The sequence below is a fragment of the Pelomonas dachongensis genome, from assembly GCF_043555865.1.
GTDB classification, from domain to species: domain Bacteria; phylum Pseudomonadota; class Gammaproteobacteria; order Burkholderiales; family Burkholderiaceae_C; genus Pelomonas; species Pelomonas dachongensis.
The window spans coordinates 663,627-776,284 of sequence record NZ_JBIGHY010000001.1; the positions used below are offsets into that span (position 1 = coordinate 663,627).

At 69.5% G+C, this 112,658-nt stretch carries 99 protein-coding genes and 1 pseudogene (2 of these 100 cut by a window edge); 53 read left to right on the plus strand and 47 right to left on the minus strand.

Features of this window, described 5'->3' with window-relative positions:
• Positions 1-1,021, minus strand: partial view of an AsmA family protein gene (locus tag ACG02S_RS03225; RefSeq protein ID WP_394469002.1) — the 5' portion only. 917 nt of this gene lie to the left of the window's left edge; only the first 1,021 of its 1,938 coding nucleotides appear in the window; it begins with the start codon at positions 1,019-1,021; its stop codon lies beyond the left edge, outside the window.
• 207 nt (positions 1,022-1,228) lie between these two features.
• On the opposite strand from ACG02S_RS03225, the gene ACG02S_RS03230 reads away from it, so the two are divergent.
• The 4 genes from ACG02S_RS03230 to ACG02S_RS03245 all read left to right on the plus strand — a co-directional run bounded on the left by ACG02S_RS03230 (position 1,229) and on the right by ACG02S_RS03245 (position 5,441).
• Positions 1,229-1,672 carry a BON domain-containing protein gene (locus ACG02S_RS03230; RefSeq protein WP_394469003.1) on the plus strand — a complete coding sequence of 148 codons (444 nt, stop codon included), beginning with the start codon at positions 1,229-1,231 and terminating at the stop codon, positions 1,670-1,672.
• A gap of 135 nt (positions 1,673-1,807) precedes the next feature.
• Positions 1,808-2,845 carry a branched-chain amino acid ABC transporter permease gene (locus ACG02S_RS03235; protein ID WP_394469004.1) on the plus strand — a complete coding sequence of 346 codons (1,038 nt, stop codon included), beginning with the start codon at positions 1,808-1,810 and terminating at the stop codon, positions 2,843-2,845.
• Positions 2,846-2,850: 5 nt separating this feature from the next.
• Complete coding sequence (locus ACG02S_RS03240) at positions 2,851-4,713, plus strand: branched-chain amino acid ABC transporter ATP-binding protein/permease (protein WP_394469005.1); 1,863 nt, start codon at positions 2,851-2,853, stop codon at positions 4,711-4,713.
• Positions 4,710-5,441: an ABC transporter ATP-binding protein gene (locus ACG02S_RS03245; RefSeq protein ID WP_394469006.1), complete on the plus strand. Its 732-nt coding sequence runs from the start codon at positions 4,710-4,712 to the stop codon at positions 5,439-5,441. The genes ACG02S_RS03240 and ACG02S_RS03245 overlap by 4 nt, the downstream gene beginning before the upstream one ends.
• Positions 5,442-5,525: 84 nt before the next feature.
• Here the strand turns inward: ACG02S_RS03245 and ACG02S_RS03250 are convergent, their stop codons facing one another.
• Positions 5,526-6,128, minus strand: a complete 603-nt coding sequence (locus ACG02S_RS03250; protein WP_394469007.1) for a DUF938 domain-containing protein — start codon at positions 6,126-6,128, stop codon at positions 5,526-5,528.
• Between the two features lie 122 nt (positions 6,129-6,250).
• On the opposite strand from ACG02S_RS03250, the gene ACG02S_RS03255 reads away from it, so the two are divergent.
• Together ACG02S_RS03255 and ACG02S_RS03260 are read left to right on the plus strand one after the other, a co-directional pair.
• Positions 6,251-6,874: a glutathione S-transferase family protein gene (locus ACG02S_RS03255; RefSeq protein ID WP_394469008.1), complete on the plus strand. Its 624-nt coding sequence runs from the start codon at positions 6,251-6,253 to the stop codon at positions 6,872-6,874.
• 5 nt (positions 6,875-6,879) lie between these two features.
• Positions 6,880-7,791: a pyridoxamine 5'-phosphate oxidase family protein gene (locus ACG02S_RS03260; RefSeq protein WP_394469009.1), complete on the plus strand. Its 912-nt coding sequence runs from the start codon at positions 6,880-6,882 to the stop codon at positions 7,789-7,791.
• Positions 7,792-7,892: 101 nt separating this feature from the next.
• Here the strand turns inward: ACG02S_RS03260 and ACG02S_RS03265 are convergent, their stop codons facing one another.
• From ACG02S_RS03265 to ACG02S_RS03280, 4 genes are all read right to left on the minus strand, one after another.
• Positions 7,893-8,636, minus strand: coding sequence for a hypothetical protein (locus tag ACG02S_RS03265; protein ID WP_394469010.1), 744 nt, complete (start codon positions 8,634-8,636; stop codon positions 7,893-7,895).
• 134 nt (positions 8,637-8,770) lie between these two features.
• Positions 8,771-9,670, minus strand: a complete 900-nt coding sequence (locus tag ACG02S_RS03270) for a LysR family transcriptional regulator (protein WP_394469011.1) — start codon at positions 9,668-9,670, stop codon at positions 8,771-8,773.
• 44 nt (positions 9,671-9,714) lie between these two features.
• The gene (locus ACG02S_RS03275) at positions 9,715-10,584 is read right to left on the minus strand and encodes a pirin family protein (RefSeq protein WP_394469012.1); all 870 of its coding nucleotides are present in this window, start codon (positions 10,582-10,584) and stop codon (positions 9,715-9,717) included.
• Positions 10,585-10,605: 21 nt separating this feature from the next.
• Positions 10,606-11,211 (minus strand): FMN-dependent NADH-azoreductase, encoded by a 606-nt coding sequence (locus ACG02S_RS03280; RefSeq protein ID WP_394469013.1) that lies wholly within the window; start codon positions 11,209-11,211, stop codon positions 10,606-10,608.
• 245 nt (positions 11,212-11,456) lie between these two features.
• On the opposite strand from ACG02S_RS03280, the gene ACG02S_RS03285 reads away from it, so the two are divergent.
• Positions 11,457-12,380 (plus strand): LysR family transcriptional regulator, encoded by a 924-nt coding sequence (locus ACG02S_RS03285; protein WP_394469014.1) that lies wholly within the window; start codon positions 11,457-11,459, stop codon positions 12,378-12,380.
• Here the strand turns inward: ACG02S_RS03285 and ACG02S_RS03290 are convergent.
• The 3 genes from ACG02S_RS03290 to ACG02S_RS03300 all read right to left on the minus strand — a co-directional run bounded on the left by ACG02S_RS03290 (position 12,342) and on the right by ACG02S_RS03300 (position 14,834).
• Positions 12,342-13,349 (minus strand): SGNH/GDSL hydrolase family protein, encoded by a 1,008-nt coding sequence (locus tag ACG02S_RS03290; protein WP_394469015.1) that lies wholly within the window; start codon positions 13,347-13,349, stop codon positions 12,342-12,344. The two genes, ACG02S_RS03285 and ACG02S_RS03290, sit on opposite strands and share 39 nt — an antisense overlap.
• Before the next feature lie 122 nt (positions 13,350-13,471).
• Positions 13,472-14,263 carry an energy transducer TonB gene (locus ACG02S_RS03295; protein WP_394469016.1) on the minus strand — a complete coding sequence of 264 codons (792 nt, stop codon included), beginning with the start codon at positions 14,261-14,263 and terminating at the stop codon, positions 13,472-13,474.
• A 160-nt stretch (positions 14,264-14,423) separates the two neighbouring features.
• Positions 14,424-14,834 carry a MerR family transcriptional regulator gene (locus ACG02S_RS03300; RefSeq protein WP_394469017.1) on the minus strand — a complete coding sequence of 137 codons (411 nt, stop codon included), beginning with the start codon at positions 14,832-14,834 and terminating at the stop codon, positions 14,424-14,426.
• 51 nt (positions 14,835-14,885) lie between these two features.
• On the opposite strand from ACG02S_RS03300, the gene ACG02S_RS03305 reads away from it, so the two are divergent.
• Positions 14,886-15,944 carry an MBL fold metallo-hydrolase gene (locus tag ACG02S_RS03305; protein WP_394469018.1) on the plus strand — a complete coding sequence of 353 codons (1,059 nt, stop codon included), beginning with the start codon at positions 14,886-14,888 and terminating at the stop codon, positions 15,942-15,944.
• A gap of 193 nt (positions 15,945-16,137) precedes the next feature.
• Here the strand turns inward: ACG02S_RS03305 and ACG02S_RS03310 are convergent, their stop codons facing one another.
• The 7 genes from ACG02S_RS03310 to ACG02S_RS03340 are packed head-to-tail and all read right to left on the minus strand — an operon-like array spanning position 16,138 to position 23,744.
• Positions 16,138-16,947 carry a M48 family metallopeptidase gene (locus tag ACG02S_RS03310; protein WP_394469019.1) on the minus strand — a complete coding sequence of 270 codons (810 nt, stop codon included), beginning with the start codon at positions 16,945-16,947 and terminating at the stop codon, positions 16,138-16,140.
• A gap of 5 nt (positions 16,948-16,952) precedes the next feature.
• Positions 16,953-17,753, minus strand: a complete 801-nt coding sequence (locus ACG02S_RS03315; protein ID WP_394469020.1) for a lysophospholipid acyltransferase family protein — start codon at positions 17,751-17,753, stop codon at positions 16,953-16,955.
• The gene (gmhB, locus tag ACG02S_RS03320; RefSeq protein WP_394469021.1) at positions 17,754-18,374 is read right to left on the minus strand and encodes a D-glycero-beta-D-manno-heptose 1,7-bisphosphate 7-phosphatase; all 621 of its coding nucleotides are present in this window, start codon (positions 18,372-18,374) and stop codon (positions 17,754-17,756) included.
• 27 nt (positions 18,375-18,401) lie between these two features.
• Positions 18,402-20,543, minus strand: coding sequence for a glycine--tRNA ligase subunit beta (gene glyS / locus ACG02S_RS03325; protein WP_394469022.1), 2,142 nt, complete (start codon positions 20,541-20,543; stop codon positions 18,402-18,404).
• On the minus strand, positions 20,543-21,475 hold the full coding sequence (gene glyQ / locus ACG02S_RS03330; RefSeq protein ID WP_394469023.1) for a glycine--tRNA ligase subunit alpha: 933 nt from the start codon (positions 21,473-21,475) through the stop codon (positions 20,543-20,545). Before glyQ ends, glyS begins: the two co-directional genes overlap by 1 nt.
• Positions 21,476-21,504: 29 nt before the next feature.
• A complete protein-coding gene (gene lnt, locus ACG02S_RS03335) occupies positions 21,505-22,947 on the minus strand; it encodes an apolipoprotein N-acyltransferase (RefSeq protein WP_394469024.1) in 1,443 nt (480 codons plus the stop codon).
• On the minus strand, positions 22,944-23,744 hold the full coding sequence (locus ACG02S_RS03340) for an HlyC/CorC family transporter (RefSeq protein ID WP_394469300.1): 801 nt from the start codon (positions 23,742-23,744) through the stop codon (positions 22,944-22,946). Before ACG02S_RS03340 ends, lnt begins: the two co-directional genes overlap by 4 nt.
• Before the next feature lie 192 nt (positions 23,745-23,936).
• On the opposite strand from ACG02S_RS03340, the gene ACG02S_RS03345 reads away from it, so the two are divergent.
• The 5 genes from ACG02S_RS03345 (at position 23,937) to hslU (ending at position 29,472) form a co-directional block, all read left to right on the plus strand.
• Positions 23,937-24,983 carry a CobW family GTP-binding protein gene (locus ACG02S_RS03345; RefSeq protein WP_394469025.1) on the plus strand — a complete coding sequence of 349 codons (1,047 nt, stop codon included), beginning with the start codon at positions 23,937-23,939 and terminating at the stop codon, positions 24,981-24,983.
• A gap of 155 nt (positions 24,984-25,138) precedes the next feature.
• Positions 25,139-25,780, plus strand: a complete 642-nt coding sequence (dksA, locus tag ACG02S_RS03350) for an RNA polymerase-binding protein DksA (protein ID WP_394469026.1) — start codon at positions 25,139-25,141, stop codon at positions 25,778-25,780.
• A 13-nt stretch (positions 25,781-25,793) separates the two neighbouring features.
• Positions 25,794-27,554, plus strand: coding sequence for a hypothetical protein (locus ACG02S_RS03355; protein WP_394469027.1), 1,761 nt, complete (start codon positions 25,794-25,796; stop codon positions 27,552-27,554).
• Between the two features lie 38 nt (positions 27,555-27,592).
• The gene (gene hslV, locus ACG02S_RS03360) at positions 27,593-28,162 is read left to right on the plus strand and encodes an ATP-dependent protease subunit HslV (RefSeq protein WP_394469028.1); all 570 of its coding nucleotides are present in this window, start codon (positions 27,593-27,595) and stop codon (positions 28,160-28,162) included.
• Complete coding sequence (gene hslU, locus ACG02S_RS03365; protein ID WP_394469029.1) at positions 28,159-29,472, plus strand: ATP-dependent protease ATPase subunit HslU; 1,314 nt, start codon at positions 28,159-28,161, stop codon at positions 29,470-29,472. Before hslV ends, hslU begins: the two co-directional genes overlap by 4 nt.
• Before the next feature lie 4 nt (positions 29,473-29,476).
• Here the strand turns inward: hslU and ACG02S_RS03370 are convergent, their stop codons facing one another.
• Positions 29,477-30,085, minus strand: a complete 609-nt coding sequence (locus tag ACG02S_RS03370; protein ID WP_394469030.1) for a helix-turn-helix transcriptional regulator — start codon at positions 30,083-30,085, stop codon at positions 29,477-29,479.
• Between the two features lie 218 nt (positions 30,086-30,303).
• On the opposite strand from ACG02S_RS03370, the gene ACG02S_RS03375 reads away from it, so the two are divergent.
• Positions 30,304-31,041 (plus strand): response regulator, encoded by a 738-nt coding sequence (locus ACG02S_RS03375; RefSeq protein WP_394469031.1) that lies wholly within the window; start codon positions 30,304-30,306, stop codon positions 31,039-31,041.
• On the opposite strand, the gene ACG02S_RS03380 is transcribed toward ACG02S_RS03375, so the two are convergent.
• Both ACG02S_RS03380 and ACG02S_RS03385 read right to left on the minus strand, forming a co-directional pair.
• A complete protein-coding gene (locus ACG02S_RS03380) occupies positions 30,999-33,182 on the minus strand; it encodes a hybrid sensor histidine kinase/response regulator (protein WP_394469032.1) in 2,184 nt (727 codons plus the stop codon). The genes ACG02S_RS03375 and ACG02S_RS03380 overlap by 43 nt on opposite strands.
• 83 nt (positions 33,183-33,265) lie before the next feature.
• Complete coding sequence (locus ACG02S_RS03385) at positions 33,266-34,243, minus strand: ABC transporter substrate binding protein (RefSeq protein ID WP_394469033.1); 978 nt, start codon at positions 34,241-34,243, stop codon at positions 33,266-33,268.
• Positions 34,244-34,341: 98 nt separating this feature from the next.
• On the opposite strand from ACG02S_RS03385, the gene ACG02S_RS03390 reads away from it, so the two are divergent.
• Both ACG02S_RS03390 and ACG02S_RS03395 read left to right on the plus strand, forming a co-directional pair.
• The gene (locus ACG02S_RS03390; protein WP_394469034.1) at positions 34,342-34,785 is read left to right on the plus strand and encodes a hypothetical protein; all 444 of its coding nucleotides are present in this window, start codon (positions 34,342-34,344) and stop codon (positions 34,783-34,785) included.
• A 16-nt stretch (positions 34,786-34,801) separates the two neighbouring features.
• Positions 34,802-35,506 (plus strand): phosphatase PAP2 family protein, encoded by a 705-nt coding sequence (locus ACG02S_RS03395; protein ID WP_394469035.1) that lies wholly within the window; start codon positions 34,802-34,804, stop codon positions 35,504-35,506.
• A gap of 52 nt (positions 35,507-35,558) precedes the next feature.
• Here ACG02S_RS03395 and ACG02S_RS03400 read toward each other — a convergent pair whose 3' ends face one another.
• Positions 35,559-36,323 carry a type III pantothenate kinase gene (locus ACG02S_RS03400; protein ID WP_394469036.1) on the minus strand — a complete coding sequence of 255 codons (765 nt, stop codon included), beginning with the start codon at positions 36,321-36,323 and terminating at the stop codon, positions 35,559-35,561.
• A 98-nt stretch (positions 36,324-36,421) separates the two neighbouring features.
• On the opposite strand from ACG02S_RS03400, the gene ACG02S_RS03405 reads away from it, so the two are divergent.
• Positions 36,422-37,972, plus strand: a complete 1,551-nt coding sequence (locus ACG02S_RS03405; RefSeq protein WP_394469037.1) for a methyl-accepting chemotaxis protein — start codon at positions 36,422-36,424, stop codon at positions 37,970-37,972.
• A 63-nt stretch (positions 37,973-38,035) separates the two neighbouring features.
• On the opposite strand, the gene ACG02S_RS03410 is transcribed toward ACG02S_RS03405, so the two are convergent.
• The 5 genes and pseudogenes from ACG02S_RS03410 to ACG02S_RS03430 all read right to left on the minus strand — a co-directional run.
• The gene (locus ACG02S_RS03410) at positions 38,036-38,506 is read right to left on the minus strand and encodes a group II truncated hemoglobin (protein ID WP_394469038.1); all 471 of its coding nucleotides are present in this window, start codon (positions 38,504-38,506) and stop codon (positions 38,036-38,038) included.
• A 123-nt stretch (positions 38,507-38,629) separates the two neighbouring features.
• Entirely contained in the window at positions 38,630-39,379 is a 750-nt protein-coding gene (cobA, locus tag ACG02S_RS03415) for a uroporphyrinogen-III C-methyltransferase (RefSeq protein WP_394469039.1), read from the minus strand.
• Positions 39,376-42,126 carry a nitrate reductase gene (locus ACG02S_RS03420; protein WP_394469040.1) on the minus strand — a complete coding sequence of 917 codons (2,751 nt, stop codon included), beginning with the start codon at positions 42,124-42,126 and terminating at the stop codon, positions 39,376-39,378. The genes cobA and ACG02S_RS03420 overlap by 4 nt, the downstream gene beginning before the upstream one ends.
• Before the next feature lie 22 nt (positions 42,127-42,148).
• Entirely contained in the window at positions 42,149-42,922 is a 774-nt protein-coding gene (locus ACG02S_RS03425) for a type IV pili methyl-accepting chemotaxis transducer N-terminal domain-containing protein (protein ID WP_394469041.1), read from the minus strand.
• A 45-nt stretch (positions 42,923-42,967) separates the two neighbouring features.
• Positions 42,968-44,182: pseudogene (locus ACG02S_RS03430) on the minus strand (NAD(P)/FAD-dependent oxidoreductase); the annotation flags it as partial.
• Between the two features lie 318 nt (positions 44,183-44,500).
• On the opposite strand from ACG02S_RS03430, the gene ACG02S_RS03435 reads away from it, so the two are divergent.
• Positions 44,501-46,249 carry a bifunctional protein-serine/threonine kinase/phosphatase gene (locus ACG02S_RS03435; protein ID WP_394469042.1) on the plus strand — a complete coding sequence of 583 codons (1,749 nt, stop codon included), beginning with the start codon at positions 44,501-44,503 and terminating at the stop codon, positions 46,247-46,249.
• 13 nt (positions 46,250-46,262) lie between these two features.
• Here ACG02S_RS03435 and ACG02S_RS03440 read toward each other — a convergent pair whose 3' ends face one another.
• A complete protein-coding gene (locus ACG02S_RS03440) occupies positions 46,263-47,516 on the minus strand; it encodes an MFS transporter (protein ID WP_394469043.1) in 1,254 nt (417 codons plus the stop codon).
• 179 nt (positions 47,517-47,695) lie between these two features.
• Between ACG02S_RS03440 and ACG02S_RS03445 the strand changes: the two genes are divergently transcribed.
• The 5 genes from ACG02S_RS03445 (at position 47,696) to ACG02S_RS03465 (ending at position 53,888) form a co-directional block, all read left to right on the plus strand.
• Positions 47,696-48,958 (plus strand): ANTAR domain-containing response regulator, encoded by a 1,263-nt coding sequence (locus ACG02S_RS03445; RefSeq protein WP_394469044.1) that lies wholly within the window; start codon positions 47,696-47,698, stop codon positions 48,956-48,958.
• 235 nt (positions 48,959-49,193) lie between these two features.
• Positions 49,194-50,090 (plus strand): dioxygenase family protein, encoded by an 897-nt coding sequence (locus ACG02S_RS03450; RefSeq protein WP_394469045.1) that lies wholly within the window; start codon positions 49,194-49,196, stop codon positions 50,088-50,090.
• Between the two features lie 145 nt (positions 50,091-50,235).
• Positions 50,236-50,952 (plus strand): response regulator, encoded by a 717-nt coding sequence (locus tag ACG02S_RS03455; RefSeq protein ID WP_394469046.1) that lies wholly within the window; start codon positions 50,236-50,238, stop codon positions 50,950-50,952.
• Positions 50,946-52,079 (plus strand): ATP-binding protein, encoded by a 1,134-nt coding sequence (locus ACG02S_RS03460; protein ID WP_394469047.1) that lies wholly within the window; start codon positions 50,946-50,948, stop codon positions 52,077-52,079. Before ACG02S_RS03455 ends, ACG02S_RS03460 begins: the two co-directional genes overlap by 7 nt.
• 267 nt (positions 52,080-52,346) lie before the next feature.
• Complete coding sequence (locus ACG02S_RS03465) at positions 52,347-53,888, plus strand: methyl-accepting chemotaxis protein (RefSeq protein WP_394469048.1); 1,542 nt, start codon at positions 52,347-52,349, stop codon at positions 53,886-53,888.
• A gap of 39 nt (positions 53,889-53,927) precedes the next feature.
• Here ACG02S_RS03465 and ACG02S_RS03470 read toward each other — a convergent pair whose 3' ends face one another.
• The 4 genes from ACG02S_RS03470 to ACG02S_RS03485 form a co-directional block, all read right to left on the minus strand.
• On the minus strand, positions 53,928-54,728 hold the full coding sequence (locus ACG02S_RS03470; RefSeq protein WP_394469049.1) for an ABC transporter ATP-binding protein: 801 nt from the start codon (positions 54,726-54,728) through the stop codon (positions 53,928-53,930).
• 4 nt (positions 54,729-54,732) lie between these two features.
• Positions 54,733-55,644, minus strand: a complete 912-nt coding sequence (ntrB, locus tag ACG02S_RS03475; protein ID WP_394469050.1) for a nitrate ABC transporter permease — start codon at positions 55,642-55,644, stop codon at positions 54,733-54,735.
• Positions 55,645-55,646: 2 nt separating this feature from the next.
• Positions 55,647-56,897, minus strand: coding sequence for a CmpA/NrtA family ABC transporter substrate-binding protein (locus tag ACG02S_RS03480; RefSeq protein WP_394469051.1), 1,251 nt, complete (start codon positions 56,895-56,897; stop codon positions 55,647-55,649).
• Positions 56,898-57,250: 353 nt separating this feature from the next.
• Positions 57,251-57,868 carry an ANTAR domain-containing response regulator gene (locus tag ACG02S_RS03485; RefSeq protein WP_394469052.1) on the minus strand — a complete coding sequence of 206 codons (618 nt, stop codon included), beginning with the start codon at positions 57,866-57,868 and terminating at the stop codon, positions 57,251-57,253.
• Between the two features lie 172 nt (positions 57,869-58,040).
• On the opposite strand from ACG02S_RS03485, the gene ACG02S_RS03490 reads away from it, so the two are divergent.
• The 5 genes from ACG02S_RS03490 (at position 58,041) to ACG02S_RS03510 (ending at position 61,232) form a co-directional block, all read left to right on the plus strand.
• On the plus strand, positions 58,041-58,640 hold the full coding sequence (locus ACG02S_RS03490; protein ID WP_394469053.1) for a PEP-CTERM sorting domain-containing protein: 600 nt from the start codon (positions 58,041-58,043) through the stop codon (positions 58,638-58,640).
• Positions 58,641-58,804: 164 nt separating this feature from the next.
• Positions 58,805-59,146, plus strand: coding sequence for a hypothetical protein (locus ACG02S_RS03495; RefSeq protein WP_394469054.1), 342 nt, complete (start codon positions 58,805-58,807; stop codon positions 59,144-59,146).
• 161 nt (positions 59,147-59,307) lie between these two features.
• Positions 59,308-60,471 carry a sensor histidine kinase gene (locus tag ACG02S_RS03500; RefSeq protein WP_394469055.1) on the plus strand — a complete coding sequence of 388 codons (1,164 nt, stop codon included), beginning with the start codon at positions 59,308-59,310 and terminating at the stop codon, positions 60,469-60,471.
• Complete coding sequence (locus ACG02S_RS03505) at positions 60,468-60,803, plus strand: LytR/AlgR family response regulator transcription factor (protein ID WP_394469056.1); 336 nt, start codon at positions 60,468-60,470, stop codon at positions 60,801-60,803. Before ACG02S_RS03500 ends, ACG02S_RS03505 begins: the two co-directional genes overlap by 4 nt.
• A 105-nt stretch (positions 60,804-60,908) precedes the next feature.
• Positions 60,909-61,232 (plus strand): LytTR family DNA-binding domain-containing protein, encoded by a 324-nt coding sequence (locus tag ACG02S_RS03510; RefSeq protein ID WP_394469057.1) that lies wholly within the window; start codon positions 60,909-60,911, stop codon positions 61,230-61,232.
• Here ACG02S_RS03510 and ACG02S_RS03515 read toward each other — a convergent pair.
• The 7 genes from ACG02S_RS03515 to ACG02S_RS03545 are packed head-to-tail and all read right to left on the minus strand — an operon-like array spanning position 61,219 to position 68,425.
• A complete protein-coding gene (locus ACG02S_RS03515; RefSeq protein WP_394469058.1) occupies positions 61,219-63,435 on the minus strand; it encodes a molybdopterin-dependent oxidoreductase in 2,217 nt (738 codons plus the stop codon). The genes ACG02S_RS03510 and ACG02S_RS03515 overlap by 14 nt on opposite strands.
• A gap of 58 nt (positions 63,436-63,493) precedes the next feature.
• Positions 63,494-64,585 (minus strand): alpha/beta hydrolase, encoded by a 1,092-nt coding sequence (locus tag ACG02S_RS03520; protein ID WP_394469059.1) that lies wholly within the window; start codon positions 64,583-64,585, stop codon positions 63,494-63,496.
• A gap of 14 nt (positions 64,586-64,599) precedes the next feature.
• Positions 64,600-65,364 carry a LytR/AlgR family response regulator transcription factor gene (locus ACG02S_RS03525; RefSeq protein WP_394469060.1) on the minus strand — a complete coding sequence of 255 codons (765 nt, stop codon included), beginning with the start codon at positions 65,362-65,364 and terminating at the stop codon, positions 64,600-64,602.
• A complete protein-coding gene (locus ACG02S_RS03530) occupies positions 65,361-66,419 on the minus strand; it encodes a sensor histidine kinase (RefSeq protein WP_394469061.1) in 1,059 nt (352 codons plus the stop codon). The genes ACG02S_RS03525 and ACG02S_RS03530 overlap by 4 nt, the downstream gene beginning before the upstream one ends.
• Positions 66,416-67,513, minus strand: a complete 1,098-nt coding sequence (locus ACG02S_RS03535; RefSeq protein ID WP_394469062.1) for a sensor histidine kinase — start codon at positions 67,511-67,513, stop codon at positions 66,416-66,418. Before ACG02S_RS03535 ends, ACG02S_RS03530 begins: the two co-directional genes overlap by 4 nt.
• A gap of 55 nt (positions 67,514-67,568) precedes the next feature.
• Positions 67,569-68,105: a PilZ domain-containing protein gene (locus ACG02S_RS03540; protein ID WP_394469063.1), complete on the minus strand. Its 537-nt coding sequence runs from the start codon at positions 68,103-68,105 to the stop codon at positions 67,569-67,571.
• Positions 67,991-68,425 carry a hypothetical protein gene (locus tag ACG02S_RS03545; RefSeq protein WP_394469064.1) on the minus strand — a complete coding sequence of 145 codons (435 nt, stop codon included), beginning with the start codon at positions 68,423-68,425 and terminating at the stop codon, positions 67,991-67,993. The genes ACG02S_RS03540 and ACG02S_RS03545 overlap by 115 nt, the downstream gene beginning before the upstream one ends.
• 334 nt (positions 68,426-68,759) lie before the next feature.
• On the opposite strand from ACG02S_RS03545, the gene ACG02S_RS03550 reads away from it, so the two are divergent.
• The 4 genes from ACG02S_RS03550 to ACG02S_RS03565 all read left to right on the plus strand — a co-directional run bounded on the left by ACG02S_RS03550 (position 68,760) and on the right by ACG02S_RS03565 (position 71,416).
• Entirely contained in the window at positions 68,760-69,329 is a 570-nt protein-coding gene (locus ACG02S_RS03550) for a DUF1134 domain-containing protein (protein ID WP_394469065.1), read from the plus strand.
• Between the two features lie 219 nt (positions 69,330-69,548).
• Positions 69,549-70,100, plus strand: a complete 552-nt coding sequence (locus tag ACG02S_RS03555) for a DUF3455 domain-containing protein (protein WP_394469066.1) — start codon at positions 69,549-69,551, stop codon at positions 70,098-70,100.
• Between the two features lie 54 nt (positions 70,101-70,154).
• Positions 70,155-70,709: a sigma-70 family RNA polymerase sigma factor gene (locus ACG02S_RS03560; RefSeq protein ID WP_394469067.1), complete on the plus strand. Its 555-nt coding sequence runs from the start codon at positions 70,155-70,157 to the stop codon at positions 70,707-70,709.
• Positions 70,706-71,416 (plus strand): anti-sigma factor, encoded by a 711-nt coding sequence (locus tag ACG02S_RS03565; RefSeq protein WP_394469068.1) that lies wholly within the window; start codon positions 70,706-70,708, stop codon positions 71,414-71,416. Before ACG02S_RS03560 ends, ACG02S_RS03565 begins: the two co-directional genes overlap by 4 nt.
• Before the next feature lie 21 nt (positions 71,417-71,437).
• On the opposite strand, the gene ACG02S_RS03570 is transcribed toward ACG02S_RS03565, so the two are convergent.
• Both ACG02S_RS03570 and ACG02S_RS03575 read right to left on the minus strand, forming a co-directional pair.
• Positions 71,438-72,373: a 4-hydroxyproline epimerase gene (locus ACG02S_RS03570; protein ID WP_394469069.1), complete on the minus strand. Its 936-nt coding sequence runs from the start codon at positions 72,371-72,373 to the stop codon at positions 71,438-71,440.
• Complete coding sequence (locus ACG02S_RS03575) at positions 72,370-73,284, minus strand: dihydrodipicolinate synthase family protein (RefSeq protein ID WP_394469070.1); 915 nt, start codon at positions 73,282-73,284, stop codon at positions 72,370-72,372. The genes ACG02S_RS03570 and ACG02S_RS03575 overlap by 4 nt, the downstream gene beginning before the upstream one ends.
• Before the next feature lie 248 nt (positions 73,285-73,532).
• Between ACG02S_RS03575 and ACG02S_RS03580 the strand changes: the two genes are divergently transcribed.
• Positions 73,533-74,096 carry a hypothetical protein gene (locus tag ACG02S_RS03580; RefSeq protein ID WP_394469071.1) on the plus strand — a complete coding sequence of 188 codons (564 nt, stop codon included), beginning with the start codon at positions 73,533-73,535 and terminating at the stop codon, positions 74,094-74,096.
• Between the two features lie 32 nt (positions 74,097-74,128).
• On the plus strand, positions 74,129-74,623 hold the full coding sequence (locus tag ACG02S_RS03585) for a hypothetical protein (RefSeq protein ID WP_394469072.1): 495 nt from the start codon (positions 74,129-74,131) through the stop codon (positions 74,621-74,623).
• Positions 74,624-74,644: 21 nt separating this feature from the next.
• On the opposite strand, the gene ACG02S_RS03590 is transcribed toward ACG02S_RS03585, so the two are convergent.
• Complete coding sequence (locus ACG02S_RS03590) at positions 74,645-76,147, minus strand: malonate--CoA ligase (protein WP_394469073.1); 1,503 nt, start codon at positions 76,145-76,147, stop codon at positions 74,645-74,647.
• 198 nt (positions 76,148-76,345) lie between these two features.
• A complete protein-coding gene (locus ACG02S_RS03595) occupies positions 76,346-76,852 on the minus strand; it encodes a response regulator (protein WP_394469074.1) in 507 nt (168 codons plus the stop codon).
• Between the two features lie 213 nt (positions 76,853-77,065).
• Between ACG02S_RS03595 and uvrA the strand changes: the two genes are divergently transcribed.
• From uvrA to ACG02S_RS03620, 5 genes are all read left to right on the plus strand, one after another.
• Positions 77,066-82,696 carry an excinuclease ABC subunit UvrA gene (uvrA, locus tag ACG02S_RS03600; RefSeq protein ID WP_394469075.1) on the plus strand — a complete coding sequence of 1,877 codons (5,631 nt, stop codon included), beginning with the start codon at positions 77,066-77,068 and terminating at the stop codon, positions 82,694-82,696.
• A gap of 95 nt (positions 82,697-82,791) precedes the next feature.
• Positions 82,792-83,181, plus strand: coding sequence for a hypothetical protein (locus ACG02S_RS03605; protein ID WP_394469076.1), 390 nt, complete (start codon positions 82,792-82,794; stop codon positions 83,179-83,181).
• A gap of 26 nt (positions 83,182-83,207) precedes the next feature.
• On the plus strand, positions 83,208-83,366 hold the full coding sequence (locus tag ACG02S_RS03610; protein WP_394469077.1) for a hypothetical protein: 159 nt from the start codon (positions 83,208-83,210) through the stop codon (positions 83,364-83,366).
• 12 nt (positions 83,367-83,378) lie between these two features.
• Complete coding sequence (locus ACG02S_RS03615; RefSeq protein WP_394469078.1) at positions 83,379-84,395, plus strand: TerC family protein; 1,017 nt, start codon at positions 83,379-83,381, stop codon at positions 84,393-84,395.
• Between the two features lie 43 nt (positions 84,396-84,438).
• On the plus strand, positions 84,439-87,102 hold the full coding sequence (locus ACG02S_RS03620) for a S9 family peptidase (protein WP_394469079.1): 2,664 nt from the start codon (positions 84,439-84,441) through the stop codon (positions 87,100-87,102).
• Between the two features lie 385 nt (positions 87,103-87,487).
• Here ACG02S_RS03620 and ACG02S_RS03625 read toward each other — a convergent pair whose 3' ends face one another.
• The gene (locus tag ACG02S_RS03625) at positions 87,488-89,011 is read right to left on the minus strand and encodes a choice-of-anchor I family protein (protein WP_394469080.1); all 1,524 of its coding nucleotides are present in this window, start codon (positions 89,009-89,011) and stop codon (positions 87,488-87,490) included.
• Positions 89,012-89,124: 113 nt separating this feature from the next.
• The gene (locus ACG02S_RS03630) at positions 89,125-91,209 is read right to left on the minus strand and encodes a catalase (protein ID WP_394469081.1); all 2,085 of its coding nucleotides are present in this window, start codon (positions 91,207-91,209) and stop codon (positions 89,125-89,127) included.
• Between the two features lie 126 nt (positions 91,210-91,335).
• Between ACG02S_RS03630 and ACG02S_RS03635 the strand changes: the two genes are divergently transcribed.
• Both ACG02S_RS03635 and ACG02S_RS03640 read left to right on the plus strand, forming a co-directional pair.
• Entirely contained in the window at positions 91,336-92,592 is a 1,257-nt protein-coding gene (locus tag ACG02S_RS03635) for a putative DNA modification/repair radical SAM protein (RefSeq protein ID WP_394469082.1), read from the plus strand.
• Positions 92,589-93,344: a TIGR03915 family putative DNA repair protein gene (locus ACG02S_RS03640; RefSeq protein WP_394469083.1), complete on the plus strand. Its 756-nt coding sequence runs from the start codon at positions 92,589-92,591 to the stop codon at positions 93,342-93,344. Before ACG02S_RS03635 ends, ACG02S_RS03640 begins: the two co-directional genes overlap by 4 nt.
• A 239-nt stretch (positions 93,345-93,583) precedes the next feature.
• Here the strand turns inward: ACG02S_RS03640 and ACG02S_RS03645 are convergent, their stop codons facing one another.
• Entirely contained in the window at positions 93,584-95,047 is a 1,464-nt protein-coding gene (locus tag ACG02S_RS03645) for an ATP-binding protein (protein WP_394469084.1), read from the minus strand.
• Between the two features lie 168 nt (positions 95,048-95,215).
• Between ACG02S_RS03645 and ACG02S_RS03650 the strand changes: the two genes are divergently transcribed.
• The 10 genes from ACG02S_RS03650 to ACG02S_RS03695 all read left to right on the plus strand — a co-directional run bounded on the left by ACG02S_RS03650 (position 95,216) and on the right by ACG02S_RS03695 (position 105,582).
• The gene (locus ACG02S_RS03650; protein WP_394469085.1) at positions 95,216-96,121 is read left to right on the plus strand and encodes a glucosamine kinase nucleotide-binding domain-containing protein; all 906 of its coding nucleotides are present in this window, start codon (positions 95,216-95,218) and stop codon (positions 96,119-96,121) included.
• The gene (locus ACG02S_RS03655) at positions 96,118-96,846 is read left to right on the plus strand and encodes a GntR family transcriptional regulator (protein WP_394469086.1); all 729 of its coding nucleotides are present in this window, start codon (positions 96,118-96,120) and stop codon (positions 96,844-96,846) included. Before ACG02S_RS03650 ends, ACG02S_RS03655 begins: the two co-directional genes overlap by 4 nt.
• Complete coding sequence (gene nagA, locus ACG02S_RS03660; protein ID WP_394469087.1) at positions 96,846-97,970, plus strand: N-acetylglucosamine-6-phosphate deacetylase; 1,125 nt, start codon at positions 96,846-96,848, stop codon at positions 97,968-97,970. Before ACG02S_RS03655 ends, nagA begins: the two co-directional genes overlap by 1 nt.
• Positions 97,951-98,985: an SIS domain-containing protein gene (locus tag ACG02S_RS03665; RefSeq protein ID WP_394469088.1), complete on the plus strand. Its 1,035-nt coding sequence runs from the start codon at positions 97,951-97,953 to the stop codon at positions 98,983-98,985. The genes nagA and ACG02S_RS03665 overlap by 20 nt, the downstream gene beginning before the upstream one ends.
• A gap of 2 nt (positions 98,986-98,987) precedes the next feature.
• Positions 98,988-100,460, plus strand: coding sequence for a beta-N-acetylhexosaminidase (nagZ, locus tag ACG02S_RS03670; protein WP_394469089.1), 1,473 nt, complete (start codon positions 98,988-98,990; stop codon positions 100,458-100,460).
• 110 nt (positions 100,461-100,570) lie between these two features.
• The gene (locus ACG02S_RS03675; RefSeq protein WP_394469090.1) at positions 100,571-101,827 is read left to right on the plus strand and encodes an MFS transporter; all 1,257 of its coding nucleotides are present in this window, start codon (positions 100,571-100,573) and stop codon (positions 101,825-101,827) included.
• Entirely contained in the window at positions 101,824-102,666 is an 843-nt protein-coding gene (locus ACG02S_RS03680) for a glycoside hydrolase family 16 protein (protein ID WP_394469091.1), read from the plus strand. The genes ACG02S_RS03675 and ACG02S_RS03680 overlap by 4 nt, the downstream gene beginning before the upstream one ends.
• Complete coding sequence (locus tag ACG02S_RS03685; protein ID WP_394469092.1) at positions 102,663-103,808, plus strand: glycoside hydrolase family 18 protein; 1,146 nt, start codon at positions 102,663-102,665, stop codon at positions 103,806-103,808. The genes ACG02S_RS03680 and ACG02S_RS03685 overlap by 4 nt, the downstream gene beginning before the upstream one ends.
• A complete protein-coding gene (locus tag ACG02S_RS03690; protein WP_394469093.1) occupies positions 103,805-104,872 on the plus strand; it encodes an acyltransferase family protein in 1,068 nt (355 codons plus the stop codon). The genes ACG02S_RS03685 and ACG02S_RS03690 overlap by 4 nt, the downstream gene beginning before the upstream one ends.
• A 2-nt stretch (positions 104,873-104,874) precedes the next feature.
• The gene (locus ACG02S_RS03695; protein ID WP_394469094.1) at positions 104,875-105,582 is read left to right on the plus strand and encodes a DUF6445 family protein; all 708 of its coding nucleotides are present in this window, start codon (positions 104,875-104,877) and stop codon (positions 105,580-105,582) included.
• On the opposite strand, the gene cadR is transcribed toward ACG02S_RS03695, so the two are convergent.
• Complete coding sequence (cadR, locus tag ACG02S_RS03700; RefSeq protein WP_394469095.1) at positions 105,570-106,022, minus strand: Cd(II)/Pb(II)-responsive transcriptional regulator; 453 nt, start codon at positions 106,020-106,022, stop codon at positions 105,570-105,572. The two genes, ACG02S_RS03695 and cadR, sit on opposite strands and share 13 nt — an antisense overlap.
• 285 nt (positions 106,023-106,307) lie before the next feature.
• Between cadR and ACG02S_RS03705 the strand changes: the two genes are divergently transcribed.
• Complete coding sequence (locus tag ACG02S_RS03705; protein WP_394469301.1) at positions 106,308-108,380, plus strand: heavy metal translocating P-type ATPase; 2,073 nt, start codon at positions 106,308-106,310, stop codon at positions 108,378-108,380.
• A gap of 46 nt (positions 108,381-108,426) precedes the next feature.
• Here the strand turns inward: ACG02S_RS03705 and ACG02S_RS03710 are convergent, their stop codons facing one another.
• The gene (locus ACG02S_RS03710; protein ID WP_394469096.1) at positions 108,427-111,039 is read right to left on the minus strand and encodes a TonB-dependent receptor; all 2,613 of its coding nucleotides are present in this window, start codon (positions 111,037-111,039) and stop codon (positions 108,427-108,429) included.
• A 443-nt stretch (positions 111,040-111,482) separates the two neighbouring features.
• Between ACG02S_RS03710 and ACG02S_RS03715 the strand changes: the two genes are divergently transcribed.
• Positions 111,483-112,499 (plus strand): cupin-like domain-containing protein, encoded by a 1,017-nt coding sequence (locus ACG02S_RS03715; RefSeq protein WP_394469097.1) that lies wholly within the window; start codon positions 111,483-111,485, stop codon positions 112,497-112,499.
• Between the two features lie 93 nt (positions 112,500-112,592).
• Here ACG02S_RS03715 and ACG02S_RS03720 read toward each other — a convergent pair whose 3' ends face one another.
• On the minus strand, positions 112,593-112,658 hold the 3' end of the coding sequence (locus ACG02S_RS03720) for a TonB-dependent receptor (RefSeq protein WP_394469098.1). Its footprint extends 2,745 nt past the window's final position; 66 of the gene's 2,811 nt are visible here — the last part of the coding sequence; its start codon lies off the right edge, out of view — the gene reads right to left on this strand; it ends in the stop codon at positions 112,593-112,595.

The following is a 112,658-nucleotide window of genomic DNA, read 5'->3' on the forward strand; positions in this document are numbered from 1 at the left end:
GCAGCACGCGGCCCTGCCGGCTGGGCTCCTGGTCCGCACCTACCACCGGGCCCAGATCGGCCAGGCGCAATGGACCGCCGCGCAGCATGCCGCTGAGCTGCGACCGGGCAGGACGGGTGTCGTAGGCGAAGTCACCGCCCAGGCGGCTCTCGCCGATGCGCGCCTTGATGCCGCGCAGCTGCCACACGCCGGACGCGTGCTGAAGCCGGCCCGCTAGCTCGAAATCGGGCGTGGTCGGCAGCGTCAGTCCAAAGGGCTTGCCCATGGCGGCGAGCGAGCGGCCGCGCACCTGCAGCTGGCCGTCCAGCGCGCGCGCGTCCAGCAGCGAGGCGGCCGTGCCGGCAAAGGCCAGCCGTTCGGGGCCGTGGGTCATCTCGGCGCGCAGCTTCACCGGTGGGTGACCGGCCTCAGGGCCGGACAGCAGCGCCAGACCCTGCTCGGCCTCCGCGTTCAGCTGGAGCTGCTGGCCACGCAGCGTGCCCAGCATGCCGGCCGTCCAGCGGCCGTCGGCCTGCGTAGAGAAGCGCGCGTCCGCCTTCAGCTGCAACGGCGCGTCGTCCATGCGCGCGGTGCCGTTGCGGATGATGAGTTCGTCGATGGTCGGAATCGGCGTGGGCTGACTGCGGTCGCGTCCGCTCGGCTTCATCTGCCAGGGCGTGCGTCCGGCGGCGTCACGCTGCCAGTCCAGCGCCAGCGATTCGGCCTGCACGCGCCTCAGCCGCAGCGCGTCGCCGTCGTAGTGCCAGCGCCAAAGGTCGCCCCAGCGCCAGGCCAGTTGCACGTCCCGCGCATCGAGCAGCGACTGACCGTCCGCCGCCAGCACGCGCAATTGTGTGGACTGCAACCGCGGGTTCCAGATCAGGTGCACGCGCGTGTCGCCGTCCACCTGCAGGCCGTGGCCGGCGCGCTCGGCAAGGCGCGCCGCGAGGCCGGGCCAGCCGGCCCAATCCGCCCACGCCATGCCAATCCCGAGTGCCAGCACCACGCCGCCAGCGGCCAGGGCGATAGTCTTCTTCTTCATGTCGCGATGCTGGGCACTGCGCGTGCCCGCGGGCGTGGGACGGTGGCGGCGGCCTCTGTAGGACGCGACCGGCCGCCCGGTCTTTTTCGGGCCTGTCGGCCTGGTCCGACACGCGGTCGGCGCCTGGACTGAAACACGCCGCGCCGGCCGACGTCCAAAGTTCAGCCATCGGCCTGTCAGGCCTCATTCCCCGCGAAAGGAAGCCTCATGATGACCCCCGCCACCAAACGCATTTCCCTGTTGTCCGCCGTGGCCCTGGCCGCTGCGCTGACCGCCTGCAGCAAGAAGGAAGACGACATGACCGCCGGGCAGCGCCTGGACGGTGCTGTCGCCGAAGCCAAGCAGGCCGCCGCCGAGACCCGCCAGGACGCCAAGGAAGCGATGGCCGGCGCCGAGGCCACGGCCGAGCGTGCCGCCGCCGACGCGTCGCAGGCCACCAGCGACGTGGGCATCACGGCCAAGGTCAACGCCGCGCTTGTGGCGGACGACAAGCTGAAGGCCACGCAGATCAATGTCGACACCCGCGAAGGCATGGTCACGTTGACGGGCAAGGCGCCTGACTCGCAGTCCCGCGAGCGCGCGACCACGCTGGCTTCCGCCGTGGACGGTGTGAAGCACGTCAACAACCAGCTGGTCGTCAGCGCGAGCTGATCCATCCCGCGGTGATCGACGGGGCGCCCCTTCGCGGGGCGCCCTTTTTGTATCTGCGGCGTGGCGTCGGGTAATACCCGACCGATCGGTCGGCAAATGGTTTTACTATCGCTGCTCACTCGTTGCTGAGCCGCCATGGACTTCACGATTGCCGCCATCCTGGGCCTGGACGGGCTGACCAACGGGGCCATCTACGCCCTCGTCGCGCTGGCCCTGGTACTGGTGTTTTCGGTCACCCGCGTCATCTTCATCCCGCAGGGCGAGTTCGTCGCATTCGGCGCTCTGACGCTGGCGGCCCTGCAGCTGGGCAAGGTGCCCGGCACCGTGTGGCTGCTGGTGATGCTGGCCGTCGCGGGCGCCGTGCTGGACACCGTGCAGGCCATCCGCGAGCGCTGGGCGTTCGGGCGCATCGCGCGGCGGCAGGTGGGCGCGGTCGTCGTGCCGCTGCTGATCGCGTGGGTCACGCGCTGGTTGGCGCCCCAGCAGCCGCCGCTGCTGGTGCAGGTGCTGCTGACGCTGGCCCTGGTCACGGCCATGGGCCCCCTGCTGTACCGCGTGGCCTACCGCGCGCTGTCGGGCGCCAGCGTGCTGACGTTGCTGATCGTGTCGGTCGGCGTGCACTTCGCGCTGACGGGCATCGGCCTGGTGTTCTTCGGGGCCGAGGGTTACCGCACGCCGGCGTTCTGGGACGCCCGCTTCGACGCCGGGCCGCTGAGCTTCACGGGGCAGACGTTGATCATCTTCGGCGCCTCCATCGCGCTGATCGCCGCGCTGTTCCTGTTCTTCGAGCGCACGCTGGCGGGCAAGGCGCTGCGTGCCACGTCGGTGAACCGCACCGGCGCGCGGTTGATGGGCATCTCGGGCGACGCGGCGGGGTCGTTGAGCTTCACGATGGCCGCCTTCATCGGCGCACTGTCGGGGCTGCTGATTTCGCCGTCCACCACCATCTACTATGACACCGGCTTCCTGATCGGCCTGAAGGGCTTCGTCGCCGCGGTGTTCGCGGGCCTGGCCAGCTTCCCGATGGCACTAGCCGGTGCCATCGGCGTGGGCCTGATCGAGAGCTTCGGCTCCTTCTGGGCCAGCGCGTTCAAGGAGGTCATCGTGTTCACGGTGATCCTGCCCATCCTGCTGTGGCGGTCCTTCGTGGACCCGCACCACGAAGAGCATTGAAGACCATGAAGCGTTTCCATCTTGCGGCGGTCGCCGCCGTCGTGGTGCTGCTGTTGCCGCTGCTGCCGGTGCCGGATTTCTGGATCACGCAGCTGAACTACATCGGCCTGTTCTCCCTGGTGGTGCTGGGCCTGGTGCTGCTGACCGGCGTGGGCGGCCTGACTTCCTTCGGCCAGGCTGCGTTCGCCGGCGTGGGTGCCTACGCCACCGGCTACCTGTCCGTCGTGATGGGCCTGTCGCCGTGGCTGGGGCTGGTGGCGGGCGTGGCTGTCACGGGGGTGCTGGCGCTGTTGATCGGCATGTTGACGTTGCGCATGTCGGGCCACTACCTGCCGCTGGCCACCATCTGCTGGTGCCTGGCGCTGTACTACCTGATCGGCAACCTGGACGCCTTGGGCAAGTACGACGGGCTGCTGGGCCTGCCGGCGGTGCAGCTGGGCGACTTCAGCTTCCAGAGCGAGCGACGCATCTACTGGCTGATATGGATCGCCGCGTTGCTGGCGGCCTTGGGCGTCACGCGGCTGCTGGACTCGCGGCCGGGCCGCATCATGCGCGCGCTGAACACCCACCGCGGCGGCGGCGCCACCATGCCCGAGGCCATGGGCGCCTCCACCTTCCGCTACAAGCTGACGATGTTCGTCATCGCGGCGCTGCTGGCCTCGGTATCGGGCTGGCTGTACGCGCACATGCAGCGCAGCGTGAACCCGTCGCCGTTCGGCATCAAGTTTGGCATCGAGTACCTGTTCATGGCCGTCATCGGCGGCATTGCCACGGTGGGCGGCGCGTTCACCGGCGCGGCGCTGGTCAAGCTGGCCGAAGACCAGCTGAAGGTCTGGCTGCCGATGGTCTTCGGCGGCTCGGGCAATTACGAGATCATCGTGTTCGGCATCGCGTTGGTGCTGGTGCTGCGCTTCGCGCCCGATGGCCTGTGGCCGCTGGTGTCGCGCTGGCTGCCGGGGCGCCCCGTCAAGCCGGTGGACGAGGATGCCCCGAAGCTCAGCGCACGCAGCCACCCGCCGCGCGGCGCACCGCTGCTGGAGGTGCGCAAGATCAGGAAGGCCTTTGGCGGGCTCACCGCCGTCAACGACATCAGCTTCACCATCCGCGCCGGCGACATCGTGGGCCTTATCGGCCCCAACGGCGCGGGCAAGAGCACCACCTTCAACCTCATCTCCGGCGTGCTGCCACTGACGAGCGGCGAGGTCGAGCTGCTCGGTCAGCGCGTGGACGGCCGCGCCAGCCGCGACATCGCACGTGCGGGCCTGAGCCGCACCTTCCAGCATGTGAAGCTGGTGCCCGACATGACGGTCCTGGAGAACGTCGCGGTGGGCACCTACCTGCGCACGAAGACCGGCACGCTGCGCGCGATGCTGGGCCTGAACGGCGCCGAGGAAGCCCAGGCCCGCGCCGAGGCGCTGCGCCAGTTGAGGCGCATCGGCCTGGAGAACCAGGCGCACGAGCTGGCCGGCAACCTGGCGCTAGGCCCGCAACGCCTGGTGGAGATTGCCCGCGCACTGGCCAGCGACCCGTCGCTGCTGCTGCTGGACGAACCCGCCGCCGGCCTGCGCCACCAGGAAAAGGAAGCGCTGGCCGAGGTGCTGCGGCAGCTGAAGGCCGAGGGCCTGTCGCTGCTGCTGGTGGAGCACGACATGGACTTCGTCATGAAGCTGACCGACCGCATCGTCGTCATGGAGTTCGGCCGCTGGCTGATGGAAGGCACGCCGGCCGAGGTGCAGGCCAGCCCGGCCGTGCGTGCCGCGTACCTGGGGGCGGACGACTTGCCGGACGAGCGCCGGGCCACTCCCAAGCCGGCCGGCCTCCCCTTGGGGGATGGGCCGACGTACTCGTCGGACGAGGGGCGGGTATGAGCGCTCTCCTTGAAGTCGCTGATCTGCACGCTGGCTACGGCCGCGCCGAAGTGCTGCATGGCCTGAGCTTTGCCGCGCAGGAGAAAAGCGTCGTCACCGTCATCGGCCCCAACGGCGCGGGCAAGAGCACGCTGCTGGGCGCGCTGATGGGCCTGATCCCGTCGCGCAGCGCCACGCTGCGCTTCGCCGGTGAAGACATCGCGCCGCTGACGCTCGAAGAGCGCGTGCTGGCCGGCCTTGCGCTGGTGCCAGAGAAGCGCGAGCTGTTCGGCACCATGACGGTCGAGGACAACCTGCTGCTGGGCGGCTGGCGACCCAGGAAGCTGGGCGACAAGCGCTGGCGCGACGGGCTGGACAGCGTCTACACGCGCTTCCCGCGGCTGAAGGAGCGCCGCGCGCAGCAGGCCGGCACCTTGTCCGGCGGCGAACGCCAGATGCTGGCCCTGGGCCGCGCGCTGATGGGCCAACCCAAGCTGCTGATGCTCGATGAACCCAGCCTGGGCCTGGCACCGCTGATCGTGCGAGAGATCTTCGCCATCGTCGAAGACCTGCGCGCTAGCGGCGTCAGCCTGCTGCTGGTGGAGCAGAACGCCCGCGCCGCACTGCGCGTGGCGGACCACGGGCATGTGCTGGAGACCGGTGAGTTCGGGCTGAGCGGGCCGGCGGATCAACTGGCGGCGGACCCGCGGGTGATCGAGACCTATCTCGGGGCCGGGCGAAAGGACTGACCTCGCTCCCGAGGCCATGGCTCTTTCCAGGGTCCGATGGTCTTGCGTCTTTGCTATCGCGGTGGTTCGAGCGGCGGCGCGTGGTCAGCCAGCTCGCGCCCACACCAGCAGCTTGTTGTTCGCTGGCATGTCGCGCCGCTCGCGCAGGCTCAGTCCGACGGCCGCTGCTTGATCCGCCACGTCTTGGAAGCGGCGAATGCCCCAGGCCGCATTGCGCGCCCGCAGATCGGCATCGAACGCCAGATTGCTCGGGGCTGTCGGCTCGTCGTCCAGCAGGTACGGCCCGTACGTGATCAGCGATCCTCCCGGCGCCAGGTGCCGCGCCGCGCCTTGCATCAAGCCCGCCGTGCAGGGCCACGGCGCGATGTGGATCATGTTGGCGCAGTAGATCGCGTCGACCTGCGCCGGCACGCCGGGCCAGTCGGCGGCCAGCACGTCCAGCGTGATCGGTGGCCGCACACGCGCCAGGCCGTTGCACCAAGCGCTGATGGAGGGCAGGGCGGCGGGCTCGAAGTCGCTCGGCTGCCACTGCCAGCCGGGCAGGCCTGCGCTGAAGAAGGCCGCATGCTGACCGGTGCCGCTGGCGATTTCCAGCATCACGCCGGTGGACGGCAGCAGGTGCTGCAGCGCGGCCAGGATGGGTGGGCCGTTGCGTTCGGCGGCGGGGCTGTGGCGGCGGGCGGTCATGGCGTGATTGTCTGGGGAGGCGACTCTTGCCACGCGCCGAAAGAATGACTTGCCGCCCGCGCCGTTTCGCGGCGGCTCCCGGCTCGGCACAGTGAGGCCCATCGCCTTCAACGGAGCCTGCCATGTCCCTCAAGCTGTACCGCCACGCCCTCTCCGGCCATGCCCATCGCGCCGAACTGGCGTTATCTCTGCTGGGCCTGCCGCACGAACTCATCGACGTGGACCTCGCGGCCCGCGCGCACAAGGCGCCCGAGTTCGTCGCCCGCCATCCCTTCGGCCAACTGCCGCTGCTGGACGACGACGGCCACTTCGTCTGGGACAGCACCGCCATACTGGTCTACCTGGCGACGAAGTACGACACGGCCGGCCGATGGCTGCCGCACGACGCGGCCGGCCGCGCGGCGGTGCAGGCCTGGCTGTCGGTGGCGTCCAGCCTGATCGCATACGGCCCGGCCGCAGCGCGGCTGGTCACGGTGTTCGGCGCGCGTTTCGATGTCGACGAGGTCATCGACCGTGCGCATGGCCTGTTCAAGGTCATGGAGGGCGAGTTGTCGCGCCGCGCCTTCCTCGTCGGCGAGCACGCAACGCTGGCCGACATCGCCGGCTACAGCTACATCGTCAACGCGCCGGAGGGCAATGTGGACCTGGCGCCCTATCCGGCACTGCGAGCCTGGTTGGCGCGCATCGAGGCGCTGCCGGGCTTCGTGCCGTTCAAGACAACCGTGGCCGGCCTGCGCGCCGCCTGACCGCTATGGACACACCCTTCCACCCCGGCGAAGTCGCCGTGCAGGCGCGCATCGGCATGGCCGAACGCATGGCAGAGATCGGCACCCGCGTCGTGCGCAACCACCTGCCCGAACAGCACCAACGCTTCTACGAGCAGCTGCCCTTCATGCTGGCCGGCAGCGTGGACCCCGCCGGCCGTCCCTGGGCCACGCTGCTGGTGGGGCGGCCGGGCTTCGTGCGCGCTCCGGACGACCGGCACCTGGACTTCGCCGCCACGCCCATCCCCGGCGACCCGGCCGCGGCCGGCATGGTGGCGGGCGCGCCGCTGGGGCTGCTGGGCATCGAGCTGCACACGCGGCGGCGCAACCGCGTCAACGGGCAGCTGCAGGCGGCAGGTCCGCAAGGCCTGCGCCTGCGCGTGCAGCAGACCGTGGGCAACTGCCCGCAGTACATCCAGGGGCGCGAGGTCGACTGGGTGCGCGACGCCGCCGACACGCGGCCGCGCGCCGTCGAACGCGTGGCGGACCTGGCAGGCGATGCGGCCTGGCTGATCGCGTCGGCCGACACGTTGTTCGTCGCTTCACACGCGGGCGCCGCGAGCGATGCGGGCGCCGACGTGTCGCACCGCGGCGGCCCCGCTGGCTTTGTCGTGCAGGAGGACGAGCGGACGCTGCTGGTGCCCGACTACGCTGGCAACCGCATGTTCATGACGCTCGGCAACCTGGAGGCCGATGGCCGCGCGGGCCTGCTGTTCATCGACTTCGAGCGCGGCGACCTGCTGACGCTGACCGGCCGTGCCGACATCGTCTGGGACGGACCGTTGCCGGACGGCGCCGAGCGCGCGTGGCGTTTCCATCTCGACGAGGCCTGGTGGCTGCGCGACGCGCTGCCGCTGCGCTGGCGGTTTCGCGATTGGGCGCCGCAGAACCGTGGGTGATTGGTGCTGACGGCGGGTGACGCGTCGAAAAGGGGGCGCTTGGCAGGCTGGAAGCCGCGCCTGCCAGGCCGTCCGTTGTCAACCGAGTGGGATGTGGCGCGCTAGAGCGCTGCCGCATCAAGCGAGATCGTCCGCGCGACCTTGCCCTTGTCGTCCAGCATCTGAATGCTCGGCCTGCCATCCGCCGTGACAAGCAGCAACAGCCGAGGCCGCCCCTGTGCATCGCTCAATTGCAAAGCTGAGGCGCGGTCGGCTGTGGTCCCGATGCGCACCCGGTTCTGCGGCAGCAAGCCCTCTGCCCGCAGCTTGGCCATCTCGGCCCGGCGCTCCTCGGTCGGCAGTGTCGAGAACTCGCGCATCATTTCCTTGCGTTGCGGCAGGTCCAGCTTGAGCGGGTCTGCTTCGTCGTTGATGGCGATTTCAGTGCGGACCCGTCCATCCTGTTCAGCATGAAGCAGCTGGAGCACCTGGTCCGTCCGGAAACGGTCGAATGTCAGGCTGAGGCCGGCATTCACCTTGCCGTCCGCACCGATGGCACCCTTCTGGATCAGCCCGCCGTTCTCCGTGCCTTCATCGTTGATGAAAAGCATGCCCGCCATGGTGCGTCGATCGGGTCTTGGCTGTTCGGCACCCTTCCACGGGGTGCCCGGGAACTGCTCGCGGTTGGAGATGACCATGCGCAAGCTTCCATCAGGCTCGCGGATGTTGATGCGACCCACGTCGATCTCTTCGAACTTGCTCGGCGGCGCCTTGGCGCCGGTCAAAAGTGTGACGGCGGCGATGAGTGTGGCGCAGGCAGTCATGCCGGCAAAAAAGCTTCGTGTTCGGCTCAAAACGATCTCCATGCAGAAAGGAACCACAGCCTAGCGACTGGAGTCACAGACGATCTGCAGGTGATCCCACCCAAACGACGCTTCGTCGGATTCCGCGCTTGGTGAGCCCGGTGGGAGTGACGGGCGACCACCCCGGTTCGCGCTGCTCAACGCAGCGCCGCATTGCCCCGCAGCATCTCCACCGCCAGGTCCACGAAGGCGCGCACCTTTTGCGTCACGTGCCGGCCCTCCCGGTGCAGCACATGCACCGGGATCGCCGGTGTCTCGTAGTCAGGCAGCAGCAGCTGCAGCGAGCCGCTGGCGAGGTCGTCGGCCACCTGGTAGCTGACGAGGCGCGCGATGCCCAACCCCGTCAGCGCAGCCGTGCGGGCGGCGTCGTTGGTGGTGGTGCGCAGGCGCGGGCGGATGCGCTGCACCACCGGCCGACCGGCGTGGGTGAAGCGCCACTCGGGGTAGGGTGACACGCCGGTCGGCTGGATGAGCACGTGCCCGGCGAGCTGTGCCGGTGTGGCCGGCCGGCCCTGCGCAGCGAGATAGCTCGGCGTGGCCACCAGCACGCGCCGCACGTGGCCCACGGGGATGGCCTGCAGCGACGAATCGGGCAGCTCGCCGATGCGCACGGCCACGTCCAGGCCCTCGTCGACGAGGTTGACGACGCGGTCGTCGAACAGGCAGTGCGCATCGACCTCGGCATGACGCCGCAGGTAGTCGGCGACGATGGGCGTCACGTGCAGGTTGCCGAACATGGCCGGCGCCGTGACGCTGAGCAGGCCCTTGATCTGCGTGCGGCTGCCGCTGGTGGCGGCGTCCGACTCGCCCACGTCGGCGAGGATGCGCCGACAGTCGTCGGCGTAGCGCGCGCCGGCCTCGGTCACGCGCACGGTGCGCGTCGTGCGGGTCAGCAGCCGCACGCCCAGCCGCGCCTCCAGCTCGGCCACGGCGCGCGTGACGACGGGGGCGGACAGGTCCAGCCGCCGCGCCGCCGCCGCGAAGCCGCCGTGGTCCACCACGGCGACGAACACCTCCATCGCTTGGAGGCGGTCCATCAGCAGGTGCGCATCGGTCCGGTCATGGGGGACCGATTCTCACCCTAGGCCAGGCGACCGGCCTGGAAGTCACGCACTGCCTGCACCAGCTCGGCCTCGGTGTTCATGACGAACGGGCCGTACTGCGCGATAGGTTCGCCCAGTGGCTTACCGGCCACCAGGATGGCCCGCGTGGGCTCGTCGCCTGCCTGGAGCCGCACGCCGTCGCTGCCGGGCGTGTTGGCCAGGATGGCCATGCGGCCCTCGCGCTGCAGGCAGCCGCTGTCGAACTTCAGCGCGCCTTGGTAAACGTAGACGAAGGCGTTGTGCGTGGCCGGCAATGGTTGCTCGAAGCGGGCGCCAGGTGCGAGGTGCAGGTCCAGGTACAGCGGCTCGGTGACCTCGCGCTGCACGGCACCCTGCACGCCATGGCTGTCGCCAGCAATGACGCGCACGGTCACGCCCTCGCGCTCGTACTGCGGCACGTCGGCGCCCTGCACGTCCAGGTACCAAGGGTCGCGCAGCTTGTCCTTGGCGGGCAGGTTCAGCCACAGCTGGAAGCCGGACATGCGGCCTTCGCGTTGCTCGGGCAGTTCGCTGTGGATGACGCCGCGGCCGGCCGTCATCCATTGCACGCCGCCGTCCGACACCAGGCCCTCGTTGCCTGCCGAGTCGCGGTGGCGGATGCGGCCCTGCAGCATGTAGGTGATGGTCTCGAAGCCCCGGTGCGGGTGGTCGGGGAAGCCGGCGACATAGTCATCCGGGTTCTCCGAGCCGAACGCGTCCAGCATCAGGAAGGGGTCCAGCCGGCGCTGCAGGTTGTTCGTCAGCACGCGGTTCAACTTGACGCCCGCACCGTCGCTGGTCGGCTGACCGGCGACGAGGCGTTCGACCTCGCGCGGTTGGGCGAGAAGGGAAGTGGCGACGGTGCTCATGGCGGTTTCCTCAGTGGGTCATCAAGTGGAAAGCAGTTCGGTGATGCGGGAGCGGGCGTTGGCCAGGCCTTGCTCGGCAGCGAAGGCCATGCCCTCGGCGTAGACGAACTCGACGTCCGTCATGCCCAGGAAGGCCAGCACGGTGCGCAGGTAAGGCGTCATCTGGTCGCTGGGCTGGTCGCGGTGGATGCCGCCGCGGCTGGTCACGATGTAGACCTGCTTGCCCGTCACCAGGCCCTCGGCGCCCTTTTCGGTGTACTTGAAGGTGACGCCGGCGCGGGCCACGGCGTCGACCCAGTTCTTGAACTGGGCGGTCACGCTGAAGTTGTACATGGGCACGCCGATGACGATGACGTCGGCGGCCTGCAGCTCGGCGATCAGCGCGTCGTCCATCGCGACGCGTGAGGCCTGCTCGGGCGTGCGCTGGTCGGCCGGCGTGAACAGGGCGCCCAGTGCGGCTTCGTCCAGCACGGGGTGCGGCGTCAGCGCCAGGTCGCGCACCGTCACGGTGGCTTCGGGCGAGGCGGCGCGCAGGCCGGCGGTCAGCTCGTTGGCCAGGCGGGTCGAGGTGGATCCTTGGTCGTCCTGGGTGCGGCGGGCGCTGGCGTTGATCTGCAAGAGGTTCATTCGGGGCTCCTGGTGGGGCGTGTTGCGATGGAATGAACTCTAGGACTGGCTAATCAACGGCAGAAGTCGCCGGATTGCATAAGATTGTTCTGTCAATGGATCAATGAAGAGCCCCTCGTCCAAGGATTACCTTGGCCGGTCCCCCGAGGGGACGGCGATGCTTGCCGGATTGACCGGCAAGCACATCGCGAGGGCGGACCGGCTTGGCAGCGGCCCGGCGCTCGGCCCGCAATGGAGAGAGAGAGATGGAACCCGATGCCGACGACCTGCTGCTGTTCGCCCGCGTCATGGAGGCCGGCAGTTTCAGCCGCGCCGCCGAGCGGGTGCGCTGGCCCAAGAGCACGGTGTCGCGCCGCATCGCGGCACTGGAGACGCGCCTGGGCGAGAAGCTGCTGCAGCGCACGACGCGTAAGCTGGCGCTGACGGATTTCGGTGCCGGTGTGCTGGAGCACGCGCGCGTTGTCGCGGCCGAGGTGGACGGGGCGCTGGCGCTGGCACTGCACCGCCAGCGCAAGCCCAGCGGGCGGCTGCGGGTCAGCATGCCGGCAGACTTCGCGGAGCAGGTGGCCTCGCGGATGCTGGCCGACTTCGCGATCCACTACCCCGAGGTGCAACTGACGCTGGACCTGACGCCACGGCGCGTGGACATCATCGGCGAAGGTTTCGACCTCGCCATCCGCATGGGCACGCTGGACGAGGACAGCCAGCTGGCTGCGCGCCGGCTGGCGACGACGCACTGGGCGCTGTACGCGTCGTCGGACTACCTGGCCCGCGTCGGTGAGCCGCTGCTGCCGCAGGCGCTGGACAGCATGCACGCGCTGATGCTGATGAGCCGCACCGGCGAGGCCGTGCCCTGGCAGCTCAGCCGGCTGGACGCCTCCGGCGGCGAGCCGGTCGTCGTGAAGCCGGCGCAGCGCACGCTGGCGAACTCGCCCAGCGTGCTGGCGCAGATGGCGCTGAGCGGCGTGGGCATTGCCGGCGTCGACCGGCTGATGGTGCAGCACTCGCTGGCGTTCGGTAGCCTGCAGCGCGTGCTGCCGGACTGGCAGTTGCCCGGCTCGACGGCCTGGGCCGTGTTCCCGGAGCGGCGGCTGATGCCGCTGCGCACCCGGGTGTTTCTGGAGGCGATGTCAGCGCTGCTGGCGGGCTGCCCGGCGCCGGGCGCCTAGCGCGGCGAACAGGCCCACGGCGATCAGAGCGGCCATGTCCGGCTCCGGCAGCGGGATGACGCGCGCCACGGCGGCAGCCAGTTGCGCGTGGCCCAGCGTGGTCGGGTGGATGGCATCCCAGAACAGGGCCGTGTCCACGCTGCAGTTGTTGACGGCGGCGCCGCAGGCATCGGTGACGTTGTCGAACACGTTGGAGGCAACGGCCTCGTGCAGGAAGCCAAACATGTCGAACACTGTCGCGCCGGTGGGTGCCAGGGCTTGCCCTAGCCCGGCGTTCATGGCTGCCGACAGCTGGGTGGCGGCGTCGGCCACCGGCGTGATGCCGCGCACCATCGGTGTCAGGCCGAAGTCTGGCGTGTTCAGCACCAGCACATGCTGGGCGCCCAGACCGCGCAGCGTGCCGACCATGGTGGCCATGTCGGACACGTAGCCGGCCACCGTGGCGGCGAAGACTGCGGCCGGGTCCAGCGCCGGGTTCGCCGCCAGCGCTTCCAGCGCCACGCGCACGTTGTTGCCGCCGCCGGCCACGACGTAGAGGCCGTTGGGGTCGATGACCGTGGTGGGGTTGTTCAGGTACCAGCCCAGCTGCGTGGTCATGCTGTAAGGGAAGCCGTCGGGCGTCTCGTTGCCGTTCAGCCCGGTCTGCGCGCCGCCGTAGGCGTAGTTGCCGCCACCGGCCATCGAGGGGGCCAGGCCGACCCCCAGCGTCTCGGCCAGGTACTGCGTCCAGACCTTGCCGTTGGAGTACGTGCCGGCGTCGGAGGTCAGCTTGCTGTAGAACTGGTTGTCCGAAATGACCACCGGAGGCACGGTGCCGCCATAGGCCTGTGCCAGCAGCAGCGCATTGTTGCCGCTGTCCGAGAGGCTGTCACCGATGACCACCATGCGGGTGTAGGGCGCGGCGTGCGCAGCCAGTGCGGCGCAGAGGCCAAGACCCGCGAGGGCGCGGGCGAGCGATCGGATCGACATGGGAACTCCCTGTTGTGCAGTGCACGGCTGGATGCCGTGCGTCGCGCGGGAGCATCCCGGGGCGCCCAGGGGGCGTCAAGCCCGCGACCAGGCGGGTGTCGCGCAAAAGGCGCGCGCCCTCCCTACTCTGTGTCGTTGTTGAACGCCACCTGAACCGCCGCCTCGCGTGCCCGCGGGATGGGCGCGAAGCGCCACTGCCGAATCGCGTCGACGGCCGCGGAGCCCAGGCGCACATGGCTGGCCTTCAGCACCTGCGCCTTGCTGACGCTGCCGTCGGGAGCGACGGTGAACTGCACCTGCGCGAAGCCGTTGCGGATCGACTGGGTGAGCAACTGCCGGGGAATGGCGGGCTCGACCTTGGTCAGCAGCTTGAGCTGCGCCTCTTCGGGCTCTGCCGGTGCGGACGCGGGCTGCGTCACGCGCGCAGCGGTCGCCAGCGGCGCAGCGGCCGTGGGACTGGGTGCGGCGGCGGCCAGCACGACGGGGCCGGGTTCGGGGTCCGGCTCGACCGTGGCCGTGGCGGCAGGGGCAGGGCCTGCGGCGGGTTCGGGTACGGCCGCTGGCGGCGGGGTCGTTGCGGTCTCCGCAATGGCGACGGTACTCGGCTCCGGCCGCGGGGCCAGCGCCGCAGGGGCGGGGGCAGGCTTGGGGGCGGCGGCCTGGATGGGTTTGCGGGGCGCGGGTGGTGGTGGCGCAGGCGCGGCCGCTGGCGCCGGTGAGGGTGCCGGTGCGCCGCCCTGCCGCGTGGCGCCCTTCTCGCCGTTGAGCTTGATCCAATGGAAGACGGCGTCAGCCGCCTTCTGGGCGCGCTCCAGCCCGGCCGCGGGCTTGGGCGCCTCGGCGGCCTGGGCGAGGACGTGCTGCGAGGACAGCGTCCATGTCAGGGCGGTCGCGAGTGCTGTCAGGGTCAGCACCCGAGGTGGGCGAGGTCCGGGCTTGTTCACAACGACTGCTCCGCAGAATGCGTGTTCTCGGGAGATTCTCAAGTGGCTGGACTCTAGTGAGGCTGCCAATCCCGTGAAGAGAGGGTTTGCCCCTCGAAGTGTGCAGTTTCAAACGCTCTGAACGAGCGCATCAGGCCTCGGCGAGCAAGGCGCGGCAGCGCTTCTCGTGCTGCTGGATCTCGGCCAGCGTGATCTCGATGTCGTCGCGCTGCTGTTCGAGCTGTTCGCGGTGCCGCGCCAGCGTGGCCAGGAACGCGCGCAGCTGCGGCGCAGCGCTGGCCTGGCTGTCGTACATGTCGACCAGCTGCTTGATTTCCTGCAGCGCCAGCCCGAGGCGCTTGCCGCGCAGCGTCAGCTTCAGCCGCGTGCGGTCGCGCGGGCCGTAGACGCGGTTGCGGCCATGGCGGCCGGGCTGCAGCAGGCCGGCTTCCTCGTAAAAGCGGATGGCGCGCGGCGTGATGTCGAACTCCGCGGCGAGCTGCGTGATCGTGAAAGTCTGCGGCGCGTCGGTCGCGGCAGAGACAGGCTTTCGGGATGGCATGGCTAAACTGACTTGACGTTAACGTCAGTCTAAGACCTGCTGAGCAGCACCATGGCCAACGCCCGCGAATCCGAACTGCACTACCCCCTCGGCGAAACCCTGCCTCAAGCCGGCGAGGCGCTGGATCTGGCCCCGGGCCTGCGCTGGGTGCGCATGGGCCTGCCGTTCGCGCTGGACCACATCAACCTGTGGCTGCTGCGCGACCGGATCGATGGCGTTGACGGCTGGACCATCGTCGACTGCGGCATCGCCAGCGACGCGACACGCGACAACTGGGAGACCGTTTTCGCGAGCCGGCTGGACGGCCTTCCGGTGCTGCGCGTGATGGCCACGCATTTCCACCCGGACCACCTGGGCCTGGCGCACTGGCTGACCGAGCGATGGGCCTGCCGTTTGTGGATGAGCGCGACGGACTTCAACCTGGCGCGACTGGCCAGCAGCTCGACCGTGGGCATGGGCGGCGCCTCGGCGGCAGCCTTCTTCGGCAGCCACGGGCTCACCGACGAGGACTCCCTGCAGAAGATCCGCGAGCGCGCCGACTACTACCCCAAGATGGTGCCGGTCGTGCCCACGGCGTTCCGCCGGCTGATGGACGGCATGGCGGTGGACATCGGCGGCCGCACCTGGCGCTGCATCGCCGGCTACGGGCATGCGCCGGAGCACATCAGCCTGTTCTGCGAGGCCGGGAAGCTGCTGATCAGCGGCGACATGGTGCTGCCCCGCATCTCGACCAACGTGTCCGTCGTCGACGTGGAGCCCGAGGCCGACCCGCTGAACCTGTACCTGCAGTCGCTGACCCGCTACCTGGACCTGCCCGCCGCCACGTTGGTGCTGCCGTCGCATGGCAAGCCGTTCACCGGCCTGCACCAGCGCATCGACCAGCTGCAGGCGCACCACGACGATCGCTTCGCCGAGGTGATGGCCGCCTGCCGGACCGCGCCGACCCACGCGGCCGGGCTTCTGCCGGTGCTGTTCAAGCGCAAGCTGGACCTGCACCAGACGACCTTCGCGATGGGCGAGTCCATCGCCCACCTGAATGCGCTGTGGCTTAAGGGCGCGCTGACACGGGAACTGGGCGCCGACGGGGTGTACCGCTTCTCTGCGGCCTGACCCAGACGCCAGCACGGGCGGTGAAAATAGAAACGCCGCCCCGGGCAACCGGTGGCGGCGTTCCAGCCTTGGTACCTTCTCTCCCGATTCCACCGGCTGGGCCGGCTGCGGTACCTGTAGTGACAGCGTTGGCGCGAGTGTTGCTGAATGTGAATGCCTGCGGTTCAAGTGGGCGTGGGAATATTCACCATGCTCACTGCGCGACGATGGATTCCTCGCGCAGCGCGTCGCGCGAGCGTTCGAAGTCGGGCAGCACGGAACGAACCGTGTCCCAGAAGGCCGGGCTGTGATTCATCTCGCGCAGGTGGGCCAGTTCGTGGGCCACGACGTAGTCGATGATGGCCGGCGCGAAGTGGATCAGCCGCCAGTTCAGCCGGATGGAACCGTCCGCGCTGGCGCTGCCCCAGCGGGTCTGCGCGGACGACAGCCGCAGCGACTTCATCGCCACACCGAGCTGGTCGGCAAAGCGGTGGCAGCGCGGCAGGAAGTCCTCCGTCGCGCGCGCCTGCAGCCAGGCCTGGGCCAGGTCGCGGATCTGCTCGGCCGACGCGCCGCCCGGCAGTGGCAAGCGCAACTGGCGCGTGGCGGCATCCCACACGACTTCGCGTTCCGATGGCGCAATCACCAGCGTCAGCGGCTCGCCGAGGTAGGGCAGCCGGCCGCCGTCCAGCCATTCGATGCGCGAGGCCTGGATGCGCTGCTGGCGTTCCCGCTGCTCGACCAGCTTGCGCAGGATCCAGTCGCCCTTGTGATGCAGCGCGCGTTCAATCTCGGTGACCGGCACCCAGCGGGGCGCGCTGACGCGCAGGCCTTGCGGCCCGACGACGAAGCCGATGCTGCGCCGCCGCGCGCGCTTGAGCTCGTAGCCGACGCGGTGCTGTCCCAGCCACAGCTCGCGCAGCGAGCGCGGCGCGCCGGGTTCAGCGGGCGTGATCTCCGGCGCCACGTCGAACAGCGACAACTGGCTGTCCTGCAGCAGCGAGGCCGGGCGCTTGGACGGCATGCGACTCAGCGCTGGTTCGGGGCGGGGGTGCCGGCGACACCGGCGGGCGGAGGGACGGTGTAGGCCTCCGGGTCAAGACGGCGCATCTCGCTCTCGATCCAGTCCTTCACCTCGCGCATCAGCTCGCCCGGCTCGCGGCCTTCGGGGGGAATCTGCTTGCCGATGGAGATGTCCACGATGCCGGGTTTCAACAAAAAGCTCTTGCGCGGCCAGCAGCGCGCGGCCGTCGCGGCGATGGGCACCACGGGCAGGCCGGCCTCGATGGCCAGGCGCGTGCCGCCGGTCTTGTAGTCGCCCGCCTGGCCGCGCGCGATGCGCGTGCCCTCGGGGAACATGATGACCCAGTTGCCCTGGCGCCCCAGGCGCTTGCCCTGCTTCAGCACCTTGTTCCAAGCCTCGGTGCGGCGGCCGCGGTCGATGTGGATCATGTCCATGCGCGCCATCGCCCAGCCGAAGAAGGGCACATACAGCAGCTCGCGCTTGAACACGTAGGCCAGCGGATGGCTCAGCAGCGCCGGGTAGGCGAAGGTCTCCCAGGTGCTCTGGTGCTTGGACAGCAGCACGACGCCGGCCTGGCGGTCGGACGCGGGCGGCAGGTTCTCCATGCCCTGGATGCGCCACTTCACGCCGCAGATCCAGCGCGCGCTCCAGATGGCGATCTTCAGCCAGTTGGCGCAGGCCCAGTAGATCGGATCGCCACGGCGGAAGATGGATAGCACCAGAACGCCAAGCGCCCAGGGAATGACCGTTACGATGAGGACGAGGACGAAGATCAGCGAGCGGATGGCGCTCAACAGCGTGGACATCTAGTTCAGGTCTCCGGCCTGGGTGTCGGGGGCGAGGGCCTGGCCGCGCTTCTCGGCGGCGCGGCGGCGGTCCTCCTGGACGATGGACTCGGCGCAGGCGGCCAGGTCTTCGTGGACGCGCGCATCGGGCACCTGCAGCAGCAGTTCGGCCAGCTGGCCGGGCTCCAGGTAACCGAGCGGGCCGGTCAGCACGAGGTGCGGAATGCAGCCCGCAGCCTGGGCCGTCAGCAGGTCAGTCAGCGACGCGCCCACCATGTGCACCACCGGCAGCGCGACATCGAAACGCTCGCCGATCTGCTGGATGAGGCCCGGCAGCGGTTTGCGGCAGTCGCAGCCTTCCTCGGGCGTGTGCGGGCAGAAGAAGGCCGCGTCCAGCCGCCCGCCCTTTTCTGCCAGCAACTGGTTCAGTCGCAGGTGCACCGCGTTCAGCGACGCCATGTCCAACAGGCCACGGCCGATGCCGGCCTGGTTGGTGGCCAGCACCGTGTGCCAGCCGGCGTGGTTCAGCCGCGCGACGGCCTCCATCGCGCCGGGGAGCGGATCCAGCTCTTCCGGCGCCTTGACGTGGTCGTCGCGGTAGCGGTTGAGCGTGCCATCCCGGCCCAGTATGACCAGCTTCATGTGCACGGGCTCGCTGCGCGGCATGGATCAGCCGGCCAGGCGCGACAGGTCGGCCACGCGGTTCATGGCGGCGTGCAAGCGGCCCAGCAGTGCGAGCCGGTTGGCACGCAGCGCGGGGTCTTCGGCGTTCACCATGACGCCGTCGAAGAACGCGTCGACCGGGCCTCTCAGCGCGGCCAGAGCCTTGAGCGAGCCGGTGTAGTCGTGCTGCTCGAACAGCAGGTCGGCCTGTGGCTGCACGTCGGCGATGGCCGCAGCCAGGGCCTTCTCGGCCGCTTCCTGCAGCAGCGCGTCGTCAAGCGTCGTGGGCAGCTCGCCCTCGACCTTCTTCAGGATGTTGCCGACGCGCTTGTTGGCGGCGGCCAGCGAGGCGGCCTCCGCCAGCGCCGCGAAAGCGCGCACGGCCACCAGGCGCTTGGGCACGTCGCCCAGGCGCGTGGGGTTCAGCGCGAGCACGGCGTCGACTTCCTGGGCGCTGTAGCCCTGGTCGCGCAGGCTCACGGCCAGGCGGTCGGCGAAGAACGTCAGCAGCGCTTGGCGGGTCTCCTGCGGGTTCTTGATCAGCTCGCCAAAAGCCGGCAGGGCCGCGTCGATCAACGCGGGTAGTTCCAGCGGCAGGTTCTTCTCCACCAGGATGCGGATGACGCCCAGCGCGTGGCGGCGCAGCGCGAACGGGTCCTTATCGCCCGTGGGCAGCTGGCCGATGCCGAACAGGCCCGCAAGCGTCTCCAGCTTGTCGGCCAGCGCCACGACGGTGCCAGTGTGGTTGCGCGGTAGCGCGTCGCCGGCGAAGCGCGGCTTGTAGTGGTCCTCGATGGCGATGGCGACACCGTCGCGCAGGCCCTCGTGGCGGGCGTAGTAGCCGCCCATGATCCCTTGCAGCTCGGGAAACTCGCCGACCATGTCGGTCAGCAGGTCGCACTTGGCCAGCAACGCTGCCTGCTTGACCTTGCTGTCGAGCACCTTGAACTCGTCGTCCGCTTCGACCGTGTACGGCAGCGTCGCCATGCTGAGCTGGTTGACGATGGCGTGCGCAATGGCCTGCACCCGCTCGGCGCGCTCGCCCTGGCTGCCCAGCTTGCCGTGGTAGACAACCTTGGCAAGACCCGGCAGGCGGTCTTCCAGCTTCTTCTTGCGGTCCTGGTCGAAGAAGAACTTGGCGTCTGCCAGCCGCGGGCGCACGACGCGCTCGTTGCCTTGCACGACGGCGCTGGCGTCGGCGGGCGCGATGTTGCTCACCACCAGGAAGTGGCGGGTCAGCTTGCCATGCGAGTCCAGCAGCGGGAAGTACTTCTGGTTGGCCTTCATCGTCAGGATGAGGCACTCTTGCGGCACGGCCAGGAACTCGGCCTCGAACGCGCAGGTCAGCACGTTGGGCCGCTCGACGAGGGCCGTCACTTCGTCCAGCAGCGCGTCGTCATCGATGGGCGTGAGACTCAGCGCATCGGCATTGCCCTTGAGCTGGCGCGAGATCTCGGCACGGCGCTCGGCGAAGCTGGCGATGACGGCGCCTTGCTCGCGCAACTGCGTGGCGTAGCTGTCGGCGGTGTCGATGCTGATCGTGGCTTGCGCGGCCTCGAAGCGGTGGCCTTGCGTCGTGCGTCCGGCCGTCAGGCCCAGGGCCTGGACCGTCACGACGTCGCTGCCGTGCAGCGCGACGAGGCCGTGCGCCGGGCGCACGAACTTCACGTCGGTCCAGCCGTCGGCGAGCTGGTAGCTCATGACCTTGGGGATGGGCAGCTTGGCCAGCGCTTCATCCAGCGCCTTCTGCAGACCTTGGGCCAATGTCGCGCCGGGCTGCAGACTGTCCCAGAACAGCGCCTCGGCCTTGCCGTCCGGCTGACGCTTGAGTTGCGGCACGACCTCGGAGCCGGCTCCGACGGACGCGAGCTTCTTCAGCAGCGCGGGCGTGGCCTGGCCATCGGCCGTCAGCGCGACGGCGACGGGCATCAGCTTCTGCTGCACCGCTTTGTCGGCGGCCTTGGCCGCGACGTTGGCCACGTGCACGCCCAGCCGACGCGGCGAAGCGAACGAAGTGACGGCGGCATCTGTCGCGGCCAGGCCTTGCGCCTTCAGGCTGTCGGCCAGCACGGTGGCGAAGGCCTCGCCCAGCTTCTTCAGCGCCTTGGGCGGCAGCTCTTCGACAAACAGTTCAACGAGCAGGTTCATCAAGCGGCCGCCTTCTTGCTGTTCTTCAATTCGATCTGCGCGACGACTTCATCGGCCCAGGCCTTCGGCGCCATCGGGAACCCGAGGCGTGCGCGGCTTTCCAGGTAACTGTGCGCCACCGCACGCGCCAGGTTGCGTATGCGACCGATGTAGGCAGCCCGCTCGGTCACGCTGATCGCACCGCGGGCGTCCAGCAGGTTGAAGCTGTGACCGGCCTTCAGCAGCTGCTCGTAGGCGGGCAGGGCGAGCTTCTCGGTCATTAGCGCCTGGCTGGTCTTCTCGTGCGCGGCAAAGGCCGACAGCAGGAAGTCCACGTCGCTGTGCTCGAAGTTGTAGGTGCTTTGCTCGACCTCGTTCTGGTGGAACACGTCGCCGTAGGTCAGGCCGTCGGTGTAGACCAGGTCGTAGACCGATTCCTTGCCCTGCAGGTACATCGCCAGGCGCTCCAGTCCGTAGGTGATCTCGCCGGTGATGGGCTTGCAGTCGATGCCGCCGACTTGCTGGAAGTAGGTGAACTGCGTGACTTCCATGCCATTCAGCCAGACCTCCCAGCCCAGGCCCCAGCAGCCGAGCGTCGGGTTCTCCCAGTCGTCCTCGACGAAGCGCACGTCGTTCTTCTTCAGGTCGAAGCCGAGGGCCTCCAGCGAGCCGAGGTACAGCTCCAGGATGTTGGCCGGCGCAGGCTTCAGCACGACCTGGTACTGGTAGTAGTGCTGCAGGCGGTTGGGGTTCTCGCCGTAGCGGCCGTCCTTGGGGCGGCGGCTGGGCTGCACGTAGCCGGCCTTCCAGGGCTCGGGGCCGAGGGCGCGCAGGAAGGTGGCGGTGTGGCTGGTGCCGGCGCCGACTTCCATGTCATAGGGCTGCAGCAGCGCGCAGCCTTGTTGGGACCAGTAGTCCTGCAGCGTCAGGATGATTTGCTGGAAGGTCAGCATGGGAGGCCAGAAAACGGGGGTGGCCGATTCTATTGGGCGGCTTTGCGGATCCCGAGCAATGCCAGCACCGCCGCTGCCCACAGCGGCCACAGGCCCACCGCGGCCAGCCAGCGGGCGTACGGCGTGCTACCGCTGCGGCCGTCGACGTCGGCCTCCAGCACGCCGCGTTCCAGTGCCGGCAGGCGGGCGGTGAGACGGCCCCGGTGGTCGACGACCGCGGTCGCGCCGGTGTTGGTAGAGCGCACGATGGGCCGCTGGAACTCCAGCGCGCGCATCTGAGAGAACTGCAGGTGCTGGTCCTGGACCATGACGGCGCCGAACCAGGCCAGGTTGCTGACATTGACGAACACGGTTGCCGCGTCCGGCCCCACAGCGCTTTGCACGATGTCTTCACCGAACAGATCCTCGTAGCAGATCAGCGGCCGCAACCGCTGGCCGGCGACTGACCAGGCGCGCTGGTGGTCGCCACGGGCCTGGTCATCCAGCGGGATGTTCATCGCGCGCACGAACCAGCCCAAGCCGGGCGGGATGAACTCGCCGAACGGCAGCAGGTGGCGCTTGCCGTAGTGGTAGTCGCCGCCCAGCGCGATGACGGAGTTGACGAAGCCCTCGTCGGCATTGCCGAGGAAGACGCCGAGCAGCGCCGGCCGGTCGGGGCGGGACAGGCGCTGCAGCGTGGCCGGGTCCAGATCGATCAGCGGCAGTGGCACGACGGATTCGGGCGTGATGACGACTTGACCCTGGGCCGAGTCGATCAGGCCGGCCAGCGTAGCGAGGTTGGTGGCGAAGCGCTCGGCGTCGAACTTCTGGTCTTGCGGGATGCTGGGCTGCACCAGAGACACTGCCAGTCGGCCACTGGAGGTGGTGAAGTCCTGGGGCATCACCAGTCCAGCCAGCGGCAGCAGCAGTGCCGGCAGGCCCCAGGCCCAACGGCTCTCCTTCAGCAGCACGGCACCGACCGCCGCCAGCGCCGCCAGCACCGTGATGCCGTAGACCCCCACCCACGGCGCCCAGCCGGCCAGCGGGCCGGCCGTGTGCGCGTAGCCTGAAGCAATCCACGGGAAGCCGCTGAGCCATGTCGCCCGCGCCAGCTCGGCCAGCAGCCAGGCCGGTGCCAGCGCCAGCAGCCGCCAGCGGCCCGGGGCGATGAAGCGGGCCGTCAGGCCCAGCGCCAGCGCGTAGTAGCCGCACAGGAAGGCCGCCAGCAGCGCGACGGCGAGCACCGCCAGCGGGCCGGGGATGCCGCCGAAGTCGTGCATGCTGATATAGAGCCACCACAGGCCCGCTGTCAGCCAGCTCCAGCCGAACAGCGCACCGCACAGCGCGGCGACCTTGGGCTTGGCGCGCTGCACGAGGCCGAACAGCAGCGCCAGTGCGGCGATCTGCGCCCACCAGGCATGGGTCGGCGCGAAGGAGGCGGTCTGCAGCAAACCCGCCGCCAGAGCGGCTGCGGCGGCCGTCGCGATCTTCACGCCTCGGTCTCTTCGGACGGCGCGCGCGTGACCTTGAACCAGCGCACGGCGCCGCCGCGGGTCAGCATGACGGCGAAGTCCAGGCCCGCGATGCGCACCACCTCGCCGCGCCGCGGCACGCGACCCAGCTCGTGGGCCACGAGGCCGCCGATCGTGTCGAAGTGGTCTTCCGGCAGCGCCAGCGCGAAGGCACCGTTGACGGCGGCGATGGACGCGTCGCCCGCCACGCGCATGCTGCCGTCGGCCAGCGTGTACAGGCCCGACTCGCCGTCCTTGTCGTCGAACTCGTCCTCGATCTCGCCGACGATCTCCTCCAGCACGTCCTCGATGGTGATGAGGCCGGCGGTGTTGCCGAACTCGTCGATGACGATGGCCAGGTGGTTGCGGTTGGAGCGGAAGTCGCGCAGCAACTCGTTGAGTCCCTTGCTCTCCGGCACGAAGACCGTGGGCCGCAGCAGCGCGCGCAGGTTCAGCTCGGGGGCGCGCTGCATCTTCAGCAGGTCCTTCGCGAGCAGAATGCCGATGATGTTGTCGCGGTTGTCTTCATAGACGGGGAAGCGCGAGTGGCCCGTGTCGATGACGATGTGCAGCAGCTCTTCATACGGCGCGTCGATGTCCAGCAGGTCCATGCGCGGCGCGGCCACCATGGCGTCGCCGGCCGACAGCTCGGCCATGCGCAGCACGCCCTCCAGCATCTGGCGCGACTCGGGCTCGATCAGCTCCCGCTGTTCGGCGTCGGCCAGCGTTTCAATGAGTTCGGTCTTGGAGTCCGGCCCGGGGTGCAGGAACTCCAGCATGCGCACCAGCAGGCCTCGTGCCTCTGGCGGATGTTTGGCGGCCCCGCGCGATGGGGGCCTGCCTGATTGCGGTTCGCTCAAGGGAGCTGTCAGGATATTGCGGAGAGGACAGAATAGCCGATTGGTTTGACTGCCCTTGCACCCCGGCGGCCAGCCCCCACATTCCCTGCCTTCTTTCGAAACGGTCCTGCCATGTCCACTGCCGCCAAAGGCCTGATCCCCGCCACCATCCTGACCGGCTTCCTCGGTGCGGGCAAAACCACGCTGCTCAAGCGCGTGCTGACCGAGGCCCACGGCCAGAAGATCGCCGTCATCGAGAACGAGTTCGGCGAAGAGAACATCGACACCGACATCCTGGTCTCGGACACCAACGAGCAGATCATCCAGATGAGCAACGGTTGCGTCTGCTGCACCATCCGCGAAGACCTGCGCACCACGCTGAGCGACCTGGCCGCCAAGCGCCGCAAGGGCGAACTGCAGTTCGACCGCGTCATCATCGAGACCACCGGCCTGGCCGACCCCGGCCCGGTGGCGCAGACCTTCTTCATGGACGACGAGATCGCCGAGGCCTACCTGCTGGACTCGGTGCTGACGCTGGTGGACGCCAAGCACGCCGACGAGCAGCTCAACACCCGTCAGGAAGCGCGAATGCAGGTCGGCTTTGCCGATCAGCTGTTCATCAGCAAGAGCGACCTGGTGGAGCCGGCGGCCGTGGAGGCGCTAATCCACCGCATCAAGCACATGAACCCGCGTGCGCCCATTCAGACGGCGCATTTCGGTGAGGTGTCGCTGGCCCAGGTGTTCGACCTGCGCGGCTTTAACTTGAACGCCAAGCTGGAGATCGACCCCGACTTCCTGAAGGCCGATCAACACGACCACCACCATCATCACGACCATGAGCACGGTGAGCACTGCGACCACCCGCATCACCATGTGCATGACGACGACGTGAAGAGCTTCGTGTTCCGCTCCGACAAACCTTTCAACCCGGCCAAGCTGGAGGACTTCCTGGGCGCGATCGTGCAGGTCTACGGCCCCAAGATGCTCAGATACAAGGGTGTCCTACACATGAAAGGCACGGACAAGAAGGTCATCTTCCAGGGCGTTCATCAGATGATGGGTTCTGATCTGGGCCCGCGGTGGATGCCGGGGGAGAAAAAACAGAGCAAGATGGTGTTCATTGGCATCGACCTGCCCAAGGACGTGCTGATGCAAGGTTTGGAAGGTTGTCTGGCGTGATGCTTTCGCCCCTGAAGCACCGCTTTCAGGGGAGTGCAGACCAGCGGGATCGCATGGCTACAATCCGCCGCGCTCAAAAATGGGCCGCCGGCTGAAAAGCAGTGGGATCAAGGTCTGACACCGCGCCGATACACGCCCTGAGCGAGGAGAAGATTGTGAGCAAGACCCCGGCCCCCAAAACTGCCGCCGCACCCAAGGGTGCGAAGAAGACCGATGCCGGCGCCGACGTCGCCACGTTGGAGGTGCCCGCACCTGCGAACCGATTCGCCGACCGCTTCGCACCGCCGAAGCCGCCGGCCCGCGGTGCGAACCAGGCCGACGAGACCCCGCGCGTGGCCGCCAAGGGCGATCCGAAGCTGGTCAATGCCTGGAAGACCAAGCCGGGCGCTGAGCTGAGCGACGCCGAGGTGCTGGCCATGCCGGACTCGGAATACATGAACGCCAAGCAGATCGAGTTCTTCCGCATGAAGCTCGAAACGCTGAAGAGCGAGGTGCTGTCCAACGCTGGCGAGACCACCGAGCATCTGCGCGAAGACACGACCATCGTTCCGGATCCGGCCGATCGCGCCACCATCGAGGAAGAGCATGCGCTCGAACTGCGCACGCGCGACCGCGAGCGCAAGCTGCTGAAGAAGATCGTGCAGTCCATCGGCCGCCTCGACACTGGCGACTACGGTTACTGTGACGAGACCGGCGAACCCATCGGTCTGGGCCGTCTGATCGCACGCCCGACCGCCACTTTGTCACTGGAAGCGCAGCAGCGTCGCGAGCTCAAGCAGAAGATGTTCGGGGACTGATACGCTCCGCCGCATGTCTGAATCCAAGCCCGCAGACCCGAAGGAAGGCGACAGCTTCTTCCGCAAAGTTGCGCGTTTCGTCGCCAACCCGACGACAGATTGGGCGGAGATCAACTCGCGGCAGGATGACCCCGAGGGCGACCTCGCCAAGGCCGAATTGCGTGCCATGGTGGAGCGCAAGCGCCGCAACGACTTCGTGCGCAAGCGCGAGCTGGACATGCTGCGGCGCATCCGCCGCGAGGGGTTGACGCCCGAGCAACTGGCCGCGCTGGCCGCTTCGTCGCCGTCCAAGCTGGGTGATGACGAGCGGCTCAGCGAGCCGAATTCCAAGATCGATCTGGGCGTGAAGGCCAAGATCGACGAGATTGAGCAGCAGATGGTCGGCGAGAGTTTCGCCACCACGCAGGCCGTGCCCAAGCACCAGCCCGGCTTCTACGAGACCAGCACACGGCCCGCCGCGTTCTCGTCCACGGTGGCCGGCCCGCCTACGGCCGCCGTCGCGCGTGGTCGTGTCAGCGAGTTCTCGACGCCGCGTGAGACCGAGCGCCTGTCAGCGCCGCCGCCGCCCGCAGCCGTGACCATGGGGGCGGCCATTCCGCCGCTGTCGGATTCGCCCGCAAGTCACCTGCCGGACCTGCCGGTGCTGGACATGCCGCTGTCGTTCACGCTGGCGCAGTCGACCGCCCCGATGGAAGTGCAGGAGCTGGTGCACGATCCCGAGCTGGACGAGGCCGTCATCGCGTTCGCCAATGCCGACTACGAGAGCAGCGAGCACGCGCTGACCGAGCTGGTGCGTCCGGGCGGCAGCCGCAATCTGCACGGTGAGACCTGGCTGGTGCTGTTCGACCACTACCGCGCCACCGGCGGGCAGGGAAAGTTCGAGGCGCTGGCGGTCGAGTACGCGCAGCAGTTCGGTCTGTCGGCGCCGCAGTGGTTCTCCATGCCCAAGCTGGTGGCCGAGACGACGCGCCATGCCAGCCGCACGCCCATGGGCAAGACGGGCCAGGTCAGCTGGACGGCGCCCGCCGTGCTGACGAGCGAGGATGTCGCGCTGCTGCAGCGGCGCACCGAGACGTTGCCCATGCCGTGGGTGTTCGACTGGGGTTCCGTGGACGAAGTCGACATCGATGCGGCCATCCAGATGCGCCAGTTGATGCGCCAATGGGCCGGGCAGCAGGTGGACCAGCGCTGGATCGGCGGCGACCACTTCCTGAACCAGTTGAAGGAGCTGGCGCCGGTGGGCGAGCGCGACACCGACCCCGCGCTGTGGATGCTGCGCCTGGAAGCGCTGCGCCTGGCCAACCGCCCGGATCAGTTCGACGAGGCCGCCATCGACTACTGCGTGACCTACGAGGTCTCGCCGCCCTCCTGGGAGCGCGCCAGCTGCCGCGTTCGCATCGGCGGCGAGGGAACGTCCACGCACGGGGCGCCCACCAGCACGATGCAGAGCGAGGCGCAGTCCAGCTTCTTGGACACCAGCGTCTCCGAGGTCAACGTGGTCCAGCTGGACCTGATGGGTCAGCTCAGCGGCGATATCTCCGAGACGCTGAAGGTGATGTCCGGCGAAGTGCGCGACGCCACGCTAATCAACATCAGCTGCACCCGGCTGATCCGCCTGGACTTCATGGCGGCCGGCGACCTGCTGAACTGGGTGCTGCAGCGCCGCGCGGAGAACCGCTCGGTGGTGTTCACGGACGCGCATCGGCTGGTGGCGTTGTTCTTCGGCGCCATGGGTATCAACGAGCACGCGAAGGTCAAGGTGCGGATCAACTGATCTTGCACCTCGGGCCTCCGCCCCTATCTGGAGGTCCTATGTCTTCCGAATCCTCATCTCATGCCGTCTACCACGGCACCACCATCATCTCGGTGCGCCGCCAGACGCCCACTGGGTGGCAGGTCGCCATCGGCGGCGACGGCCAAGTCACGCTGGGCAACACCATCGTCAAGGCCAGTGCGCGCAAAGTGCGCAAGCTGTACCGCGACCAGGTGCTGGCTGGCTTTGCCGGTGCCACGGCCGATGCATTCACGCTGTTCGAGCGTTTCGAGGCGAAGCTGGAGAAGCACCAGGGGCACCTTGTGCGCGCCGCCGTCGAGCTGACGCGTGACTGGCGCACCGACCGCGTGCTGCGCCGCCTGGAGGCCATGCTGGCCGTGGCCGACAGGAGTGCGTCGCTGATCATCACGGGCAACGGCGATGTGCTGGAGCCCGAGCAGGGCATCGTCGCGATCGGTTCCGGCGGCGCCTACGCACAGGCGGCTGCCAAGGCTCTGTTGAACCACACCGAGCTGGGCGCGGCTGACATCGTCAAGAAGTCGCTGGAGATTGCCGGCGAGATCTGCATCTACACGAACCAGAGTCACACGCTGGAGGTGCTGGAGTGAGCAGCATGACCCCTCAAGAAATCGTTTCTGAACTCGACCGCCACATTGTTGGCCAGCAGGCGGCCAAGCGCGCCGTCGCCATCGCCATGCGCAACCGCTGGCGCCGCCAGCAGGTCGACGACAAGCTGCGCGGCGAGATCACGCCCAAGAACATCCTGATGATCGGCCCGACCGGCGTCGGCAAGACCGAGATCGCGCGCCGCCTGGCCAAGCTGGCGGGTGCCCCCTTCATCAAGGTTGAGGCGACCAAGTTCACCGAGGTGGGCTATGTCGGCAAGGACGTGGATTCCATCATCCGCGACTTGGTCGAAGTGGCCGTCAAGCAGGAGCGCGAGGGCGCGACCCGCCGCTGCCAGACGCGCGCGGAGGACGCGGCCGAGGACCGCATCCTGGACGTGCTGCTGCCCGGGGCGGATGCCGACAACGCAACGCGCCAGAACTTCCGCAAGAAGCTGCGCGAAGGTCAGCTGGATGACAAGGACATCGAGCTGGACCTGCTGGCACCCAAGCCTGCCGTGGAGCTGCTGGGTCCGTTCGGCAACCAGCCCGGCATGGAGGACATGGCCGAGCAGCTGAAGGGCATGTTCAGCCAGATGGGCGGCGCGCCGAAGAAGACCCGCAAGCTCAAGGTCGCCGAGGCTTTCAAGCTGCTGATCGAGGAAGAGGCCGCCAAGCTCGTCAACGAGGAAGAGATCCGCACCGTCGCCCTGACGAACGCGCAGGAGATGGGCATCGTCTTCATCGACGAGATCGACAAGGTGGCGTCGCGCCAGGAGCACGGCGGCGCCGAGGTGTCGCGCCAGGGCGTTCAGCGCGACCTGCTGCCGCTGGTGGAAGGCACGACGGTGTCCACCAAGTATGGCCTGGTCAAGACGGACCACATCCTGTTCATCGCCAGCGGGGCCTTCCACCTCAGCAAGCCGAGCGACCTGATCCCCGAGCTGCAGGGTCGCCTGCCCATCCGCGTGGAGCTCGACTCGCTGTCGGTGGCCGACTTCGAAGCCATCCTGACGAGCACGCACGCCAGCCTGGTCAAGCAGTACCAGGCACTGCTGGCGACCGAGGGCGTCACGCTGCACCTGCAGCCCCAGGCCATCCGCCGCCTGGCGGAGATTGCCTTCGAGGTGAACGAGCGCACCGAGAACATCGGCGCGCGGCGCCTGGCCACGGTGATGGAGCGGCTGCTGGATGAGATCAGCTTCGACGCGCCCAATCGCGCGGGTCAGACGTTGTCGCTGGATGGCGCTGCGGTGGATGCCAAGCTCGCCGCACTGGCGGCAAACGAGGACTTGAGCCGCTTCATCCTCTGACCGCTCAGTGCGGCAGGGTGGCCGCGCTGCCGGTCCAGCGCAGCAACTGCATCAGAGTCGGCGCCTGCGTCTTGCCGAGCAGGTTGCGCACGTGGCTGCGGACGGTGCTGACGCACAGGCCGAGGTGACGCGACGTGGCCTCCACCGGTTCGCCGTCGGCCAGTAGCAGTAGCACCTGACGCTCGGCCTGGCTGAGCCGGCACTGGCGCGTCAGCGCGTCGATGCGGGCGGCCTGGGTCAGTGCGGGCTGGTCCAGATGCACGGCGAGCAGCACGCTGTGTTGCGGCCAGTTGGACGCCAGCGCGATGGCGGGCGCCAGCGGGGCGGCATGCACCCAGCCGGTGGCCAGGCTGGGCGTGAACCACAGCCCGATGCGTGATGACGTGCCCTGTGCCGCGTGCGACAGCAGCTCTTCGAGCTGGGGCGCGCCGAGCTGTCCCAGGCTCATCAGGTGGTCCGCCCGCACCTGGCCCAGTTGTTCGGCCGCCAGGTGGTTGGCGCTGGCGTTGGCGAACAGCAGGCGGCGGTCGGGCAGCAGCACCAGCAGAGGTTGCGGCAGCGCTGCCAGCACCTGGTACGGCTGGGTGGGAGGGCTGACCCGGCGTTCGGACATGGCGGTGTGCAACATGAATCCCCCTGAGCTGCTGCCGCACGACGGTGCCGGCTTCTGTCATCAAGTTTGGTGAGCGCCCGGCCCGCCCGCCATTGCCCAGAGGTACGGCGCCCCGGTGTTCTTTGGCCCGGCCATCCGGCTCGGCCAAAGGGACGGGTCGTACAGCGCCCGCAGGCAAGGTGCCGTCGATACCATGGAAGTCAGCAGGGAGGCTGCCCATGAGAATTCTGTTGATCGACGACCACCCCTTGTTTCGAGAAGGGGTGGCGCTGCTGCTGAAGCCGCTGGTGGAAGGGCTGGAAACCTGGGAGGCCGGCAGCTGCGAGGCCGCTTTCGAACTGCTGGCACAGCGCGGCAGCGCCGATCTGGTGCTGATCGACCTGGGCCTGCCAGGCCTGTCCGGCCTGGAGGGATTGCAGCGGCTGCGGCTGGAGCATCCGGAGGTGCCGGTGGTGGTCATGTCCTCGTCTGACGACAAGGACACCGTGATGGCCGTGCTGGACGCTGGCGCGATGGGCTTCATCCCGAAAAGCTCGACCTCGCAGGTGATGCTGGGTGCGCTGCGTCTCATCCTGGCCAAGGGCATCTACCTGCCGCCTTCGGTCTTCCTCGCGGCTCGCGCGTCCCCGGCCGTCGCTGCCGCACCCGCGCAAGGGCGATCCGCCGCGGTGGCGTCGCCTGCCGCAGGGCGCCGACCCGCCGACCTGGGCCTCACGCCGCGCCAGGCCGACGTGCTGCACCTGCTGCTGCAGGGCAAGCCCGCCAAGCTCATTGGTCGGCAGCTCAACCTGTCGCTGAGCACCGTCAAGGCCCACACCTCCGCCGTGCTGCGCGCGCTCAACGTGACGACGCGCACGCAGGCCGTGCTGGCTGCCGGCCGCATGGGCCTGCACTTCGAGGAGCCCGCGGCGGGTCAGGGCGCCAGCGACGACTGCATGGCCTCCAGCAGCCGCTGAAGCCCGATGGGCTTGTGCAGCAGCCGCGTGTTGGCAGCGCTGGCTCGCGGCTGCAGGCTGGCATCGGTGTTGGCGGTCACCATCAGCGCCGCAATGTCGTCGTCGTAGTGCTGACGCAGCCGCGAGATGACCTCGAAGCCGTCGCGCCCGCCGCCCAGCTGGTAGTCCGTGACGATGAGGTCGGGCACACGCAGATGCTGCTGCAATTCGGCCAGCGCCTCGTCGCAGCCGGCGGCGGCCACCACATGGCAGCGGCAGGCGTGCAGTGCATCCACCAGGGCGTGCGCATTCATGCCCTCGTCGTCGACGACGACGATGAAGCGGCCCTCCAGTGCCTGCTGGCTGGCCGCCTGCCGGGGTGATGCGCGGTGTGATGCTGCTGAGGCGGGAGCCAGCGGCATTACCAAGCGAAACAGCGTGCCGTAGCCGACGCGGCTGGACACGATGAGGCTGTAGCCGAGCATGTGGACACACCGCTGCACGATGGACAGCCCCAGGCCCAGCCCTTTCTCAGCGCTCGTGCCGGGCGCCTCAATGCGGAAGAACTCCTCGAAGATGGCCTCCCGGTAGCGCGGCTCGATGCCCGGGCCGCTGTCCCAGACCTGCAGTTCGACCTGGTCGCCGCGGCGGCGGCAGCCGACCAGCACACCGCCCGTTCGCGTGTAGCGGATCGCGTTGGCCACGAGGTTGCCGGTGATGCGTTCCAGCAGCGCGGCGTCTCCCCTCACGACGAAGTGGCAGGCGCGCACGCGCAGCCGCAGTCCCTTCTCGGCAGCCTGCGGCGCCCACGTTTGCTCCAGTCGATGCAGCAGCCAGCCCAGCTCGACATCCTCCACATGCGCCTGCATCGCGCCGGCATCGAGCTTGGAGATGTCCAGCAGATTACCGAACAAGCTCTCCATCGTCGCGACGGACGACTGGATCTTGTCGGCCAGCGCGAGGTGCTCAGGGTGGTCCAGACGGGTTTGCAGCACGCCCAGCAGCAGGCTGATCGAGTGCATGGGCTGGCGCAGGTCATGGCTGGCCGCGGCGAGGAAGCGGGTCTTGGCGGCGTTGGCGCGCTCGGCTCCGTCGCGGGCGGCGGACAGTTGAGCGGTGCGCTCGGCGACCTTGGCTTCGAGGCTGGCGTAGAGGTCACGCAAGCGGGAGATCATGCGATTGAAGTCTGCGGCCAGGTCCCCCACCTCATCCTCGCGTTGCGGCGGAATGGTCGCTTCTAGTTGGCCATCAGCCACCTGGGCCGTCACTCGCCGCAGGGCCACGATGGGCGCCGCCATCCGACGGCCAAACTCGACGCTCAGCATCAGTGCTGCGGCTCCGCCGAGCGCCACCAGCAATAAGGTTCGGGTCAATGTTGCCCAGGCCGGCTTCAAGGCTTCGCTGCGTGGCTGCTCCATGAAGACCAGCCAGCCGGTGCCCGGGACCTTGGTTGCCGTCGTGATCACCGGCTGGCCGTCAAAGTCCAGCGTAGACATGCCTCTCACATGTGAGCCGTCGCCCGCGCCTCGGGCTGCGCGGTTGAATGCCTCGGAACTGGACAGGTCACGCCTGCCGAGAACATGCGTGGGCTGAGGGTGCGCGATCAGTAGACCGCCCGCGTCAACGATGTAGGCCAAGCTCCTGCCCGTCGAACTCAGCCGCGCGGTGACCTCGGAAAGAAGGCGCAGGTCGACCGTTGCCACGACTGCACCTTCGCCGTCGAAGGCCGAGAACCGTGTCGTGGGAAGTTCTCCGTCACGAAAGAAGGTTCTGCCGTGGCGGACACCGTCGGGTTGCTGGACTTCAGCCAGCGCTGGTTCATCGATCATGGCCCCGCTGCCGACCCGGGCGCGGGCGCTTCTGGAAACATGCAGTTCCTCCCGGCCCGTTCCATCAACAACCTGCAGCTCGGTGATCGCCGGCACGGCTTTGAGCAGCCGTTGAAATTCGATCCGGCGTTGATCATCGCCATAGCCTATTCGCCCCCACGGCATCTTGGCGACATCCTGGATTCCGGCTTCGATGTTGGCGACATAGCTGGAAATCTCGCGCGCGGCGCTTTCAGCCTGCACTTCCTGGAGAACGCTGATGTGATCGAGCGACTCCGAATAGCCAAAACGGCTCTCGATGGCACCGGACAGCATCAACAGCGTCAACGTCACGCCGCTCAGCCACAGCGCGTAGCGGCGGGACAGGGGCAGGCGCCAGGACGAGCGCAGGGAAGAAGGCCCTAACGCGCGCCACCTCATCTGAAAACTAAATCCGCTTGTCTGACGACTTCGGCACTGGGCGGAGGCAGTCCAGTGTCCCGGCCTGCACGTAAGGCCAGTACGTAGCGTTGTGGGCGCTGAATCGGAATGCGGCCGGCATGTTCGCCGGCCAGAACTCGCCCCGCGAGCGTCGCCAGGCTTGGCCAGATGAACCGGGTATCCGTGGCGTATGACATCGCGGCTCCGTTGCGTACATCGGCCGTGTTGCCCACGATCAGCGGCTTCTTCCATTCGCGCAGCCGCTTGATGATCAAAGGAGTGGCCAGGACTGCCATGTAGCTGCGTGGGAGCACCCATCCGTCGAAATCGCGCGAACTTGGCTCGTCGAGCACGGCTTGAGCTTCCTCGGCCGTTTCCACCACGAAGACCTGGGCGGTCATGCCGAGGTCTCGTGCAGCAGCTTCCACAGGCGCCAGCCGATCGGCCAACTGACGCCACGACGCATCCATCATCACGCCCACACGTTGGATGGCGGGGTACGCGTCCCTCAGGAGTTCAAGCCGCTTGCCATCGAGATGCTCCGAAACCCAGACGCCGGTGATCGCCGCTTCGCGGCGAAGCATGGAGGTGGCGAAGCCAGCCTGCACCGGGTGCACGTAAGACGAGAAAACAATGGGAACGCCGCCAGAAACCTCGGTGGCCAGCTTGGCGAATTCGCCATTGGGTGCCAGGAGCAAGTCTGGCCGGAATTCCAGCGCGCGACGCAATGCGGCGGCGGGATCGTGCCCCGCGCGGTTCTCGACGTCGACAAAACGGAAGTCAAGCCTCTCAGTTAACTTCGCGTGGACCTTTCGCATCGCTTTGATGAAGCTCGCATAGCTGCCGTCGCTGCTCGGAGACTTGCGTCCCATCAGCAAGACTTGACGCCGCAGTGCGCGGTGTTCAGAGGCCGTGAGGGCCAAAGCTGTGAACGCCAAAGGCATCAGGCTGAGCGTTCTGCGAGTCAGAGACATAGTCACTTCTAAGGTGTTCAAGCCGGGTGGCGTTCACTAGGCTTCGGCCCTTCAAGCGCGCATGGGGCGTGCTGGCGACAACACATCAGGGAGAGAGCATGGCCGAAGTCAGCGCATCAATCAAAGAGAGGTTTTGCTGGGTGAAGGCGGTTTTGCAGGCGCCGTCCTGCGATGTGGTGTCTGACCCGAGTAAACCTTGGAAGCTGCCATGCGCAGAGGGCCGGCCGACGGAGACGATGCAGCCACCGCCCGTTCCTGCTTTGCTGGTTGACGCGACGGGTTCAGGGCCTGCGCCCAGGGGCTCCGGCACACCGCCGCCCGATCAGGCCAGAGCTCCCAAGTTTCCCGCCAGCGCGGAAGGAGACTTCTGGCGTTTGGCCTCATTTTTGCCAGGAAAGGTCGTGCCCGACAGCGGACCCGTCGTCACACTGGTCTTCATGCCGATCATGGGCTCGCGAGACGATGTCAAGACATGGCGGAGGGAGAACCCCACTTGGTTCAAAGACGCTGTCGCAGTCACGCTGCTCAGCTACGAATTCTGAATCCCGGGAGGACGACATGGCCAACTACACCCAGTTCCCTGAATGGGATGCAGGCTACCTGGACCTCATCGATGCTGAAACCAGCTTTGTCAGCCAGACCTGGAGTCGCTCCGTCGCTCTGAAGTGGCCGCCTGAGGGTGCCGATGTCGAATGGAACCAGGTGGCCGCGCGAGTTCCGGACAGACCAGCGCGACAGCAAGAAATCCTCGACGAGGATAAGGATCTAGAGCGTGCCCTGTGGCCGCTCATCCAGTCATTGAGCATCAGCGGTGCGACCGCTGCCAATTGGGCGCAGAAGTTGCCGGACACATGGCACCTGCTTCTCGTTGCAACCTTCGATCTGCGGCCCGGGCTCTTTCAGCTGAAGCAGAAGTTCAACAGGGCGCGACCCATCCACATTCCCGGTGCACAGATCGGGTCGACCGTCATTCCGACACCGGGTCACCCTGCCTATCCCGGCGGCCATGCGGCCCAAGGCCAAATGGCGCTGCTCTTGATGCGGGACGGTGTTGGGGTCAAGCCAGGACTGATGGGAGGCATTCAGTCAGCTGCGGATCGCGTGACCGACAACCGAGTCGTCGCCGGGATCCATTTTCCCAGTGACTCCCTGGCGGGCCAGCGCGTGGCGGACCAGTTTGTCCCCATGCTTCTTGCCAGTGGACCATTCAGACAACTCTGCGACAACGCACGCACCGAGTTGAGGCCTTACGGAGTCATCTGAAACCCTGATTGCCTAAGGGCGCCGGTTCAGGGGGGCTGGCTCCCCAGAGGATTTACCCTCGCGCCGCATCCACCGCCAACAACCCGTCGAAGATCAACCCTTCAACGAGTTCATGCGGCACATCCACCGCTGGCGCGACCTTCCAGCCGGCGCCGCCGGTCATCAGCAGCATGGGTGAGCGGCCTTCGCGTTGGGTCAGCAGGCGGTGCATGCGCTCGATGGCGCCGGTGATGGCGAAGGTGCCGCCGGTGGTCAGTGCGTCGCTGGTGTTGGTGGGGAAGTCGCGCACTTCGCCGGTCGGCACACGCAGGCCGGAGGTGCCGCCTTCCAGTGCGCGCAGCATGATGCCGTGGCCGGGCAGGATCAGGCCGCCGAGGAACTGCGCGTCGGCCGACAGCGCATCCACGGTGACCGCAGTGCCCACCATGACGATCAACACAGGGCCGTCGAAGCCGCGTTTGCGGGCGTGCGCGCGTGCGCCGATGACGGCCACCCAGCGGTCCGCGCCCAGGCGAGTCGGGTGGTCGTAGCCGTTGCGCACGCCGGCGGCCTCGGGTGACGGCACGACCCAGCGCGGCGTCAGGTCCCAGTGCTCCATCTGCTCCTCGACCCGGCGGCGCACGGCGTCGCCGGCGACGTTGCTGCCCAGCACACGTTCCGGTGGGGCCAGGCCCTGCCAGTCTTCGTCGGCGAGGCGGTCGATGTTCTCGAGGAAGACGGCACCGTGCTGCAGCGGTTGGCTGCCGGGCTCGGCACCGTGGGGGTATACGGCCCACTTGAGCCGGGTGTTGCCGATGTCGATGGCCAGAAAGCTCATGGGGGGCCGTGGCGTGAACGATGCCGCGAGCCTAACAGCAGGCCTCGCGTCGAAAAGCAGGCTTTCTGCTTGAATGTCCGTACACCCTGGAGAACCCCATGCTGCGTCGTCTGCGCATTCAACCCCGCCTGTGGCTCGCCTTCGGGCTCATCCTCGCGATGACGGCGGTGCTCGTCGCCGTAGGCGGCTTCGGGTTGCACGTTTCTCAGAAAGCCATCCAGGGCATCACGCAGAAGCTCATCCCGGTCACGAACTTGGCGGTGGCCGCACGCACCCAGCTGCTGATGAGCAAGACCGCCACGTCCACGCTGGCCGCAAGCATCTTCAACAAGGACGGCATGACGCAGGCCAGCAAGGATTGGCACGAGGCCCAGTCCGCCATGGACAAGACGCTGGACCAGTTCGGCGCCGTCGTCTCCGAGCAGCAGAGCAAGGACAACCTTGCCAAGTTCCGTGCGCTGATGAGCGACTACCGCAAGGCGGTCAAGCCGGCGATCGACAAGATCCTGGCCGACGGCTATGCCGATGCCCAGTCGGCGTTCGAGGACATCAAGGTCGCCGATGCGGCCTACGACCCGGCGCTGGCGATGCTGAACAACATCGAGACGGACCTGGCGCTTCGCGGCAACGATGTGTTCAAGCGGGTCGATGGCATGGTCAGCGGCATCCTGGTGGCGCTGCTGGTGGCGTTTGCGGTCTGCGTCGTCATCGGCGCCGCGCTGGCGGTGGGCCTGTCGCGCTCCATCATCGGCCCGCTGGTGGCGGCGAAGCGCTTTGCCGCGCGCATGGCCGATGGCGATCTGTCGCGGGCCCCGGAGGCGCGCGGCACCGACGAATCTGCCGAGATGATGCAGGCGCTGGCGGCGATGCAGCAGTCTCTGTCCGGCATCGTGGGTCAGGTGCGCGAGTCGGCGGAGAGCATCCAGGTCGCTTCCAGCGAGGTGGCCACCGGCAACATGGACCTGTCGCAGCGCACCGAGCAGACGGCCTCCAGCCTGCAGCAGGCCTCCAGCTCGATGAGCGAGCTGACCGGCACCGTGGGTCAGAGCGCAGACGCCGCCATGACCGCGAAGCAGCTGGCCGGCGCCGCCGCCGAGACCGCCGGCCGCGGCGGCGATGTGGTGTCGCGCGTTGTCACGACCATGGGCGAGATCGACATGGCCAGCAAGAAGATCGCGGACATCATCGGCACCATCGACGGCATTGCGTTCCAGACCAACATCCTGGCGCTGAACGCTGCGGTCGAGGCGGCACGGGCCGGCGAGCAGGGGCGTGGCTTTGCGGTGGTGGCCGGCGAGGTGCGGTCCCTCGCGCAGCGCAGCGCGGAGGCGGCGCGCGAAATCAAGGCACTGATCAACGCCAGCGTGGACCGGGTGGAGGCCGGCACCCACCTCGTCAATGACGCGGGCAGGACGATGACCGACATCGTCGGCTCGGTGCAGCGCGTGACCGACATCATTGGCGAGATCAGCGCCGCGGCGGTCGAGCAGAGTCAGGGCATCGCCCAGGTGAATGGCACCGTGACGCAGCTGGACCAGATGACCCAGCAGAACGCCGCGCTGGTGGAGGAGTCCGCCGCCGCTGCGCAGTCGCTGAAGGAGCAGGCCGTGCGGCTGGCGGGGCTGGTGAGCAGCTTCAAGCTCGGCTGATGCCGCGCCGCTGAGGGTGCGCGTCATGCGAGCCGGGCCTGCGCAGGCCGCGGCGGCGCGGCCTCAGCCCAGGTAAGGGCCTTTGGTTTCGCCCCAACCCCAGGTGGGCATCGGTGCGTCGGGGTCCACCGCGGCGCCCGGTTGGGAGTTGATGACGGCCAGCCTGGAGCCCCACTCCAGGTAGCCCACCAGTGCCGACCGGAACTCGGGATCGTCGGGCAACGCCAGTTCATCGGCCGTGGCAAGAAGCAGCTCCACCCAGCGGCGTCGCATCGGTTGGGTCAGGTGGCGGTCGAGATGCTTGCGAACCATGTGCGGATGGCCGCCATATTGCGCCGAGTAGCTCGCTGGACCGCCCAGCACTTCGGCCAGAAAGGCGGCGACATGTTCGGCATGCGAGGCGTCCATCTGCGCGAAGACGGGGCTGAGCAGGGGGTCTGCATGGACATGCTCATAGAAGCGCTTCGTCAGGCGATTCAGTGCTTCGATGCCGCCAACCCATTCGTAGAGGGTGGGAGTGCCTGAGCTTTGCATGATTCCGTTCCCCTTCGGTGCCTTGGGTTGACGCCGCGCATCATGCCAGCCGAGCGGTGCTGCTGCTCGCTGGCATGGAGGTCAACGGGGGGCGGGCTTCAGTCCGAGGTACGGCACAAGCATTCAACCGTTGACCTGTTGCGCCTGAGAAATGGCAGCTGGCACGGCATGCGCAGCGACCTCGCCGATGATCAGCAGCGCCGGGCTCGCCAGCCCTTCGCGCGCAATGCACCTGGGCAGGTCGGCGAGCGTCGTCACTGCATGGCGCTGCTGTGCCGTGTGCACCGCGCTGACGATGGCCGCGGGCAGCTCGGCGCGCAGGCCGGCGGCCAGCAGCTGGGCGGTGATGTGCGCGGCGCGGGCCACGCCCATGTAGATGACCAGCGTGAGCCCCGTACGGGCCAGCGCCGCCCAGTCCGGCTCGGTGCGGCCCTCGCCCGGGTGGCCGGTGACGAGGATGACGCCGGGGCTGGCGCGGCGGTCCGTGACGGGGATGCCCACCGCGGCGGGGCCGGCGATGCCGCTGGTCAGACCTGACACCACCTCGACGTCCAGGCCTGCCTCGCGCAGCGCGTCCGCCTCCTCGCCGCCGCGGCCGAACACGAAGGGGTCGCCGCCCTTGAGCCGCACGACGCGGTGGCCGGCGCCGGCCTCTTTAATCATCAGCGCGTGGATGAAGTGCTGGTCCGTACTGATGCAGCCGCCACGCTTGCCCACGCGCAGCAGCCGGCCCTTGACGAGGGCCAGCACGCGCGGGTCGATGAGGTCGTCGGCCAGCACGACATCGGCGCCTTCGATGCGCTTTAACGCGCGGACGGTCAGCAGCTCGGGGTCGCCCGGACCCGCGCCCACCAACGAGACCACATGGTTCATGCCGGCATCTCCTCGGGTGTGGTGGCGACCAGGCGGCGCAGCGTCGGCAGACAGGAGCCGCATTGCGTGCCGCAGCGCTTTTCGCTCTGCAGCTGCGCGAGGCGCTCGGCCGGGCTGCCACTGCAGCGGGACAGCGTGAGGCGGATGACGTCCTCGCGCACGTCGAAGCAGTTGCAGACCTGCGGGCTGGCCGCAGCGGCGGGGGTGCTGGGCGGGTTGCCGGGCGACAGCAGCCAGCGGCCCGCGCTGGCGGCGGCGCGGCCGTCGCGCCACAGGTCCACCAGCCAAGCGCCTTCGTCCAGCCGGCCCACGCGCAGCAGGGCCTGCAGCGGGGCCGTGTCCGGCGTGCCTTCGGCCAGCTTCAGCAGGCGCAGCCGGCCGCGGCCGGCGTCGGCGTAGCACAGCACGCTGCGCTCGCCCAGGCCCAGCAGCGTGGTCAGATCAGCAATCAACTCGGCGGCGGGTGTCTTGGCGGCGGCGGCCTCGAAGGCCCAGCCGACCCGGCCGGACTGCGTCGGCTCAGGCAGGCAGTGCGCATAGCCGAAGCGCGGCATCAGCCCACGCAGTGCGGCGCGCAGCGTGGCGCCCTGCTCGGGGGCGACCCAGGCGCAGGCGCTGACGCGCCAGGGCAGGTGGGCGGGCGCGATGGCGACGGCGCTGAACTTCAGCTCGGGCTGGCGCGAGTCGGGGCAGAGCGCGCCATGCGTGAGCGCATTGACGCCCTGCTGCGCGCCGACGAATTCGTCGCCCCAGTGCATCGCGATGTCGGCGCGGGCGGGGGCGATGTTGGCGTCCAGCTTCACGGGCAGCACCAGCTCGCCGCGCTGCGAGCGCACGTGCACCAGGTCGCCATCGGCCAGCGTGCCGGCGTCGGCGGGGTTCAGCCGCACCAGCGGCCGGCCGTCATGCGCGAACAGGCCCGGCACGCTGCCGCTGCGGCTCATGCCGTGCCACTGGTCGCGCAGTCGGCCGGTGGTCAGTGCGAATGGATGGTCAACGCCGGTTGCTTCGGCCGTCGGCACATAGGGTCGGGCGACGAAGCGGGCGCGGCCGTCGGCGGTGGCGAAGCGGCCGTCGGTGTAGAGGCGTGGCGTCGGGCCGCTGACATAGGGCCACTGCTGCGGGCCGTCGCGCTCCAGCACGGCCCAGGACAAACCGGTGATATCCAGATCGCGGCCGCGTGTGGCCTCGCGGTGCTCCAGCCACAGGTCTTCGGCACAGCCGGCCGCCAGGCGCGGCGCGCGGCCCAGGCCAGCGTCGATCAGCGCGGCGATGTCGCGCACGATGAGCCAGTCAGCGCGTGAGTCGCCCGCGGCGGGCACGGCGGCGCGTACGCGGCTGATGCGGCGCTCGCTGTTGGTGACGGTGCCTTCCTTCTCGCCCCAGGTGGCGGCGGGCAGCAGGTAGTCGGCGTAGCGGGCGGTGGCGGTGTGCGCGAACGACTCCTGCACGATGACCAGATCGCAGCGCGCCAGCGCCGCGCGCACCGTGGCCTGGTCGGGCATGGACTGGGCGGGGTTGGTGCAGGCGATCCAGATCGCCTTGATGTCACCGCGCGCGGCGGCCTCGAACATCTCGACGGCCGTGAGGCCGCGCTTGGACGGCAGGTCGGGCACGTTCCACAGCGCCGCCACCTCCGCCCAGTCGGCGGCCTGGGCCGGATCGCGGTGACCCGGCAGCAGCGTGGCCATGCCGCCACTCTCGCGGCCGCCCATCGCGTTGGGTTGGCCGGTCAGCGAGAACGGGCCGGCGCCCGGCTTGCCGATCTGGCCGGTGGCCAGGTGCAAGTTGATCAGCGCGGTGTTCTTCGCAGTGCCGGCACTGCTCTGGTTCAGGCCTTGGCAATACAGGCTGAGGCTGCTCGGTGACGTCGCGAACCATTCGGCGGCTTGCCAGATGTCGGCTTCGTTCACGCCGCAGACCTCAGCAGCGCGTGCCGGCGGCCAGTCGGCAGCCAGCGCTTGCACGGCGTCGAAACCGTCGGTGTGCTGCGCGATGAAATCGGGCGCCGTCCAGCCGCGCGTGATGCAGGCGTTCAGCAGGCCCAGACACAGCGCGACGTCGGTGCCAGGCGCGAGCTGCAGGTGCAGGTCGGCCAGCTCGGCGGTCTCTGTGCGGCGCGGGTCGATGACGATGAGCTTGTGGCCCGCCGGACTTTCCAGCCGGGCCGTGCGCGCGGCTTCGAGACGCCGGAACAGGATGGGGTGGGCCCAGGCCGGGTTGGCGCCGCTGACCAGGATGCAGTCCGCCCGCTCGATGTCCTCGTAGCTGCAGGGCGGCGCATCGGCACCCAGCGACTGCTTGTAGCCGACGACGGCCGAACTCATGCACAGCCGCGAGTTGGAGTCGATGTGCGGCGTGCCGATGACGGCGCGCGCCAGCTTGTTGAACGCGTGGTAGTCCTCGGTCAGCAGCTGGCCCGAGATGTAGACGGCGATGGCCTCCGGGCCGTGCGCGGCGCGGATGGCCAGCAGCCGCTCGGCGATCTCGCGGTTGGCTTGCGCCCAGCTGATGGCCTCGGGGGTGCCGCCGCGCGCGCTGCGCCTCTGCGGCTCGCGCAGGCGCTGGTGCTGCAGCACGACGGGCGTGGCCGTCAGGTGCAGGTTGGTGCCCTTGGTGCACAGCCGGCCGAAGTTGGCCGGATGGTCGGGGTCGCCGCGCACGCCGGTGATCTGCGTGCCGTCGTGCTCGATGACGACGCCACAGCCGACACCGCAGTAGGGGCAGGTGGACTTGGTCTCTTGCATGTTGTCGTCGTCCCGGTCGGCGCTACGCGAGTGCCCGCGCGAACTGACCCGTGACCGTCTCCATGACGGCCAGCAGGTTCTCACTGGCCGTGAACACGTCGTTGGCGGCCTGCGCGGTCTGGCTCTGGCTGCCCAGCGCGTTCTTCAGGAACAGCCACTGGCCTTGCGCCAGCGTCAGGTTGTCGCGGATGGCGGCCGTGGCCTCCGGCGCGCTGTTCAGCGTCTGCATGGCCTGCTCGAACTCGCCGCTGGACCGCGCGGTCTCCCGCTGCACCAGGTCCATCCGTGCGCCCTGCTGGCGGGCCAGGAAGAACAGTGCCAGCCGCTGCGACAGCATGCGCTGGCGACCCGACAGGTTGACCAGCCGCGCCGTCGCGGCGCTGGAATGCTCCTGCAGCTGCGTGGTGGCCACGTGGGCCAGGTTCAGTACCTCGCTGGAGCGCTTCAGCAGCTCGTTGACCTGCTCGCGGTCGGGCGCCGTCAGCAGCAGCGCGCGGTAGTCGCCGAAGCGGTGCAGCAGCGCCTTGTAGCTGCCGGTGATCTGCGGTGTCGGCGCAAAGGCCAGCAGCTCCTTCAGCTGGCGCTCGAAGCGCGCGGCGCTGTCGTCGAGCACCTGGCGGGCGCGCGGCGCCAGCTCGGGTTGCAGCAGGCCAAGCCAGGCCTTGCCCATGCGCTGGCTCAGCATGCGCTGCGCGCCGGCCTTGTCGATGGCGTCGCCCAGTTGCGCGATGCGCGCGTGTGCAGGCAGCGCGAGGCCCACAGGCAGGGCGGCCAGCAGCAGGGTGCGTCGTTGCATGTGCATCGCCCGTCAGGCCGCCGTAACGGCGTCGGTGGCGTAGTCCTCGCCGAACATCAGCCGGTCGCGGATGGCGCTGATGTCGCGCTTCTCGCGCAGCAGCCGGAAGTACCAGCCGCCGTCCGCCGTGTCGCCGTACAGGCAGGCGCCCACCAGCTGGTCGTTCTGGATCACCAGCTTCTTGTAGACGCCGGTGAACGGGTCGCTCAGCACGATCTCCTCGGTGCCCGAGCCGCCGCCGAAGTTGCCGGCCGAGAACAGGTCGATGCCGGTGACCTTGAGCTTGGTGGAGACGTCGGAGCCGAGGTAGCGGCCGATGCCGAACTGCGCCAGGTGCGTGGCCAGCACCTGGCCTTGCTCGAAAAGGGGCGCGACCAGGCCGTAGGCGATGCCGCGGTGCGCGGCGCATTCGCCCACCGCGTAGATGCGCGGGTCGGTGACGGTCTGCAGCGTGTCGGTGACGACGATGCCGCGGTTGCACAGCAGGCCGCTGCTCTCGGCCAGCGCGGTGTTGGGGCGCACGCCGGCCGCCATTACCACCAGGTCGGCCGGCAGCTCGGCGACGCTGCCGTCGGCCAGCTTCAGCTGCAGCGCCCGCACGCGACCGTCGTCGTTGCCCAGCAGCGCCTGCGTCTGCGCGCCCAGTCGGAAGTCCAGCCCGCGCGCCACCAGCGAGTCGCGCAGCAGCGCGCCGGCCTCGGTGTCCAGCTGGCGGTCCAGCAGCGAGTCCGCGAGGTGCACCACGGTGACCTGCATGCCGCGCAGCATGAGCCCGTTGGCGCCCTCCAGCCCCAGCAGGCCGCCGCCGATGACCACCGCGTGGCGGTACTTCGTGGCCGCGTCGATCATTGCCTGCGTGTCGGCGATGTCGCGGTAGGCGATGACGCCCGTCAGCTCCTTGCCCGGCACCGGCAGCACGAAGGGGTTGGAGCCGGTGGCGATCAATAGGCGGTCGTAGCCGGCGGTCGTGCCGTCCTCGGCGATGACCTGGCGGCGCTGGCGGTCGATGCGCGTGACCTTCTTGCCCAGGTGCAGCGTGATGCCGTGCGTCGCATACCAGGACAGCGGGTTCAGCACGATCTCGTCCAGCGTCTGCTCGCCGGCCAGCACGGGCGACAGCAGGATGCGGTTGTAGTTGGGGTGCGGCTCCGCGCCGAACACGGTGATGTCGTACAGGTCGGGGGCGATCCTCAGCAGTTCCTCCAGCGTGCGCACGCCGGCCATGCCGTTGCCCACCATCACGAGCTTCAACTTCTTCATGCGCACTCACCTGCTTGCCTGGTCTGCCCCTTGCTTTGCAAGGCATGTGCCAGCGAAGAAGCTGGCCTCCAGACCTGCCGCAGCGTGAAAGACGATCAGCGGCGCCCCACGCCGAAGCGGTTCATGGCCCGGTGCGGGTGCACTCATCCCGAAAATGGTGCCTCTCGCTCAGCCCGCACCTGCTGAACGCAGGCGGGCTGATCGGTCCCCCGAGGGGACGGTGATGCTCGCGGCGTTGAGCCGCTCGCACATCGCCATGGCGGGCCGGCTTGACGCGGCCCGGCGCTCGGCCCGCACAACACAAGACCGTCCACACCCATGCGCTTCGAACTCGACACCGGGCTGTCCAGCCAGCAAGGCAAGCGGCCGCGCAATGAAGACTTCGCCGGCGTGCAGGCGCCCGCCGCCCACGAGGTGGAGCGCGGCTGGGTGGCGGCGCTGGCAGATGGCGTCAATGGGGCCGAGGGCGGCAACGGCGACGGCCTGATGGCCGCGCAGACCTCGGTGATGAGCCTGCTGCGCGACTTCCACGGCGTGCCGGCAGACTGGGACACCAGCGTCGCGTTGGACCGCCTGCTGGGCCATCAGAACGCGTGGCTGGCGTCGCACAATCGCCGCCCCGGCCCGGACGGCCAGCCGCGCGAGGCGCTGACCACGCTGACCGCCGTGGCGCTGCGCGGGCGCCGCTATGCGCTGGCCCACATCGGCGACAGCCGCGCCTGGCTGTTGCGCGACGGACAGTGCCTGTTGCTGACGCAGGACCACCGCATGGAGCGTCGTGACTTCGCCGGCCTGACGCGCGCGCTGGGCCTGGACGAAGCGCTGCGGCTGGACCACAGCGCCGGCGAGCTGAAGGTGGGCGACCGTCTGCTGCTGACCAGCGACGGCGTGCACGACGCGCTGCGGAGCCGCCAGATCGCCGACCTGCTGCGCGCCACGCCCGGCGCGCAGGCCGCCGCTGACGCGCTGACAACCGCCGCGCTCGCCGCCGGCAGCGCGGACAACGCGACCGCGCTGGTACTGGACATCCGCGACCTGGCCGGCCCGGGCTTTGACGATCTCGCCGCGCTGGGCCGCACGCTTCCCAGTCCGGGCCAGCTGGGTGTCGGTGCGGTGCTGGACGGCTACCAGGTCACGGCGCTGGTGGCCGACAACGGCGTGCACCGGCTGCTTCAGGCGCGTGAGCTGGCGTCGGGCCGGTTGGTGGCGCTGAAGATGCTGCGCCCAGGCCGCGCCGACGACCCCGAGGAGCGCGCCATGCTGGCGCACGAGATCTGGCTGGGCCTGCGGTTGGCCGAGGCGCCGCGCCACCGGCGCCGTGGTGGTGACAGCGGCTTCGTGCGCGTGCATCCGCCGGCCTACGGCGCCACGCATTTCTACGCCGTGTTCGACTGGCATGGCGGCCAGACGTTGGAGCAACTGCTGGCCAAAGGGCTGCTGGACGTGGCGCAGGCGCAGGCGCTGGGCGGCGCGGTCGCGCGATCGCTGAGCCTGCTGCATGCGGCCGGCGTCATCCACCGCGACATCAAGCCGGCCAACCTGCACCTGGGCGACGACGGCCAGTGGCGCGTGCTGGACCTGGGCGTGGCGCTGAGCCCGCGCGCGCCGGCCTCGATGCGCGAGCTGCATGCCGGCACGCCCAGCTACATCAACCCCGAGCAGTGGCAGGACCCGCCGCTGCCGGCCGACGCCGGTAGCGACCTGTTCGCGCTGGGCGTCACGCTGTACCAGGCGCTGACCGGCCGGCTGCCCTATGGCGAGATCGAGCCCTACCAGCTGGCGCGCTACCGGCGCGAGCCGGCCAGCGTCAGCCGGCTGCAGCCCAGCGCGCCGATGCCGCTGGACCGGCTGGTGATGAAGGCGGTCGCGCGAGATGCGAGGACGCGCTTCGAGACCGCCGACGAGCTGCTGCTGGCGCTGGAACGGCTGGCTGCGCGGGACCAGCCCGCGGCGGCGCGGGCGGCCCGGGCGCTCCCTGATGGCGTGAGCGGCTGGCAGGTGGCGCTGGCGATCTCGGCGCTGCTGAATCTGTTGTTGATCGCCTGGCTGGTGTTCCTGCCGCGCTGAGCGGCGCTGGCGCTCAGACGCGCTGGTAGCTCACCGGCTCGTCCGCGCTGGCAGACACGCGGCGCGCCCGCCCGCCCTTCTCGGCCCAGGTGCGCGTCCAGCGGATCTGCATGACCCGCATGACGCCAAGCATCAGCACCGACAGCACGGCGAACACGACGAAGCCCCACAGGTAGGTGCCCAGGTACTGCTTGGACAGCCCCATCAGATTGGGCACCAGGCCGCCGCCCAACGCGCCGATCTCGCCGATCATCGAGCCCGCCACGGCCGTGGCCGCCGGCCAGCGCAGCGGAACGAGCTGGAACAGCGCGCCATTGCCCGCGCCCAGCGCGGCGAAGCAGACGATCAGCAACAGCGTGGTCAGCACCAGCGAGGCGCTGGCCAGGCCCACGCCGACCAGCGCGATCGCCACCGCCAACAGCACCCCGGTCAGCATGTTGACGCCGCCCCAGCGGTCCGACATCCAGCCGCCAACCACGCGCACCGCTGCGCCCATGAAGGCCGCCAGCATCGTCAGCTGCCCGGCCTGCACCTTGGAGACGCTGAACTGGTCGTGGTAGTAGGTGGGCAAGAAGGTGATGAGGCCGATGAAGCCGCCGAAGGTCACGCCGTAGATCAGGCTGAAGGCCCAGCCGTCCTTCTCGAACAGGCATGCCACGTGCTCGCGCATGGAGGCGTGGCTGTCCACATCCGGCGGCTCCTTGGCGAAGACGATCATCACGAGCATGGGCAGCAGGATCGCCGCCGCGGCGAACGCGTAGACCGTCTGCCAGCCATAGGCTTGAGCCAGAGGCGGTGCCACCAGCACCGACACCGCCGTCCCCACGTTGCCCGCACCCACCAGGCCCATCGCCAGGCCCTTGTACTGCGGCGGATACCAGCCCGAGCCCAGGCTCAGCGCGACGCCGAAGCTCGCTCCCGCGATGCCCAGCAGCACGCCCATCGCCAGCAGGTCGTCGTAGCTCTGCACCATGAAGTAGCCGTACAGCATCGCCACGGCGATCAGCGCCATCTCCACCAGCGTCGCGTTCTTGCGGCCGATGTACTGCGACAGCAGTCCCAGCGGAAAGCGCATCAGCGCGCCGGCCATGATGGGAATCGACAGCATCAGCCCCTTCTGAGCCGGCGTCAGGTGGTAGGCCTCGCTGATGAAGGGCGCCAACGCGCCGTTCAGCACCCAGATGCAGCAGGAGAAGGCGAAATAGAGGAAGGCTGCGATCAGCGTGGGGCTGTGACCGGCGTTCTTGAAGCTCAGGGGGGCGGACATCGGGGCTCTACCGTGCGGGCCGCGCCCGCCCGCGCCCACCCACAGGTCGCGTGCCAGGGCGGCAGGGGCGTCGCAGCGGGGAGGGGCCTGCACCATTGCAGGCACCACGTGCTGGCACACGCAAGCCGCGTGCCCATCTGTGCTCATGGGCTGGCCTGGTTCTTGCGCCGTTTTGGGGCGTGACCTCCCCGACCCTACCCGACAGCCCCATTCCCTCTTCCGTGACGCCGCTGCTGTGCAGTCCAGGACTGCCGCCCCAGGCGCCCGGCCTGCAGGCGCTGGGCTGGCCACTGTGCACCGTTTCAGAGCTGGCCGCCGCAGACGATGAACCGGCGCTGGGCGTTCTTTGGTGCCCGGACTGCACCGCCTTGGCGCAGGCGCTGCACTCGGAACGGGCCTTCGGCCTGCCGGTGGTGCTGGTCTCGCCACCACCCACGGCCGAGCAGCGCCGGGCGCTGCTGGCGCGCGGCGTGCTGCAGTGGCTTCCGGCGGAGTGCGATGCCGCCCAGCTGGACCAGGCGCTGCAGTGGGCACGGGGTCTGGCGGCGCTGCTCCAGGCGCGCGACAGCGCCGCGCAGGCCAAGCTGGATGAACGCAAGTGGACCGAGCGGGCCAAGGGCCTGCTGATGCAGGCGCGCGGCATCGACGAGGCTGCCGCCTTCGCGCTGCTGCGCAACACCGCGATGCAGACGCAGGCCAAGCTGCCCGAGGTGGCGCGCGGCGTGGTGCGCACGTCGGAGCTGGCCGAGGCGCTGGAGCGCGCCGGCGCGCAGCGCATGCTGAGCCAGCGCCTGGTCAAGCTGCAGGCGCTGCGCCAGTGGCCCAAGCTGGCGCCACCAGAGCGGCGCGAGGCGCAGGGGCTGCTGGACGGCTCGCGCGAACGCTTGGCGGCCAACCTCTCGCGGCTGGGCGAACTGCTGCGCTACGAGCTGGCGGAGGAACTGGCGGCGGTTGCGGGCGCCTGGACGCAGCTGGACGCCGCGCTGGCCAGCCGCCAGCCCGACCTGGCCCGCAGCGACCGTGCCGCGCAGCGGCTGCTGGAGACCAGCGAGACACTGGTGGCGCGGCTGTCCGAGCGCGCCGGCCAGCGCCCGGTGGGCCTGCTGGCGCAGGTCACGCGGCTACGGTTGCTGAGCCAGCGGTTGGCCAAGGAGGGTCTGCTGGCGCAGGTGCAGCCCGGCCATGACACCAGCGGGCTGGCTGCGGGCCTGGATCAATTCATCAAGGCCTACGACGAGGTCCGCGCAACGCCGCTGGCCGGCCCGGCGCTTCAGCCGGCCTTCGCTGCGGTGGACGAGGCCTGGCTGGTGCTGCTGCGCGGCCTGCGCGTGGAGCAGGGCGACGCGGTGCAGCGCATGCACCAGGGGAGCGAGCGGTTGCTTCAGGCGTTGGAAGACTTGATCCGGGCGTTGCAGGGCTCGTTGCAGTTGATTCTGGGGTGAGGGGTTTTCGCGGGCCGGGCGCTGGGCCGCTCCCGAGCCGGCCCGCCTTGGGCGATGTGCGAGCGGATCAATGTCGCGAGCATCGCCGTCCCACAGGGTATGGACTGATCGCGCCCGCGTTCAGCGGTGCGAGACCGGGCGAGGGCCTCTATGTCCGCCCCGACACAATCTGCCGATCCCTCCGATACATCCCGGCGGTGCAATGCCTCCATCCGACCATCTCGAAGGAGACACCATGCACCCGAACGACGACCACGACCTTGGCCTGGCCCATGACCTGAACCGCCTGCAGCAGCAGGCCCTGCAACGCCGGGTCGCGCTGCGCTGGCTGCTGGGCGCCGGCGCCGTCGGCGTGGTGGGCAGCGGCGCCCTGGCACTGGCCGGCTGCGGCGGCGGGGGCAGCGACGAAACGGCATCGACCAGCACCTCAAGCGGCAGCACCGGCACGGGCTCCACAGGCGGCAGCACCGGCACCACCGCCAGCGGCTGCTCCGTCATCCCCAGCGAGACCGAAGGCCCCTACCCGGGCGACGGTTCCAACAGCTCGGGAGGCAGCATCGCCAACGTGCTGGCGCTGTCCGGCGTGGTGCGCAGCGACATCCGCTCCAGCATCGCCGGGGCCAGCGGCACGGCCACGGGCGTGCCGCTTCAGGTCATCATCGAGCTTGTGAACACCAATGCCGCCTGCGCCGATCTCTCGGGCTACGCCATCTACCTGTGGCATTGCGACGCGCTGGGCCGCTACTCCATGTACTCCAGCGGCGTGACCGGCGAGAACTACCTGCGCGGCGTGCAGGCCACGGCCGCCGACGGCACGGCCACCTTCCAGACCATCTACCCCGGCTGCTATGCCGGCCGCGTGCCGCACATGCACTTCGAGATTTACCGCAGCACCAACACGGCTACCAACTGGAACAACAAGCTGCGAACCTCGCAGCTGTGCTTCCCGTCTGATGTCAACAGCGCCGTCTACGCCACCAGCGGCTACGGGCAGAGCGCGGCCAACAACAACGCCATCAGCCTCAGCAGCGACGGTATCTTCAGCGACGGCTACACGACCCAGCTCGCCAGCGTCACCGGCTCGGTCAGCGCCGGCTACGTGGCCACCTTGAGAGTAGGTATCGCAGCGTGAGCGCCGTGTCGGGCCGCCACAAGCAAGCTCGCTCCCGCTCGGCGGGAGTAAGCCCGCACATGGGATGCCCTGATGGAATTCCGTGCCTGGCGAACGTCTGGCCGATCCGTCGGCCAGGCAAGGCCGCAGGCCGAAGGGTGCACGAGTGATTGGGCATTGCCTGGTCGTCGATGACGACGCCGAGATCCGCACCAGCCTGAAGGCGTATCTGAACGGCTACGGCTGGCAGGTCAGCGCGGCGGGCGACGGCCAGGTGATGCGGCAGATGCTGGCGGCTGCCCGGCCCGACGTCATCGTGCTGGACCTGATGCTGCCCGGCGAGGACGGCCTGGCGCTGCTGCGCTGGCTGGGCACGCAGCCCGACGCACCGCCGGTGCTGATGCTGACCGCGCGCGGCGACACGATGAGCCGCGTCATCGGCCTGGAGCTGGGCGCCGACGACTACCTGGCCAAGCCGTTCGAGCCGCGCGAGCTGGTGGCGCGGCTGCAGGCGCTGGTGCGGCGCCGCCACAAGGGGCTGAATCAGGGGGTGGACGACGACACGCGGCTGCTGCGCTTCGGCCGCTGGCGTTTCGACCGCCTGGCGCGCCAGCTCATCAGCGCCGATGACGTGGGCATCGCGCTGTCCAGCGCCGAGTTCCGGCTGCTGGCCGCCTTCGTGCAGCGCCCGGGCCGCGTGTTGAGTCGTGACCAGCTCATCGAGCTGACCCGCGCGCCCGGCGTGGAGGTCAACGACCGCAGCATCGACCTGGCCGTCTCTCGGCTGCGCGCCAAGCTGGGTGACACGGCACGCGAGCCGGCGCTGATCCGCACCGTGCGCGGTGAGGGCTATCTTTTCGACGCCGAGGTAAGCCCATGCTGAGCCGCTTCAAGTTCAGGGAATGGGACCGCCTGGGTCTGCGGTTGTTCCTGCTGATGTGGGCGGCGCTGGCGCTGAGCCACCTGGCGGCGTGGACGCTGGTGTCGCAAACTTTGCCGGGCCCCGGCGGCGCGCCGCCCAGCCCGCCGCCCCATGCCGAAGGCCGCCCGCCGATGCCGCCGCCGCACGACGGCTTCGACGGGGCCGGTCCGCCTGCGCGAGCCGGGCAGCCGGCTGCGCACGTGCCGACGTTTCCGTCGCTGCCGCCCGACCTGCCCTGGGGCGCGAGCCTGATCGACTACGGCGTGCGCCTGCTGGTCATCGCGCTGGCGGCGTGGTGGGGCTCGCGCTGGCTGGCCCGCCCGGTGCGGCGCCTCGTCAGCGCGGCGCAGCAGCTCACGCCGGCGCTGGCCCAGGGGCGCCCGGCTCCGCTGCTGGCCGAGGACGACGGCACGCGCGAGGTGCGCGAGGCCGCGTCGGTGTTCAACCGCATGGCCGCCGAGCTCGGCGGGCAATTCGAGGAGCGCGGGCTGATGATGGCCGCCATCTCGCACGATCTGCGCACGCCGCTGACCCGCATGCGGCTGCGGCTGGAGACCGGCGAAGTGGAGACGCAGGTGCGCGATCGCTGCATCGACGACCTGCGCGAGATGAACCGCCTGGTGGAGAGCGTCATCGATGTGTTCCGCCCCGCCGACGTGCTGCCCACTCAGCGCGTGGACCTGGCAGCGCTGGCGCAGTCGGCCGTTGACGACCTGGCCGAGATGGGCGCCCGCATCTCGTTCGACGGGCCGCCGGCCGTCATCATCGGCGACCCCGTCGCGTTGCGCCGCGTGGTCGACAACCTCGTGGGCAATGCGTTGCGCTATGCCGGCAGCGCCCGCGTGCGCGTCGACCTGGCGGCGGGCGTCACGCGGCTGGTGGTGGAGGACGACGGCCCGGGCATCCCCGAGGCCGAGCTGGAACGGGTGCGCCAGCCCTTCCGGCGCGTCGAGGGCTCGCGCAACCGCGAGACGGGCGGCACGGGCCTGGGCCTGTACATCGCGCAGCAGCTGGTGCGCCGCCAGGGCGCAGTGCTGACGCTGAGCAACCGGGCCGAGGGCGGGCTGCGGGCCGAAGTGGTGTTCTGACGCAGCCGCCCGCACGCGGGCGGCTGTTCGGCAGGCGGTCACTGCAGGTGATGCCGCGATGTACACGTGATGTAGTGCACGTCACCCGTGTTGCATTCCCGAAGGCAACAGCGATGATCCCGGGCAAAGAACGAATGCCGCCGCGACTGCGGGCCGGTCTGCATCGGGAGACGCCTTCGCAACGATGGTCTCTCGTGACTGCGCGCAGGGCGCCGCTGGTGGCCGTGTGCCGCCGGCGTTTCAAACCCCTGCAAGGAGACGATGACCATGAACGCACTCACCCGACTGAAGCTGGGGGCCCGGCTGGCGACCGGCTTCGGGTTCCTCATCCTGCTGAGCGTCATCACCGCAGCGATCGGTGTGGGCCGCATTAACGCCGTGCGCGACGTTGCCGACCGGCTGGGAACGCGCGACGCCGAGCTGGTCACGCTGACACAGGGGTGGCTGCGCGCGATCGAGTCGAACACCGCGCGCACTTGGGTGGTGTTCTTCGCCACCGACGCCGAGGTCGTGAAGCGCGTCAAGGGCGACATGCAGGAGACCGTGACCGAGCAGACCGCGCGCCTCAAGCGCCTGGACGCGCTGATCACCACCGACGACAAGGCCAAGCAGCTGATCGCGGAGATCACCGCGCAGCGCAACGAGTTCCAGGCCATGCGCAACGCGCTGATGAAGCGCAGGGACGCCGGCGAGGACGTGGGGGGTGAGGTGATTGCCAAGGTCTTCCCGGCCGCGCAGCAATACCTGGGCGCGGTGCGCAAGCTGGTCGACTACCAGTCGGCTCAGATGGAGACGACGCGCCGCGAAGCCGAGGCCGCGGCGCAGCAGGGCACCTGGGTGCTCGCGGCGGGCTGCGCGCTGGCCGCGCTGGCAGGCATTGGACTGGCCGTAGCGATTGCGCGGTCCATCACTGTGCCGGTGCGCGCGGCGCATGTCGCCGCCGAGGCGATTGCGGCGGGTGACCTGAGCGCCCGACTGGATGCGACCAGCAACGACGAGATCGGCCAGCTGATGCAGGCGATGGCGCGCATGGCCGAGTCGCTGCGCCAGATCGTCGGGACCGTGCGCGCAGCGTCCGACTCGATTGCCACCGGTGCCAGCCAGATTGCGACCGGCAACGCCGACCTGAGCCAGCGCACCGAGGAGCAGGCCAGCAACCTGCAGCAGACGGCGTCGTCGATGGAGGAACTGTCGTCCACCGTGCGCAACAACGCGGACACCGCCAACGCCGCGAAGGGCCTGGCCGAGGACGCCAGCCGGGTGGCGCGTCAGGGCGGGGAGGCGGTAGCGCAGGTGGTGGGCACGATGGAGGCCATCACCACCAGCTCCCGCAAGATCAGCGACATCATCGGCACCATCGACGGCATTGCGTTCCAGACCAACATCCTGGCGCTGAACGCGGCCGTGGAGGCCGCGCGGGCCGGCGAGCAGGGGCGCGGGTTTGCCGTGGTGGCCGGCGAGGTCCGCCTGCTCGCGCAGCGCAGCGCCGAGGCGGCCAAGGAGATCAAGACACTGATCAACGACAGCGTCGAGAAGGTCGAGACCGGCAGCCGGCAGGTGGTCGACGCCGGCCGCACGATGGACGACATCGTCGCGCAGGTGCGCCGCGTGAACGACCTGATCACGGAGATCAGCAGCGCGACGAGCGAGCAGACCACCGGCATCGGCCAGGTCAGCGACGCCGTGCAGCAGCTGGACCAGGTGACGCAGCAGAACGCCGCCCTGGTGGAAGAGAGCGCCGCCGCGGCAGACAGCCTGAATCAGCAGGCCTCGAAGCTGGTCGAGGCCGTCAGCGTGTTCCGGGTGTGACCGAGGCGGCGGGCAATGCCCGCCGTGCTCTGTGAAATCTCAAGCCGCCTGCTCGACGTGCGCGTGCCGCGTGTACAGGAAGTCGATGACCTCCTTGCGCGCCGCGACGTAGCGCGGGTCCTCGGCCAGTTCGACGCGGGCGCGCGGTCGCGGGATTTCCACGCTGAGGATCTCGCCGATGGTGGCGGCCGGGCCGTTGGTCATCATGACGATGCGGTCCGACAGCAGCACGGCCTCGTCCACGTCGTGCGTGACCATGACGACCGTGCTCTGCGTGCGGGCGACGATCTTCAGCAGCTCGTCCTGCAGCTTGGCGCGGGTCAGGGCGTCCAGCGCGCCGAAGGGCTCGTCCATCAGCAGCACCTTGGGCTCCATCGCCAGCGCGCGGGCGATGCCCACGCGCTGCTTCATGCCTCCGGAGACTTCGTGCGGGCGCTTGTGCAGCGCATGGCTCATGCCCACCAGCTCCATCGCCGCACGCGCGCGCATCCTCAGCTTGGCCGTGGGCTCCTTGCCGCCGAACACCGACTCCACCGCCAGCAGCACGTTCTCCAGGCAGGTCAGCCAGGGCAGCAGCGAGTGGTTCTGGAACACGACGGCGCGCTCGGGGCCGGGCGCGGCTATTTCTCGGCCGTCGCAGATCAGCACGCCCGACGTGGGTTGCAGCAGGCCGGCGATGAGGTTCAGCAGCGTGGACTTGCCGCAGCCCGAGTGGCCGATCAGCGTGATGAACTCGCCGCGCTGCACGTCGAGGTTGACGTTCTGCAGCGCGTGGAACTTGCCTTTGCGGGTCGTGAACACCATCTCGGCGTTCTGGACCTGGATGAAGGGCTTGGTCATGGCATCAGTCCTCGAAGGTGAAGTGCTTGGCGAGAGACATCAACATCCATTCGAGCAGCAGGCCCACGATGCCGATGACGAAGATGGCGATGATGATGTGCTTGACGTTGAGGTTGTTCCACTCGTCCCACACCCAGAAGCCGATGCCCACACCGCCGGTCAGCATCTCGGCCGCGACAATGACGAGCCATGCAGTGCCCACCGACAGGCGCACGCCGGTCAGCACGTACGGCAGCACCGCGGGCAGCAGGATCCGCGTGATGACCTTCCACTCGCTGAGCTTGAGCACGCGGGCCACGTTCAGGTAGTCCTGCGGCACACGCTGCACGCCGACCGCCGTGTTGACCACCATGGGCCAGATCGAGCAGATGAAGATGGTCCAGATCGCGGCCGGGTTGGCGCTCTTGAACGCCAGCAGGCCGATGGGCAGCCAGGCCAGCGGCGACACCGGCTTCAGCAGCGCGATCAGCGGCGACACCATGCGGCTGGCAAACGTGAAGCGGCCGATGATGAAGCCCAGCGGGATGCCCACCAGCGCGGCTAGGCCGAAGCCCATGCCCACGCGCGACAGCGAATTCAGGATGTTCCAGCCGATACCTTGGTCGTTGGGGCCGTTGCTGTAGAACGGGTCGGAGAACAGCACCACCGCGGCGGCCCAGGTCTCTGCGGGCGTCGGGAAGCTGCCGCCCTTCATTGTCGCCAGCGCCCAGACGCCGACCAGCAGCGCGAGGCTGAGCACCGGTGGCAGCACGGTCAATGCGATGCCGCGCCAATCGATGGGATCACGCGGAGGCTTCTTGACCTTGGCCGGCGAGGCCTCGTTGGCGGCGACGGTGGGCCGGCTGACGGTGGTGCATGGCGTGGCCGCCGCCGGTGTGACTTCGTCGCGGGGGGAATGGAAGACTGCAGAAACCATGATCAGGCCGCCTTGATCTTGAAGCTGTCGGCGTACTTCGCCGGGTCCTTGCCGTCCCACACCACGCCGTCCATCAGCTTGGCGGTACGGAAGTCACTTTTGGGCACGCTGATGCCCAGCGCACCGGCGGCCTGCTTGTAGAGCGCCGTCTGGTTGATCTGCCTGGCCACCGCGAGGTAGTCCGGGTGGGCCTTCAGCAGGCCCCAGCGCTTGTGCTGCGTCAGGAACCACATGCCGTCGCTGAGGTACGGGTAGTTCACCGCACCGTCGTTGAAGAACTTCATGTGGTTGGGGTCGTCCCAGGTCTTGCCCAGGCCGTTCTGGTAACGGCCCAGGATGCGCTGGTTGATCGCATCCACGCCGGTGTTGATGTAGGCCTTCTGCGCCACCGTCTCGGCCATCTTCAACTTGTTGGACAGGCTGGCGTCGATCCAGCGGCTCGCCTCCAGCACGGCCATCGTCACGGCGCGCGCGGTGTTGGGGTACTTCTTGACGAAATCGGCCGTGGTGCCCAGCACCTTCTCGGGGTGGTCCTTCCAGAGGTCCTGCGTCGTGTTGGCCGTGATGCCGATGCCGTCCATGATGGCGCGGTGGTTCCACGGCTCGCCGACGCAGAAGCCGTCCATGTTGCCCACGCGCATGTTGGCCACCATCTGCGGCGGCGGCACAGTGATGAGCTTGGCGCCCGCCAGCGGGTTGATGCCCGCCGCAGCCAGCCAGTAGTGCATCCACATCGCGTGGGTGCCGGTGGGGAAGGTGCCGGCGAAGGTGTATTCGCGCGGGTTCGCCGCCATCACCTTGGCCAGGCTGGGGCCGTCCACCGCGCCCTTGTCGGCCAGCGCCTTGGACAGCGTGATGGCCTGGCCGTTGTTGTTCAGGCTCATCAGCACGGCCATATCCTTCTTCGGGCCGGCGGTTCCTAGGTGCACGCCGTAGACCAGGCCGTACAGCACGTGGGCCATGTCCAGCTCGCCGTTGACGAGCTTGTCGCGCACGCCGGCCCAGGAGGCTTCCTTGGTGGGGATGATCTTGATGCCGTACTTCTTGTCGAAGCCCAGCACCGAGGCCATGACGACGCTGGCGCAGTCAGTCAGCGGGATGAAGCCGATGCGGACTTCCTCCTTCTCCGGCTTGTCCGAGCCCTGCGCCCACGCGCCACCGGCGACGCCGAGGGTGGGCAGGGCGGCGGCGGCAGCGATCAGGCTGCGGCGCTGCAGGTTGGGCGTGGCGGTCGAGTTATCGCTGGCGGTCATCACGGGCTCCTGAGTCATGCTGGGCTCAACGCCGTCGCGGCCGCGCTCCGCCCGCGCTGCCGGGCAGCGAAAGCGCAAATAGGGGAGTCGGACGTCGTTGTCCCGAAGTGCCGGCCGCTTCACAGCCGGCCGGCCCGAGAGACCTGCGCCATTGCAGGTCTCGATTCCTTTTCAGCAGGTTGCGTGCCAGCTTGCTCGCACGGTGATCAACGAGGTTTTGCACGCGCTTGGCGCAACGCAGCGGCCGCTGCGGGCGTTCTGCGCCGTGGCGGTGCGGGTGACGGGGCAATGGGTTGGTGCGGCGCGCCCCAGACCGGCGTGTGACGCTCCGGGTCCGGGACCGGCGCTGCCGTTCAGCGGGAGCGCAGCAGCTGGTCGGCGTCGATCAGGCGCGTGGCGACGGCAGCCAGCGTCTGGCCGCCATCCATCGCCAGTTGGCGCAGGCGCTGGAACGCGGCTTCTTCATCCAGGCCCTGCTCGCGCATCAGGATGCCGCGCGCCCGCTCCACCAGCTTGCGCTCGGCCAGCTGCGTCTGCGTCTGGCGCAGGTCGCGCTGCAGCGACTGGTCGTGCTCGAAGCGCGCGAGCGCCAGCTGCAGCAGCGCGCCCAGCCGCTGGGGCGGCAGGCCGGCCAGCTGCAGCGTGCTGATGCCCGCCTGCAGCGCGTCGCGCATCTGCGCGGCGCTCATCTGCTCGGCGAACAGCAGCACCGGCCGCGGCTGGCGGCGCAGCGCCTCGCCGAGTTGCTCCAGCAGCGCGGGCGTGGGCTGGTCGCAGTCGACGATGAGCAGTTCGGGCGCCTGCCGCGTCAGCGCATCGTCCAGCGCGGCGGGGCGCTCCACCAGGTCCAGCACGTCCACCAGCTGGCAGCGCAGCCGAATCAGCTCCAGGCGGATCACGGGGCTGCGGCGCTGGCCGGCGTCGGCCAGCAGCACGCGCAGGCCCGGCAAGGCGAAAAGGGACGTGTTCATGCCCCAGGGCAGTGCAAATTGCGTGCCGTCTGCCTTGCGGACGTGCGTTGGCCCCGCTCGGGAGGCTCCATGCGCCACCGCGGCGCATCCCCGTGAATACGGGGCCCGCGTGGTGGCTGCGGGGCGAGCGCACTGGCAGCATCGCTGCTTTCCACAATAACCAGGAGACACCATGCGATTCGTGCGGAATCTCGCCGCAGCGGCCATGTTGTGCTCGGCTCTCGCGCAAGCAGGAGCAGCCGTCATCAACTTCAACAGCTACACGCCGTTGTATGACTATTCGTCTCCGGTGATCAGCACGGACGGCTTTTTCTTCACCAGCACCTGCGACTGCCTGGGGGTGGAAGACCGTGCACCAGAGAGCGTGGGAGGCCAGCAGTTGCCGGGCGCCTACAACCGCACGGCGTCGCTGATCTACAGGGAAGATCCGCTCACCATCACGGCAGTGGGTGGCGCGGCCTTCTATCTGGACAGCCTGGAACTTGGCCTGAGCTGGTACGTGCCGGATGCGGACGTGGGCAGCCTTGTCACCGTGGCCTATGTGCTGGCCGCGGGCGGCAATGGCAGCGTCGATGCGGCGCTGGGACGCAGCTACACGACGCTGGCCGTGGGCCAGGACGTGCTGAGCGTCACCATCAGCGGCGGCCGCAGCTTCGGCTACGTGTCGCTGGACAACATGGTCGTCAACAACGTGCCGGAGCCCGAGTCGGCTGCGCTGGCACTGGTGGCCCTGCTGGGTGCGGGCGCTGCGCGGCGTTGCCGGCGGGCCTGAGCGGCGGCACAGGCGCCATCACGAGGCGCGGTTTCACGCATCTGGCGCTGGCTGGCCCCGGCCTGGGGCAGAAATCCAGGAAAACACGTATAGAAAAGCTGGCATGGGGTTTGCACTAGTGGGTTGCCGAGGCGACTGGCCTCGGGTTTAAAGGAGTACCCACCATGAAGAATCTGCGCCCGCTCACCCTGTCGGCCGCCCTGCTCGCCCTGATGACGCTGACCGCGCCCGCGAGTGCCCAAGAAACCACCGTGCCGGCCGCGACGGACCGCATCCTGCTGCGCCAGGCCCAGGGCGAGTACTTGCTCGACGATGGCCGCACGCTGAAGGTCCATGTCGGCGTGCGCCGCGTCGGCGTCGCGCTGGACGAGACGCCGCTGGAAAACTGGCGCGCCGAGAGCCACGAGCTGCTGGTCAGCCCCGACGGCATGCGCCGCGTGCGCCTGGTGCGCAACGTCGACGGCAGCGTGGACCGCGTGATGTTCGAGTTCGACCGCGTGCGTTGATCTCGCCGCCGGACGTCTCACACGCCGCCTTCGGGCGGCGTTGTCGCTTCTGGCTCGCCGCGATGCGAGTCATGCGGGCGCCGGCGCGTTTCGTGCACGCCCCGGCGTGCTTCGCCGGCTGACACGGGGCCCTGGGGTGGTGCGCCCCTAGAGTGCGCGGCATGGACACCCCCAACCCCCTTGCCCACGGCAACCGGCTCCAGCGCGCCTACTACCGCTGGGCGCTCCCTTACTACGATCGCTTCGGCCACCAGGACCCGATGCTGCGCGAGCGCGTCGAGCTGGTTGACGTCTACCTCTACTCCCGCCGCGGCTTGGGCGCCTGGGCCGCTTGGCTGTTGTGCCTCTTCGGCGGCGCGGCCTGGCTGCACGGCGGGGGCATGGGCCTAGCGCCGGCACTGGGGGTGCCCACGCTCATCATGGTCGGCCTGAGCATCGCGCTGCTGGGCGTTTGGCTGCGGCCGCAGCAGAAGCCGACGCGCATCGTCGGCGGCCTCATCGGCGGCGCGCTGCTGGGCAGCGTCAGCGTGCTGGTGGCCGTCAGCTTCGGCTGGGGCATGCAAGGCAAGAGCCTGGGCCTGAGCATCGCGTTGCAGGCGCTGAGCGCGTCCGCCGGCACGCTGATCCCGCTGGGACTGAGTTTCGCGCTGCTGCTGGTCGGCGTGGCGCGCGCCGGTCGCGCAGCCCGCGAAAGCCAGCTGGCCCGGCTGCAGCTGGTGGCCGAGCGCGACGCCGCCGCCCGCGCCGCTGCCGAAGCCGACCTGCGGCTGCTGCAGGCGCAGATCCGTCCACATTTCGTCTTCAACACGCTGGCCACGCTGCAGCACTGGGTGGACCGCCGTGACGAGCGCGCCGGCCCGCTGCTGCGCGAGCTGACCGGCTTTCTGCGCCGCAGCACCGAGCTGCTCGGCCGCAACACCGCGCCGCTGGCCGACGAGGTGCAGGCGGTGCGCCACTACCTGGCCATCCTGAGCGCGCGGCTGCAGGGGCGGGTGCAGGGCGAGGTGCACGTGGCTCTCGGGCTGGAGACGGAGCCGCTGCCGCCTGGCATGCTGCTGACGCTGGTGGAGAACGCCGTCCAGCATGGCCTGGAGCCCAAGATCGGCGATGGCCGGCTGCGGGTCGAGGCCGGCCGCGAGCCCAACGGCCGCTGGTGGCTGCGCGTCGACAACGACGGGCTGGGCCTTGCCCCCGATGTCGCCGACGACGTGGGCCTGGCCAACCTGCGCCAGCGCCTGCGGCACCACTTCGGCGAGCGCGCCCGCTTCATGTTGCAGGCCCGGGCCGAGGGCGGCACGCGCGCCGAGATACTGATGGCCCCATGACCCGACTGCTGATTGCCGACGACGAACCCGCGCCCCGCGAGCAACTGGCCGACGCGCTGGCGCTGGCATGGCCCGATGCGCACATCGTGGCGCAGGCGACGCGCGGCGCCGATGCCTGGGACCAGTGGCTGGCCCACGAGCCCGACGTATGCTTCCTGGACATCCGCATGCCGGGCCTGTCGGGCATCGACGTGGCGCGGCGCATCGCCGGCCGCAGCGCCGTCGTGTTCGTCACCGCCTACGGCGACCACGCGCTGCAGGCCTTCGACGCCGGCGCCGTCGACTACCTCGTCAAGCCGCTGAACACCGAGCGCCTGGCCCAGACCGTCTAGCGGCTGGGCCAGCGCGTGCGGCGCCCGGCCGCGGAGGGAGACGGCCTGCAGCGGCTGCTAGCCCAACTGGCCAGTGCACAGCGCCGCCCCGCTTGACCCGAAACCTTGCAGGCCGGCGTGGGCAAGGAGGTGCGGCTGATCCGCATCGAGGACGTCATCTACTTCGAGTCCGACAGCCGCTACACGCGCGTCGTCTACGCGGACGGTGGCCATCAGTACGACGCGCTGCTGCGCACGCCGCTGAGAGACCTGCTGGCCCAGCTGCATCCCGCGCGCTTCCAGCAGGTGCACCGCAGCACCGTCGTCGCCAGCACGCAGATCGCCAGCGCGCTGCGCGACGACGACGGCGGCATGCGGCTGCGCCTGCGCGGCTCGGCCGACACGCTGACCGTGTCGCGTCCCTTCCAGGGCCTGTTCAAGGCACAGTGATCTCGACCGCGATGCCGCTCAGCACGGCATTGCCGCTGAGCGGGTCGCGGGCGGCGTCGTCGAGCAGCGCGTTCATGTTGACGCCGGGCCGCTCGCGCGCGACGGCGAGCTGCACGCCGTCCAGGTCGTGGCCCCAGCCATGCGGCAGGCTCACGACGCCGGGGCTCATGTCGGCGCTGCGCTCCACGCGCGCGACCAGCTCGCCGACGGCGCTCTTGACCTTAGCGAACTCGGCCAGCCCCAGCCGGTCCGCGTCGGCCGGGTGGACCAGCAGCGTGCAACGCTCGGGGCCCTTGGCCAGCACGGGCAGGTTGTGCATCCAGCTGTTGCCCGAGCGCGTGTCGCGCCGGCCGATGAGGCTGAACGCGGGCGCCGGGTCGGCCTTGACCTGCGCCAGGTCGGCGAGGATGGCGGGCGGCGCCAGCTCGATCCTGCCGCTGGGCGTGCGCAGCAGCTCGGGGATGCGCGGTGTCAGCGCGCCCAGGTCGATGCCACCGCCGTCGACGGTGCTCGCCGCCTTGACCTGGGCGAACTTGAGTCCGTCGGGCTGGCGGCCGAACTGGTCGCCATACGGGCCGACGCGCAGTTGCAGGTCGATCAGCCGCTCAGGGCCGCGCCACGGTTGCAGCGCCGCCAGCACGGCCGGCGCGTTGTCGCCGGCAAAGCGGCGCACGTCGGACGCGATGGCCTCGTCGTCGAGCTGCTGCACGTCCACACCCAGGCCGCGACCTTCCAGCAGCGCGCACAGGCGCAGGATGGTCTGCCACTCCTGCGGCGTGCCGGGCGCCGCGTCGAACACCGGCCCCGAGAAGCGCGCATGGTTGCGGTAGCTGAGCTGAGGGAAGGCCACGTCGAAGTGCAGGTCTTCCAGCGGCGACAGTCCCGGCAGGATCACGTCGGCATGGCGGGTGGTCTCGTTGACGTAGATGTCCAGGCTCAGCATGAAGTCCAGGCCGGCCAGCGCCTGCGCAAGTCGCGGGCCGTTGGGCGCTGACAGCACCGGGTTGCTGGCGATAGTGATCAGCGCTCGCACCTGGCCTTGCTGATCGGGGCTGTCGGGCGTCGTGATCTCCTCGGCCAGCACCGTGATCGGCAGCTCGCCGAACACCTCGGGCGCGCCGGACACACGGCTGTGGCGCCGGCCCGTCGTCACGCCCTTGCCACTTCCGGGCCGGCCTTGCGTGTTGGCCGCGAACGCGGCGGCCTTGGCGAACATCGCGCCGCCCTCGCGGTCCAGGTTGCCGGTCAGCACGTTGATGAGGTCCACCAACCACGAGTTCACGGTGCCGAAGCGCGTCGTGCAGGTGCCGATGCGGCCGTAGACCGCCGCACGCGGCGCCGCAGTCAGCTCGCGGGCGAGCCGGCGCTGCGTCGCGGCCGGGACGCCGCAGCCCGCGGCGGTGACTTCGGGCGCGAAGGGCAGCAGCGCCGCTCGCGCTTCATCCACGCCGTTGATGTGATCGGCCAGGCGGCCCAGCTTCACCAGCCCCTCGTCGAACATCGTGTGCGCGATGCCAGCCAGCAGCAGCGCGTCGCCGCCGGGGCGCACGGGCAGGTGTTCGTCCGCGCTGGCCGCCGTCTCGCTGCGGCGCGGGTCCACGACGACGATGCGCCCGCCACGTGCGCGCATCGCTTTGGCCTTGCCACGGTAGTCAGGCACGGTCCACAGGCTGCCGTTGCTGACCATCGGGTTGGCGCCCAGCATCAGCAGGTAGTCGCAGCGCTCGATGTCGGGCAGCGGGATGGACAGCCAGTGGCCGAACATCAGGCCTGCGCTGAGTTGCTTGGGCATCTGGTCTAGCGTGGACGCGCTGAACACGTTGCGCGTGCCGAGCGACCGCACCAGCCGCGGCGTGTAGGCCAGCAGGCTGACCTTGTGCGCGGCCGGGTTACCGATGCTCAAGCCCACCGCGTCGGCGCCATGTTGCGCGCGAAGCGGCAGCAGCCGGCGCTCGATCTCCGCGAAGGCCTCGTCCCAGCTCGCTTCGACGAAGACGCCGCCGCGCTTGATCAGTGGCGTGCGCAGCCGGTCAGGGTCCTCGTGCAAGTCTTTCAGGCTCACGCCTTTGGGGCACAGGTAGCCACGGCTGAAGACATCGTTGGTGGCGCCGCGGATGGCGATGACGCGCGTGCCCTCGGTCTTCACCTCCAGTCCGCAGCAGGCCTCGCACAGCGGGCAGATGCGGTAATGGCTGTCGGACATGGTGTGTCTCCGGGCTGGTGGGCCGGCCAGCTTAGCGGCGCCCCCCGGGGTGCGCCCGTCACGCAGGCGACGAGGGGCGGGCCAGCCAGGCCTGCAGTTGTCGCAGCACGGCCGCATCCGTCTGCAGCGCGAGATGGCCCAGGCCGGTGAAGACTGCGGTGTCGGTGAAAGCCAGCCGGCGTGCGGCCTCCCGGTGCTGGCCCAGCGCGCTGGCCACGGGCACGAGGCCGTCGCCCAGCCAGCGGGCCGGCGGGCCGCTCGGCTTCTTGGCTGTGGTGGCGGCCACTGCGTAACAGGCCACGCCGGCGGGCAGCGGAATGCGGCTGGCGACGCCCTCGTCCGCTTCGAGCAGGCTGGCATGGCGCAGGTCGCGGATGCCAGCGCTGCGCCGCGCGGCCAGGCCGGCGAGCGGGCGCGAATACGCGCTGACCGCCAGCAGTTGTTGCACCTGCTGCCCGCCCCGCTCAAGCGGCGCGCCGAGGTGGGGCGTGCCCAGCGTGACCAGACGCTGCAGCCGCTTTGTCCAGCGCCTGCCCCCGGCCTGCGCGATGGCGCTGCGCGCCACCAGGCCGCCCATGCTGTGCCCCAGCAGCGTCAGCGGGCCGGGTACGCCGTCGAGCAGCGCGGCCAGGTCGGCCCCGTTGCGCCAGATGGCGCGGCCGGTGTTGTAGCGCAGGCCCAGCGGCTGGTAGCCCAACGCAGCCAGCGCGGCGGGAAAGTCGCTGCCGTCGCGGCGCCACTGAGCCTCGTTCATGCACAGGCCATGCAGCAGCACCAGCGGCGTGCCGGTCGCGCCTTCCACCAGCGGGCGCAGGCTCATGGTCGTGGCGAGCGGGTTGGCGGTGGCCTCCAGGTAGTCGCCGAGCACACCGTTCAGCGCGGCCTGCACGGCACTGGCATCTTCTGCGCCGGCCTGGCCCAGCAGCGGTGCCAGCGCACCCAGCGCCAGGTCCAGCCCGCCACCGACGAGCTGGGTCACCCCGCGCACGCTGCGGTAGACCAGGCCGGTGATGCCCGTGGTGCGTTGGCGCGACGCGGTCAGCGGCCGCCGCATGATCTGGGCATGCATGGCCTCGACGAGGTCGGTCACGCCGGTGACGGCGTCGGTGGCGAGGCGGGTGGCGCCGCGCAGCGATTGAGGTCTGGGCATGGCCCCAGTGTGGACTACATCTGCCGGAACAGATGCGCACAGCTCTCCGCCACCAGCAGCATCTCGTTGCCGTGCTTGAGCTTGATCTGCATGCGGCCGCGGAAGTCGCGGCTGACGCTGGCCACGGCGTTCACGTTGACCAGCGTGGAGCGGTGGATTTGCCAGAACTGCTGCGGGTCCAGCTCGTCGATCAACTCCTTCAGCGGCTTGCGGATCAGCGCCTCGCCGTCCTTCAGCCCCAGGCGCGTGTACTTGTTGTCGCTCTGGAAAAACATCACCTCGTCCACGGTGATGAGGCGCAGCGTCTGGCCCACTGACGCGTTGATCCAGCGCAGCGGTGCGCGCGCCTCCGCTGCCGCGGCGCGCGTGCCCAGCTGGTCCAGCGCGTGCGCCAGCGCCGCGGGGGGCTGGCCCTGGCCCAGTCGCGTCTTCAGCCGCGTGATGGCCGTGAACAGTCGCGCGCCGGCCAGTGGCTTCAGCAGGTAGTCCACCGCGCCCTGGTCGAAGGCGGCGATGGCGTGCTGGTCGTAGGCGGTCACGAACACCACGTGCGCGCGGCCGTTAGCCTCGCGCGCCACGTCGATGCCCTTGGCGCCCGGCATCTCGATGTCCAGGAACAGGATGTCGGGGCGGTGCTGGTCCAGCAGCCGCAGCGCCTCCAGGCCGTCGGCGGCCTCGCCCACGATGCTGAGCTCGGGCCACAGCTTGCCGAGCTGCTCCACCAGCTCGCCGCGCAGCGCGGCTTCGTCTTCGGCGACCACTGCCGTGGGATAAATCATGGCGGAAGTTCCAAACTGAATTCGGTGCGCCCGTCGGCGCTGTGGCAGGTCAGTTTCGCGTCCAGCACGGCCAGGCGCTCGCTCAGCGCGACCAGCTCGGCATCGTCGCTGCACAGGCCGGCCTCGTCGAAGCCCAGCCGCAGCGGCGGTCCGGCGCGCAGCCAGCAGTGCGTGGGCCGGCCCAGCCGCAGCGCGCGCTGCACCAGCGGCAGCAGCAGCATCGGCGGCAGGCAGCGGTTGCCGTGCGGCCCGAGGTCGCAGTCGAACGTGGGCGGCGTGCCGTCGAGGTCGCGCAGCAGGTCCAGGTAGCTGGCGATCAGCTCGGCTTCGCCGGCCAGCGTGGCGCCGGTGTCGCGCAGCCGCGGCAGCGCCACGCGCAGGTGGCCGATCAGCCGCTCCAGCCGGGCGCTGGCGTCGGGCGCCTGGCGGGCGTAGGCCTGCTCGATGGAGATCAGCGCGTCGAACAGCAGCTTGGGATCGACCTGCGCCTGCATCGCCGCCAGCCGCGAAGCCAGCGCATGGCGGCGCAGCTGGCTGTGCTCGCGCAACAGATCCTCCACGGTCTGGCCCTGGCGTCGGCGCAGCGCGCGGAACTCCAGCATGCCCACCAGCATCAGCGCCGGCATGAAGACCCACAGCGCATCGCCCGCGATGGCGGTCGCACGCCAGTTCATGCAGCTGGGTTTTCCGTGGCTGGCGGCGTAGATGTCGCACAGCGACGGCCACGGCAGAGCCCACGCCAGTGGGTAGATGACCCCCATCGTCAGCAGCGAGCCCAGCAGCGTGGCGAGCACCAGCCGGGCGCCGCGTGCCGGGTGGGTGAGGCTGCTGCGCGCGGCCGGCAGCCAGCACAGCAGCAGCACACCGCAGCTGATCAGCGGCACCAGCAGTTGGCGCGCCAGCACCTGGGGCAGCTGCTCGCCGACGCTCAGCTCCAGCAGCGAGGTCAGGTCGATGGCGCCGAACAGCAGGCCCGCGCTGGCGAAAGCCAGCCCCTCGCGCAGCCGCAGCGAGCGCCAGGACCGCAGCACGTGGGCGATGGCGGCACCGATCATGAGAGGGCCTCCGGCGGCAGATGCACGCGCGCGACGACGCCGTGCGGCTGCGCCGCCACCAGCTCCAGCGTGGCCGCGTCGCCGAAGCGCGCCGCCAGCCGGGCCCGCGTGTTGGCCAGGCCCACGCCGGCGCCGCCGCTGGCGCTGCCGAAGCCCTGGCCATTGTCGGCCACGTCGATGTCCACGCCGCCACCTGCCGCCGCGCGCACGCGGATGGCGATGTGGCCGCCCTCGGGCAACGGCGACAGGCCGTGCTTGATGGCGTTCTCGACCAGCGTGGGCAGCACCATCGTGGGCAGGTGCGCCGGCAACAGCGCGGCCGGCGCGTCGATGTCGAAGCTGAGCCGCTCGCCCATGCGCATCTGCAGGATGGCCAGGTAGTGGCGCACCAGCTCAAGTTCGTCGGCCAGCGTGGCGTCCTGCCGGCGCATGCCGGGCAGCGCCGCGCGCAGGTAGGCGATCAGCGCCACCAGCATGTCACGGCCACGGCCGGGCTGGGTCTCGTACAGCCGCTTCACGTTGGCCAGCGTGTTGAACAGGAAGTGCGGTTCGATCTGCGCCGTCAGCGCCGACAGCTGCGCCTCGGTCTGCTGCGCCTTCAGCGCCTCGCGCTCGCGGAACAGCAGCGTCAGCTGCTCCCGGCCGCTGCGCTGCGCCCGGCTGAAGCGCAGCAGCGCGTAGCCCATGCCGCCCAGCAGCGTCCAGATAGCGACGGTAGACAGGAACCAGCCGGGCTTCAAGCGGTTGGCGGAGTCTTCGGTCAGCGTCACCGCCCAGCGCAGCCAGGCTCCCAGCGCGGCGCCCAGGCCCACGGCCAGCGCCTGCAAGGTCAGCGCCGCGGGCAATTGCCAGCGCCGTGCGGCCAGCAGCGCCTCGGCCAGCGCCACCGTCAGCAGCAGCGACACGCCGGTCAGCAGTGTCTGGCGGCTGAAGCGGACCAGCGAGAACAGGAAGTCATGCAGGTCGCCGCGTTCATCGCCGTACCAGGTCAGCGAGCGGGACACAGCGTACAGCAGGCAGAAGTAGTAGACGCCCGCCAGCATGCGCAGATTGCAGATGCGGCGAAAGGCTTGCAGCGGCGTCAGGTCCTCCATGGCCGCGATTCTGTGTGGCCCGCGGCGGGCCGGGGCGGCATGCGACGAAGCGGGCTCAGGCCGTGCTGGCCGCGGCAATCAGCGCCTTGAGTTCGCGCTCCGACGCCGCCGGGGAGCCCAGGTTGACCTCAATGAGGCGGCGAAGGTGCGTGATGGATTCCAGATCGATGCTGCGGCACAGCACGCCCGCGTGCCCGCCCTCCACGTGCGCCAGCTCACCGGCCATCGCGATGGCGACGTCGTCGGCCCCCCCGGCACCGCTGCCGAGGGGCAGCTTGACCAGGCAGGGCATGCCCGCCTGCGGCGCGGCGCCGTCGGGCAGATGCAGCAGCACGCCCTTCAGCGAGATGTCGATGACCTGGCAGTGCAGCAGCGCCTGCGTGGTGATCAGCTCGGCGCCCGCGGCGAAGGCGACGCGGGCGAATTGGCGGCGTTCGGTGCTGATGATGTTCTCCCCGTGCGGACGGTACGCCGATGCTAGACGAAGCTTTCGAGCGTGCTGGCGCCGCCGAACACGGTGCTGTGGTCGACTGCCTGCTGCAGCCGCTCGGGCGCCAGCGACGCCAGGCCCATGGCTTCCAGCATGAACCATGCGGCGCGCAGGAAGGCCACAGTCTCCTCGCGCACGGCGTCGGTCTGCGTGGGTTCGTCGTCCCAGTCGCGCCCGTCCGCCTGGCGCGGCGCGACGACGGCGGGTCGGTGTGCGCGGGCCACGCGGGCCAGCAGCTCGCGCGTGTCCACGGTCGCGCTGGGCGCGTCGATCAGCCGCATCAGGTCGCCCAGCTGCTGCTCGGCGGCGGCGGCCAGCAGACGCGCAGCCTGGTCGGCCCCGCCCGCCAGGTACAGGCCGGCGGCGAGGTCGACGTATTCGAGGGCAGCGGACAGCCGCTGCAGGTCGGGGTTGGACGACATGGGGGCTTAGAAGTGGCAGTTGGGCGCGGTCGAAGGGGGTGCGCTGGGAAGCACCGGCAAGGCGCGACGACGCTGCGGGCTCATGCCCGCGAGAAGGAGTAATGCAGCCGGAGCGCGCCAGCGCAGGCCAAGCGGCCGTGCAGTGCCGTCAAGCGGGGGGCGAACGCCGCCGTGAGTCCAATGCCGTGATGAGTCAAGAACTTGCATGCGCTGGTCAGCGGTCACTTGCCGTTTCTACGCCCAGTCTAGGTTGTGTACGCGTGCAAAGAGCGGCCAGACTTCACGCTCGGTGGATATGCTGGGCTCTCCTCGAAAACCCGTGCCAGGAGTTCGCATGAGTGACCGCCGACTTCATCTGCAACAACTCGCCGCACTGGCGGCCGCGTCCGCGCTGCCCGCGTTTGCGGCCGATGAGAAGGACGTTACCTACGACGAGGACTCGGTGCTGAAGGCAGCGACCGATTTCTTTGGCGACACCACCGAAGGCCTGGCCAAAGTCATCGAGAAGGCGTTCAAGGAGCAGGGGCGGCCGAATGCCTACATCCGAGGCCAGGAGGCGGGTGCAGCCATCACCGTGGGCCTGCGCTACGGCGAGGGCGACCTGATCTTGAAGCAGGGGGCGGCGCACAAGGTGTTCTGGGCCGGGCCGTCCATCGGCTTCGACCTGGGTGCCAATGCGTCGAAGGTGTTCACGCTCGTCTACAAGCTGCCCAAGGCGGCCGACATTTACCAGCGCTTCCCGGGCGTCGACGGCAGCCTGTATTACGTGGGCGGTGCCGGCATCAACTACCAGCGCCTGAACGGCATCACGCTGGCGCCCATCCGGCTGGGTGTGGGGCTGCGTGCCGGGGCCAGCGTGGGCTACATGCACTACCGCCGCGAGAAGAGCCTCAATCCCTTCTGATCTGGCCGAGCGCGTGGACCTGCGCTCGCGTGCCGAACGGCTGGGCCGGATCGCGCGGGCGGGCTCGCAGGTGCGGGGCCGGCTGGACACCCGCGCCCCCCGCCCGAGCGCTGCAAATATTTCTGCGTGAGCTGCATCCAAAACCGCCGCTGGCGGCTAGTGGGGAGGTGAGCTTCGGCCTCGCCGACGTTCCAACCCCCCAACTCCCGGAGATCCATCATGCAGAAAACCGCTTCCACCGCCCTGGTCTTTGCCGCCGCCGTCGCCCTGTCCGCCTGCGCGCAGATGCCGCCGCCGGCACCCGTATTCAGCCAGGCCGCGCTGCCGGATGCCGTCAAGGTGCCGGCAGGTCACCGCGTGGTGCTGGAGACCGTCGGCGTGGGCGAGATCACCTATGAATGCCGTGCCAAGGCCAACATGGCGGGCGCGTTCGAGTGGGTGTTCGTGGGCCCCAAGGCGGACTTGAACAGCCGTGCCGGCGCCAAGCTGGGCAGCTACTACGGTCCGCCCGCCACCTGGGCGTCCAACGACGGCTCGCGCATCACCGGCACCCAGGTGGCCGTGGCCCCGGCCGCGCAAGGCAGCATCCCGCTGCAACTCGTCAAGGCCAACCCGGCTTCGGGTCCGGGCGCCATGATGGACGTGACCTTCATCCAGCGCGTGGCCACGCAGGGCGGCGTGGCGCCGGCCATCGCCTGCGATGCCGCCAGCGCGGGCCGCAAGGAGATCGTCAAGTACCAGGCCGACTACATCTTCTGGAAGGCGGTCTGACTCCAGCGGCGGGTGGGCTAGAGTCCGCGCGGACTTGACCCACCTTTGCCGCCCTTGCCCGATACGCCCTCGACGTTCGACTATGAAGCTGCGCTGCTGGCCTGCGCACGTGGCGAGCGCTTTGCGTTGCGCGCGCTGTACGAGCGCGAGGCGCGTTGGTTGCTGGGCGTGGCGCTGCGGATCGTGCGCGACCGCGAACGCGCCGAGGACGTGCTGCATGACGCCTTCGTGCAGGTGTGGGAGCACGCGGCCACGTTCCAGCCCGCGCTGGGGTCGGCGCGAGGCTGGATCTACACCGTGGTGCGCCACGCCGCGCTGAAAGCGGTGCGCGAGCCCGGCCGCCTGCAGGTCATGGACGTGACGGAGCTGACTGCCTTGTCCGACGCCCAGCAGCGCATCGAGCCCGCCGACGACGGCCGCGGGCTCGATGCCGACAGCCTGGAGCGCTGCCTGCAGCGGCTGGACGAATCTCGTCGCGCCTGCGTGGTGCATGCCTTTGTCGATGGCTACACGCACGAGCAGATCGCGGCACGCCTGAGTACGCCGCTGGGCACGGTCAAGTCGTGGATCAAGCGCAGCCTGGCCAGCCTGAAGGAGTGCATGGCGTGATCCAGCTGCACGACCCCAACGAGCGCGACGCCGCAGCCGGCGAGTACGTGCTGGGCACCTTGAGCGCCGAAGATCACGCAGCGGTGGCCGCCGCGCTGCCGCACGACGCGGCACTGCGCGCCGACGTGTACGGCTGGCAGGACCGCCTGCTGTCGCTCAGCGCGCAGGTGCCTGCCGCCGAGCCGACGGGCGCGGTGTGGACGCGCGTGTCGCGCTCGCTCGACAGCCGTCTGCCGCCGCGCCAGGTGGCCGCGCCTCGCGCGCCGTGGTGGCAGGGGCTGCGCTTATGGCAAGGCCTCAGCGGTGTCGCGTTGGTGGCCTCGCTGGTGCTGGCGCTGCGCCTGTTCACGCCGGCCGCCGAGGGCGCTCGCTACCTCGCTGTGCTCGACAGCCCGGACGAACGCCACGCCACTGGTTGGGTGGTGGAGCTGCAGGCCGGCCGCACGCTGCGCCTCGTGCCGGTGGGCGACACGCCGCCCGTGCCGCCCGGGCGCGCGCTGCAGTTCTGGACCAAACCGCTCGGCGCGGCCGGCCCCACGTCGCTGGGCCTGGTGCGCGCCGGCCAGACGCTTGAGATGCCGGTGGCGCGCCTGCCCGCCGTCGGGGCGCAGCAGCTGTTCGAGATCACGCTGGAGCCCGAGGCTGGCTCGCCTATCGATCGGCCCACCGGCCCCATCCTGTTCGTTGGCCGCACTGTCGCGCTGTGAGCGCGGCCGTGCGGCGCCCGCTCAGCCGAGACCCCAGCCGAACGGGTCGGCCGGGTCGATGAGCAGCGTCGCCTCGGCGCTGATGAAGGCCCGGCCGCGGATCGTGGGCACGATGTGGGTGCCATCCGCTTCGTACCAGGCGTCGAACACGCTGCCGATGACGCTGGCTTGGCGCCACGGTTGGCCGGGGGGCAGCTTGCCGGCCGCCGCCAGGCAGGCCAGCTTGGCGCTGGTGCCGGTGCCGCATGGCGAGCGGTCGTACTGGCGGCCTGGACACAGCACAAAGCTGCGCGAGTCCGCCAGCGCCGGGTCGACTTCGGCAAACAGCTCGATGTGGTCTATGACGGCGCCGTCCGCCCCGCGGTGGCCCTGCGCGTGCAGCGCTTCGCCGAGTGTGGCCGCGTAGTCGGTCAACGCGGCCACGCGGTCCGGCGCCACGGCCTGGCCGTGGTCGGCGCACAGGAAGAACCAGTTGCCGCCCCAGGCGATGTCGCCGGTGACGGTCTGGCCCGTCGGCAGCCGCACCGCCACGTCGGCAGCGAGCCGGTACGACGGCACGTTGCGCACGCTGACCCGGCCATCGTCGTGCAGCGTCGCCGCTACATGGCCCACCGGCGTCTCGATGATGTGCTCGCCCGGCGCGATTCGGCCCAGGTGCGCCAGCGTTGCGACGAGGCCGATGGTGCCGTGGCCGCACATGCCGAGATAGCCGGTGTTGTTGAAGAAGATGACGCCGGCCGTGTGCGCCGGATCGACCGGCGCGCACAGCAGCGCGCCGACCAGCACGTCGCTGCCTCGCGGCTCCAGCAGCGTAGCGCGGCGCCAGCGGTCGTGGCCGTCGCGCAGGCGCACCAGGCGCTCCCCCATGGCACCCTCGCCCAAGTCGGGAAATCCGCCGATGACGACGCGCGTGGGCTCGCCGCCGGTGTGGGAGTCGACGACGTGGATGTAGTTCATGCGACGGATTGGCAGTGCGCCGGCCGTGTCGCCAGCGCGCGGGCCACCAGGGCCTCGACTTGTGCCCGCTCCGCGCCCACCAGGGGCAGCCGGGGCCGGCGCATGTGCTCGCTGCCCACGCCCACCAGCGTGTCGATGAGCTTGAGGTTCTGCACCAGCTTGGTAGACACATCCAGGTGCAGCAGCGGCGTCATCCAGCGGTGCAGGGCGCGGGCCTCGTCCCAGCGCCCGGCCTGCATCAGCTCGAACATCGTTACTGTCTCGCGCGGGAAGGCGCAGCCGACGCCGGCGAGCAGTCCGTCGCAGCCCAGGGCCAGGCCCTCGAAGCCCAGGTTATCCACGCCCATGAACAGCCGGTAGCGATCGCCCAGCAGGTTGCGCAGGTCGGTGATGCGGGTCACGTCGCCGCTGCTCTCCTTGATGGCCGCGACATGTTCGCAGTCGGCCAGTTCGGCGAAATGAGCCGGTTTCAGGTCGACCCGGTAGGCCACCGGGTTGTTGTAGACCATCAGCGGCCGCTGCGCCGCGCTGGCGAACGCGCGCACGTTGGCCATCGCCTCGCGCGCGTCGGCCACGTAGATGACCGAGGGCATCACCATGTAGCCGGCCACGCCCAGTGCGTTCGCGCCTTCGATGAAGCGCAGCGCCTCCCGCGTGCTGGTCTCCGACACGGTGGCCAGCACCGGCACGCGGCCATTCGCCGCGTCCAGCGCGCATCGCGTCACCGCCAGCTTCTCGTCCAGCGTCAGCGTGCTGGCCTCGCCCAGCGAGCCACAGCAGACGACGCCGTGGATGCCGTTGCGGATCTGGAAGTCGATGTGGCGCGCCGTGCCGGCGAAGTCGAGGCTTTCATCGGCGTGGAACTTGGTCGTGACGGCGGGAAAGATGCCCCGCCAGGGGACAGTCTGCATCGCGAGCTCCTGCACTGCGCAGCCCCCATGTTCGCTCAGAACGAGGTTCAGTCGTCGACTGCCTTGGCAGCAGCCGGCGCCGCCCGTCGCGCTGCGGGCGGCGGCCTGGGGGCGCCAGCGCTCGGCCATGATTTGCGGCAGCCGGCTGCGGTGGAGGCGCGTCTGTGGCAAGGTGTCAATCAGTGCATGACGCCGCTGTGCACGGATGCGGGAAGTCGGCGCCAAGGAGTTGTGGCATGGCAAGTGGAATGAATCTGGGTGAACGTGTGCTGGCGCTGGTGGCGCAGCCGCCGCAGGCGGAATTCAAGCCCAGCGCGCGGCCCGCGGAGGCGGCGGCCAGCGTCATCGACCGCGCGGCCACGCGCGCCGCGGTGGCCGCCGGCGCGCTGGCGCTGCCGCCGGGGCCGCTGGGGTGGGCCACCATCGCGCCCGAGATGCTGACTGTCTGGCACATCCAGCGCCAGCTGGTCGCTGACATCGCTGCGCTGTACGGTCGCAGCGCCCAACTGGGCCCGGCGCAAATGATGTGGTGCCTGTTCCGCCACACGGCCGCGCAGGCGCTGCGCGACCTGGGCGTTCGGATGGGCGAGCGCATCATCGTGAGGCCGGCGGCGCAGCTGCTGTTGCAGCGCGTCGCGGCGGCAGTGGGCGTGCACATGGGCAAGCAGGCCGCCACTCGGGTGCTGTCGCGCTGGGTGCCGGTGGTTGGCGCGGCGGGTGTGGGCGCCTACGCGTACTGGGACACGCGCCAGGTGGGGCGCGCGGCACAGCAGCTGTTCCAGCACGACCAGGTCATCGACAACCCTGTGTAAAAAGTCGTATCAGGCCTGACACACTCCTATGGATGGACCTGCCCGCCATTCTTGACATTGAAGCCTCTGGATTCGGCCGTGGCAGCTATCCCATCGAGGTGGGCCTGGCCGGCGCCGATGGCGCGTTGTTCTGCGGGCTGATCTGCCCCGAGCCGGACTGGCTGCACTGGGACTCCACAGCCGAGGGGCTGCACGGCATCAGCCGCGAGCTGCTGCAGCGCCACGGCCATGCGGCCAGCTGGATGGCCGAGCAGCTCAACACGCGGCTGCGCGGCCAGACCGTCTACTGCGACGGCTGGGCGCAGGACTACCCCTGGCTCGCGCGGCTCTACGACGCCGTGGGCCGCCAGCCAAGCTTCCGGCTCGACGACCTGCGTCGCCTGCTCAGCGAGGACGAGGCGAAGCGCTGGCGCGCCGTGACCGAGGCCGTGCGCGAGCGTCAGCAGCTGACCCGCCACCGCGCCAGCAGCGATGCACGCGTGCTGCAGCTGGCGTTGCGCGAGGTCAAGGGTGGCGTGACCGCGTGACCGCCTGACCGGCGCCGCGCGCTATGGCTGGAAAAGCCGGGCGTGCTGCTCGCGCAGCAGCTGTTTCTGCACCTTGCCCATCGCATTGCGCGGCAGCGTCGGCACAACGATGACGCGCTTGGGCACCTTGAAGGCGGCGATGCGGGTCTTCAGTGCTGCAATCAGCGATTCAGGGGCGGCACCGCCCGGGGCCGTGATCACGGCGACGACGGCTTCGCCGAAGTCCGGGTGCGGCACGCCGATGACGGCCGACTCGCCCACGCCGGGCAGCGTGTCGATGACGCCTTCCACCTCGGCCGGGTAGACGTTGAACCCGCCGCTGATGACGAGGTCCTTGCTGCGCCCGATCAGCGTCAGCCAGCCATTGGCGGCCAGCCGGCCCACGTCGCCGGTACGGAACCAGCCGTCGGCGGTGAACTCCTCCGCCGTCTTCTCCGGCATGCGCCAGTAGCCGCCGAATACGCTGGGCCCGCGCACCTGCACCTGTCCGATCTCGTCCACCGCGCAGCGCTGGCCGTCGTCGCGCACGATGCGCAGGCCGACGCCGGGCAGGGCGGGGCCTACCGTGCCCGGGATGCGCTCGCCGTCATCGGGTCGGCAGGGGTTGGAGGTCAGCATCAACGTCTCGCTCATGCCGTAGCGCTCCAGGATGGCGTGGCCTGTGCGTGCCTGCCATTCGCGCCACGTGGAAGCCAGCAGCGGTGCCGAGCCGCTGACGAACAGCCGCATGCGGCGGGCGTCCAGCGTCGTCTCCTGCAGCAGCCGCACGTACATCGTCGGCACGCCCATGAACAGCGTGGCCTCGGGCAGCGCGCGTGCGACGGCAGCGGCTTCGAAGCGGTTGAACCACAGCATGGCGTTGCCGTTCAGCAGCGCGCCGTTGATGGCCACGAACAGCCCGTGGATGTGAAAGATGGGCAGCGCGTGCAGCAGCACGTCGTCCGGCCGCCAGTCCCAATAGGCGCGCAGCGTGCGGGCGCCGGCCAGCAGGTTGCCGTGGCTCAACATGGCGCCCTTGGAGCGGCCGGTCGTGCCGCTGGTGTACAGGATGGCGGCCAGGTCGCCCGGCTGGCGCGACACCGGCTCCTGCCGGTCCCTCATCTGCGCCGCGCGGTCCAGCAGCGTGCCGCTGCGGTCGTCGTTCAGCGTGAACACCCAGCGCACGCCGCGTTGAAACGCCAGCTTGCTGACCCAGCCGAAGTGCCGGCCCGCGCAGATCACCACGCCGGGCTCCGCATCGGTGATGAAATGCGCCAGCTCACCCGCCTGGTAGGCCGGGTTCAGCGGCAGGTAGACCAGGCCGGCTCGCAGCACGGCAAGGTACAGGACCAGCCCCTCGACGCTCTTGTCCGCGTGCACTGCGACGCGGCTGCCGGCAGGCAGTTCCAGCTGGCCTAGCCAGTTGGCCAGCATCGCGCTGCCGCGCTCCAGGTCGCGCCACGAATAGCGCGCCTCGTCAGCGGTGATGGCAGTCGAATCCAGGTCGGCCGGAAAGCCGGCACGAAGCGCGGTGTAGAGGTTCATGGGCCCGGGATTCTGGCAGTCAGCGCCTCCGGTGATCTCTTGGCGGCCGTAGTGCATGTCCGCGGGCCGAGCGCCGGGCCACTCCCAAGCCGGCCCGTCTGGCGATGTGCGAGCGGGGCACGCCCCGCGAGCCTCGCCGTCCCCTCGGGGGACCGACCAGCACGCCCACGTTCAGCGCGGCATGCTGGGCGAGGGGCCTCAATGTTCCGGCAGCTTGAGCCAGCGCTGCAGACGCGTGCGCAGCGCGACGAAGTCCAGCGGCTTGGTCAGGTGCTCGTCCATGCCGGCCTCCATGCTGGCGGCCACGTCCGCGTCTAGCGCGTGGGCCGTCAGCGCGAGAATGGGGAAGCCCGGGAGCAGGCCGTTGCGCTGCTGGGCGCGGATGCGGCGGGCGCATTCCAAGCCGTCCATGCCGGGCATCTGGATGTCCATCAGCACCAGGTCCGGTGCGGCCTCGGCGCAGGCGGCCAGCGCCTCGACCCCGTTCTTCGCCAGCCGGGCCTGCACGCCCATCAGGCTCAGGAACTCCATGGCGACGACCTGGTTGATGTGGTTGTCCTCGACCAGCAGCACCTGCGGTTGACCCGGCGCGACGATCAATTCGTCGGTGTCCGGTTGCGGCGCCTCCTCGCCCGCACCGCTGCAAGCGGCACCGAGCCAGATCGGATGCGTGGGCACTTCAAACAACAGCTGGGTCTTGTCCATCCCATTCCTCGGTAATTTGTTCTTATGGCTCCCGGTAAGGAGTGGCGGCCATTGTTGCCGCAGCCGACGTCGCAGCGCAACCGCCGGTCGCCGTTTCCCGCGCGTTCGGAAATTTTCAGGGCGCGATTCCTGCTTGCATTCGGCGCGCCGTGCTGACAGTTTCTGGTGCACGGCCTCCCTACACTGCCTGCCTTTGTCGTTTTGCTGCCTGCCATGTCGTCCGAGTCCGAAGGTCTGATCCGCATCCGAGGTGCCCGCCAGCACAACCTCAAGAACCTCGATCTGGACCTGCGCACCGCCGAGCTGACGGTGGTCACCGGCCCCAGCGGCTCGGGCAAATCCAGCCTGGTGTTCGATACGCTGTACGCCGAAGGCCAGCGCCGCTACGTTGAGACCTTCTCGGCCTATGCGCGCCAGTTCCTGGACCGCATGGACCGCCCGGCCGTGGACAAGGTGGACGGCGTGCCGCCAGCCATCGCCATCGACCAGACCAACCCAGTGCGCACCAGCCGTTCCACGGTGGGCACGATGACGGAGCTGAACGACCACCTGAAGCTGCTCTATGCGCGCGCCGCGGAGCTGTTCGATCGAAAGACGGCCCAGCCAGTGCGGCACGACACGGCGCAGAGCATCTACGCGGAGCTTATGGCGCGCACCGCGTCAGATGACCCGCGGCTGGTGCTGAGCTTCCCCGTGGAGCTGCCTGGTGGAACCACACAAGCGCAGGCGGAGCAATGGCTGTCGGCCAGCGGCTTCACGCGCATCCACTCGCAGCGAGAGGCGGAGGGAAAAACGGTGCTGGACGTGGTGGCCGACCGCTTCCGCATTCAGGGCGCCGACAGGCAGCGCGCCATGGAGGCCATCGAGCTGGGTTTGAAGCGCGGCGGTGGCAAGGTGAATGTTCACGTCGGTGACGATGGCGCCACACGCTGGCAGTTCTCGACGGGGCTTCACTGTCCCGAGAGCGACATCCGCTATGTCGACCCGCAGCCGGCGTTGTTCTCGTTCAACTCGGCTTTCGGCGCCTGCGAGGCGTGCCGCGGCTTTGGGCGCGTCATAGGCGTGGATCTGGGCCTGGTCATCCCGGACGACCGCAAGACGCTGCGCAACGGCGCCATCAAGACGATGGCCACGCCGGCCTGGAAGGACAGCCACGACGACTTGCTGAAGTACGCCGGCGAGGCTGGCATCCCGCGCGACACGCCGTGGAAGGACCTCAGCCCGGCCCACCGCGAGTGGGTCATCGAGGGCACGCCGAATTGGAACGGCAACTGGAACAAGCAGTGGTACGGGGTCAAGCGCTTCTTCGACTACCTGGAGAGCAAGGCCTACAAGATGCACATCCGCGTGCTCTTGTCGAAGTACCGCAGCTACACCGAGTGCCCCAGCTGCCGAGGTGCGCGGCTGAAGACCGAGGCGCTGTTGTGGCGCGTGGGCAGCAAGGCGCTGGCCGATGCCGCGCTGCCGGCGGAACAACGCTTCCTGCCGGTCGGCGTCGACTGGACGCGTGCGCAGCTGGAGGCGCTGCCGGGCTTGAGCCTTCACGACCTGATGCAGCTGCCCATCCAGCGGCTGCGCGATTTCGTCGATGGCCTGCAGCTGCCCAGCACGATGCTGGACGAGGCGCTGAAGCTGCTGCTGGACGAGATCCGCCACCGCAGCCGCTATCTGTGCGACGTGGGCCTGGGCTATCTGACGCTGGACCGCCAGAGCCGCACGCTGTCCGGCGGCGAGGTGCAGCGCATCAACCTGACGACGGCGCTGGGCACGAGCCTGGTCAACACGCTGTTCGTGCTGGATGAGCCCAGCATCGGCCTGCACCCGCGCGACATGGGCCGTATCAACCAGGCCATGCTGCGCCTGCGCGACGCGGGCAACACGCTGGTGGTGGTGGAGCACGACCCGGCCGTCATGCTGGCGGCGGACCGGCTCATCGACATGGGCCCCGGCCCCGGTGAGCGTGGCGGGCAGATCGTGTTCGACGGCACGCCCGAGCAGATCCGTGCGGCCGATACGCTGACCGGCGCGTATCTCGGCGCGCGCAAGCACGTGGGCATGGGGCTGAAGCGCGTGGTCGATGGCGCTACGCCCAAGCTCATGCTGGAAGGCGTGCGCGAGCACAACCTGAAGCACGTCAGCGTGGAGTTCCCGCTGCAGCGCCTGGTCGTGGTGACCGGCGTGTCCGGCTCCGGCAAGTCCACGCTGATGCAGGACGTGCTCTACCCGGCGCTGGCCCGCCAGTTCGGCAAGGCGACCGAGACGCCCGGCGCGCACGAGCAACTGCTGGGCGGCGACTTCCTGGCCGACGCGGTGTTCGTCGACCAGTCGCCCATCGGCAAGACGGCGCGTTCCAACCCGGCCAGCTACGTCGGCGCGTTCGACGAAATCCGCAAGCTTTTCGCCGAAGCGCCGGTGGCGCGCGAGCGCAGCTACACGGCCGGCATGTTCAGCTTCAACGCCGGCGACGGCCGCTGCCCGACCTGCGGCGGCTCGGGCTTCGAGCATGTCGAGATGCAGTTCTTGAGCGACGTCTACCTGCGCTGCCCGGACTGCGACGGCAAGCGCTTCCGGGCCGAGATGCTGGATGTGAAGCTCAGCCTGAAGGATCGCGACCTCAGCGTGTCCGATGTGCTGGAGCTGACGGTCGCCGAGGCGGTGGACCTGTTCAGCCCCCACCGCGCGGTCGTTGCCAAGCTGCAGCCCATCATGGACGTGGGCCTGGAGTACGTGCGCCTGGGCCAGCCGGTGCCGACGCTGTCGGGCGGCGAGGCGCAGCGGTTGAAGCTGGCCGGCTTCCTGGCCGAGGCGGCCTCGTCGCCGCGCTTCGGCGTCGCCAAGAAGGGCACGCTGTTCCTGTTCGACGAGCCGACCACGGGCCTGCATTTCGACGACATCGCCAAGCTGATGCGCGCGCTGCGCAAGCTGCTGTCGGCCGGCCATTCGCTGATCGTCATCGAGCACAACCTCGACGTGATCCGCGCGGCTGACTGGCTCATCGACCTTGGCCCCGAGGGCGGCGAGGCCGGCGGTGAGATCGTCTGCGTCGGCACGCCGGAGGCCGTGACCGAGCACCTCACCTCGCACACCGCCGCCGCGCTGCGCGACTACGCGCTGCACATGGACCGGCCCGCCACCGTCGTCGAGGAAGGTCGCCCGCTGCAGCAACTGATCAAGGCGCGCCGCCAGGCCGATGAGGCGATCCGCATCGTCAACGCGCGCGAGCACAACCTGAAGGGCGTCAGCGTCGACATCCCTCGCGGCAAGTTCAATGTGGTGACCGGCGTGTCCGGATCGGGCAAGAGCACGCTCGCGTTCGACATCCTGTTCAACGAAGGCCAGCGCCGCTACCTCGAATCGCTGAATGCCTACGCGCGGTCCATCGTGCAGCCGGCCGGGCGCCCCGAGGTCGACGCAGTGTGGGGCATCCCGCCGACCGTCGCCATCGAACAGCGCCTGTCGCGCGGTGGCCGCAAGAGCACGGTGGCGACGACCACGGAGGTCTGGCACTTCCTGCGCCTGCTTTACGTGAAGCTGGGCGTGCAGCATTGCGTGCACGACGGCGCACCGGTCAAGCCGCAGAGCGTCGAGAGCATTGCCGCGCAGCTGATGCGCGACTACAAGGGCCAGCACATCGGCTTGCTGGCGCCGCTGGTGGTGGCACGCAAGGGCGTGTACACCGACCTCGCCAAGTGGGCCAAGGGCCGCGGCCACACGCACCTGCGAGTGGACGGCGAGTTCCTGCCCACATCGCCGTGGCCGCGCATCGACCGCTTCAAGGAGCACACGCTGGAGCTGCCGGTCGGCGACCTGGTCGTGTCTGTCGACGAGGAGGCACGGCTGCGCGAGCTGCTGGCCAAGGCGCTGGACATCGGCAAGGGCGTGCTGCACGTGCTGGCGCCGCTGGACGGCCTGAACCTGGAGGACGGCGGCACCGGTGCCGGCGTGGGCGCGGTCAAGGTGTTCTCGACCAAGCGCGCCTGCCCGGTCTGCGGCACCAGCTACCCCGAGCTGGACCCGCGGCTGTTCTCGTACAACTCCAAGCACGGCTGGTGCACCAGCTGCGTCGGCACGGGCCTGAGCCTGACGCGCGAGCAGCGCAAGGCACTGGACGACAGTGCGCCCGCCGACGACAACCGGGGCCGTGAACAGAGCTTCCCGTCAGAGGAGGCCGAGGTCGAGGGCCTCACCGACGCGCCGTGTGCCGACTGCCACAGCACGCGGCTGAACCCGACGGCGCGCTCGGTGGAGTTCGAAGGCGAGGCCATTGGCGACGTGGCCGCGTGGAGCGTGGGCCAGGCGCGCGAATGGGTGCAGAGTCTGGCGTTGCACGGGCGTGACGCCGACATCGCCCGCGACGTGGTCAGCGAGATCCTGGGCCGGTTGCAGTTTCTGGAAGAAGTGGGCCTGGGCTACCTGACGCTCGACCGCGCCGCGCCGACGCTGTCGGGTGGCGAGGCGCAGCGCATCCGCCTGGCCGCGCAGCTCGGAAGCAATCTGCAGGGCGTCTGCTACGTGCTGGACGAGCCCACCATCGGCCTGCACCCGCGCGACAACCAGATCCTGTTGAAGGCGCTGTCTACGCTGGGCGACAAGGGCAACACGTTGGTGGTGGTGGAGCACGACGAGGACACCATCCGCCGCGCCGACCACATCATCGATATCGGCCCCGGCGCGGGCAAACGCGGTGGTCGCGTGGTGGCTCAAGGCACGGCGGCTGAACTGGCGGCGGTGGCGGAGTCGACGACGGGCCGCATGCTCGCCAAACCGCTGATCCATCCGTTGCAGGAACGTCGTGCGATCGGCCCAGATGCGCCCAAGCTGACCGTGCTGAACGCATCGCTGCACAACCTGCAAGGTGTGACGGTGGACGTGCCGCTGCACCGGCTCGTTGCCGTGACCGGCGTGTCCGGCTCCGGCAAGTCCACGCTGGCGCGCGACGTGCTGCTGGCCAACATGGCGGTCGCCGTGCCGCTGCGCAAGGCGCCGGCGCGCTGGACCGGCTGCGACGGCATCACCGGTCACGAGCAGGTGGACCGTGTGCTGGAGGTCGACCAGACTCCCATCGGCAAGACGCCGCGGTCCTGCCCGGCGACCTACATCGGCTTCTGGGACGCCATCCGCAAGCTGTTCGCCGAGACGCTGGAGTCGAAGGCCCGCGGCTACACGCCGGCGCGCTTCAGCTTCAACACCGGCGCGGGCCGCTGCCCCGGCTGCGAAGGGCAGGGCATGAAGACCATCGAGATGAGCTTCCTGCCCGACGTGAAGGTGCCGTGCGATCAGTGTCACGGGCAGCGCTTCAACCCGGAGACGCTGGGCGTTTCGTGGCGCGGCAAAAGCATCGGCGACGTGCTAGCGATGGAGGTGGATGAGGCGGTGGAGTTCTTCGCGTCCATGCCGTCCATCGCGCATCCGCTGCAGTTGCTGAAGGACGTGGGCCTGGGCTACCTGACGCTGGGCCAGCCGTCGCCGACGCTGTCGGGCGGCGAAGCACAGCGCATCAAGCTGGTGAGTGAGCTGGTCAAGGTGCGTGACGACGTGACCCGCCGCGGGCAGAAGGCGCCGCACACGCTGTACGTGCTGGACGAGCCGACGGTGGGCCTGCACATGGCCGACGTGGAGAAGCTGATCCGCGTGCTGCACCGGCTGGTGGCGGGCGGGCATTCGGTGGTGGTCATCGAGCACGACCTCGACGTCATCGCCGAGGCCGACTGGGTGCTGGACCTGGGTCCGGAGGGCGGCGACGCGGGCGGGCGCATCGTCATCGAAGGCACGCCGGAGCAGGTGGTGGCATCGGGCAGCCACACCGGCGTTGCGCTGGCGTCCGTGCTGGCGCGCGCTGGTTAACTTCGGTTTTTCAGAAGTCCAGAATCGAAGAACGGTGGTTTCTTCGAATTGACGGCTTGGCCACACTTCGCTCCGTTTTCGTTCGGAGGTGCGTGATGTCCTGGTTGCTGTGGTCTGTTGTTGCCGTCCTGGCGGGGTTGTGGTCCGTCACGGTGTGGCTGTGCCATGTCGTGGTGGCGGCGCTGCTGGGCGGCGCCGGTCACCTGCCCGTTAAGGAAATCGCCCTGCCCGAAGCCTGGACCAACTGGCTGCCGCAGCCGGTGTCCGAGTCGATCACGCAAATGCTGGAGGCCGCGCAGCCGGTGCTGGCAGCAGTGCTCGACTACGTCCCGGCGCTGGCCGGCGGGTTGACCGTGGTGGCGTGGGTTGTCTGGGCGCTCGGCGCCGCACTGCTGGTGCTGGCCGGCGTTGCCTCGCATCTGGCGCTGCGCTGGTGGCGGCGCAGCCAGCGCCCGGCGCCGCGCGCGACGCTGCGCCCGTCCTGATTTCGCCGCATGCCAAGGAGCCCGACATGGACGTTGCCACCCAACTGGGTCTGCTGTTCGCCGTGGTGCTGCTGCTGGCCGCTTGGCAAGCCTGGCGCATCGGCAACGACCGGCGCGATGTGGCGCTGCTCGGGGTCGGCAGCGGTGTCTCGGCCCTCGGCGCCGGCGTCGCCTTCATGCTCTGAAGAAAGCCTCTCATGGAACTGCTGCTGAACTTCCTGCACGGCGACTTCCTGGGTAAGCCCGCCTGGCTGTGGTTTGCCTTCTTCGGCGTCGTGGTGACGCTGCTGGCCTTGGACCTGGGCGTGCTGCACCGCGACCAGCACGAGATCGGGGTGCGTGAAAGCCTCCTGCTGTCGGGCGGCTACATCGGCGTGGCGCTCGCCTTCGGCGCCTGGGTGTGGTGGTACCTCGGCGCGCAAAGCGGCATGGACTATTACACCGGTTTCCTCATCGAGAAGTCGCTGTCCATGGACAACGTCTTCGTCATCGCGCTGGTCTTCGGCTTCTTCGCCATCCCGCGCCAGTACCAGCACCGCGTGCTGTTCTGGGGCATCCTGGGCGTTATCGTGCTGCGCGCGATGATGATCGGCCTGGGGGCGACGCTGGTCAGCCAGTTCAGCTGGATCCTCTACCTGTTCGGCGTCTTCCTGGTGATCACCGGCATCAAGATGTGGTTCATGGTCGACCACGAGCCGGACATCGCCAACAACCCGCTGCTGAAGTGGTTGAAGAAGCACATGCGCGTGACGGACGGCCTGCGCGGCAGCTCCTTCTGGGTGAAGGAGAGCGATCCCACGACCGGCCGTGTGGAGCGCTTTGCGACGCCACTGTTCCTCGCGCTGCTGCTGGTGGAGTTCGTGGACCTGATCTTCGCGGTCGACTCCGTGCCGGCCATCTTCGCGATCACGACCGACCCCTTCATCGTCTACACCAGCAACATCTTCGCCATCCTGGGCTTGCGCGCGCTGTACTTCGCGCTGGCCGCGATGATCCACCGCTTCAAGTACCTGAAGTACGCGCTCGCCCTAGTGCTGGTGTTCATCGGCAGCAAGATCTTCCTGGTGGGCTTCGTTGGCAAGGTGCCGGCAGTGGTGTCGCTGAGCGTCACCTTCGGGCTCATCGCCGGCGGCGTGCTGGTGTCGCTATGGAAGACGCGGGGCGAGGCGGCCGCCCCGGCCGTGACGAATGGGGCGAGCCAGCCGCATTCCTAGAATGCGGCGCCCCTGACCCGTGGGGGCGTGTTCAGGAGACCCCTTGAAGCCCGTCACTTTCGCTGCCGTCGGTAGCCTTGCCCTGGCCCTCGCGCTGTGGGCCGCCCCGCCCCTGCAGGCGCAGACCGCGCCCGTCGCCGCCGCGTCCCTCGAACAGATCTTCCGCGCCCAGCCCTACCGGGGCGACAACGCGAAAGACGCCGACTTCAGCCGCAGCGGCCGCTATCTGGCTTACCTGTGGAGCCCGTTCGGCGAACCCGGCACCGACTTGTGGGTGCATGACACCCGAACCGGCAAGACCGTGCGCGTCACTTCGTCGCAGGCCATGGCTGCGTTCGAGTCGCCCGAGGACATGGAGCGCTTCGACAGGAAGCTGAAACAGCGCAACGACGAATGGGCCGATCGACAGGCCAGGGAGATTGCGCAGCAGGCCTACCTGCGCGGCGACCAGGTCGACCTGTCGCAGTGGGAGGCCGCGCAGATCGAGGTGCTGAAGAAGGAGCTGGCCGAGAAGAAGGCCAAGGAGGACGCGCAGAAGGCGGCCGACAAGGCTGAGGCCGAGGCGGAGAAGCAGGCCATGGCCGCGCTGGCGGCCAAGCGCGCCGGCAAGCCCGTGCCGGCCGCATCATCTGCTTCTGCGGCCGAAGCGAAGAAGGACGACAAGAAAGACGACAAGGAGAAGGAGCTATGGGAGCTGCGCGACGAGCTGAAGAAAAAGCTCGCCCGCGACAAGCTCAAGCCTAGCGACCTGTACCCCGGAGTAGCTCAGTTCGTGTGGGCGCGCCACGCCGACGAGCTGATTTTCCAGTACCGCGGCGGCCTGTACCGCTGGAAGGCTGGCGACAAGGCGCCCACCGCGCTGCTGGCGGCGCAACGTGACCTGCGCATCGTGTCCTATACGCCCGACGACGCCGGCTTTGTCTACATGGACGACACGCGCGTGCTGCGCGGCAGCTTCCGGCAGGCCGGCGCGCAGGTGATCAACCGTGAGCTGGTGATTCCGGACGACGAGCAGAAGAAGTACCGCATCGCCGAGACCGTCATCAGCGAGGACGGCCGCTGGATGTCGCTGCTGGCCCGCGCGCCGCTGAAGACAGCCGACGACAAGCCCGCGCCGCCACCCAAGCAGGTGGAGATCATGAACTACAGCGAGCGCTGGGCCACGGCCAAGAAGGTCAACCGAGAGGTGTCAGACGACAAGCGCACGCAGCAGCCGCTGGCGCTGTATATCCGCCAGGTCCCGGCCGCGGGCGAGGCGCCGCGCAGGCAGCCCCAGCCGGTGCTGATGCACAACGGCGGCGACAGCTGGTTCGAGATGAGCACCGTGGCGTGGGCGCGCGACGGCAGCCGCTACGCGTTCACGACCTGGGAGCGCGAGAAGGAGTTGCTGCGCGTGTATCTCAGCAAGGCAGATGAAGAAGCCAGGCCCGAGGTCGTGCTGGAGCGCCGTGGCGACGTGGGCCACGAGGTGGTCAACGTGCTGAAGCCGCAGTTCACGCCGGACGGCAGGACGCTGGTGCTGGCGCTGGACGAGGCCGGCTGGCGCCAGCCCTATGCCATCGACGTGGCCACCAAGGCTCTGCGCCCGCTGCTGCAGGGCGAGTTTGAGGCGCACCAGGTGGTGGGCTTCACAGCCGACAGCAAGGCCATGTTCGTGCTGGCCAACAAGGGCGACAGCGCGGCGATGAACGCCTTCCGCGTGGACGTGGCCACGGGCGCGATGCAGGCCATCGGCGCGCCGGGCGAGTACCACCGCGCGGCGGCTTCGTCCGAGGACGGCCGCTGGGTGGCCGCCAACGCTGGCAACTGGGCGCGGCGCCCGGAGCTGAAGCTGCTGGGCACCGATGCCAGGACGGCACCGCGCACGCTGACCGACAGCACCGATCCCGCCTGGGCGCAGCTGAACCTGCTGCAGCCCGAGCGTTTCGCGTACACCAACCGCTACGGCGACCGCATCGAGGCCTATGCCTTCAAGCCCGTCGGCTGGCAGGCGACGGACAAGCGGCCGGCCATCGTCTACGTGTACGGCGGCCCGCTGAATGACCGCCACATCGTCGAGGTCGACAGCTTCCAGAACACGGCTTATCTGTTCAGCCAGTACATGGCCGCGAAGCACGGCTACGTGACCATCGCCGTCGACCCGCGCGGCCACAGCAACTACGGTCGCAAGTTCTCCAACGCGAACTGGGAGCGTGTCGGCGAGCCGCAGTCCGAGGACCTGGAAGACCTGGTGAAGCTGCTGCCCGCGCAGTTCGGCGTGGACGGCTCGCGCGTGGGCCTGAACGGCTGGAGCTTCGGTGGCTTCCAGACGCAGTACACGATGTTCACCAAGCCCGACCTGTTCGCCGCCGGCATCGCCGGCGCCGGCCCGACAGAATGGGAGAACTACAACAGCTGGTACAGCGGCCGCACCATCGGCAAGGTCGACCGCAGCAAGCCCGTGCTGCGCAAGTACTCGCTGCTGCCGCTGGCGCGTGGTTTGAAGAAGCCGCTGATGCTGGTGCACGGCATGCAGGACCCCAACGTGCTGTACCAGGACACCGTTAACGTCTACCGCGCGCTGCTGGAGTCGGGCAAGGAATCGCTGGTCGAACTGTTCCTGGACCCGGACGGCGAGCACGCGATGGGCGGCGCGGTGAAGCCGGCCGGCTGGCATCGCAAGTACGAGGCCTTCTGGACCCGGAACCTGGGGCGCGCAGCGCCTTGAAATGCAAAAGGGGCGCCCGATGAACTGCCCTTTTTGTCGGGCTCTTGCGCGCTGGTGGGTGTGTCGGGTAGGACGCAGGAAGACGGGCAGTCCTGATGCTTCGTCCCCCCGGGCCGCTGCGCGGCCCTCCTCATTTACCTGCGCATCAGGCTTGCTTGCCCTCCTGCTTGTCGTGCCAATGGGCGTCCGCTGCAAGACCCCGCTGGTGGATAGGGCGGGATGCGGGGGGCAATTGCGCAGACAAAGGAGGAGGGCCGGCTGTGGCTGGCCCGGGGGACACAAAGCAATTGCCCTCCCGCCGTGTGCGGCGCAACCCAATGCTTGCTGTGCGGCCGTCGGTCCACCACGAATCGGTGCGCAGAAGCCGTCTATGGCGGCGTGGACCTCAGGCCTTGCGGCGACGTGCCATCCAGCCCACCAGCCCCAGGCCGCCCAGCAGCATCGCGTAGGTGCTCGGCTCCGGAACCGGGGCCAGCGCGAACAGTGCGGTGCCGGCGCCCACGCCATCGGCACCCTCGGCCGAGACGGCCAGGTAGTGCATGCCGTCCATCGTAAAGCCCTTCAGGCCCTCGGGCGCGATCTGGCCGTTCATCGTTAGCAGGCGCACGAAGCTGGTCTGGCTCGGGTCGTTGGCGTCGATCTCGAACACGGCGATGGCGCCGGTCGTCGTACGCTCCAGGCCGATGAACGCGAAGGTCTTGCCGCCGATCTCCATCACCTCAACGCCCTCGGGCTCTACGCCCTTGTCGCGGCTGCGGTTGTCGTTGTAGAGGCCGGCCAGGTTGGCCTGCACGTCCAGGATGTTGCCGCTGTCGTAGACAAGTTTGCCGTCCGCGTCGCGAATGGAGAACGAGCGCGCGCCGGCGGTGTACAGGTTGCCGGCTGAAGAATCGGTGTTGGAGATGCGCAGGGTGCTGGTCGGGCCCGTGGTGCCGACGCTGCTGGCCGCCGAGCGGTCGCCGTCGTCCTCGCGGAAGTCGCCCTCGTTGGCCATTACGACGTAGGTCTTGTTGCCCTTGCCTGTGAAGCTGGCCATGCCGTCGGGCATGTAGAGGCCCTGGGCGACCACGCTCTGGAAGCTGACTTTGCCGTCGTTGTAGACCGCGTCGATCGCGTTGCCGGGCGCGGAAAAGTCCTTGGCGCCCAGCCCCACCACCTTCGTGAACTGGCCGCTCTGCAGATTCAGCACGCCCATGGCATTGGCCTCCTGCAGGCTCACGTAGGCCTGCGTGCCGGCCTTATTGACGGTGATGTACTCGGGCTCGAAGTCCATGCCCGTGTTGGTGCGGATGTGCGTGCCGCTCTGCGCCACGCCGGCCAGCGTGGCGGTGCTGACGACTGAGCGGCTGGCCACGTCGATGATGCTGACGCTGCCGACCGGGTCGCTGGCGCTGGCGCCGTAATTGCGCGGAACGGTATTGCCGATGCGTGCGCCGTAGGTGGCCGGCGTGCCTTCATTGGCGACGAGGAGGCGGCTGCCGTCGGGCGTGAAGGTCAGCATGTCGGGCAGCGCGCCGACCGTGATGGTGCTGGTGCCGGCCAGCAGGCTGCGGCTGGTCGTGTCGTAAAGCTGCACGACGCCGGCCTGCGTGCGGGTCGTCGATTCGATGGCGAGCGCGGCCACGCCGTTGTGGATCGCGACGCTGTTGATAGAACCCCAGCCGCTGGTGTCGATGAAGCTAAGCGACGCGCCGGTCTTGGCGTCCAGCACGTTGACGCCGTTGACGCCCGACACCCACAGCGTCTTCGTGACGCCGTCGAACGCGACGATCTCGGACAGGAAGCCGCTGGGCGTGCCAGTGTGGGCGTTGCTCCAGACCTGGCTGGCGCCGTCCAGCAGCCCGGCTTGGGCGGTGCTAGCCAGCGTGACGGAGGCGGCGAGCGCCTGGAGGAGTCGGGTGGGTGTCATGGACGGAGGGGTGCTGGGGACCGAAAGCGCGCATGCTCGGCAGCGCGCTTGACAGGTCCGTGACGCGCCCCGGCCCACCCCCCGATTCGGGCGGGTGGCGGACCCACCGCAGCTCACGGCAGCGGGTGCACACGCTCCTCGCGGTCCCACTGGCGCGTGGCGGCGGCCTCCACAAACGCCTGAGCCTTGCTGTCCAGCGCGCACACGCCGTCGTCCACCACCAGGTGCAGCGCTTCCACCAGCAGCTTGCCGCCGGCGTCGTGGCCGATGGCCTTCAGGTGGCCATAGGCCTGCCGCACGAAGGTGGCTGCCGCGTCGTCCTGCGCCAGCTGCTGCGCGGCGGCAGACGACAGCACCAGCGCGACGGCATCAAACGCCGCGGCGGGACTGCCGTGCAGGCGCGCATCGGCGGGCAGGTGCGTGCCGTCGTTCAGCGTGGCGCCGCCGATGCGTGGAGCGATCTTCTGTACTTTGGCGCCGGCCTTGCGCAGCGCCTTGTCGAGCGCTGCGATGCGTTTGGCGTCGGAGTCGTCGCTGAACACCAGCGCTACGCAGCGGTCCCGCAGCGACGGCGGCGTCTTGTCGATGATGCCGAGGGCGGGCGAGGGCGGCAGGTCGCGTACCGGCGCCGCAGGCTTCGCGGCGGGCGGCAGGGTTGCAATGCCCAGACCGGAGGCCACGCGCTGCGCCAGGCCCGCGTCGATGACGCGCAGGTGGCCCACCATGCGCTCGCGCACAGCCGGTGTTTCCACCTTGCTCAGCTCAAACACCAGCGCCGATGCCATGTGCGCCTGCTCCAGCGCGTTCTGGCTGCGGAAGAACATGCGAGCCTGGCTGTAGTGGTCGGCAAAGCTCTCGGGGCGGATGCGGCCTTTCGAGTCGGGCTCACCCAGCGCGGCGAAGCTCTGAAAGCCGCGCGGCGCCTCGTAGGGCGCGTCGGGCTGCAGGCTGCTGGGCTCGTAGGCCACGCGGCCGGTCGGCACGCGGGTCTGCATGTGGCCGTCGCGCGTCTGCGTGTGGAAGGGGCACTTGGGCGCGTTGATGGGAAGCTGGTCGAAGTTGGGCGTGCCCAGGCGCGACAGCTGCGTGTCCAGGTAGCTGAACAGCCGCCCCTGCAGCAGCGGGTCGTTGGAGAAGTCCACGCCGGGCGGCAGGTTTGCGGGGCAATAGGCTACCTGCTCGTTCTCCGCGAAGTGGTTGGCCGGGTTGCGGTTCAGCGTCATGCGGCCGATGACCTGCAGCGGCACCAGCTCCTCGGGGATCAGCTTGGTCGGGTCCAGGTGATCGAACGGGAACTTGGCGGCATCGGCCTCGGTGAACAGCTGCACGGCCAGGTCCCACGCGGGGAAGCGGCCGTCATCGATGGCTGTCCACAGGTCGCGGCGGTGCGCGTCGGGGTCGGCGCCGGCCAGCTGCACGGCTTCGTCCCACAGCGTGCTCTGCAGGCCCAACACCGGGCGCCAGTGGAACTTGCAGAAGGTGCTCTTGCCCTTGGCGTCCAGCAGCCGGAAGCTGTGGATGCCGAAGCCTTCGATGGTGCGCAGTGAGCGCGGGAGGGTGCGGTCGCTCATCGCCCACATCACCATGTGCATGCTCTCGGGCATCAGCGAGATGAAGTCCCAAAAGGTGTCGTGCGCGCTGGCTGCCTGCGGAAAGCCGCGGTCGGGCTCCATCTTCACCGCGTGGATGAGATCGGGGAACTTCATCGCGTCCTGGATGAAGAACACCGGGATGTTGTTGCCCACCAGGTCCCAGTTGCCCTCGGGCGTGTAGAACTTGACCGCGAAGCCGCGCACGTCACGCGGCGTGTCCACCGAGCCCGCGCCGCCGGCCACCGTCGAGAACCGCGTGAACACCGGTGTCTTCACGCCCACCTCGGTCAGCACCTTGGCCGTCGTGACCTTGGCCAGCGAGGTGTGTAGCTCAAACACGCCGTGCGCCGCCGAGCCGCGCGCATGCACGATGCGCTCGGGTATGCGCTCGTGGTCGAAGTGCGTGATCTTCTCGCGCAGGATGAAATCTTCCAGCAGCGTCGGCCCGCGCGCGCCGGCCTTAAGCGAGGTCTGGTTGTTGGTGACCGGAATGCCCTGGTTGGTCGTCATCGGCGGGTGCGTACCGCCGGCGGTGTGGTGCAGCTCACCGCCCGTGCCGACTTGCACCGGAGGGGATGACGGGGAAGGGCGAAAGGGCTTGGGCATGCGGAATCCTGATGATGGCGAGGGGTGCGAAGCACTCTAGGAAGCCGGCCGGCCCGGCGCTGTAGGACTTGGTGCCTGATACACCTTGGGTCACTTCGAGCGGCTGTATGCAATTACAGTATTCGAATGCAAGTTCAGGACAAGCTCGCCATCCTGGCCGACGCCGCCAAATACGACGCCTCGTGCGCCAGCAGCGGCGCCGGCGGGCGGCATTCGCGCGATGGCCAAGGCATCGGATCGACGACCGGGTCCGGCATCTGCCACGCTTACACGCCCGACGGTCGCTGCGTGTCGCTGCTGAAGGTGCTGCTGACCAACTGGTGCGTGTACGACTGCCTGTACTGCATCAACCGCAAGTCCAGCAACGTGAAGCGCGCGCGCTTCACCATCGACGAGGTCGTGCAGCTGACGCTGTCGTTTTACCGCCGCAACGTCATCGAGGGGCTGTTCCTGTCCAGCGGCATCATCCGCACACCCGACTACACGATGGAGCAGGTCATCGAGGTGGCGCGGCGGCTGCGGGAAGAGGAGCACTACCGCGGCTACATCCACCTGAAGACCATTCCCGACGCGTCGCCCGAACTGGTGGAGCGCGCGGGGCGGTATGCGGACCGGTTGTCCATCAACGTGGAGCTGCCCAGCGCCACCAGCCTGAAGCAGCTGGCGCCGGAAAAGGACGCCGTGGGCATCGAGCGCACGATGTCGCGCATCCACCTGCGGCTGCAGGCGGCGAAGGAGGCCCGGCGCGAGGCCCAGGCCGTGCGGGCGCTGCCGGGTGCAGCGGCGGCAACCGTCAAGCCGCCCTCATTCGCGCCCGGCGGCCAGAGCACGCAACTCATCGTCGGCGCCGACGCCTCCGACGACCTCACCGTGCTGCAGCTGTCCAGCCGGCTCTACACCGGCCAGGGCCTGAAGCGTGTCTATTACTCGGCCTACAGCCCCATCCCGCACGCCAGCCGTGCGTTGCCCGCGCAGGCCGCGCCGTTGATGCGCGAACACCGGCTCTACCAGGCCGACTGGCTGATGCGCTTTTACGGCTTCACGTCGGACGAGATCGTCACCGAGGCCGGCTTCCTGTCGCTGGAGCGCGACCCCAAGCTGGCCTGGGCGCTGGCCAACCCGGCCGTGTTTCCGCTCGACGTGGACCGGGCGCCGCGCGAATCGCTGCTGCGCGTGCCCGGGCTGGGCGTGGGCTCAGTGGACAAGCTGCTGGCCGCGCGCCAGCACCGCCGGCTGCGGCGGGCGGACTTGCTGTCGCTTGGACCGGCTGCCAAGCGCGCGCTGCCGTTCCTCGTCGCCGTGGACCACCGGCCGCGCGTGGCCGATGTCGTTGCACTCGCCCGTCCTCCCGCGCCGCCGCAGCAGGCCGTGTTGTTCGCATGAGCCTGCCGCTGCGCTACCCGGCCGACTGGGACGGCTTCGCTGCACAGCTCCCTGCGTTGCTGGCGGGCGAGGCCGACTGGACGAGCGACGTCGGCACGCAGGCCGCACTGTTCGGCGCCGCAGCCGCGGCCGCCGCTCAGCGATGGACTTCCCCCGACGGCTGGAACGACCTCGGCCGCCGCGTCGCGATGCATGCCGATGACACGCGCTACGCCCGCCTGCTGGCCTTCGCGCGCCGGCTGCAGCGTGAGCCCTGCCTGTGGGCCGACGTGCTGGACCCCGAACGCCGAAGGCTGCAGTCGCTGGCGCGCCAGGTCGACCGCGAGATCCACAAGATGCACGCCTTCGTGCGCTTTCGCGAGGTGGCCGACGAGCAGGCCGCAGGCGGGCGCCGCCATGTGGCCTGGTTCGAGCCCGAGCATCACATCCTGCGCGCCGCCGCCCCGTTCTTCGTGAACCGGTTCGCGCAGCATCCCTGGGCCATTCTGACGCCACGCGGCTGCCTGCACTGGGACGGCCGCCGCCTGACCGGTGCCGGCCCGGCGCTCCGCGCGGACGCGCCTGCCGAGGATGCCGGCGAGGCGCTGTGGCTGACCTACTACCGCAGCATCTTCAACCCGGCGCGGCTCAAGGTCGCGGCGATGAAGAAGGAGATGCCGGTGCGCTACTGGGTCAACCTGCCGGAGGCTGCGCTGATCAGCGGCCTCGTGCGCGATGCCGCCGAGCGAGAGGGCCGCATGCGCGACGTGTGAGGCTGGTCCTGCTTGTCTTCCCGGCGGTCGTGCATCGATGCGGGCCGAGCCAAGCCGGCCCGTCTGGCGATGTTGATCGGGCTTGGTGCCCGGTCAATCGCCCTCCCCTCGGGGGCTGAGCCCGGGCACAGCGCGCCCGGTGGGCGCGGTGTGCCCGGCGAAGCTCTGCGGCGTATGCCGCAGAGCGGTCCCAGACTGCGCTGGTCCGCGTTCAGCGCGGCAAAACCGCGCGAGGGGCATCAAGTCCTTTCGAACAGCAACGCCAGCTGGCTCGCGATCAGCAGCTCCTGCCGCGTCCACGCCCGCGTGGCGCGGGTGTCCACCAGCCACAGCGCGCCGGCCAGCTGCGCGCCGTCGTACAGCGGCACCTCGATGCGCGCCTCGGCCGCGCCGGCCAGGCCGGCCAGCTCGTCGTGGCAGGGGTGCAGCGCGGCGTCCGGCAGCGCCAGCGGCGCCCCGTGCCGGGTCAGCAGGTCTACATAGCGCGGCTGCAGGTCGGGCGACAGGCCGCCCGGCGCCAGCGACCAGCGGACGACGTGTGCCAAGCCCAGGATACGGACGCTGGCGGCCTTCAGTTCGGCCAATGCCTCGGGCGGTGTGGCGGCGGCCAGGCGCTGGCGCTGGCCGGACAGCTGCAGTAGCAGCTCTTCTGGCGTGACCGGCGCTCCGGACTCTTCGGCCGGCGGCGCGGCCAGCGTGGTGCGCGCGGGCAAAGAAAGGCGCTCGATCTCGGACTGCAGCGCCAAGTGTTGCCAGAGGTGCTCCAGCGCGCCGGGCGCGTCGCCCTCCGCCTGCAGCAGCTCGGCCAGTTGGCGGTGCGCCTGGCGGGCCTGGGCGCGGGCCTGGATGCGCTGGGCCAGCGCCAGCGCGTGGCGCGTGGAACGCACGGCGGACGCGTTGTCGCCGCGGGCCAGCGCGATCTCGGTCCAGGTGCGGCTGGCGGCGGCCTCCAGCCAGGGGTATCCCTGGCGGGCCGCGATGTCCAGCGCCAGCCGGCAGTCGGCCACGGCCCAGTCCATGCGTTGGCGGGCCAACGCCGCGCGCGCCAGGTGCCAGTGCGCCTCGGCCTCGAACACGCGGTGCGTGCCGCGCCGTGCCGCGGCTAGCCCATGGCTGAAGTGACGCTCCGCCGCGGGCAGGTCGTCGGTCTCGAAGCTGCCGACGCCGATGTTCAGTGCCAGCTTGGCGGACAGGTAGCTGTCGTCCATGCCGGCGAGCTTCAGGTGCTCGGCGGCGTCGCGCATCTGGCGCAGGCCGCGCGCCCAGTCTGCGTGGGCGTAGTGGATCTGGCCCAGGCCGATCCTCGCGGCCACGCCGGTCTGCAGGTGGCCGCTGACCTCGGCCAGGTCCAGCGCCCGGCTCCACTGCTCGCTGGCGAGTTGGTACTCGCCCTGCTGGTAGGCGATGCGGCCCAGCGCCTCGCAGACACGCGCGGCCTGCACCGGGAAGTGGCCGGCTGCCGCCAGCGCGCCGGCCTGTTCCAGCGCCGGCAGGAGTTCCAGTGCGTGACCGCGCGGCTCCAGCAGACCGAAGCGGGCATAGAGGGCATCCACGCCGACAGCGGTATCGGCGGCGGCGAACGCACGCGTGCTCAAGGCTTCCAGCAGCCGGTCGGCCGCGGCCGGGTGGCGGTGCGAGACGCGGCCGATACGGCCCAGCAGGTCGGCGAGGGCCGGGCTGGCAGCAGGTTGCAGAGTGAACACGACGGCGTTGGCTGGTTGGTTTCTCACTGGTATTCTTGTCGATCCCAGGGCTGCGCCCTCGACGACTAGGGACTAGCCCTAGTCGAAAGTTTGGCGCAGACCAGTTTAAAACCAATTGACGACCTTGGTCGTTGGTATTAGAGTGGTATCGACACCCGCCCGTCGATCATGCCACTCGTTCTAGACCCCGCCCTGAAGACCTCCCGCAACTCCGGCCGCGCCGTGCGCTGGTGGGTGGGCATCGATGGTGGCGGTACCAGCACGCGGGCGCTGGTGGCCGATGTCGACGGCCGCATCGTCGGCCGCGGCGAGTCCGGCGCGTCGGCGCTGAACCAGGGCACCGAGCAGGCGTGGCAGCACATCGCCGAGGCCATCCAGAAGGCCGGCGTGCCGGGGCTGGAACTGCGCGACTGCGCGCTGGGCCTGGGCTTGTCCGGCACCGGCGTGCCGGCGCAATTGCAGGCCTTTGTCGCGGCCGACCCCGGCGTCGCGCGCTTCTCGCTGGTCACTGACGGCCTGGTGGCGCTGCTGGGCGCGCATGGCGGCGAGCCCGGCGCGCTGCTGATCTCGGGCACCGGCTCTGTGGCCGAGGCGCTGCTGGCCGACGGCAGTCGTCGCATGACCGGCGGCTGGGGCTGGCAGATCGGCGACGAGGGCAGCGGCGCCTGGCTGGGCCAACAGGCCATGAAGATCGCGCAGGCCGCCTATGACGGTCGCGCCCCGCGTGGTTCGCTGGCCGAAAACGTTTACGCCGCCGTGGGCGCCAGCCGCGAACAACTGCTGGCCTTCTGCGCACAGGCGGGGCAGGGCGGCTATGCCAGCCTGGCGCGCCTCGTGTTCGACAACGAGGCCAACGACCCCGCGGCTGCGGCGCTGCTGGACACCGCGGCGCGCGCGCTGGACCTGCTGGCCGAGTCGCTCCACCCCACGTTGCCGCTGGCGCTGGCCGGCAGCATCGCGCAGCGCTTGGCACCGCGTCTCAGCCCGGCCTTGCAGTCCCGTCGCGTCGAACCCCAGGGCGAGCCGGTGGCCGGCGCGCTGTGGCTGATCCAACAGGAAACGATCTCCGCATGAGTGCTGCCTTCAACTTCAAGCCCGACCCCAACGCCGCCTCGCCGCTGTATATGCAGCTGGCGCAGAGCCTGGCGACGGCCATCCGCGATGGCGTGTTCCATGCCGATGAGGCGCTGCCCTCCGAGCGCGTGCTGGCCGAGCAGTTGGAGCTGTCGCGCGTCACCGCGCGCAAGGCCATCGACCGGCTCGTCGAGCAGGGCCTCATCATCCGAAAGCGCGGCTCGGGCAACTACATCGCGCCCAAGCTGGAGCAGCCGCTGACGCGCCTGACCAGCTTCTCCGAAGAGCTGCACCAGCGCGGCTTCGTGCCCGGCTCGCGCTGGCTGGCCCGCGGCTTCACGCCGGCGGCGCCGGACGAGCAGCTGTCGCTGGAGCTGAAGAGCGGCGAGCGCGTCGCGCGGCTGGAGCGGCTGCGGCTGGCGGACTCCGTCGTCATGGCCTACGAGGTGTCGGTGCTGCCGCAAAGCGTGCTGCCCGATCCGCAGAAGGTCGAGGCCTCGCTGTACACCCACCTGGGCGACCGCGCCCCGGTGCGCGCGCTGCAGCACATCCGCGCACTGAACGCGGACGCGAAGCTGGCTGGTCTGCTGGAAGTGCCGTTAGGTGCGGCCGTCCTGTTCATCACCCGCGTGGGCTATCTGGCGTCGGGGCAGGCCGTGGAGCTGACGCATTCGTATTGCCGCAGCGACTACTACGACTTTGTCGCCGAAATGAGGCGGGATTGATGCGGCTTGAGGGCGACATCGTCACGCCGCATGGCGTGATCCGTGGACACCTGGACGTTGTACACGGCCGCATCGCCGCCGTGACCGGCTCGCCGGTTGATGCCGCGCATGCTGGCGAGGGTGGCCGGCCCTTGCTGCTGCCCGGCTTCATCGACATCCACGTGCATGGCGGTGGTGGCCGCGACACGATGGAGGGCGGCGACGCGATCTCGACCATTGCACGGCGCCATGCCCGCCACGGCACGACGGCCCTGCTGGCGACCACGATGACGGCGCCCCTCGCCGACATCGAGGCTGCGCTGAAGGCGCTCGGTCCAGTATGCCGCGAGCGCGCGGCGCAGTCGGCGCGCGTGCTGGGCGTGCATCTGGAAGGCCCGTACATCAGCCCCGGTCGCCTGGGTGCGCAGCCCGCGTACGCCATTCCGGCGACGCTGGACGAGGTCATGCGTCTTAACGAATACGCGCCCATCAAGGTGCTGACCATCGCGCCCGAGATGCCCGGCCACATCGCACTGATCGGCCCGCTGCGCGACGCCGGCATCCGCGTGCAGATCGGCCACAGCAACGGCAGCTACGACGACGGCGTGGCCGCGATCAACGCCGGTGCGGCCGGCTTCACGCATCTCTTTAACGCGATGAGCGCGCTGCACCACCGCGAACCCGGCATGGTGGGCGCGGCGCTGGCGCATGGCGAACACGCCGAACTGATCCCCGACCTGCTGCATGTGCATCCCGGCGCCATCCGCGTGGCGCTGCGCTGCATCCCCGGCCTGTTTTGCGTGACTGATTCAACCGCCGCCGCCGGCATGCCCGATGGCGAATACCGCCTGGGCGAGCACACGGTGCAGAAGTGCCTGGGCGGGGTCCGCCTGCCTGACGGCACGCTGGCCGGCAGTGCGTTGACGATGGACCACGCGCTGCGCAATCTCGTGCAGGTGCTGGGCCTGCCGCTGGCGGATGCGGCCCGGCGTGTGTCGACGGTCGCAGCCGACTACCTGGGCTTGTCGGGTCGCGGGCGCCTTGCTGAAGGCGCCTGGGCCGATGTCGTGGTCATGGATGCCCAGCTTCAGCTGCGGCGCGTGTTTGTGGAAGGTGAAGAGATCGATGTCGTCGTTGATGCTTGAAGAGGCGCTGAGCGCGCCTGACGCGGTGGCCCGCCAGCTGGCCGCCGACCCGCTGAGCTACGCTCGCCTGGGCCAGGCGCTGCTGGAGCGGCCGCCGGCCGGCGTGCTGACCATCGCGCGCGGCAGCTCGGACCATGCGGCCCACTACCTGGCGTATCTCGTCATGGCGCGGCTGGGCCGGCTGGTCACCTCGCTGCCCATGTCGCTGATCACGCTGTACCAGAGCCGCCTGCACTGCGAAGGCCTGCTGTCGCTGGCGTTCTCGCAATCGGGCCAGAGCCCGGACCTGATTGCGCCGACGAAGTTCTTCCGCGAGGGAGGTGCCCGCACGGTGGCCTTCGTCAACGCCGCCGGCTCGCCGCTGGCCGCCGCCGCCGAGCATGTGTTCGAGCTGCATGCCGGCCCCGAGAAGAGCGTGGCCGCGACCAAGAGCTACATCGCCCAGTTGGTGGCCGGCGCCCGCGTCGTGGCCGCTTGGCAGCAGGACGATGTGCTGCGCGCCGCGCTGAACGTGCTCCCCATCGCGCTGGAGCAGGCGAGCAAGCTGGACTGGAGCGCTGCGCTCCCGGTGCTTCAACCCCAGGACCGCCTGTTCGTGCTCGGCCGCGGTACCGGCCAAGCCGTCGCGATGGAGGCGGCCCTGAAGCTAAAGGAGACCTGCGGCATCCAGGCCGAGGCCTTCTCGGGCGCCGAGGTCAAGCACGGCCCGATGGCGCTGGTGCGCGACGGCTACCCGCTGCTGGTGTTCGCACCGCGCGGCCCGGCGCAGGCCGGCCTGATCGCCATCGCCGAGGAGATGAGCGCCCGCGGCGGCCGCGTGCTGCTGGCCGCGCCGCTGGGCACGAAGTGCGCAACCGGCGTGCAGATGCTCCCGCTGGTGACGACCGGCAACGAGGACCTGGACCCCATCGCCCTCGTGCAGAGCTTCTATCCGATGGTCGAGGCGCTGGCGCGTGCGCGCGGCTTCAACCCGGACGTTCCGCCCAACCTCGCCAAAGTCACCAAGACGCACTGATCATGAGCAACTTCGACCCCGGCCGCCTGGTGATGGTGGACATCCCTGGCAAGACGCTCGACGCCGAGACGGCGGCCTTCCTGCGCGCGCAGAAGATCCGATCGATCTGCCTGTTCCGCAAGAACATCGGCACCGAGGACGAGGTGAGGGCGCTGATGCGAGACCTCATCGACGTGCTGGGCCGCGAGGCGCTGATCGGCATCGACCAGGAAGGCGGCGCCGTCGTGCGCGTGACCTTCCTGCCGCAGCCGCCATCGGCGATGGCGCTGGGGGCCAGCGGCGACGCTGAGCGTGCCGAGGCCGTGGGCGCGGCGGTGGCGCGTGGGTTGAAGTCGTTAGGCATCAACTGGAACTTCGCGCCGGTGCTGGACGTCAACAACAACCCGGCCAACCCGGTCATCGGCGAGCGCAGCTTCTCCAACGATCCGGTCGAGGTCAGCCGCCTGGCGGCCGCGTGGATGCGCGGCTCGCTGCGCGAGGGCGTGGCCTGCTGCGTGAAGCATTTCCCCGGACATGGCGACACGCACGTGGACTCGCACCACGCGCTGCCCACGGTGGACAAGACCCGCGCCGAGCTGAACGCGCTGGAACTTGCGCCGTTCAAGGCGCTGGCGGGCCAGGCGCCGGCCATGATGACGGCGCACATCGTCTACCCGCAGATCGACCCCGACCGGCCGGCCACGCTGTCGCCCGAGCTGATCGGCGGCATCCTGCGCCGCGACTGGGGCTACGACGGCGTCGTCATCACCGACGCGCTGATGATGAAGGCCGTGGCCGAGCGCTTCGGCTACGCCCGCAGTGCCGTCATGGCCATCGAAGCCGGTGCCGACATGGTGCTGGCGCAAGGCTCGCTAGACGAACAACTGGTGGCCATCAATGCGCTGCGCGATGCTTTCGCCGATGGCCGACTGACGCCGCAGCAGGGCGAGACGGCCAACCGCCGCCTCGACGCGCTGGCCGCCGCCTACCCGGCCCGTTTCGTCGATGACGCCGCAGCCCGCGCGGCTGACCATGCGCTGATGGGCCAGGCCTGGGCCGCTGGCCTGACCGCGCTGCGCGGCGCCAAGCCGCCGGCCTTGAACGCACCCATGCGCGTCATCGTGCAGGGCGACGTGCCGACGGACATGGTGTCGGAGGCCGGGCCCACCGGCCGCCAGGCGGTCGCGCTGTTTGAGGCCTTCACCGACGCGCAGATCCAGATGGTCGACGACATCGCCAAGCTGGACTGGACCACCGTGCCGCAGGACGGCCGCGTCAATGTGCTGGTCTCCACGCGCCGGGCGCGCTACGGCCTGGCCGCCAGCGAATGGCGGCCGGACCTGCACCTGTCGCTGTGGAACCCGTACCAGGCGCTGGATGTGCATGGCCCGACCGTGCTGACCTGGGGCTTCGCGCCCGGCGCACTGGCCGGTTTGAAGGCCTGGCTGGAAGGCCTATCTGAAGCGACCGGCCGCGCGCCGCAAGGACTGCAGTGATGGACAACAACGCCAGCCAGGGCCGAGCGCCGGGCCGCTCCCAAGCTGGCCCTGATCTCCTCGGGGGATCGACCGACGTACCCGGCGGGCAAGGGGCTCCAGGTAATCCGATGCGGTGGGTGCCCACCCTGTACTTCGTGCAAGGCATGCAGTTCTTCGTCGTCATGCTCATCGCGGGCCTGATGTTCAAGAACCTGGGCGTGGCCAATGACCAGATCGCTCGTTGGACCGCCGTGCTGGGACTGGCCTGGGCCATCAAGCCGCTGTGGAGCCCGTTCCTGGAACTGGCGCGCAGCAAGAAGCTGATCGTCGTCATCGCGCAGTACGTGGGCGCCGTGGCCCTGGGCCTGATGGCGCTGGCGCTGCAGCTGCCGCACTGGTTCGCCGCGGCCATCATCGTGCTGTTCCTGATCGCCTACGCGTCGGCCACGCACGACATCGCCTGCGACGGCCTCTACATGTCGTCGCTGGACGAAAAGCGCCAGGCGGCCTACGCGGGCTGGCAGGGCGCGTTCTTCAACTGCGCGCGCTTCTTCATCACCGGCGTGGTGCTGAAGATCGCCGGCTCGCTGGAAACCAGCATGGGCGCGGCGAATGCGTGGTCCACGGTGTTTCTCATGCTGGCCGGCTTGGTGGCCGTGCTGGCCACCTACAACGCGCGCACGCTGCCCGGCACGCTGACCACCGAGCACAGCGACATGACCGCGTCCGGCGTGGCGGCGCTTCTGAAGGAGGTCGTCATCGCCTTCTTCCAGAAGCCCGGCATCTGGCGTGCGGTGCTGTTCATCGTCATGTTCCGCTTCGCCGAAGGCCAGGTGCAGACCATCGGCCCGCTGTTCCTGCTGGAGGCGCGCGACAAGGGCGGCCTGGGTCTGACGACCGGTCAGGTCGCCGACGTCTACGGCTGGGTGGGCACGGGAGCCTTCCTGGTGGGCTCGGTGCTGGGCGGCTGGGTGACGAGCCGGCTGAGTTTGAAGCGCGCGATGCCGCTGCTGGTGCTGGCCATGTGCGTGCCCAACGTGACCTTCTACTACCTGGCTTCGGCGCTGCCCGCCGACCTGCCGCACATCGCCGCGGCCGTTGGCATCGAGATGTTCGGCTACGGCTTCGGCTTCGTCGGCATGATCCTGTACATCATGCAGGCCGTGGCGCCGGGCCGCTTCCAGACCGCGCACTACGCGCTGGGCTCAGGCGTCATGCAGCTGGGCTTCATCCTTAGCAAGTCCATCAGCGGCGACATCCAGCTGGCGATGGGCTATGAAAAGTTCTTCGGCTGGACCATCGCCTGCGGCCTGCCGGCCCTGCTGCTGCTGCTGTGGGTGCCAATGCCGCGCAAGGCTCAAGCGGCCGAGGCGGTGCCTGCATGAAGTTCGCACTGACCCTGCTGGCGCTCGCCGCCGCTCCGGCCTTCGCCAACGGCGAGTTCTTCGACGACTTCGCGCAACAAGGCCTCGACGCGCTGCGTGCCAGCGGCTGGGTGCTGCGCGACGGCACCGGCCACCCCGGCCTGCCGGGCACGCGCTTCGCGCCGGGTCAGCTGTCCATCGCTGGCGGCCGGCTGAAGCTGCGCCTGGACACCGACGGCACCGTCGCCAACACCGTGCAGCCGCAGCTGTGCGCGGCGCGCAAGTTCCTCTGGGGCACGACGACGGCGCGCGTGCGGCTGCGCGACACGGCGGCCAAGGACACCATCGTGCAAGCCTTCTACCTCGCCGGCCCGCTGAAGCACGACTTCGATCCCGAGTTCAGCGAGGTCGACTTCGAATACCTGCCGCACGGCGGCTGGGGCGCGCCAGACACGCGGCTGTACGGCGTGTCCTGGCAGACCGTGCGCGTTGAGCCGTGGCTGTCGTTCAACAGTTCGGGCCAGCACAAGGGGTCGCATGACGGCTGGCAGATCCTGACCGTGCAGGTCGAGGCTGGCCGCGTACGCCACTACGCCAACGACAAGCTGCTGAACGAGGCGGCGGGCCGCAACGTGCCGGTGCAGCCCATGGCGATCAGCTTCAGCCACTGGCTTTCGGGCGGCGCCACGCCTGGCGCGCCGCGCTCGCACGAGTTCGAGGTGGACTGGGTGCTGCACGCGCAGGGCCAGACCGTCACCCCGGCGGCCATGCAGGCGCGTGCCGCCGAACTGCAGCGCCAGGGCGTGGCCCGGCGCGACAACGTGCCCGAGTCGGGCCTGATGAGCGAGTGCAACATATGAAGAAGACCCTCCTTCTCGCGCTGGCCCTGGCGGCGTCGCTGGCCCAGGCTCAAACCCAGCCGGCGCCCGTCGTCGGCACCTACATCCTTGCCGAGCGCGGCGTGCAGGTCGTCGAGCAACTGAAGCCCGGCCGCGTCACGCACATCCTCTACGCCTTCCTGCTGATCTGCGGCGAAGGCCAGCGCGCACAGGACGAGGCCGCGTGCAAGGGCCAGCCCAGGTTCGGCATCCAGCCTCATGCGGACCAGGACATCTTCTCCGCCGCCTTCCAGCGCCTCAAATCACGAGACCCCAAGGTCCAGGTGCTGGCCTCCGTGGGTGGCTGGGGCGGGTCAGATCCGTTCTTCCACCTTGCGGCGACGCCCGAGGGCCGCGCGGCGTTCATCAAGCATTCGACCGACTGGCTGCGCGCTCATCCGGGCTTCGACGGCCTGGACATCGACTGGGAGCATCCCGGCAATAACGGCGCCGCCAACGGCGTGCAGCTGGGGAGCCCGGCCGATGGCGAACGCTTCGTGACGCTGATGCAGGAGCTGCGCACGGGCCTGGACGCCCTGGGCCGCGAGACCGGCCGCCGCTACGCGCTGACGGTGGCCATCAACACGACCAAGGAACAACTGGTGCGCATGCCCATGGGCCCGGCCGCCAAGTCGCTGGACCTGGTGTTCATGATGACTTACGACTTCACCGGCCCGTGGACCAAGCACATCGGCAACCACACGGCGCTGCGCAGCGGCAAGCCCGGCGCCGAGAGCTTGGAGAAGGCGGTCACCGACCTCAAGGCGGAAGGCGTGCCTGTGGAGAAGATGGTGGCGGGCGTTGCGATGTATGCGCGGGGCTTCGACGGCGTGAAGGCCGATGGCAGCTACGGCCAGCCCTGGCCCAACGCCGATGGCTCCATCGCGTTCAAGGACATGGCCGCGCTGCGCAAGCAGGGCCTGAAGCCGGTATTCGACCAGCCCTCGCAGTCTTGGGCCATGGTGGGCGACGGCAAGTTCGTCGGCTACGACGACCCTCGTGCCGTGCGCGCCAAGGTCGCGTTCGCGAAGCAGGCCGGGCTCGCCGGTGTGTTCGCGTGGGAGCTGAGTCAGGATGACGGCCAGATCCTGGATGCGATGAACACGATGAAATCCCGGCCGTGAGCCAGGGCCGGCGCATCGCGTCGGTGGATGCGCTGCGCGGCCTGGCCGTCGCGGCCATGCTGCTGGTCAACAACCCGGGCGACTGGGGCGCGGTCTACGCGCCGTTGCAGCATGCAGCCTGGCATGGCTGCACGCCGACGGACCTGATCTTTCCGTTCTTCCTGTTCATCGTCGGCGTGTCGGCCGCGTTGGCGTTGGGGCCGCGCGTGGAGGTGGGATCGTCACTCGGGCCCCTGCAGGCACAGGTCGTCACGCGCGGCCTGCGCATCGTCGCGCTGGGCCTGGCGCTGCATGCGCTCGCCTGGTGGCTGCTGGACCGGCCTGAGTTCCGCGTGATGGGCGTGCTGCAGCGCATCGGCGTGTGCTTCATCGCCGTAGGCTTTGCCGCCCTGAGGCTGCGCACGCGCGGGCAGCTGGCGCTGCTGGCCGTGCTGCTGCTGGGCTATGGCGGGCTACTGATGGGTAGCGCCACACTGGACAAGCCCGGCAGCCTGGGGCAGCGTGTGGACACGGCCGTGCTGGGCCGCTTCGCCTATGAGTGGGATGCGAAGACCGGCATCGCCTTCGACCCCGAGGGCCTGCTGTCCACGCTGGGTGCGCTGGCGACGACGCTGTGGGGACTTGTCTGCGGCGAGCTGCTGCGGCGCCGGCGGCTGCGCCGGCTGATCACACTGGGCCTGGCCGCCGCGGTGACCGGCTGGGTGGGGTCGGCTTGGCTGCCGCTGAACAAGCAGCTGTGGACGCCGTCCTTCGTGCTGTGGACCGGTGGCCTGGCCGCGCTGGCGCTGGCTGGCGCGCACGCCTGGATGGACCGCGGCGGCCACCGGCCCTGGGGCCGCGCGTTCGGCCTGAACGCGATCGGCGCCTACGCCGGCGCGTGGCTGTGCACGGTGCTGCTAGCGGCCACGGGCTGGATGGCGCCGCTGTACGCGACCGTCTTCGGCCCGGTCGGTGCCGCGCTGGGCCCGCGGGCGCAGTCGCTGGCGTTCGCGCTGGTCTTCGTCGGCGCGTGGGCGCTGGTCGTGTGGGCGCTGGACCGGCGCGGCTGGTACTGGAAGATCTGAGCGTGACCCCAGAGCCGTTCGCCGTCCGCATGCCGCCCGAGGTGCGTTCGGTGCGCGTGGGTGCGCACGACCTCGTGTTCATCGACGACTTCCTGGCCGACCCGCAGCCGCTGCTGAACGCCGCCTGGCGCGCGAGCTATGCGCCCTGCCCGGGGGGCGCCGAGCGCAAGGGCTATCCCGGCGTGCGCGCGCCGGTGCCGGCCGGCTACTCGGCCGAGCTGACCGCATTGATGGAGCCGTTGCTGCGGCAGAACTTCGGCGTGCCCGGCGAGCTGCCGCTGCGCAAGAGCGAGTGCGCGTTCTCGCTGACGACGTTGCCGCCCGAGGCGCTGGGCCCGCTGCAGCGCACGCCGCACTTCGATGCCAGCACGCCCCACCATATGGCGGTGCTGCTGTACCTGTGCGGCCCCGAGCACGGCGGCACGGCGTTCTACCGCCACAAGGCCACCGGCGTGCAGCAGGTGACGGCCGACAACCGCGAGGACTTCCTGGCTCGCTACAACGACGAACTGGCCGCGCAGCCGCCCGCGCCGCGCTACTTCGACGACTCGGACGCGCACTTCGAGTTCCTCGGCCGCATCCCCGCGCGCTTCAATCGGTTGGTGGTCTACCGCGGCAGCCTGCTGCACTCGGCGCTGGTGAACCCGCAGCGGCTGAGTGCCAATCCGAACACCGGCCGGCTGACGGTAAACAGCTTCTACGACTTCTGATGCACCGACCTTAAGTGCGTCGGGCTCTTGCCGGGCGCCTCCTGCGCCGCAGCCTGCGACAGCCCTGCCAGGATGCCGCACTGCGACGCCGCCTGGCCCGTGCCGCAGCGCTGGCGCAAGTCCTTCAGCTGCCGCTCCAGTGCGCGCAGCTCGCGGATGCGCTGCGACACGTGGCCGATGTGCGCGTCCAGCAGCGCGTTGACGTCGCCGCATTCGGAACCGGGGTCGTCCTTCACGCGCAGCAGCGTGCGCACCTCGTCCAGCGACATGTCCAGCCCGCGGCAGTGGCGGATGAACTGCAGCCGCTCCAGTTGCGGCGCGTCGTAGATGCGGAAGCCGCCGTCGCTGCGCGCCGGCGCCGGCAGCAGGCCCTCGCGTTCGTAGTAGCGGATGGTCTCCACCGGCGTGGCGGACGCGGCGGACAGTTCACCGATCTTCATGGCGGCAGTTTAAGTACTTGACTCTGTAGCTGCTTCAGGGATTCCAATCGTCCCAACGTCACTGGAAGCCTTGCCGTGTCCCACGCTCCGCACCCCCCCGAACGCCACGACGACTGTTGCGCGCCCGCCGTGCCGGCGCCGCTGCGCCACATCCCCATCCAGGTGGCCCCGGCCGCTGGCTGCTGCGGCAGCGGGCACGACCATCACCATGAGCACAGCCACGGCGAGCCGGCCGCACCCGTGCAGCCGGCGCCCGATGGCGCGCTGCTGCTGCGCATCCCGGCAATGGACTGCGCGGTGGAGGAGGCGCAGATCCGTCGCGTGCTGGAGCCGTTCGGCAGGGTGCAGCGGCTGCAGTTCGACCTGTCGGCACGCACGCTGGCGCTGGTGGCGCCGCAGGGCGACTGGCCGGCGCTGACGGCCGCCATCGCGCAGGCCGGCTTCGCGGCGACCGCGCTGTCGGCACCGCCGTCGGCCGCCGACACGGCCCGCGCGCAGCGCACCGAGCTGTGGCGGCTGGGCGCGGCGCTGGGCGTCGCGCTGTCGGCCGAGCTGATGCACCTGCTGGGCGACCACACCGCGCTGTGGCAGATCGCCGGCATGGTCGTGGCGGCGCTGGCCATCGCGCTGTCGGGTCTGGCGGTGTTCCGCAAGGGCGTGGCGGCGCTGCTGCGCGGCCAGCTCAACATCAATGCGCTGATGAGCGTGGCCGTCATCGGCGCGTTCGCCATCGGCCAGTGGCCCGAGGCGGCCATGGTGATGGCGCTGTACGCGCTGGCCGAGCTGATCGAGGCGCACTCGGTGGAGCGCGCGCGCAATGCCATCGCCGGGCTGCTGGCGCTGTCGCCGTTGCAGGCCGAGGTGCGCCAGGCCGATGGCCGCTGGGCGCTGCAGGAAGCCAGCGGGGTGCCGGTCGGCGCGACGGTGCGCGTGAAGCCGGGCGAGCGGCTGGCACTGGACGGCCGCGTGACGGCCGGGCAGAGTGCAGTCGACCAGTCGCCGGTGACGGGCGAGAGCATCCCGGTCGACAAGGCGGCGGGTGACGAGGTGTTTGCAGGCACTATCAACCAGGGCGGCGGGCTGGAGTTCGAGGTCACTCATGCGGCCACTGACACGGTGCTGGCGCGCATCATCCATGCCGTCGAGGCGGCGCAGGGCCAGCGCGCACCGATGCAGCGCTTCGTCGATCGCTTCGCCGCCATCTACACGCCGGCCGTGTTCGTCATCGCGCTGGCCGTGGCAGTGCTGCCGCCGCTGCTGCTGGGCTGGGCCTGGCTGGACGCGGTCTACAAGGCGCTGGTGCTGCTGGTCATCGCCTGCCCGTGCGCGCTGGTGATCTCCACGCCGGTGACCATCGTCAGCGGCCTGTCGGCCGCCGCGCGGCGCGGCATTCTCATCAAGGGCGGCGTCTACCTGGAGCAGGCGCGCCTGCTGCGGGTCGTGGCACTCGACAAGACCGGCACGCTGACCGAGGGCCGGCCGCAGCTGGTGGCGCACGAGCTGCTGGCGGGCACGGGGCCCGAGGCGCTGCAGGTCGCGCGCAGCCTGGCGGGGCGGTCGGACCACCCGGTCTCGCGCGCCGTGGCGGCCGGGCTGGACGCCGCCGAGCTGCGGGTCGACGACTTTGGCGCCGAGATGGGCCGGGGCGTGCGGGGGCGCGTCGCTGGGCGGGCCTACGTGCTGTGCAACCACCGCTGGCTGCATGAGCGCGGCCAGTGCACGCCGGCGCTGGAGGCGCTGATGCAGCAGCACGAGCAGCAGGGCCGCACGCTGTCGGTACTGGCCAGCGAGGGCGAGGCGCTGGCGCTGTTTGCGGTGGCCGATGCGGTCAAGCCGAGCAGCCGCGCCGCCGTTGCCGAACTGCAGGCGCTGGGCGTGCGCACGGTCATGCTGACCGGCGACAACGCCGCCACAGCGCAGGCCATCGCGGCGCAGGTGGGCATCACCGAGGTGCGCGCGCAGCTGCTGCCTGAGGACAAGCAGCGCGCAATCGCCGAGCTGGGCGAGAAGGGAGATTCGGTCGCGATGGTGGGCGACGGCGTCAACGATTCGCCCAGCCTGGCCGCGGCGGCGGTGGGCTTCTCAATGGGCGCGGCCGGCACCGACATCGCCAAGGAGGCGGCCGACGTGCTGGTCATGAACGACGACCTGCGCCGCGTGCCCGAAACAATTCGGCTGTCGCGCAGGACCCATGCGGTGCTGTGGCAGAACATCGCGCTGGCGCTGGGCATCAAGGCGGTGTTCCTGGTGCTGACCGTGATGGGCAGCGCGACGATGTGGATGGCTGTGTTCGCCGACATGGGCGCCAGCCTGCTGGTGGTCTTCAACGGGCTGCGCCTGCTGCGCGGCGTGAAATGAAAAAAGCCCGGCGGCTGCCGGGCTTGAAGGAAACAAGGGAGAGGGGTCAGAACTTGACGCTAAGACCCAGCTGGTAGGTCGTCTCGCCCGCGAAGGACCAGGCCGGGAAGCCGGCTTGCAGCGACGGACGCACCGCGGAGGCATTGCCCGCGCCGTACTGGATGTCCTTCTGCTTGGTCAGGTTCTGGGCTTCGAAGCTCAGGCGCAGCGTCTTGTTGATGTTCCAGCCCAGGCTCAGGTCCAGGCTGCCGGCGGCATCGTGCATGCGGTTGCCGTACCAGAACGGCGCCTCGCGGACCATGTACTTGGAGCGCCAGCTGTAGGCCAGGCGCGCCGAGTAGGCCTCGGTCTCGTAGTAACCCACGAGGTTGGCCGTGTGCTTGGACGATAGCGTGAACAGGTTCAGCTGGTCGTCGTAGCTGCTGGCCGGGGCGGTTGCGTCGGCGAACGTGTAGTTGGCCGTGACGCCCAGGCCGTTGCCGAAGCCGTGGTTGAGCTGCAGCTCCACGCCCTTGATCGTGCCGCCGCCGGCATTGACGAAGCGGCTGATCGTCCAGTTGTCCACGCCCGTGTCGGGGCTGACCACGCCGACCTTCTGGTTGGCGGTGGTGCGGGTGGTCACGAAGTTGTCGATCTTCTTGTAGAAGAACGCCGCGCCGACCAGGTTGCCGCGGCCGTAGTAGTGCTCCACGCCGATGTCGAACTGCTTGCTTTGCTGCGGCTTCAGCGTGGGCGTGCCGTAGGTGAAGCCGTCGTTGGACGGGTTGGTGTCGTCGAAGCCGCTCACCGACGCCAGGAACATGTTGGTGAAGTTCGGGCGCGTGATGGCCTTGGACGCAGCAAAGCGCAGCAGCGTGTCTTTGCTCAGGTCGTAGACCAGGTTCACGCTGGGCAGCACGTCGTTGTACGTCGACGACTGCGTTTCTTTGCGGGTGCTCCAGCCGTTGTTCTGGCCCACGTCGGTGGTCGGCGTGCCGTCGAACGCGTAGCCGCTGGCCGACGCCTGGGTGCGGATGTAGCGCAGGCCGAAGTTGCCGTGCAGCGCGTTGCGCTCGAACTCGAACATGCCGTACAGCGCGCTGTTCTTCTCCTTGATCTGGCCGTAGGCGGAGCGGTCTTCCACCCAGCTCGTGATGTTGGCCGAGGCCAGCGCGAGCATTGCGCCGATGTTGGGCTTGGGCACGCTCCAGCCGCCCACCAGGTCCAGTGAGCCCTCGTACAGGCCGGCGGTGCTGCCAGTCACGGCCGTGGTGGCGTGGCGGCCGCGCTCGCCGGTGCGCGTGAAGGTGTGCTCGGTGGCGCGCAGCCCGGTCTTGAAGGCGGTCAGGCTGCCCCAGTCGAGGTCGATGCTCAGGTCCACCTGACCGAAGTTCTCCTTGTCGGAGTTCGGGCCGCGGCCGGAGGCCCAGCCTTCCGGCGCCGACGTGGCCGGCAGGTTGCCCACGCCGATGGTCTGGTTGCTCGACGGCTGGATGGAGATCTCCTTGCCGCGCGCGTCGATGGTGCCGGTCCACAGCGGCAGCGACGGCGTGCCCGTCACCGGCGCCCACTGGCCGTAGGCGAAATTGGTGGTCTGCTTGGTGCCGCCGTCGGCCTTGGTCGAGCCGGCGACGCCGGAGAGCTTGAAGCCGTCGCCCTTGTAGCTGCCGTCCAGCACGGCGCTGTCCGATGTCATGGCCGCCGAGCGCACCCAGTTCTGCAGGAAGGTGTTGTCGGTGGCCGGGTTGCCGACGCTGCGGGTGTGCAGCACGCACAGGCCGGCGGCGTTGGTCTGCTGGCAGGTGCCCGAGTTGCCGGTGAAGATGTAGTGGCTGGTGTTGGAGTTGTCGGCGTCCAGTTCCAGGCGCAGCAGGTTCAGGCCCAGGTCGAAGCCAGGTGCGGGGCGGGCCTGCAGCGTCACGTTGTAGGCGCGGCGCTCACGCTCCTGCACGAAGGTGGTGGGGGCCACGTCGCCGGACCAGCGCATGTCGGCCTCCACGCCACGGCGCAGGTAGTCGCCCTGCTCGAACGCGGCCGACACCAGCACGCCGAACGTGCGGTCCTGGTTGCGCCAGCTGTACAGGCCCGACGCCTCCTTGCTGGTGTCGCTGATCGTGCCCTTGCCGAACTTGATGCCGGCATAGGCGGTGTGCGCAGCCAGGTCCAGCGGGCGGCGCGTCTTGACGATGACGGTGCCGCCGATGCCGCCTTCGGTGATGTCGGCCTGCGAGGACTTGTAGACCTCCAGCCCGCCGATCATCTCCGGCGGCAGCAGCGAGTAGTTGAACGAGCGGTCGACGGCCTTTTGGTCGTACCAGCCGGTCGAGGCCACGGTCTGACCGTTCAGCGTGGTGTAGGTCATCTGCGGGTCGGTGCCGCGGATGGACACGGCGGCGCCCTGGCCAAAGTCGCGCGCGACCGACACGCCGGGGATGCGGCCCAGCGTCTCGCCCACGTCGCTGTCGGGCAGCTTGCCCACATCCTCGGCCGAGATTGCGTCGACGATAGCGCTCGCGTTCTTCTTGATGTTCGCTGCGGTCTGCAGCGAGGCGCGGATGCCGGTGATGACGACCGCGTCCAGCTGCGCGGCGGGGGCGGCGTCCTGTGCCAGCGCCGCCAGCGGCGTGCCCAGCAATGTCAGCGACACGGCGGCCGCGATGGGGGTCAGCTTGACCTTCATGAAATTCCTCGTTGTGGCCTTGTTTGTCTGTGGCGGGCGGCGCGCCTGGCCGGCTGCGTACCGCCTTCAGTCCGGTTTTGGCGGCCTCTCACGGGCTTTCTAAAACCACTGCAATGCCACTATAGCGATCGACAAATCCACTTTGCTACCAATTTGCGGTGGGTGATTTCCCGGGGTGGCTCAAGCTCTCACCTGTGCGGATGGGACCGGACCCCGGGCGCCACTGCTGTTGGCCGCTGAACTGGTATGGAAATGACGGCAGCCGGTTGTTGTTTGGGAGACACGGCGCGCACCAGGCTGCCGCATGGCCAGGGGCAACTGGACTGCATCTGGTGCAGGGTTTGGCCGGGGTCGGTCGCAGCCACTGCGGCCGGGACAATGGCGCCCGTGACACCGGTCGAAAGTTGGTTTGCAGCTCGCGCGGCAACCTTGAGGTCCCGCCCATGCAGGCAATGAAGGAAATCGCGGGCATCACGCGCGAGCGGTTCGAGCGCGAGGTGGTGCCCGGCTACGAGCCGGTGGTGCTGCGCGGCGTCGTGGCGGCCTGGCCGCTGGTCGCGCAGGCGCACGCCGGGCTGGCGACGTGCCTGCAGTACCTGGTGGGCTTCGACGGTGGGCGGCCGGTGGATGCGCTGCTGGCCCGGCCCGATGCCACGCGTGCCTTCGGCTACAAACCCGATCTGCACGGCTTCAACTTCATGCGCGACCAGCGGCCGTTCGCGGCGCTGTTCGAGCAGCTCTGGCGCTACAGCCACTTCCCTGACCCGCCCAGCCTCGCCGTACAGAGCGCGCTGGTGCCCGAGGCGCTCCCGGGCCTGGAGCGCGCCAATGCACTGCCACTGCTGGACGCCGCCGTGGCGCCGCGCATCTGGATCGGCAACCGCGCGACCGTGCCGGCCCATTTCGACGACTCGCACAACATCGCCTGCGTGGCGGCGGGGCGGCGCCGTTTCACTCTGCTGCCGCCGGCCTGCGCGCCGCTGCTCTATCTGGGGCCGCCGGACCACGCGCCGACGCCGGCGCCGATGTCCGTCGTGCCCGACCTGCACCGGGCGGACCCGGTCCAGTTTCCCTTGCTCGCCGAGGCGCTGCAGCAGGCTGTCATCGCCGAGCTGGAGCCGGGTGACGCGGTCTACATGCCGCCGCTGTGGTTCCATCAGGTCGAGGCGCTGGCGCCCCACCTGAACATCCTGGTGAACTACTGGTGGCGCCCCCTGGCGGCGCCGGGCCGGCCGGACGACCTCCACCTGGCCGCGATGCGCCTGGCCATGCTCGCGCTGCGCCACCTGCCGGACGGCGAGCGCGAGGGCTGGCGGGCGCTGTTCGGGCACTACGTGTTCGGCGCGCGGGGTGACGCGCTGGCGCATGTCCCGGAGGGGCAGCGCCACCTGTTGGGCGACGTGGGCGCGGCGCGGGACGCGGAGATCCGCGACGACCTGGCGGGCCAGCTGAAGCGCTGAGCCGCGAGGCGCCGGGCCGCCCCGAGCAAGCGGCCCGCTGCCCCGGAGGCCGCCTGGTCGCGCCGGCGTTCAGCGCAGCGAGACCCGGCGGGGTCAGAACTTCAGGCGGGCGGTCAGGTAGTACTGGCTGCCGTTGCGGTAGATGGCGCGCGGCTGCAG

Coding starts and splice junctions, on each gene's coding strand:
- ACG02S_RS03310 (WP_394469019.1), bottom strand. CDS start 16,947: ATGCCGTCCAAGCGCCCGGCCTCGCTGCTGCAGGACAGCCAGTTGTCG.
- ACG02S_RS03635 (WP_394469082.1), top strand. CDS start 91,336: ATGCAAGTTCAGGACAAGCTCGCCATCCTGGCCGACGCCGCCAAATAC.
- ACG02S_RS03410 (WP_394469038.1), bottom strand. CDS start 38,506: ATGCAAAGCTCAGGCACTCCCACCCTCTACGAATGGGTTGGCGGCATC.
- ACG02S_RS03395 (WP_394469035.1), top strand. CDS start 34,802: ATGGCCAACTACACCCAGTTCCCTGAATGGGATGCAGGCTACCTGGAC.
- ACG02S_RS03245 (WP_394469006.1), top strand. CDS start 4,710: ATGAGCGCTCTCCTTGAAGTCGCTGATCTGCACGCTGGCTACGGCCGC.
- ACG02S_RS03340 (WP_394469300.1), bottom strand. CDS start 23,744: ATGCTGGAGTTCCTGCACCCCGGGCCGGACTCCAAGACCGAACTCATT.
- ACG02S_RS03370 (WP_394469030.1), bottom strand. CDS start 30,085: ATGTCCGAACGCCGGGTCAGCCCTCCCACCCAGCCGTACCAGGTGCTG.
- ACG02S_RS03250 (WP_394469007.1), bottom strand. CDS start 6,128: ATGACCGCCCGCCGCCACAGCCCCGCCGCCGAACGCAACGGCCCACCC.
- cadR (WP_394469095.1), bottom strand. CDS start 106,022: ATGAAGATCGGTGAACTGTCCGCCGCGTCCGCCACGCCGGTGGAGACC.
- ACG02S_RS03640 (WP_394469083.1), top strand. CDS start 92,589: ATGAGCCTGCCGCTGCGCTACCCGGCCGACTGGGACGGCTTCGCTGCA.
- ACG02S_RS03450 (WP_394469045.1), top strand. CDS start 49,194: ATGCACCCGAACGACGACCACGACCTTGGCCTGGCCCATGACCTGAAC.
- ACG02S_RS03680 (WP_394469091.1), top strand. CDS start 101,824: ATGAAGTTCGCACTGACCCTGCTGGCGCTCGCCGCCGCTCCGGCCTTC.
- ACG02S_RS03630 (WP_394469081.1), bottom strand. CDS start 91,209: ATGCCCAAGCCCTTTCGCCCTTCCCCGTCATCCCCTCCGGTGCAAGTC.
- ACG02S_RS03290 (WP_394469015.1), bottom strand. CDS start 13,349: ATGTCGATCCGATCGCTCGCCCGCGCCCTCGCGGGTCTTGGCCTCTGC.
- ACG02S_RS03440 (WP_394469043.1), bottom strand. CDS start 47,516: ATGTCCGCCCCCCTGAGCTTCAAGAACGCCGGTCACAGCCCCACGCTG.
- ACG02S_RS03570 (WP_394469069.1), bottom strand. CDS start 72,373: ATGAACTACATCCACGTCGTCGACTCCCACACCGGCGGCGAGCCCACG.
- ACG02S_RS03625 (WP_394469080.1), bottom strand. CDS start 89,011: ATGACACCCACCCGACTCCTCCAGGCGCTCGCCGCCTCCGTCACGCTG.
- ACG02S_RS03665 (WP_394469088.1), top strand. CDS start 97,951: ATGTCGTCGTTGATGCTTGAAGAGGCGCTGAGCGCGCCTGACGCGGTG.
- ACG02S_RS03515 (WP_394469058.1), bottom strand. CDS start 63,435: ATGTCCGACAGCCATTACCGCATCTGCCCGCTGTGCGAGGCCTGCTGC.
- cobA (WP_394469039.1), bottom strand. CDS start 39,379: ATGAACCATGTGGTCTCGTTGGTGGGCGCGGGTCCGGGCGACCCCGAG.
- ACG02S_RS03555 (WP_394469066.1), top strand. CDS start 69,549: ATGCAGAAAACCGCTTCCACCGCCCTGGTCTTTGCCGCCGCCGTCGCC.
- ACG02S_RS03585 (WP_394469072.1), top strand. CDS start 74,129: ATGGACCTGCCCGCCATTCTTGACATTGAAGCCTCTGGATTCGGCCGT.
- gmhB (WP_394469021.1), bottom strand. CDS start 18,374: ATGAAGCTGGTCATACTGGGCCGGGATGGCACGCTCAACCGCTACCGC.
- ACG02S_RS03235 (WP_394469004.1), top strand. CDS start 1,808: ATGGACTTCACGATTGCCGCCATCCTGGGCCTGGACGGGCTGACCAAC.
- ACG02S_RS03385 (WP_394469033.1), bottom strand. CDS start 34,243: ATGTCTCTGACTCGCAGAACGCTCAGCCTGATGCCTTTGGCGTTCACA.
- ACG02S_RS03265 (WP_394469010.1), bottom strand. CDS start 8,636: ATGGAGATCGTTTTGAGCCGAACACGAAGCTTTTTTGCCGGCATGACT.
- ACG02S_RS03525 (WP_394469060.1), bottom strand. CDS start 65,364: ATGATTTATCCCACGGCAGTGGTCGCCGAAGACGAAGCCGCGCTGCGC.
- ACG02S_RS03590 (WP_394469073.1), bottom strand. CDS start 76,147: ATGAACCTCTACACCGCGCTTCGTGCCGGCTTTCCGGCCGACCTGGAT.
- ACG02S_RS03465 (WP_394469048.1), top strand. CDS start 52,347: ATGAACGCACTCACCCGACTGAAGCTGGGGGCCCGGCTGGCGACCGGC.
- ACG02S_RS03655 (WP_394469086.1), top strand. CDS start 96,118: ATGAGTGCTGCCTTCAACTTCAAGCCCGACCCCAACGCCGCCTCGCCG.
- ACG02S_RS03270 (WP_394469011.1), bottom strand. CDS start 9,670: ATGGACCGCCTCCAAGCGATGGAGGTGTTCGTCGCCGTGGTGGACCAC.
- ACG02S_RS03355 (WP_394469027.1), top strand. CDS start 25,794: ATGTCTGAATCCAAGCCCGCAGACCCGAAGGAAGGCGACAGCTTCTTC.
- ACG02S_RS03580 (WP_394469071.1), top strand. CDS start 73,533: ATGAATCTGGGTGAACGTGTGCTGGCGCTGGTGGCGCAGCCGCCGCAG.
- ACG02S_RS03530 (WP_394469061.1), bottom strand. CDS start 66,419: ATGATCGGTGCCGCCATCGCCCACGTGCTGCGGTCCTGGCGCTCGCTG.
- ACG02S_RS03685 (WP_394469092.1), top strand. CDS start 102,663: ATGAAGAAGACCCTCCTTCTCGCGCTGGCCCTGGCGGCGTCGCTGGCC.
- nagA (WP_394469087.1), top strand. CDS start 96,846: ATGCGGCTTGAGGGCGACATCGTCACGCCGCATGGCGTGATCCGTGGA.
- nagZ (WP_394469089.1), top strand. CDS start 98,988: ATGAGCAACTTCGACCCCGGCCGCCTGGTGATGGTGGACATCCCTGGC.
- ACG02S_RS03540 (WP_394469063.1), bottom strand. CDS start 68,105: ATGGTTCATGCTGGAAGCCATGGGCCTGGCGTCGCTGGCGCCCGAGCG.
- ACG02S_RS03280 (WP_394469013.1), bottom strand. CDS start 11,211: ATGAACCTCTTGCAGATCAACGCCAGCGCCCGCCGCACCCAGGACGAC.
- ACG02S_RS03715 (WP_394469097.1), top strand. CDS start 111,483: ATGCAGGCAATGAAGGAAATCGCGGGCATCACGCGCGAGCGGTTCGAG.
- ACG02S_RS03705 (WP_394469301.1), top strand. CDS start 106,308: ATGGACTGCGCGGTGGAGGAGGCGCAGATCCGTCGCGTGCTGGAGCCG.
- ACG02S_RS03230 (WP_394469003.1), top strand. CDS start 1,229: ATGATGACCCCCGCCACCAAACGCATTTCCCTGTTGTCCGCCGTGGCC.
- ACG02S_RS03610 (WP_394469077.1), top strand. CDS start 83,208: ATGGACGTTGCCACCCAACTGGGTCTGCTGTTCGCCGTGGTGCTGCTG.
- ACG02S_RS03615 (WP_394469078.1), top strand. CDS start 83,379: ATGGAACTGCTGCTGAACTTCCTGCACGGCGACTTCCTGGGTAAGCCC.
- ACG02S_RS03710 (WP_394469096.1), bottom strand. CDS start 111,039: ATGAAGGTCAAGCTGACCCCCATCGCGGCCGCCGTGTCGCTGACATTG.
- ACG02S_RS03275 (WP_394469012.1), bottom strand. CDS start 10,584: ATGAGCACCGTCGCCACTTCCCTTCTCGCCCAACCGCGCGAGGTCGAA.
- ACG02S_RS03480 (WP_394469051.1), bottom strand. CDS start 56,897: ATGACCGCCAGCGATAACTCGACCGCCACGCCCAACCTGCAGCGCCGC.
- ACG02S_RS03300 (WP_394469017.1), bottom strand. CDS start 14,834: ATGCCATCCCGAAAGCCTGTCTCTGCCGCGACCGACGCGCCGCAGACT.
- ACG02S_RS03345 (WP_394469025.1), top strand. CDS start 23,937: ATGTCCACTGCCGCCAAAGGCCTGATCCCCGCCACCATCCTGACCGGC.
- glyS (WP_394469022.1), bottom strand. CDS start 20,543: ATGAACCTGCTCGTTGAACTGTTTGTCGAAGAGCTGCCGCCCAAGGCG.
- ACG02S_RS03305 (WP_394469018.1), top strand. CDS start 14,886: ATGGCCAACGCCCGCGAATCCGAACTGCACTACCCCCTCGGCGAAACC.
- glyQ (WP_394469023.1), bottom strand. CDS start 21,475: ATGCTGACCTTCCAGCAAATCATCCTGACGCTGCAGGACTACTGGTCC.
- ACG02S_RS03435 (WP_394469042.1), top strand. CDS start 44,501: ATGCGCTTCGAACTCGACACCGGGCTGTCCAGCCAGCAAGGCAAGCGG.
- ACG02S_RS03390 (WP_394469034.1), top strand. CDS start 34,342: ATGGCCGAAGTCAGCGCATCAATCAAAGAGAGGTTTTGCTGGGTGAAG.
- ACG02S_RS03495 (WP_394469054.1), top strand. CDS start 58,805: ATGAAGAATCTGCGCCCGCTCACCCTGTCGGCCGCCCTGCTCGCCCTG.
- ACG02S_RS03400 (WP_394469036.1), bottom strand. CDS start 36,323: ATGAGCTTTCTGGCCATCGACATCGGCAACACCCGGCTCAAGTGGGCC.
- ACG02S_RS03575 (WP_394469070.1), bottom strand. CDS start 73,284: ATGCAGACTGTCCCCTGGCGGGGCATCTTTCCCGCCGTCACGACCAAG.
- ACG02S_RS03420 (WP_394469040.1), bottom strand. CDS start 42,126: ATGCAAGAGACCAAGTCCACCTGCCCCTACTGCGGTGTCGGCTGTGGC.
- ACG02S_RS03470 (WP_394469049.1), bottom strand. CDS start 54,728: ATGACCAAGCCCTTCATCCAGGTCCAGAACGCCGAGATGGTGTTCACG.
- ACG02S_RS03260 (WP_394469009.1), top strand. CDS start 6,880: ATGGACACACCCTTCCACCCCGGCGAAGTCGCCGTGCAGGCGCGCATC.
- ACG02S_RS03650 (WP_394469085.1), top strand. CDS start 95,216: ATGCCACTCGTTCTAGACCCCGCCCTGAAGACCTCCCGCAACTCCGGC.
- ACG02S_RS03285 (WP_394469014.1), top strand. CDS start 11,457: ATGGAACCCGATGCCGACGACCTGCTGCTGTTCGCCCGCGTCATGGAG.
- ACG02S_RS03505 (WP_394469056.1), top strand. CDS start 60,468: ATGACCCGACTGCTGATTGCCGACGACGAACCCGCGCCCCGCGAGCAA.
- ACG02S_RS03240 (WP_394469005.1), top strand. CDS start 2,851: ATGAAGCGTTTCCATCTTGCGGCGGTCGCCGCCGTCGTGGTGCTGCTG.
- ntrB (WP_394469050.1), bottom strand. CDS start 55,644: ATGGTTTCTGCAGTCTTCCATTCCCCCCGCGACGAAGTCACACCGGCG.
- ACG02S_RS03520 (WP_394469059.1), bottom strand. CDS start 64,585: ATGCCCAGACCTCAATCGCTGCGCGGCGCCACCCGCCTCGCCACCGAC.
- ACG02S_RS03550 (WP_394469065.1), top strand. CDS start 68,760: ATGAGTGACCGCCGACTTCATCTGCAACAACTCGCCGCACTGGCGGCC.
- hslV (WP_394469028.1), top strand. CDS start 27,593: ATGTCTTCCGAATCCTCATCTCATGCCGTCTACCACGGCACCACCATC.
- ACG02S_RS03425 (WP_394469041.1), bottom strand. CDS start 42,922: ATGCAACGACGCACCCTGCTGCTGGCCGCCCTGCCTGTGGGCCTCGCG.
- ACG02S_RS03460 (WP_394469047.1), top strand. CDS start 50,946: ATGCTGAGCCGCTTCAAGTTCAGGGAATGGGACCGCCTGGGTCTGCGG.
- ACG02S_RS03255 (WP_394469008.1), top strand. CDS start 6,251: ATGTCCCTCAAGCTGTACCGCCACGCCCTCTCCGGCCATGCCCATCGC.
- uvrA (WP_394469075.1), top strand. CDS start 77,066: ATGTCGTCCGAGTCCGAAGGTCTGATCCGCATCCGAGGTGCCCGCCAG.
- ACG02S_RS03500 (WP_394469055.1), top strand. CDS start 59,308: ATGGACACCCCCAACCCCCTTGCCCACGGCAACCGGCTCCAGCGCGCC.
- ACG02S_RS03605 (WP_394469076.1), top strand. CDS start 82,792: ATGTCCTGGTTGCTGTGGTCTGTTGTTGCCGTCCTGGCGGGGTTGTGG.
- ACG02S_RS03545 (WP_394469064.1), bottom strand. CDS start 68,425: ATGTCGTCCAACCCCGACCTGCAGCGGCTGTCCGCTGCCCTCGAATAC.
- ACG02S_RS03535 (WP_394469062.1), bottom strand. CDS start 67,513: ATGGAGGACCTGACGCCGCTGCAAGCCTTTCGCCGCATCTGCAATCTG.
- ACG02S_RS03405 (WP_394469037.1), top strand. CDS start 36,422: ATGCTGCGTCGTCTGCGCATTCAACCCCGCCTGTGGCTCGCCTTCGGG.
- ACG02S_RS03485 (WP_394469052.1), bottom strand. CDS start 57,868: ATGAACACGTCCCTTTTCGCCTTGCCGGGCCTGCGCGTGCTGCTGGCC.
- ACG02S_RS03595 (WP_394469074.1), bottom strand. CDS start 76,852: ATGGACAAGACCCAGCTGTTGTTTGAAGTGCCCACGCATCCGATCTGG.
- ACG02S_RS03490 (WP_394469053.1), top strand. CDS start 58,041: ATGCGATTCGTGCGGAATCTCGCCGCAGCGGCCATGTTGTGCTCGGCT.
- ACG02S_RS03675 (WP_394469090.1), top strand. CDS start 100,571: ATGCGGTGGGTGCCCACCCTGTACTTCGTGCAAGGCATGCAGTTCTTC.
- ACG02S_RS03375 (WP_394469031.1), top strand. CDS start 30,304: ATGAGAATTCTGTTGATCGACGACCACCCCTTGTTTCGAGAAGGGGTG.
- ACG02S_RS03315 (WP_394469020.1), bottom strand. CDS start 17,753: ATGTCCACGCTGTTGAGCGCCATCCGCTCGCTGATCTTCGTCCTCGTC.